The sequence below is a fragment of the Gillisia marina genome, assembly GCF_000258765.1.
Classification (GTDB): Bacteria; Bacteroidota; Bacteroidia; order Flavobacteriales; family Flavobacteriaceae; genus Gillisia; species Gillisia marina.
Genome location: NZ_AJLT01000022.1, coordinates 1 through 97203, shown reverse-complemented (window position 1 = coordinate 97203; position 97203 = coordinate 1). Strand labels below are relative to the sequence as shown.

The following is a 97203-nucleotide window of genomic DNA, read 5'->3' as shown; positions in this document are numbered from 1 at the left end:
CTACATCGACGAATGGTAACCCAAAAGCCACAGTATTTTCAATTTTACTGATTTAATGGTCTTTACAACATTAAACAACTACCATTCGTCGAAAATTCTAAATTGTATGTTAAACTTTTATGCCTTTCATCGATTAGTAATTTCATTTCATCGATAATAACATGTAGTTTATCTATATTTAACTATCTAATTATTCAAACACCCACGATTATGAAAAACGTACAAACTTTTATCGGAATTTTAATCTTATGTTTTTCTACTTCAATCCTCGCTCAAGCAACCGCATCTTTTAATGCATCGGTTACAATTATACAACCAATAGGAATTACAACAACCTCAGACCTTAAATTTGCAAATGTAGATGCCAAGAATGGTGGGGATGTAACACTGTCTCCTAATAGTACAAGATCAACTTCCGGAGAAGTGGAATTGGCAGAGGGTGGAGCTGTATCTGCTGCATCATTCGAGATTACTGGAGAGCCTGGATATACTTACTCAGTAACTTTACCTGGTGATAATTATGTATTATCTAATGGAAGTGAAACTATGGAGATTAATAATTTCACTTCAGATTTTAATAGTGAGAACGCACTTGCAGTTGGATCCCAAACAATTAATGTAGGAGCAACCTTAAAAGTAAATCCTAACCAAACTCCCGGTAACTATGTAAATCAAGGTGGGTTTAATGTAACTGTGAATTATAACTAGGATCTATAACCTTTATTTATACTTAATTTCTTTATAAGAATTAATCTTACTAATTATCTTATCCTTAAAATTTCTTTCTTTATTATTCCTGTATAATTATTTGAGAACAAGCGTACTCTTCTCTAGAAATTTAAATTACTTCCTTTAATAATATTATTCCATCTATAGTTTAATGATTGGAAAAAAAAATTCTATTAGCATACTTATTAAAATGAACTATCCCTTAAAAAGAATATTTCCATACTACTTCATCTAATTAACTTAGTATAATCTATTGGATTTTTATAAAATTTTAATTTATCTATAAAAAGTCCAAATTTTTCAGGACATTAATGATTAAACGCCAAATCGCTTAAAAGATTATTTTTCAACTTAGTCTCAAATTTGTGCTTCAAAGTAGTTGAGACAAAATCTTAAGTAAACTTACTTAAAACCAAAACTGGTAAATCTTTAAAATTACCCAAACTGGAAAATCTCCATCAAAAAACATCAATTAATCATAATGATTGAATTGGCGGGGTAAATAGATCCAATTCATTGGATAGGTATAATTAGTTTCAAGATTTCATAAAAAGTGCATAAAAACGCTTTTTCGTACCATTAATCTATAATTTGCTATTTATACTTACAATTTATAGATAGGAGCTATCCGAATGTCATTTTAAAAGGCAAGCATCGCCATTTAATGATGTCGCAATTTTATAGTAAAAGACCAAATAAATATCATCAAAATGATTAAAAAATCAACTTTTGCTGCATTTTATTTACCAAAACAGAGAAAATTTTAAAGTTTATGACAGCTTTTGCTTCCCAAACACATCTAAATAAATGCATTTCGTCGTATCTAATGTGCTTTTCATCGAGTTTTTGAAGTTTTTTAGGAGTTCTCCATTTATATTAGCTCATCTTTGTACTGTTATTATTAACGACCCAAATTACCTACTTATGAAAAAAATTACTTTTATTCTAATCGCCCTAATTACAGGAACCACATTTGCACAAAGTGCAGAAGGTACAGCTACAGTGAATGCTGCAATCGTAAGCCCAATTACAATTTCTAATTCTTCTAGTAATCTTGATTTTGGTAATATTGCTACGCCGGACGCAGCTACAGACATTGTTGTAAGCACAGCAGGTACAAGAACAGCTGTTGCCGGAGTAACTATTCCAGGAGGAACTATTTCTGCAGCTTCGTTTACGATCAATGCAGCAAATACTTATGGATATACAATATCAATACCTGCAATAGATCTAAAGCGCGCCGGTGAGGCAGATATGTCTGTATCATTTTCTAGTAGTTTAGGTGCAACTAGTACTGGAACAGGTGCAGATCAAACTTTAAATGTTGGTGGAACACTTACGGTAGGTGCATCGCAAGGAGCAGGAGCTTATACAGGGACTGCTACAGTGACTGTTGCTTACCAATAAATAATTGTGAATTTATTATAATATAATAGTAACGCCGCCAAATGGCGGCGTTATTTATTTAAAATCAACTTAGATGAATAAGTTTATTATATTGATATTCTCTTTATTTACGGTTATTGGTTATGCACAATCATCAGCATCCACTTCTATAAATACTTCAGCTAAAATTGTGAACCCTATAAAGATCACAAAATCTGTAGATTTAAATTTTGGAAATGTGATTGGAGGATTTAATGCTGGAACATTAGTACTTTCTCCAGATGGTACAAGAACAGCAAATGGGGTTCAAATTTCCAACGCTACTCCTGGGGAAGTAAATGCTGCAGAAGCTCTAGTTACACACGGCAATAATAATTATGCAATCACTTTACCAAACACCTTTTCCTTATTTAATGAGGATAACCCTTCCCAATCATTAAAAATTGACCAGTTTACTGTAAGTCCAACTTCTAATGGTGATAATGAGGGAACTGATGTTTTAAAAATTGGAGCAACCTTAAATTTGGAAGCGAACCAAGTTCCTGGATCTTACTCTAATCCTTCAGGATTTAATGTTACCGTGTCTTATAATTAGACGCTAAATTATCTAATTTGGTTTTCCTATATTTGAAACACCGAATTCTATAATTTAAATTATTGATAAAGTCAACCCTTATGGTTTTTAATGTTCTGAAATTAGTTTCCGCTTTAATTCTTACGAACTTATTGGTTTGCTCTTCTGCTTTAGCTCAAGGTGACCTCATGATATTACCAAAAAGATTGGTTTTTGATGGTACGCAGCGCGCTCAAGAAATTAGTTTAGCCAATACAGGTTCAGATTCTGCTACATATGCGATTTCTATGGTTCAGTATAAAATGACTGAAAATGGAAGTTTTGAGGAAATAACTGAGGCTGAAGAAGGATTGAACTTTGCTTCAGATTATTTAAGATATTACCCTAGAAGAGTTGTTTTAGGTCCTAATGAAGCTCAAACAGTAAGAGTTCAAGTTACAAAAACCGGGTCCTTACTAGAGGGCGAATATAGATCTCACATCTATTTTAGGGCGGTAGAAGAACAGACTGCGCTTGGATCAGATGCTGAAGACGATAATACGGAGTCAATATCTATAAACATTAAAGCCGTATTTGGAATTAGTATTCCTGTAATAATAAGACAGGGGGTTTCTACTACAAAAATAGCCATTTCCAATGTTAATCTTAATTTAGAAGAAGAAACCAATCCGGTTTTAGAGATGATTGTTAATAGAAATGGAAACATGTCTGTTTATGGAAACTTAAGTGTAAAACATATTTCTTCTGAAGGTAAAAAAACAGATGTAGGCACGGTAAAAGGTATCGCCATCTATACTCCAAATAAATTAAGAAAGTTTAGACTTCCTATAAACCCAATTGAAGGGGTGAATTTTAATTCCGGAAGATTAGAAATAACTTTTAAGTCTGAAACAGATAAAAATATATACGCTGAAAGTTTACATGATTTGAATTAGTCCCAAACTAAATTCTATGGTAAGAAATTACTTTTTGAACTATTACCTAAATAAATTAAAAGGTACACAGCATCTTATGTGTATCCTCTTATGCATACTTGCTCTTAGTTTTTCCAGTAATATCTTTGGACAGTCAATTAGTACTCCTGTAGTTACGGGCACTCCTGTTTGTGGAGGCTCCTCAATCCAGGTTAGTTTTAGAGTTACTAATGGAAATGGAAGCAATGAAAGGTTTAGAACAACCACTACTTATGAACTTTTTGATATAACCGGAGGGCAGGAATTTCAAACAGGCTCATTTACTGCTTCTAATGCCCCAAATAATAGGAATGGTGCTTCCGCTCAAATTACCTTAACCGTACCTATACCTAACAATGCTGGTCTTTATCCAACTAGTAATGATTATCAAGTAAGAGTTCGAAGTACTAACCCTGACGCTAATTTCTCTCCATATTCTTCGCAATTTATTGTAAATAATGATCCAACTCCTACCCCAACTGCCTCCAACAGCGGGCCTATTTGTATTGGTGGAGATGTAAATTTAACTGCATCAAACATTTCGGGAGCAACCTATAGTTGGACAGGTCCTAATGGATTTACATCAAACTTACAAAACCCAACATTAAATAATTCTAGTATTAGCATGGCAGGTACCTACCGTGTAACTGCTACAGTAAATGGATGTACTAGTGCAGAAGCTACAACTGATGTTACAGGAAGTGCTTCTTTAGATGATCAAACCACGCGAGGTACCAACTCTTGGATTGGACATGTATACGATGGAGTTAATTTTAATACCTATGCGGGAAATTATACAACTCCTTTCTTTTTCAATGAAAATTTTGGAGGAAATGCAAATTGCTATGAAATAACCTCTAATGGAAGTCCTATTGATATTTATACCGAAACCTTCTCTGTTATTTATAAGGCGAATATAACTGTTGGCGGAGTATATACGGTGGATATAGGAGCCGATGATGGAAACAGATTAAAAGTAGATGGGAATCTAGTATATGATGATTGGAACGATCATGGTTATAGAGTTAATAACAATATTCTTTTAAATCTTAGTGGAAATACTAATCTAGATCTAGAATACTATGAAAATGGTGGAGGAAATAGAATTAGCCTGGCAAATGCTCAATTAATTATAGAAAATATTCTTTCTGCAAATACAAGCCAGACAGTTTGTCAAAACGAAAATGCATTAACAATTTCGGGAGATACTTTTGCTACACTTCCGACCGGAATATCATTGGTTGGCACTGGATATCAATGGTATTACAACACTACTGGGGATCCCACAGCGACGATAATAATCGCCGGAGCTACAGATGCCAATTTTACTCCAGATCTTACATCAGCACCTTTTAATAGTCCTGGAATTTATTCGATCTATAGAAAAGTACTTTTAAATGGATCAAATAATACAGCTCAAATAGAACATATTTCTAATGCTGCAACTTTAGAAATTTCAAGCAATCCGACCCTAAGTTTAACAGGACCTACTACAGCATGTTTAGGAGAATCTGTTATTATTGCAGCAACATTTCAAGGGCAAGCTCCATATACAGTAACATATGAAGTGAATGGTTCTTCAACAACAACTACTGAAAGTCAAGATTATATTGAGTACCCATTTACTATAACAGGTGATACTACCATTGAATTTACAAATATTACAGATGCAAATTCTTGTACAAGTGCGATTAACGAAATTATTGCTATTTCGATTGAAAACAATTTATGGACAGGAGCAGTAAATACAGATTGGAATAATCAAGGGAATTGGTCATGTAATACCATTCCAAGCCTTACCTCTGATGTACTTATACCATCTGGACTTAGTAATTATCCTATTTTGAATACAGGAGCTGTAGGAACTGTTAAAGATCTAAGCATAGAGTCTGGTGCCACTTTAGAAATATTAGATAATACTCTAGAAATTGCAGGTTCTATTAATAATAGTGGTGTTTTTGATATTACAAATGGAGAAATAGCGTTTCGTGGAAGTAGCTCTCAAAATATACCAACAAATGTCTTTCTTAATAATACTGTTGAAAATCTTACGATTAATAATTCTTCAGGCGTAATTAATTCTTCCAATTTAATGATTACAGGAATTTTAAAAGTGACAATTGGAAATTTCAGTACCGGTGGAACTTTAACATTAGTTTCAGATGCAACACAAACTGCGCTAATCGATGGTTCTGGAAACGGTTCAATTATTGGCGATATAACTATGCAGAGATATTTAGATCCTGCTTTAGGATATAAGTATCTTAGTAGTCCGTTTCAGAATACTACAACTTCAGATTATTCCGGAGTGGTGGATCTTAGTGCTACTGCTACTTTCCCAAATTTCTATAGATATAATGAAAATAGAGAAAACTCCCTTGCTGAAGATGCAACAGGCTTTGAAAAGCATTCCGGAGCTCTTAATATTTTAGAAGGATATGCATTAAATTTTGGAAATGCAAGTGCTTCAAAAACGGTAGAAATAAGCGGTACCGTAAATAACGGTGCACAACAAATGAATTTATCTCATAATAACGGAACTTTTTCAAAAGGCTTCAATCTTGTTGGGAACCCCTACCCTTCTCCAATAGATTGGAATGCAACTTCTGGTTGGACTAAAGATAATATAGATGATGCTGTTTATTTCTTTACAGCTAGTGATCATTATACCGGTGTTTATACTTCTTTCGTAAATGGGGTGCAAAGCGGAGGTGGGAGTCTGCGAATATTATACCCTCTATGCAAGGTTTCTTTGTCCATGTAACAGATTCCCCCACAGATACTTATCCTGTATCGGCAACTTTGGGAACTACAAACGAGGTTCGAGTTACAGATTTTAGTCAGCAATTTTATAAATCTCCACTTGATGAGTATTTTACATTGCTACGATTAAATGCAACATATGATGGCAGTATTAGAAATGATGAAACTGTAATCTATTTTGAAAATGTAGCTACTGAAGCTTATGATAATAGTTATGATGCTCTAAAATTAATGAATACAGATCCTAGTGTTCCTAATTTATATAGCATTTCTAGCGACGAAAAGCCGCTATCTATTAATGGGGTATCAGCTACTTATGGTTCAGATGTTCTAAGAATTCCATTAGGATTTAACTTAGAAAATGAGGGCTGGATTACTTTATCACTAACCGATATAGAAGAAACTATACTTACTGGGTATGTTTATTTAGTAGATATGGATAAGCGAAAACGTGTAAATTTATTAGATAAAAATGAGTATCGATTTCAAGCTTCTGCCGGAAGAAATGATTCGAGATTTCATTTAGTTTTTTCAAATTCTGTAATCGATGATCCTGCTGTTATTTTTAATGATCTTTTTAGTGTAAATCAATCCGGAGGTACTGTAAAAATAAAAATGAACTTAGCTATTGGAGAAATAGGTGATATTAAAGTTTCCACGGTTACAGGACAAACTATTGAAACTCAATTTGTATCAGAAAATGATGTTATTGAGATTAATGGAATAAAGAGCTCAGGTTTATATCTAATCAGTTTTTATTCCAAAGAAGGAATTTTCACCAAAAAGGTATTAATACAAAAATGATGAAAAAATACCACGACATTTTAAAATCCTACAAACCTCTAGAAAATCTCAGGTGGATTACACTTTCATTTTTGTTATTAGGAACATTGCAATTAATCGCACAAGAAAATCCACCTATCCCAATTAGTGTTGAAGTTAGTACTGCGCAATTCTTAAATTTTGGAACATTCACTACCGGAACATCTGGCGGTAATGTTAGCGTAGACTACGATGGGCTAAGAACAGCAACAGGAGACGTCGTATTATTAAATTTTGGACCCACAGTGTCTCCCGCCCTATATGATGTAACCGCAAATCCCGGGACAATAATTAGTATAACTCATCCTACTACAGTAATGCTTTCAGGAAGTAATGGCGGAAGCATTGGTCTTTCTATAGATAGCTATAGTAAAGGAAAAGATTTTTTAGCAACAGCAAATCCTCCTTCAACGACTCCTGTTTATATTGGTGGAACATTATCTATAGGAAACCTTTCAGCAAATCCTGCCGGACAATATAGTGGTTTCGTGACTATAACTTTTATTCAACAATAATTGTAAGTAGAAGTTATTAATGAAACAAAAAGGCTATTTATACCCACTTTTTCGCTTCAAATCTTTCAAAATTAAACTTGATTACAAAATATTATTTTTTCTAATCTTTTTAATGATTAGCAATGTAAAGGCGCAAGAAATTCCGGAGTATGATGAATTAACTGTACAGCTTACAGTTCCCAAACTAGGTAATACAGAACTACCGGTAGCTATAAAAGATCAAACTGCATATCTCTCCGTCAAAGATCTCTTTGATTTTCTGAAAATAAAAAATGAAGTTAATGGCTCTAAGATTTCTGGATTTTTACTAAACCCAGAGTCAAAATATAGTATTGACTTAGACAAGCAAGAAATAAATTACAATAATAATACATATCCTTTAGCTGCTGATGATTTTATTAAAACCCCGGCTACTGCTTATTTGAAATCTGATTTTTTTGGATCTATCTTTGGGTTAAACACAAACTTTGATTTTAGAAGATTATCTGTAAATCTTATCACAGAGCTTGAGTTACCACGAATTCGTGAGCTTAGACTTCAAGAAATGCGAGATAATTTGAAAACTATAAAAGAAGGCTTTGTTGCAGATACTGTTATAAAAAGAAACTACCCTTTTTTTAAAGCTGGATGGTAGATTGGGGAGTCATTACTACGCAACAGACTAATGGTATAAATGATAATAGATTCAATCTGGGGCTAGGAACTATGATCGCTGGAGGAGAAACGAATGTACTTTTAAATTATTCTACTCGAATTCCCTTTGTTTCAAGAAATCAATTTTATCAATGGAAATTGGTAAATAATGAAAGTTCACTGTTCAAACAAGTTACCGCTGGTAAGATCTTCACCAGAGCGACATCTTCATTATTTGCTCCTGTAGTTGGATTACAATTTAGCAACAGCCCGGTGATAAACAGAAGATCGTTTGGAACATATACCCTAAGCGATATAACTGAACCAAGATGGACGGTAGAACTTTACGTAAACAATGTATTAGTTGATTTCACTGAAGCAGATGCATCTGGATTTTATTCTTTTGAAGTGCCATTAGTGTATGGAAACACTATGGTAAATCTTAGATTTTATGGGCCTTATGGTGAAGAAAGAACCGAAGACAGAGCTATAAATATACCCTATAATTTTATTCCTAAAAATGAAGTTGAATACACCTTAAGTGCCGGGGTGGTTGAGAATGAAGCTACTAGTAAATTTGGACGTTTCAATTTAAATTATGGCGTTAGCAATGCGTTGACTCTTGGTGCTGGAGTAGAATATTTATCTGATGTCTCTTCTGGGGAAATCATGCCATTTATAAACACTTCAATAAAATTTGCTCCAAACTTACTTTTTTCCGGTGAATACACTTATGGAGTTAAAGGAGAAGGATTATTAAGTTACAGATCTCCCTCAAATTTACAATTAGATCTTAATTATATTAACTACACAAAAGATCAAACAGCGATAAATTTTAACTATTTAGAGGAAAGAAAGCTAACATTATCATTACCTATTAGGAACAAATTCCTTTCCGCCTTTACTAGATTTAGCATTAATCAAATAATTTTACCTACTTCAGAATTTACAACAGCACAGTTGTTAATTTCCGGAGTTTTATTTGGCATAAGTACAAATGTGACAACCTATGGACTTTTTAATGATCGAAATTTAAATCCCACTATATATTCTACCATATCTCAGACTTATAGAATACCTGGAAAATTCTTATTCTTTCCGAAATTGCAATACAATTTTAGTGATCAAGAATTCACGAATATGATACTGGGCCTTGAGAGGCCATTTATGAAAAGAGGGTATTTAAATCTTTCTTACGAAAATAATTTTTTGAGGAATAACTATACTTTTCAAGTTGGGTTGAGATATATTTTCGATTTCGCTCAAACATCTCTTACTTCTAGAATTGGAAATCAAAATTCCACCTTCGTGCAATCTGCTAGGGGGAGTTTTCAATATGACGATGCTACAAATTATTTAAATGCAACCAATAGATCTGCAGTTGGGAGAGCCGGTATTAATGTTATTCCTTATTTAGATCTCAATAATAACGGGACTAGAGAAGAGAATGAACCAGGAGTTCCAGGACTTGAGTTTAAAAATAATAAGGGTCGAATAACCTACAATGAAGATTTAACACAAATTAGAATTACAGATTTAGAACCCTACAATCAATTACTATTAGAAATAGACCCTACGAGTATCGATAATATTTCATGGAAAGTAAATAATTCAAGTATTCAAATAGAGACTATGCCTAATCAGTTTAGGACTTTGTATATACCAATTTACGTTGTGGGAGAAGTTGCTGGGTTTGTTAATTTTAACTCTGGAAATTCTCAAAAAGGTCTCGGTAGAATATTGGTAAATATCTTGGACAAAGATGGAGTATTAGTTGATCAAGTTTTAAGTGAAGGAGATGGTTACTTCACTTATTTAGGTTTAGAGCCTGGAAACTACAAGGCAATCATAGATCCTAAGCAACTAGAAAATTTGAATTATTCTGTAAGTCCTTCAGAAATTCCATTCACTATAGAAGCCACAGAATTTGGAGATATTGTAGATGATTTGGAATTTGTTCTAGAAAAGAAACCTGACTAATAGTCAATACTAATTATTTCCAATTCCTGAAGTTTTCCTGCCATAAACACTTCTACCTTCTCTCCTACACTCTTTCCGGTTAAAGCCTTTGCTAAAGGAGCTACAAATGCAATTTTATTTTCTTTAATATTCGCTTCATCTACTCCAACTATCTGAAATTCTTTTATAAATCCACTTTGATCTCCCGTAAGAAATTTAAACGCGATCGATGCACCAAACCTAATTTCGTTTTGTGGCTGCTCTTTTGGGTCTAATATTCTAGCAGACGATATTCTATCGGCTAATAAATTTAATTTTCCATTAAGTATCGCCATCGTATGTCTACGTTCTTTCCCTTCTTCTAACTCCACATTAGAAATACTATTTTCCAAGTCAGTTTTTTCTTTGATCAACTTTTCATAACCATACGGAGTGACATAATTTGTTTCGCCCGGTGGCAAAACTGCTCTTGCGGGAATGAATGGCGCTTCTTCCTGATCGTCTTCTTTTACAAATCCTCTACTCATAATTCATTTATCATTATAATTTGAAATTAGGAAACATTTAATGTAATAACAACATTAGTAGGTTGCATTTTCAATCTAAGTTTTAAAACATTGTGGTTCGCGAAATAATAGCATAATAAAAGGTTAAAAATTTTAATTCATTGAAGTATTATCTGAAATCTTGTAAATTTAAATGCTGGATTTAAGTACCTATTTCTTAGATAAATTTCTAAAACAGAAACTGAAATATCATTTACCCATGGCTCTAAATTTTCTTAAAGGATTTAAAAAAACAAATTTAGTTTCTAAGACTTATGATTATTGCATCGATTTTTTAAACAATAGTAGATGTAAAACGCTACCATTTCATAGCGTACAACATACAGACGATGTTTATCAATATGTAAAAACAATTGCAAATTACGAAGAGGTTTATGGGTCTGATTTAGAACCAATACTTATCGCTGCCTTATTTCATGATACCGGAATGGCAGATACATATATGAATCATGAGGAACAAAGTGTAATTTATGCTACAGAATATTTGAAAGAGAATGATTATCCGGAAGATAAGATAGAGATCGTTCAAAATTGCATAATGGCTACCAAAATGCCTCAGAACCCAAAAACACAGGCCGAAAAAATTCTTTGTGATGCAGATTTGTATCACTTAGGATTAGAAAGTTATATTTTTAGAAACGAACGTTTAAGGGCAGAATGGGAACTTTTCTTTAAAAAACAGTTTTCAGACGAAGAGTGGTTTGCATTAAATGTAGATTTTCTTGATACGCAGAAGTATCATACTTGGTTTGGAAAAACGGTATTAAACAATAGAAAAGATCTCAATTGTAAGATGCTTAAAGAGCGTCATGAAAAATATAAACATTAACTTACAGTTGCCTACTTCAATTTGTTTAGAGATCAATGGTTTTTTTAAACCAAAAATGCCCTTTGTTCAATATTAAATATTTTAGGGTATGACCATTGAAATTATTTTGGTTTTTATAATCCTTAGCATCGTAATAATCCTTTTTGCGCTGGAGGTTTTTCCTGTAGATAAAATTGCATTTTTTATAATGGTTAGCCTATTGCTAACTAATTTGATCACTCCGGAAGAAGCTATATCTGGTTTCGCAAATCCTGCAACAATCACAGTACTCGCATTAATGATTATTGCCATAGGGCTAGAAACCAACGGGGTTATAAGTTGGCTTTCCAACGGACTTAAAAATTTAAAAGGAATCCCAATTTATTTAATGATTCCTCTTTTTATGATTATAGCCGGAAGTATCTCTGCTTTTATAAATACCACAGCCGTAGTTATTGTATTCATAAAGATTATTACAGATCTCTCTGCCAAGTATAATATCCCAAGTGAAAAGCTGCTCTTACCGGTATCTTTTGCCGGTATTATTGGTGGAAGTTGTACACTTATGGGCACTTCCACAAACCTTATTGTAAATGCTATTGCAATAGAAAAAGGAGTAGAACGCTTCGCATTTTTTGAGTTTACCAAATACGGCGTGTTGTTTTTATTAATAACTACGCTTATTGTTAGCTTGCTTTATAAGTTTTTACCTAACAAGGGAAAATTAGATATCAACAAAGATTACAACCTAGACGAATACATTACGAAAGTAATCATCAATGATAATTCTGAAGTAATAAATAAGAAGATCCAGGATACATTTTTCCATGATAATATGGATGTGGAAATACTTTCGCTTAAAAGAGAAGGAATTATTAATAACCGGCCTGGAAAATATACAGTCCTTAAAGCAAAAGATCAATTACTCTTAAGATGTAATCTCGAAAATTTGGTTAAACTGAAGGAACACAAAGGATTCTCTGTAATTAAAGAAGACACTGAAAAATTTACACTCCCAATTACAGATGATGCTGAAGGTTTAGAAGAGAATATTCAGGTTGTCGAGCTTCTAATGTTACCAAATTCGCCTCTAATTGGTAAAAGCATAAATTCTGTTGGAAATTTCGATCTTCAAGGAGCGGTGCCATTGGCCATAAAAAAGAGGAGAAACATTAGGCATCCAAGTGATCGTGTTTTTGGAAAGAAAAAAGATGAAATAGAACTTCGGGTGGGAGATAGATTATTAGTGGAGGTTTCAGCAAAAGCGCTGTCCGATTTGGGTAAAATAGATAATATCACAATACTTCAGCAGTATCAGGAAATTGAAGTAAAAAAATTATCCAAGCGACTTGTATCCTTGGCTATTTTAGTGGTCGTAGTTGCACTTTCAGCCTTCTCTATATTCCCTATTTTACAAAGTGCCTTAGTAGGTGTGTTCTTGATGATTTTTACAAAATGTCTAGATTTAGGGAAAGCCTATTCTCAAATTAACTGGCAGGTGATCTTTCTTTTAGCGGGAATGATTCCGTTGGGAATCGCTATGAGCAATAGCGGCGCAGATATGTGGATTGCAGATCATTTACTTGCGCTTTTTACGGAGCAATCCAGCACCATCATTATTGGAATACTTTTTTTAGTTACGATGGTCTTAAGTGGCTTTATATCGAATAATGCGACAGCGATCATCATAACTCCAATCGCTATTACTATTGCCACAACCATGAAACTAGATCCAAAACCTTTTATTTTAGCGATTATGTTTGCTGCAAATTTTAGTTTTTTCACCCCGGTGGGTTATCAAACAAACACTTTAATCTATGGGATGGGATTGTATAAATTCAGACATTTCTTAATAATTGGAGGTTCAGTTTCTTTAGTACTTTGGATTGTTGCTTCTTTATTACTTTCCGGAACTTTCAGCGTATAGGCTCTATCGCTTCATATAAATCAAGTATTTTTACAAAAAAAAAGATGAGTACTGTTTTAGTGATTGGATATGTCTGGCCAGAGCCCAATTCTTCTGCCGCAGGTAAACGTATGCTTCAGCTATTAGAATATTTTACTACTTCCAATTATAAAGTGATTTTTGGAACTACTGCTGCTACTTCCAGTAACGCCGCAGATCTTCAGAAGTTTGGAATCATTTCGGTAAAAATAGAATTGAACAAAAGCAGTTTCGATACTTATATTCAGGAACTGCAACCACAGATTGTTCTTTTTGATAGGTTTATGATGGAGGAACAATTTGGATGGCGTGTAAGCAAGCATTCTCCAAACTCTATAAAAATTTTAGATACCGAGGACCTCCATTTTCTACGGAATCACAGAGAAAAAGAATTAAGCGCATCGAGTTCTATTATAAATTCTGAAATAGCAAAGCGGGAAATAGCAAGTATTTATAGATGCGATCTTAGCCTAATTATTTCTGAAGTAGAGATGAAGCTATTACAAGAGACTTTTAATATTTCAGAAAGCCTATTGTTATATCTCCCATTTTTATTGAACTCCATAAATGATTCAGATAGTAAGCTTCTCCCCTCTTTCGAGGAAAGAAAGCACTTTATAAGCATCGGAAATTTTAAGCACAAACCGAATGTAGATGCGGTTAGATTTTTAAAGAAAGAAATTTGGCCACTTTTAAGAAAAGAGCTTCCAAATGAAGAAATGCATATTTATGGGGCATATCCTAGTGGTGCTGTTACACAGTTAAATAATCCAAAAGAAAATTTTTATGTGAAAGGTTGGGCTAAAGATGCCGAAGATGTTGTGAAAAGATCGAAGGTCAGCCTTGCTGCTTTGCGTTTTGGAGCTGGTATAAAGGGTAAACTTACTGAAGCAATGCAATGCGGTACTCCAACAGTTACAACAAGTTTAGGTGCCGAAGGAATGCAAGGTGAACTCCCTTGGAATGGTTTTATTGAAAATGATCCAAAAACTTTTGCTGAAGCTGCCGTTAAACTTTATAAAACAAAAGCAATTTGGCAAACAGCTCAATTAAATGGGTTTCAACTCATCAATAAACGGTATAATAAAGATTTCTATTATAAGATTTTAAATGAAAAATTAAAACACCTTAATTATCACCTTAAAAATCATAGAGAACAAAATTTTATAGGCGGTATGCTTATGCACCATCGCGTGAAAAGCACACAACATCTATCTAAATATATAGAATTAAAAACTGAATTGGAAGCCATTAAAGCTTCGAAAGTTTGTTGAAATTAATCGTTGCTAATAACAAGAAACTAAAGCTTCTTCATTTCTTTTAAATAAGCTCTTATGTAAGGCCTTAAGCGCGCTAACTTTATGCTTTGAAGCCACTAAAAGTGACACATTATTTAAACTGCCACCGTAAGAGATCATCCGGACAGGGATTTCATTTAAAATTTCGAATAATTTAAAAGTATTGGAATCTTCTATTAGTCCTTCCCCCACAATACAAATAATACTATGGTCCATTTCTACTGTAATATCCCCATAATTATGAAGTTGATTTATGATGGGATCTAAATTTTTAGTGTCGTCTATTGTTAATGAAATGGCTATTTCTGAAGTGGTTATCATATCTATTGCAGTTTCATGATTATCAAATATTTCAAATATTTTTTTCAAAAAACCATGAGCCATCAACATTCTATTAGATTTTATTTTAATAGCTGTAATTCCATCTTTTGCTGAAATGGCTTTTAAACCCTTTTCACTAATTTCAGAAGAAATCTTAGTGCCCGGCAAATCTGGTGTAAAGGTATTTTTAAGATAAATAGGAATATTTTTATCTATTACAGGAGAAATAGTTTGTGGGTGCAGGATCTTTGCGCCAAAATATGCTAATTCTGCAGCTTCTTCAAAAGTAAGATTAGCCAAAGGATGTGTATCTTCCACATATCTGGGATCGTTATTATGAAAGCCATCTATATCTGTCCATATTTGAACTTCTTCAGCATTTAAAGCTGCTCCCAAGATAGTTGCCGTATAATCGCTTCCACCTCGTTTTAAGGTACTAATACGGTTAAATTTATCTATCCTTACAAACCCCTGGGTAATATAAATTGGAGCTTTTTCCTCACTGTTTAAGAATGGGTTTAATCTGTTTGCAACTTTAGAGGTCTCCGGGTTTTCTAAATTTCCAACATGCATAAAATCTTTAGCATTTAGAAGTTTATTTTTAATAGACGAGGAAAAAAGATATTCTGAAAATATATAAGTAAGTAAAGTTTCACCAAAAGTTAGAATACGATTGGCATTGTTTTCAGAATATTCGCATGTTAATAAATCATCAAATTCCCTAAATAATAAATTCAATCCGGTTCTTGCTTCAGTATATTTATCCGGATCTTTAATTAATTCATCCAGCAATTCTATATGCTTAGCTTTTAAAGCAGCATTTAAATTGATAATTTCTTTATGATTTTTATTTTTGATCTCATCTATAAGAGTAACCAAATAATTTGTAACCCCGGACATCGCGGAAAGAACTATCATTTTAGGCCCATCTATAGATTGAATTATACGCTTTACGTTATATATACTCGCTGTAGACCCAACTGAAGTACCCCCAAATTTCAAAACTTTCATGGTTTATTATTTAAAAATGCATAAGTAAGAAGAGTTTAGAAAGAGAAGAAAAAAGAAATAGAATTTATATATATTTGTACAAAATGTATATTATTTAACAATGAACACCATAACCTCCTGCATACATAATATGTTGAGACACCAACCTTTCTTGGATGATGCCTTATCTAAAGACCTTATAAATTTTAGTTCCTTAGCTGAACATTTGCAACCGGAAGTTGAAAAAATTCTTAGGAAACCGGTAAAACAGGGCTCTATAATTATGGCATTACGCAGATATTCTCCTCAAAGAAATCTTTTGAAGAATGCTAATTTAAGAGAAATGGGAGATATCGTGGTGAGATCTGGAATTACAGAATTTACCTATTTAAATTCAAATACACTACTTGGCAATCAAGCTTTGCTAATGAATTCTGTTAAGGATCAAATTGGTGTATATTTAAATTATTCCAGTACCTATCAAGAAAGTAATATCTTGGTATCTAAAGATCTAAAAGAAAGAGTGGAAGATTTTTTTCGGGAAGAAACACTAGTTTCAGTTAAAGACGATTTATCTAGTATAACAATTGCCTTACCAAAAAATAGTTCTAAAACAGTTGGCCTTTATTTTTATATTTTTAAACTTCTGGCTTACGAAGGAATTCCTGTTTTCGAGATGATTTCCACCTCTAATTACTTTGCCCTATTCTTAGAAAAAGAATATATAAATCAGGCATTTCTATTGCTTAACGAAATTAAAATTTCTTAAAGCAAATTCTACCAATAGTCAAAGTAAACACCTGTCATTGCAACACCAGCTGCAAGAATAACTAATACTATAACTATAAAGATTGCGCCAAATCTTGTTTTCTTATTATTTTGTAATATATAATCTTCAGATTGTTTGTCTCCCTCGTCTCGGATTTGCATAAAATATTTTTTTCAAATTTAATTAAATAAATATTTAATAATTATAATATTTTTAAAAATTACAGATATAAAAGCAACTAAATAATTAAAGTTCTCTTAAATATGAATTTTATTCTTCCGCTCTGTTTATTTTTATGACTCTAAATAGAAAATGATGAAATCAATATTACGTGCAATCTTAGCCGGTTGGGGTGCTAAGAAATTTGGTGGAGGCTGTGGTTGCTTCGGGATTGTAATAGTTTTTATAATCCTTTGGATATTATTAGGCTATCTAGGTCTTGGTTAGATTATTCTTCCCTGCTCCTACTTCAATTTAAAACGTATTTAAGATTTGCGTTCTTCCTCTCTTCGGAAAAGATCTATAATATTAAATATCAGGACACAGAACATAACCCAAATAGTTCCCGCAATAATACCACCTGCAATATCTGAAGGAAAATGAACTCCTAAATAAATTCGGCTAATCCCTATGCTCACTATTAAAAAAGAGAAAAGGGACATTAAGCTTATTTTTAGCCATTTATTAATCTTCAAGAAATAACACAGATAAATTAAGAATCCGTAAAAGGCGGTAGCACTCATCGCATGTCCACTTGGATAACTAAGTGTTTCTACAGAAACTAAATGTTCTGCAGTTGGTCTTGCCCTATTTATTACCTCTTTTAAAGCAAGATTAGAAAGTCCGGAAATAATTATAACAAAAATTAATTGTACTACATACCTCCAGTTTTTAAACTTGAAGAAAAAGAAGAGCGAACAAATAGTAGTTATAACTATATAACCATACAAGTCTCCCAAATTTGTTATAAACTGAAGTATATTATTTAATTGTGGGTTTCTATACGAGATCACATATTTTGTGATAGCGGCATCATATTTAGTTACAAGTTCACTATTTAAAGTATTGGTTAACTCAATAAATACATTAATCCCTACAACCACAATAATCAAAGCTAAAATGATGGAAATTATATAGGGTAATTTGTGATTGTATTGGTGGAATTTATCGCGCAAAATAGATTCTAATCCGCGAAGGAAATCAATTATTTTCTCTTTCATATATCGTTTAGCTAAAACTGAAATTCATCAATCAAGAATTTCAAATTTAAACTGTAAAACTAAAGAAAATCTAAGGATTTGATAAAAAAAAGGATTTTATTAAAAAAACAATTTAAGCTAAAAAATAAACATACTATTCTATTTTCTCCGTTAGCGAATCTCTTGGCACGAGGAATTGTATATTTATTTTCTTCCTTCCCCAATTCTTTGCTCTTTGAACATCTTCGCCCATATAAATATCAATTTTATTTTTCCAGCGATGGTGCATTTTATCTTTTACGAAAAATATTCCCGATAAACCATCAATTTTAACTGGGGTATTGTAAACCAATCCCTTTTTCATAAGATCACGAGAAATGGCAATTACATTCATCCCTGGTTTTAAGGTGTCACCCCACGCAGTGATCTTTGGATTTCCTTGGCTTTGGTACGCCAAAGAATTATATGCACTTGCAGTTACTTTTAATGTTTTCCAATTAACAGCTTCTACATGAGTTTCATTTGGTTCTTTACAACTAATATAGAAGGTCATAAAAAAACGTGAAAAATGAAATAGATGTAATTTCCAGAAAAAGTCTAGTCATTGCCCTAATTTTTAAAATATAGATAATAACTGACATAATTACCGATTATTGTTAACGCCTGAAATAATAGCACTCATTAATTTCAATTTACAAAAAATCAACTGTAATAGCAGTCTATTAAGGCTTAAGACACCTTATTAATTAAATATAATACGCTAAATAGCTCTAAAAGTATATTTAAGGACTTTGGCAGGGTTATGGCACCTTAGGAAATAACAACATTAAAATTAAACATGTAAATTTCAATACCGAAGTTTACATATTTTAAAAATTGAAAAAACACATTTATGAGTCAAGTTAAAGAGAATGCTACAGTAAAAGTACATTACACAGGAAAATTAGCCGACGGACAAGTTTTTGACAGTTCTGAAGGAAAAGATCCAATCGAATTTACTTTAGGTCAAGGTCAGTTAATTCCTGGTTTTGAAAAGGGCCTTATCGATATGAAATTGAACGAGAAAAAAACTATAAATATTCCTCAAGCTGAAGCATATGGAGAACCACGTGCAGAATTAATACAGGAAGTAGAAAAAAAGTCAGTTGCCACCGGAGATTGCTCCAGAAGTTGGAATGGGACTTGTTTCTAAAGGACCAGATGGGCAAGAAATGAATCTATTGGTTGCTGAAGTTAAAGAAAATACGATTGTAGTAGATGGAAATCATCCGCTAGCTGGAAAAGATCTTATTTTTGATCTTGAAGTAGTAGAGATTAAGTAAATTAGTTTTCTAGACTATTTACCTCATATTTAGATTGCATACAACTGTATACATCTAATTATGAGGTTTTTTTATGTCTTAAAATATAGAATTAAAGTTGTCCTCTTATAGCCCCGCTTGGAATTTCCGCCGTATGAACGTTTACATATATTCTTCCACTGCGTATTCTTTCACTTAATTCATCTAAACTCATTCCTGCCAGTGGCCCAATTAGATCTTCGGTAGTGATATTTCCTTCTGCCAAAATACCATTTTGGTTAGCTACACTCCCGGAAAATAAAAAAGCAACTACCGGCCCATTCATACCTTCTTCTGCCATGTGAAAATGAGCAGCCGTTACATTTTTTAAATTAGATACAATAAGCTTGTAATAAATAGAATTGCCATCTTTGCTAATTCTAACTATTGCAACTCCAGCTCCCTTAGTATCTGCCGGCGGCACTTCATTTCTTCCCTTTAAAGAGGCAGTAAAATTATCTTCTTTTCCTTTTTCAAAAGATTCGGAAGAATTTAAATCTGATGGTGTAATTATTTCTTCTGTGGTGTCTGTAGAACAGCTAATAAATAACAGCAATAAAATCACTGAAAAAACTAGCCTACACGTAATTTTAATAGTTTTCATATTTAAAATTTTTTAGTTAATAAATGAAGACTAAATAACAATTTTTATAATATAACTTACTTTATATCAATTACTTATAACTACAAATCATAAAGTCTTAAAAATTTTTAGTGTAATTTTTTGAGGGTAAGAATGGAATTATAAATGGCATTTTTGAGATCTCCTTTAAAAATATTTTCCTCAGAAAATTTCTGGTTAATTTCCAGTTCAATCCCATAATAATTATCTGGAAATTTCCTTCGTAGATAAGTAGTAAAACCATCAGCCTTTCCTAAATAAGGATAGTTAAATCTAATTTTAAAAACTGGCAATTCTGTTACCAACAGTTCTTTCCATTTTTCACAAATTGCTTTTTCTGAAGTTTTTCCAGAATCGTATAATAATCCAATATCTGTATTTCTAATTTTACCATTCAAAATTGGAGTAAAACTATGAACTGAAATATGCAATACCTCCTCCCCTTTTACAATCAATTTTAATATTTCTGCTTCAATAGCATCCCGATACGGATTATAGAATTCATATATGATTTTTAATTTTTCGGCAAGACTTAATGAAGAAGTGAATTCTGAAAATAATTTGGGATGCTCCTTAGATCGATTGAGTTCAATTAACAATCTGCTCACAGTATTCGATTTCGAAAAATCGCTTAGTGGTTTACAGCACCTAAAAAGATCTAGGGAGCCAAAATCAAGGCCTAGATGAGAATTTAGGGCATCTTCAGCATTTATAAATAAACTTTTATATTGTTCAGGAATTTTATTCCCTCCGTGCTCACAGCTTAAAACCAGCTTCACGGCTTGTAAAAATTATTGGTTTCTAAACAAGTAACCAATTGAGAATACACAGCATTAATTTTGATCCGAGAATAATCGCTAGAAATTCCTTTTAAAATTCTGGTCGCCAAACTACCGTTAGCCAAAATAAATTCAATAGATTTTCTGTGTTTAGGAGAGATTCCTTCTTGTACCCTTAAATATAATGTTTCCCACAACTCCCCTGCAGTACATTCCTCTTCCACATCAAACAAGTTCAAATAGTGGAGGTTTGTTAATTGCGTATTTTCAGCATCTTCAATAACATCATTAAAAATAGCAAATAAGTCATCCTCATGCCAGTCCTTTTGATCTTCCAGCGATACCAATTCTTCTGAAACCAATAACTTCAAGGTTTCAATTATTAAAACAGCAATTGCAATATCTGCTTTTGGACATTCCTGAATATCTATAACCCTTATTTCTATTGCATCCCTATCAAATCTGGCGATAGCGCCACGTGAATTAAGGAAATGTTTGTCTAAAATTTTATCGGTGTCAAAGGGAGCAATTGCTTTATTGATGGGTTCAAAAATCTGTTTTATATAGTCTTCTTTACTAAATACCTGTTCCGGAATCACTTTCCCCGTCATTTCAGGGATTTCCTTCTGATTGGTTTTATAAACTTCCATTCTGCTATCTAAGAACCCAGTGCTCTTAGCTTGAAAAATAGGAGAACTGGCACTTAACGCAGGGATAATAGATAGTAAGATTCTGATTGCTGCGTGTAATCGGCCAAATTCATCATCTCCATAGAAAGGTAAATTTAGGTGCATACTTTGAACGTTGCTCCAACCATGACCTCTACAATCGAAGATCTTGTTATATAAAGAATAGATCTCACTATAATGATGCTCCCAAAGCTTCATCTCCTTTTCCGGATCCATAAGTGGATGGGAGGCAGTAGGCATTAATTTAGCATCCTCTCCCAGCATTAACTTATTAATTTCTAGAATGTTTTTATGGAATAATTCATCCAGGTCTTCCAATTGTCGTGTAGGCCCATTGGTCTTCAACTCCACTACGTGAGCCACCAATTCGTTACTCCACTCTATTTTACCATTAGAAATGTCTGAAGTTATTGATCCATTTTTAAGGGTCATCAATTTATCTACGCTTGGAGTGATTTTAAGATTGGAAGCTCTTACCAACATATATTCCAATTCTATTCCAAAAACTTCAAAAAGCCGATAGCTCATACTTACTTTTTTTCTAATCTATTTTTTAAAGCCGTAAGAATCTTAATATAGATCTCATCTCCATAGTATCCATCTTCCACCCCGGCATCAATATTTGGATTATCATTAATTTCTATAACTAAAGGTTTTCCATGTACTTCCTTAACATCAATTCCAAACAAACCTAATCCCATAAGTTTAGCCGATTTAAGTGCAACATCCATCACTTTTTTTGGTACTTTTTCAATAGGCAAACAATCTGCATTCCCGTCTTGATCATTTTTTTTAGAAGCATTCCAGTTATAAATTTGCCAATGTCCTTTTGCCATATAATACCTGCAGGCAAATATGGGCTCATGATCTAAGATACCAATTCTCCAATCATATTCTGAAGGACAAAACTCCTGAGCGATAATAAGATCAGATTTCCTAAGCATACTTGTTACCAACTCAAAATATTCTTCTTCGGTTTTCGCTTTTTTAACGCCGAAGGAAAAAGTGGAGTCTGGAGACTTTAAAACACAAGGCAAACCGGTAATCTTTAATACTTCCTCTTTATTATGCTTATGTACAATTACAGTTTTAGGCGTTGGAATATTGTCGTTTTGCAAGGCTTCAGCCATATATACTTTATTACAACACTTTAAAATAGCTCCGGGATAATCTATTAATGCAATCTCCTCTTGTTGCGCTTTTCTCGCAAATGCATAGGCTTCATTATTAACTTCTGTACTCTGTCTAATAAATAAGGCATCAAAAGAAGATAATCTAGAAAGCTCTTTTGGCGAGATCACTTCTACATAAAAATTCATTTTTTCTGCGATTTCTGTAAACTTTTTAATGGCTTTTGCATTACTTGGAGGAGCTGGATCTCCTTGCTGTACAAGAATTGCAAGATCATATTCTGCAGAAGTTGTCTTAGCGGTATCATAGCGTTTCTTCGCAAAATATTCTGAAGCAAATAAATGCATACTCTCCTTATGATCTTCAGGAATCTCAGATTCTGAAATTGCACGAATGCTTTTAATACTCCATTTCGAATTACGACTAAAATGAATCCTTAAAAATGGAATTTGAAAAGATCTAAAAAACATGGTACTCAATTCCTTGTATTTCTGAGCCACATTTTGGCCAAAATAAACACTTAAAGTAAATTCTTGAGACTTGATATTTTTTAAACTTTTCTGAATAAGATCGTCAAAATCATCGGCTACAATTTTAACCAATTTAGGTTCCCGCAAGTCCACAATATTTTTAACCGATGGAATCGCTTTATGGTCTCTAGCCTCGGCAAGTAACGAAACATAGTAGCCTTTAGACTGGTAAGAATAATCCTTACAAAGATTGAAGACTCTGGCTTTTTTAAGATTGGAATACTCAGGTTTTGTAAGGTAATCTTGAGAAGAGATCACTGCTATATTATCTACAGCAATTTTCCATTTTTCAGGATGGCTTACCACAATTAATTTCTTCATTTAGTAAAATAAAAACTTATCAAATTTAGTTGAAAAACAAATTCAATCCTTTATTATGTGTTTAATTCTTCGAGCCCTACCTCAATTTTTTTAAATGGATATTATAAATCCAACCAGGCAGGCATTATCTGAGATTCTTGATTATTTAAAATTATGAAGTCAAGTAAAATATTATTGTTAAATTCAAAAAAAATAAAAACAATCATTTCACATGAAATTTACCTCTCTCCTAATTATAAGTGTTTTAAGTATTACATCTTTTTATAGTCAGAATAAAGAACAATCGGAACTATGGAAAAAAGCGAAAGCAATTCATGAAAAAGTGATTACCATAGATACTCATGATGATATAAATATCAATAATTTCACTGCTAACCGTAACTACACAAAAGATCTCAATACCCAAGTTAATTTGCCGAAAATGATGGATGGTTGCCTGGATGTGGCTTGGTTTATCGTTTATACCGGTCAAGGCGAATTAAATGAAAGCGGATACGCAGCTGCTTATAAAAATGCTATTTCTAAATTTGAAGCGATCCATAGATTGACTGAAGAAATTGCACCAGATAAAATTGGATTGGCAACTTCATCATCTGAAGTTCGGGAATTAGTAAATGATGGTAAATTGGTAGCGATGATAGGTGTAGAAAATGCGTATCCAATTGGAGAAGATCTTTCTAACATAGAAAAATTTTACGATTTAGGCGCTCGATATATGTCACTTTCGCATAATGGGCACAGTCAATTAAGCGATTCTAATACCGGGGAAGCAGATAATATTTGGTTACATAATGGGTTGAGTGAATTAGGAAAACAGGCTGTGGCAGAAATGAATAGATTGGGAATGATGATAGATGTTTCTCATCCTTCCAAAGAAGCCATAAAACAAATGTTTGAAATTTCTAAAGCTCCACTAATCGCTTCTCACTCTTCTGCAAGAGCATTATGTGACCATAGCAGAAATTTAGATGACGACCTTTTAGAATTGTTTAAAAAACATGGCGGAGTGATTCAAACCGTTGCTTTTAGTGCTTATGTAAATACAAATAAGCACAATGGATATTATGCAGCGGTAAACGCAATTTATAACCAGGAAGGAAAAGATTCTGGTTTTATGGTTTTGTCTAGAGATAGTATTAGGAGCTTAGATGAGGCAGAAAAAGCTATTTACCAGGAAAATTACTCTGAAATAGTGAATAAGTCTTCTCAGAAAGTGAAAGAACTAAGACAAACCAATGGGCCGGTGGATGTTTCAGATTACGTTGATCATATTGACTATCTAGTTGAAAAAATAGGGATTAACCACGTAGGGATTAGCTCCGACTTTGATGGCGGTGGCGGAGTTGAAGGTTGGCGTGATGCTTCAGAAACTTTTAATGTTACTCTGGAGCTGGTTAGACGAGGATATTCTGAGGAAGAAATAGCTAAACTTTGGGGAGAAAATCTTTTAAGAGTTTTAGATGAAGTTGAAGCGGTTGCAAAAGAAATTCAGAAAAGCTGATATAATTTAATTTTTAAAAAGAACTTAGTTTTTATCTAAAGTGACTTTTAAAATATTCCCTAATCCACCAGCACCCTCATTAGAAATATAAAGATTCCCGGCCGCATCGAAGGTTAATCCTTCAGGTTGGCCAAATTGTTCTTCTTTGAAAACATGTAGTTTTTTAATTTTCCCCTGAGAATTTAAAATAAGAAGTTTAGGGTTTGTAGCATCCAAAATGTAGATATCCCCATTTTTTGGATGTACAGTAATTTCAGACGGACGTATAATTTGATGATTTATCTCTTGTTCTAAAATTTTAAAAGCAGGATCGCTATATTGAATTTCAAATGCAGGCTTCTCGGCTATTTTCTTAGTTTTTAAATTAAAAGCATACACAGGTTTGGACTCATTTCCTGCTTTATCTTTAATACTCAGCAACAGCCTATTTTTTCTTTTATCGTAAGCAATCCCTTCAAAATTATATTCTGGAGGCAAACCTATGGCAAATTCGTTCACTGTAATAGAATCCTGTCTATAATTTTGTATTTCAAAAAGAGTTCCATCACTACGAAGCACAAAAGCATCATTTTCTACAACTGCAATCCCTTCGTAATCCCCATCTTCTCCAAAGGCTATTTGCTTTTCTATGCTCGAGGTTTTGGTATTATAAATAAAAATAATCGCTTCCTCATCTTCAACACAAGCAATTCGTTCTTCATCTATCCAAGATATTCCGGAGATTTCCTCTAACAAAATGGGCATATCCCATTTCTTATCTATTTGTACAGTTTCGGCAGTTGGGAAATCCCTATTTGGAGCAATTCCATCGAAAGCGAAATATATTAGGGCAACTAATGCAAATGCTCCTAAAATGATAATTAATGCGATTTTGTTCATATATCAAAATTAAACAATTATTCAATTTTGGCAGTTAAGGGTTTCTAAAATTTATTATCCAGTATTTTCTTTTATAAAACCTGAAATAAAGGTTTTAAATGTTAAATAAGTGTTAAATGGTACTATTTTATACCTAGTACTGTAACAAAATGATTTTATGCTCGTCTATTAAGTATAACATTTAAAAACATTCATCATGAGAATTTCAGAAAACATCAGTCAGAATTTTAGCGGAATCAAACAAGGAGATTTAACTCACAAAAAACATTTCTTGAATCTAGGACAATCTACCAGAGACACTTGGTATGGTAGAAGAAGATTTGTATAAATAAACAATTAAAACATTCATCATGAAAACTTTAGAAAACATCAGTCAAAATTTTATTGGAATTAAAGAAGGAGATCTTACTCATAGAAAACCTTTTATGAACCTTAGAAAATCTACCAGAGACACTTGGTATGGAAGAAGAAGATTTGGAGTATAAACATATAATAAATCTATCCAATGCATTTAGAATTCTAAAATAGCCGAACACATGTTGTTTGGCTATTTTCATTTTACCTTCTTCCATTTTATAGAAGTTATCTACTGATCCCAATAAATATTATTCTATTCCTTTACCTTGCACTTTTCTTAAAGCAAAAAATTACACACTTAAAATCTTAAAATAAACTAAACAAGATCTTGTAATTTTATTAGTATTCGTTTATTTGTAAGCTTTAACTTATACTATGTTTCAACGAATTAACCAGTCGCCAAAATTAAAATGGTCTTTAATAGTACTGGGAGCTATTTTCACTGTTTTTGTACTATTTTATTTCAGTATTTATTTTGGAGTTTTTGGTAAAATCCCATCTACTCAAGACCTAAAAGATCTTAAACAAAATCAAGCAACCCAAGTCCTATCATCAGATGGAGATCTCATTGGTAAATATTATATTTTTGATAGACAACCTGTTACTTTCAAAGAACTACCGAAGCATTTAATAAATGCCTTGGTAGCCACAGAAGATGCTAGATTCTATGAACATAATGGAATTGATAGCAGAAGTTTATTAAGAGTTTTCTTCAAATCTTTGATGTTACAGGATAGATCTTCGGGAGGTGGTAGCACCATAACACTGCAGCTTGCAAAAAATCTATATGGTAGAAAAGATTATGGTTACTTCGGAATTGTTGTAAATAAATTTCAGGAGTCCATTATTGCAAAACGTTTAGAAGACATTTATAATAAAGAAGAGATCCTAACACTCTATCTTAATACAGTTCCCTTTAGTGATAATACCTTCGGAATAGAAAGTGCAGCCATGAAATTCTTCAATAAAAGCACTAAGAATCTTTCGTTGGAAGAGTCGGCTGTTTTAATTGGAATGCTAAAAGCCAATCACTCTTATAACCCCAGAATTTTTCTTGAAAAAAGTAGATTTCGACGCGATGTTGTTTTTCAGCAAATGGAAAAATATGGGTATCTAACAAAAGACGAAATGTTAAATGCCAAACAGTCTGAAATTAGATTGGATTATCAATATTACAGTCATGATCAAGGATTAGCACCCTATTTTAGAGAGCAACTAAGGAAAGATTTGATTTCCATTTTAGATACTTTAAAAAATAAAAATGGCGAAACTTATAATATTTACAGGGACGGATTGATAATCCACACTACCTTAAATTCAAAAATGCAGGAATATGCTGAAGCGGCTGTACAAACTCATATGTCTAAATTACAGCAAGCACATGAGCAGTCATATGGTTCAAGAGCTCCTTGGCATACAAACAAAGCATTAATCCTGGATGCGGTAAAACGTACAAACATTTATAAAAAATTAAATAAAGAGGGATTAACTGATGCTGAAATACTAGCAGAATTAGATAAAAACCCTAGAGAAAGAGAGCTTTTCAATTACGATAAAGAGGAGCTAATAAAAGGAACTACTCTAGATAGTATTAAACATTATCTTAAATTTCTAAATACCGGGTTTTTAGCTGTAGAACCAGCTACAGGAGCTGTAAAAGCTTGGGTTGGGGGTGTAGATTTTGAGAATTTTAAATACGATCATATTTCGCAAAGTAAGAGACAAGTGGGTTCTACTTTTAAGCCTATAGTGTATACTGCAGCATTAGAAAATGGAATAGAACCTTGCTCCTATTTTTCTATTAGGGAGGTTACTTATCAAGGTGGTTGGACGCCTTCTAATTCTGGGTCTGGTAGTGACGATCCAGATATGAATTACAATATGACATATGCATTAAGTAACTCCGTAAACACCATAGCAGTGAAGGTACTTATGGAAACCGGTGTTAGTAATGTTATTTCTCAGGCTGAGAAAATGGGAATTGAATCTAAATTACCCCAAGTTCCTTCTATTGCCTTAGGTACTGCAGAAATTAGCTTAAAAGAATTAGCTAAAGCTTATACTGGATTTGCAAATAATGGACAATCCTCCGAACCTTATTATATTACGAGAATAGAAGACGGGAATGGCAATTTATTAGCTGAATTTAAACCAAAAGTGCAAGATAGAGCTGCATATTCTAAAACCACTCGCGAAATAATGATCGAGATGATGCAAGCAACCGTAAATGAAGGAACTGCAACAAGACTTAGAAGTACTTATGGATTACAAAATGATATTGCTGGGAAAACCGGTACTACGCAATCTAATAAAGATGGATGGTTCGTAGGTCTAACTCCGGAACTTCTTACGGTTACCTGGGTAGGGTCTGATGATCATAGAATTGGATTTAGAAATACCGGAATTGGTCAAGGAGCTAATTCTGCACTACCAATTTTTGCGTTATTTCTCCAAAAATTAAATGGAGATGGGAATTTTAGTGATATTACCAATGCGCGATTCGGTATACCTTCTGCAGAAGTTGTTTCTCTTATGAATTGCGAAATAAGTAAAAAAGATGGGTTCTTCGATAAATTATTTGGTAAGTCAGATAGAAAAAGAGATCGGAATAAGGAAGATAAAAATGAAGACAAAAAGAATAAAAAAGGGCTATTTAATAAACTTTTTGGAAAAAAGAAAAAGGATCAATAATTAACAAAGAAGTTTTCGGCCCAGTTCCTTGCATCCTCAAGTTCTTCAAAAAAAGCAAATGATTGTTCGAATCGTTCTTGTTCGACCATTGCTTTCATTTTCATTTGTGGTTTTTGTGAAACTATAGCAATCCCTTTTATCTTCTTAAATATACTATCGTTATATGCGTCTGGATTTAGAGAATAATCCGACTTTCTATTGGAAATTATTACAAATTCTTTTCTTTTATAATGATCTACAATCGTCTGAATAGTTTTCCTTGCAATAGCAGTATCTACTACAAACTCACCTAACCCTTCAACAATAACATAAGAGTCATAAAACTGCATTTTATAATACTCTGTATTTTTTTCGATCATTGAAAAATATTTTAGTTAATAAAAGTAGGTAATTTTACAATCCAGTGTTAATGGAATTATAAAAACGTTAAAAATAGAATGTATTGTATTATAAAAATAATTTTAGTTTGATTAATAGAGTTTTAAATCAGTTCCAAGGGTTTATAAAAACGCCTTCTATTTTTAGAAATCATGAAATTTTCGATTTATCGTTATTCAATGCGGATTTAGAAGTTTCAAATAATGCTTCAGATAGTATTGATATTTCAGAAATTTCTAAAAATACCGTTTTAGGGAAACGAGTGGAATATTTTTTCAAAGTAGCAGTTCAAGCAAATGAAAATTTTACTTTATTAACTAATAATATTCAAATTCATAATGGGGAACGTACTTTAGGTGAATTAGATTTTATTATAAAGGATCATAAAAAAAATCAGATTCTTCATGTGGAACTTATGTATAAATTTTATGTGTACGACCCTGAAATTCCTGCTGAAATGGAACGCTGGATAGGCCCAAATAGAAAGGATACATTGCTTAAGAAAATCGAGAAAGTTAAAACCAACCAATTTCCATTACTATACACTACCGAGGCAGAAGAATATCTAAAATCATTGAATATCAATTCTAAAGACATTCAGCAGGAAATTTGCTTTAAAGCTACCCTTTTTGTGCCGGAAAACTTATTCAAAGAGGAATTTCCAAATATAAACAAGCATTGTATTGCAGGATTTTGGTTTCATTTAAAAGATTTCAGCAAATACAATCAAATAGGTTTTCAATTTTTTGCTCCAGAAAAGCAAGACTGGCCGATCAATCCTAAATATGGGGAAGAATGGTTTAGTTTTAAAGAAATTTTCGAGCAACTAAATAATCTACACCGAAGAAAAAAATCTCCCCTACTCTGGATAAAAAAGCCTGATGGATCTTTTGAAAGATTAATTGTGGTTTGGTGGTAATCTTATTTTCTTTCAACACTTAAAATGATACCTTTAAAATCTCTAAGCTTCAATTACTGAAATAGCTCTATGAATTCTAATTTTAAAGAAGCAGTAAAAACCACCTATCTCAGTATTTTAGGAAATACCTTATTAGCAATCGCTAAAGGAGTTACCGGTATTTTTGGTAATTCGTATGCACTGATTGCAGATGCGATTGAATCTACAACCGATGTGTTTTCTTCTCTTTTGGTATTGTTAGGCATTAGATATGCCAATAAGCCAGCGGATGCCAACCATCCATATGGTCATGGAAAAGCAGAACCGCTTATCACCTTTGCTATTGTTGGTTTCTTAGTGGTTTCTGCAACTATAATTGCGTACGAGAGCATTGCGCATATTAGAACTCCTCATGAAGTCCCAGAATCATATACGCTGATCGTTCTTGGAATTATAATTTTAATAAAAGAAGTGTTTTATAGGATTGTATCTAAAAAAAGTGACCAGCTAAATAGTACGGTTTTAAAAGCCGATGCCTGGCATCATAGAAGCGATGCGATTACTTCTTTAATGGCATTTATAGGAATTTCCATTGCGCTATTCATGGGCGAAGGTTATGAAACTGCAGATGATTGGGCAGCCTTGTTTGCCTCCGGATTTATCCTTTATAATGCTTATTTAATTATGCGCCCTGCCTTAGGTGAGGTGATGGACGAACATATGTATGACGATCTTATTGAAGATATTCGAAAAATTGCGGAGGAAATTCCGGGAGTTGAAGAAACGGAAAAATGTTATGTTCGGAAAATGGGAATGATGTATCATGTAGATCTTCACATAGGCGTAATCGGAAGCATTTCTGTAGAAAAAGGACATGATATCGCTCATCTGGCAAAAAATGAATTGCTTCAGCAGATTCCAGAAATAGCAGATGTACTAATACATATAGAGCCTTTTCAAACTCAATAATGATTAAAATCTTAACTTAGCAGCATTAAAAATTAAGAATATGGAAAATAATTTAGCCGTACTTATTGATGGAGATAATATTCCTTCAGCATACGTGAAAGAAATGATGGAAGAGATTGCAAAGTATGGAAACCCTACGATTAAAAGAATTTATGGTGACTGGACAAAGCCGCAGCTTTCTAAATGGAAGAATGTGTTATTAGAGAATGCCATTAACCCTATTCAGCAATATGGATATACTCAAGGGAAAAATGCTACAGATTCAGCGATGATAATCGATGCGATGGATATCCTTTATGCAAATAAAGTGCAAGGATTTTGTTTGGTATCTAGCGATAGTGATTTTACAAAACTTGCTACGAGATTAAGAGAATCCGGATTAAATGTGATTGGAATTGGTGAAAAGAAAACTCCGGAACCATTTATTGTTGCCTGCGATAGATTTATCTATATAGAAATTCTTGGTTCTTCTTCAAATAAAGGCCAAGAGACAGAAGTTAGTAAAGGGAAATCTGCCAAAAAAGACAATGTAGATAAGATTACGCCAAAGGTTTTAAACCTAATTGCAAGTACAATTTCTGATGTTGCCGATGAAGATGGTTGGGCATTCTTAGGAGATGTTGGAGGCTTACTCCAGAAAAAACAACCAAATTTTGACTCCAGAAACTACGGATTTCAAAAGTTAACTCCTATGATTAGCTCTATTAGTAATTTTGAAGTGGAATCTAGAGAAAATCAAAATGGTAGATTTAAACTTATTTATGTAAGAAACAGAGCGTAATACTATTGTCAGGCTGGGTCTGTCGAACACCTCGACCGGCTCAGTGTGACAATAGTAAAAAAATGTCAGGCTGAGAGTGTAGAAGCCTATTTTCATATTTGTAATCACACTTCGACAGGCTCAGTGTGACAAATAACACTATTTCTTAGCATGCCTCTTTTCTAACACTTCAACGATATCTCTCAACCCAAAACCTTTTGCCTTTAGCAATATCATATAATGGAAGAGCAGGTCGGCACTTTCGTTTAAGAATAGATCATCATTATCATCCTTGGCTTCAATAACCGTTTCTATTGCCTCTTCTCCAACTTTTTGAGCAATCTTGTTCATCCCATCATCAAAAAGAGAAACCACATAACTGGCGTCTTCTTTAGCCCTTAATTCTGGTGCGATCTCGCTTTTCTTTTTTCGGTCTTCAATAATGCCTTCCAATTCAGATAAAAACCCGAAATTCTGGTCATTGTTCTCGCCCCAACAAGTATCTGTTCCTTTGTGGCAAGTAGGACCCTGTGGATTGACAGAAATTAGCAAGGTATCATTATCACAATCATTTTTGATATTCACAACTTCTAAGAAATTTCCACTTTCCTCTCCTTTAGTCCAAAGTCGGTTCTTGCTTCTGCTATAAAAAGTGACTTTGTTCACTTCATTGGTCTTTAAATAAGCTTCCTCATTCATATAGCCCAACATCAGCACATTTTTCGTGTTATTATCCTGAATAATTACCGGTACCAAACCATCATTATTTTTATTGAAATCTATTTCCATATTTCTATTTTTTCTTCTGAAGGTGAATTTATAGCCTTACAGCAATTCCATTCTTTCTTAATTCTTCTTTTAAATCTTTTATTTCGATCTCCTTAAAATGAAAAACACTCGCAGCTAAAGCCGCATCTGCTTTCCCTTTTACAAAGGCATCAGTAAAATGTTGCATGTTCCCTGCTCCACCTGAAGCAATTATCGGGATATTTAATTCTGTAGATAATTTAGCAAGGGCTTCGTTTGCAAAACCATTCTTAGTTCCATCATTATTCATAGATGTGAACAAAATTTCACCTGCTCCACGTTCTTCCACTTCTTTGGCCCAATCAAATAGATTCAGTTTTGTGGGCACCTTCCCTCCTACCAAATGCACGATCCATTCTCCATCGATCAGCTTGGCATCTATCGCAACAGTGATACATTGACTACCAAATTTAGCCGCTAATTGATTGATCAAATCTGGATTTTTTACTGCGGAAGAGTTAATGGATACTTTATCTGCTCCATTTTGAAGCAAAATATCCACATCTTCTACAGAAGAAATACCTCCTCCAACCGTAAACGGAATATTGATCTTTTCAGCAACTTTTAAAACAAGATTTGCCAAGGTTTTTCTTCGCTCCTCAGTAGCAGAGATATCCAGAAAAACTAGCTCGTCTGCTCCAGAAGCCGCATAAATAGCTGCTAATTCAACCGGATCTCCTGCATCCCTAAGATCTACAAAATTTATCCCTTTTACAGTTCTTCCATTTTTGATGTCCAAACATGGAACAATTCTTTTAGTTAACATAGACTTGTGTTATTTGTAGTTTAAAATGAAGCCCTCTAATTGCTTTAAACTGATCTTGTTCTCATAGATAGCTTTTCCAATAATGGTTCCTTCACAGCCCATTTCTGCAAGCCGTGGAAGCTCATCAAAGGTGGAGATCCCTCCGGAAGCTATCAATTTAATAGCCTTTTTATTTCCGGATGTTTCCGCAAGTATCTTTTCATACAGATCAAAAGTAGGACCTTCCAGCATTCCATCCTTAGAAATATCGGTACAGATCACATACTGCAACCCCTCTTTTAAATAATTATTTATAAAAGGCACCAATTCTTCTTCAGATTCCTCTAACCAGCCACTAATCGCAACTTTTTCATCTTTGGCATCTGCACCCAGGATTATTTTATCACTTCCATATTTCTCGATCCAGGAAAGAAACAAGTCTCTATTTTTAACTGCGATACTTCCTCCTGTTATTTGTTTCGCTCCACACTCGAAAGCGATTTCAAGATCTTTATCAGATTTCAAACCACCCCCAAAGTCAATATCTAGAGTAGTATTATTTGCGATTTGCTCCAAAACTTTATAGTTCACAATATGGCTTGACTTTGCACCATCCAGGTCTACAAGATGAAGGGACTTAATACCATGGGCTTCAAACTCCTTTGCAACCTCAAGTGGACTCTCATTATATATTTTTTTGGTGTTGTAATCTCCTTTAGAGAGCCTTACACATTTACCATCTATAATATCTATTGCGGGAATTATTCTCATTCTAAACTTAAATTATAGTTCTAAAAAATTCTTTAAAATCTGTTCTCCTGCATTACTGCTTTTTTCAGGATGGAACTGTACCCCATAAAAATTATCCTTTTTTAATGCGGTGCTATATTTTACACCATATTCTGATGTCGCTATAGTTTCGTCACATTCGGCTACATAATAGCTATGCACCAAATACACATATTCCAGTTCTTTAATATCTTTAAATAAAGGGGATCTCAATCCTGAAATCTGATTCCACCCAATTTGAGGTACCTTAACTGAATTATTGAATTTTATCACAGGTGCATCAAAAATGCCTAATCCGGTAGTGTTTCCTTCTTCATTTTTACCGCACATTAATTGCATTCCCAAGCAGATGCCCAATACCGGTTGCTTTAAGGTGGGGATAACCAAATCCAATTTTGATTGCCTAAGCATTCGCATTGCACTGCTCGCCTCGCCCACTCCCGGAAAGATCACTTTATCTGCTGCCTTTATTTCGGCTTCATTATTACTCAAAACCGCTTCAAAACCTAAACGTTTTATTGCAAACTTGATACTCTGAATATTCCCGGCACCGTAATCTATAATTACTATTTTCATTCCTTTTAACTTGATCTAGGCTTATAACCTTAACATTATAGCATCCCTTTTGTTGATGGAAGGATCATTTTCTCTGTATCTCTTTTTACAGCCATTTTAATAGCCTTAGCAAATGCCTTAAAAATTGCTTCTATCTTATGGTGTTCATTGGTTCCTTCTGCTTTGATATTCAGATTCGCCTTAGCTCCATCTGTAAAAGACTTAAAGAAATGAAGGAACATCTCTGTTGGCATTTTCCCAATCATTTCTCTCTTAAATTCAGCATCCCAAACCAACCAGTTTCTACCACCAAAATCGATTGCTGCTTGTGCAAGACAATCATCCATTGGCAAGCAAAAACCATAGCGTTCTATTCCTAGTTTGTTTCCCAGTGCTAAACTAAAGGCTTCTCCAAGCGCAATAGCTGTATCTTCTATGGTATGGTGTTCATCTACTTCAAGATCGCCTTTCACCTTTATCTCCAAATCCATTTGCCCATGACGGGAAATTTGATCCAACATATGGTCAAAAAAGTCTAGACCTGTAGATATATCTGATTTCCCGGTACCATCCAAATTGAGTCTGATAAAGATGTCGGTCTCATTGGTTTTTCGGCTGATTTCTGAAGATCGTTCTTTAAGCTTTAAAAATTCGTAGATCTTTTCCCAACTTGAGGTTCTTAGAGCAATCGAATTGTCGATTTCTTTCTGTCCATTTTTCAACTCATCTGCCCCAAGTTCTTCATGGGTATCAATAAAGATCCCTTTCCCACCAAAGTTTAGGGCAAATTCCATGTCTGTCATCCGGTCACCAATCATATAAGATCCGGCAAGATCATATTCCGCATTATTTAGATAAATTTCTTCCAATAAACCTGTATTAGGTTTTCTGGTTGGGGAATTATCTTTGGCAAAGGTTCTATCCATGAGAACCTCATTAAAAATCACGCCTTCATTTGCAAAGGTTTTTAAAACGAAATTCTGAATAGGCCAAAAATCGGTTTCCGGATAAGCATCAGTTCCTAAACCATCTTGATTGGTGACCATGACGAATTCATAATCCAGCTCCTTTGCTATTTTAGCTAAATAGAATAGAGCCTGAGGATAAAACTCCAATTTCTCTAAATTGTCTATCTGATAATCTTCCGGCTCATGAATCAATGTGCCGTCCCGATCTATAAAAAGTATTTTTTTCATTTTTTTTCTTATTGGTTTAGATTGATAAATTGAAATGTCACATCGAGCGAAGTCGAGATGTTTTAAGACCCTTCGACTACGCTCAGGGTGACAAAACAAAATTCACTAGTCCTAATTTATTTTTTTGAATCAACCTAAACTTTTTAATGCCTTGATTAATTTTAAATTTTCTTCTTTGGTCCCAATCGTTAACCGCAATGTATTTTCACAAAGAGGCTGGTTGGTCCTGTTTCTAATTACAATTCCTTTGCCTAATAATTGATTGTATCTTTTTAAAGCATCATCTACTTTTACCAATACAAAGTTAGCATCAGATTTATAAATTTTTTGAACGATTTTAACTTCAAGTAAAGCTTTAGATAACACCTCCCTTTCGTACAATATATCAGCTATTTGCCTATTTGTTTCCGAAATATTTTGAAGTCGGTATTGAGCCCTATTCTGAGTCAGTTCGTTTACGTTATAAGGAGGCTTGATCTTATTTAAAATTGCAATAATTTCTTCGGAAGCATAACAAATCCCCAATCTAATCCCTGCCATTCCGAAGGCTTTCGAAAGAGTTTGCGTGATAATTAAATTAGGATAATTCCCTAGTTCTTCAATCCAACTAGCTTGTTCCGAAAAATCGATATATGCTTCATCCAAAACCACCAAACCATCAAATTTTTCCAGTATTTCAGTGATGTGATTTTTACTGAAGGAGTTTCCGGTAGGGTTATTCGGAGAACATAAAAAGATCAACTTCGTGTTTCCATCTACACTATTAAAGATCTCTTCCACATTCGGTTCAAAATCTTCAGTCAGCAATACTTTACGACTTTCTATGTTATTGATTCCCGCCAAGACCTTGTACATTCCATAAGTTGGAGGTAAGCTGATTATATTGTCCATTCCCGGCTCACAGAAGGCCCTGTATATAAGATCCAAAACTTCATCGCTACCATTTCCTAGCAAAATATTTTTTGAAGGGATCTTTTTGATCTCCGACAACTTCGATTTTAATTTCTTCTGCTGCGGATCCGGATATCTATTGACCCCAGATTCATTGGGATTTTCATTAGCATCCAAAAAGATCATTTTTGAACCCGAAGCGGTATACTCATCCCTAGCTGAAGAGTAAGCTTCCATCGTTAGTACATTTGGCCGAACCAACTTATTTATATCTACTAATTTTGCCATTATTTCTTCAGCTTATTAAGTCTTAAAGTAACTGCATTTTTGTGAGCTTGAAGTCCTTCTGCCTCAGCCATGATCTCTATAGCCTGACCAATATTCTGGATACCTTCTTCAGATATTTTCTGAAAGGTCATACTCTTCATAAAACTGTCCAAGTTCACTCCGCTATATTGTTTAGCGAATCCATTGGTTGGCAAGGTATGGTTAGTACCTGAAGCATAATCTCCTGCACTTTCCGGTGTGTAATTTCCAATAAATACAGAGCCAGCATTTGTAATTTTTTTCTATATAAAAGTCATTATCTGCAGTACATACGATGAAATGTTCAGGACCATATTCATTAATAATTTCCATCGCGAGTTCTTTATTTTCTAAATAGATAAGTTTAGAGTTAGCAATCGATCTCTGTGCCATTTCTTTTCTTGGCAATACTTCTAACTGAAGCTCTACTTCACGCTCAACTGCTTCAATCATTTGTTCTGAAGTAGAGATAAGAATCACCTGACTATCTGGACCATGTTCTGCCTGGCTTAGAAGATCTGAAGCCACAAACGCAGCATCGGCTGTATCATCGGCTACCACAAGTAATTCAGAAGGCCCAGCCGGCATATCTATTGCTACATGGAACTTCGTGGCTAATTGTTTGGCTACGGTCACAAATTGATTTCCGGGGCCAAATATCTTATACATTTTGGGCACGGTTTCTGTACCAAAAGTCAATGCTGCAATAGCCTGGATACCACCGATCTTAAAAACCTTATCTACTCCACATAGAGCAGCAGTATATAAAATAACCGGATTAATTTCTCCATTCTTATCTGGCGGAGTACACAAAACGATCTCTTTACAGCCAGCGATATTAGCCGGGGTTGCGAGCATTAAAATAGTTGAAAACAAAGGTGCGCTCCCACCGGGTATGTAAAGTCCCACCTTTTGGATTGGACGCTTCTCTTGCCAACATTCTACTCCTTTAGTAGTAGTTACTTCTACTTTAGGCGTTTTTTGTGCCTCATGGAATTTTTCAATATTGGACTTGGCTAATTGAATGGCATTTTTCAATTCAGAACTTACCTTTCCAAAAGCAGCCTCAATCTCTTCAGTAGTAACTTTAAAACTATCCAGTTTTATTCCATCAAAGAGATCGGTGTATTTTGAAACCGCACTATCCCCTTTCGATCTTACTTCAGAAAAAATATCGTTAACAGTTTGCTCGATATCTTCTAGAGCTTGAGTGGGTCTTTGTAATAATTTCTCCCATTCTTCTCTTTTCGGGTTATATAATTTATTCATGATTCTTCTAATTAATTATAAAACCATTTTCTCGATTGGCGCTACTAAAATTCCTTCTGCCCCTAATTCCTTCAATTCATTAATGATCTCCCAAAATCTATTTTCTTGGATTACTGTATGAATCGAACTCCATCCCTTTTCTGCTAAAGGAAGCACCGTAGGACTTCGCATTCCAGGCAATAATTTGATAATATCCTCTAATTTATCATCTGGAGCATTCAAAAGGATATATTTTGAAGTTCTCGCATTTAGTACAGATTTTAATCTAAATTCCAATTTATCCAGAAGCACTCTTCGCTCTTCAGAAATATTGGGAGCAACAGCTAGAACAGCCTCGCTCTTCATCATTACTTCTACTTCCTTCAAATTGTTCTTGAACAGTGTATTTCCACTGGAAACGATATCGCATATAGCATCTGCCAATCCAATATTTGGAGCAATTTCTACTGAACCATTAATTATGTGTAAATCTGCTGTGATTCCTTTTTTCTTCAGAAATGAATTTAAGGTATTTGGATACGAGGTAGCAATTCTTTTGCCTTCTAGATCTTCCAGACCGTTATACTTAGCAGATTTAGGGATAGCTAAAGAAACTCTACATTTCGAGAATCCTAATTTTAGTGACTGAATGATATCATCACCTTTTTCTTCCAACACATTCTCTCCCAAAAATGCGATATCTACTACTCCGTCTCTTAAATATTGTGGGATATCCCCATTCCGAAGATATAAAACCTCTAAAGGGAAATTAGAAGAAATAGCTTTTAACTGTTCTTTACCATTGTCTATGGAGATACCGGCATCTTTTAATATTTTTAGGGAATCTTCATTTAATCTTCCTGCCTTTTGGATTGCAATTCTTAGTTTTTCTTTACTCATCTTTTAATTTCTTAAAGTTTAATTTGAAAACCGAACAGGAAACAAAAAACCCGTTCGATTGCTCAAACGGGTTTTTATATATGTTGAATTTACTACATATCAAAATCACCTCGCCAGAGCGCAGTAATGAAAATGATGATGATGTAGTTGAATTGTTTTCATAATTATCGCAAATCTAGCGCATTTTTTCAAAAACTAAAACTCGTTTCGAAAATTTTATGACTTGATTAATGGATTTTTAATTATTCCCAAGAATCAAAGGCATTCCATCGCCTCCAGATCCAATAACTACTACCTTGGAATTAGGAGATTTAGCAAGCTCTACAGTTGCCTGAATCCCTTTTTCTCTTAAAATCTTATCGTTCAACGAAGCACTAAGAATTTCATTAGCCTTAGCTTTACCTTCAGCATCAATTCGCTGTCTTTGCGCCTCCTGTTCAGCTTTAGTTAACCTAAACTCATATTCTAGAGATTCTTGCTCTTGTCTCAGCTTTCGCTCAATTGCTTCCTTAATGTTCTGCGGAAGAGAAACATCCCTAACCAAAACCTCATTCACCTGTACATATTGATCCTTTAAGAGAAGCCTTGTTTCATCCAAAATCTCCTTTTGGATAGCTTCACGCTTACTGGCATATAATTGTTCCGGAATATACCTACCTACAACGGCACGAGCAGCAGAACGAACAGCAGGTTGTAGAACTCGTTGCACATATTGCTCACCTTTATCTTGGTGCAAAGCTCCTAAATCTTCATATAAGGGCTGAAACCAAACTGAAGCATCCAATTTAATTTCCAAACCATTAGAAGATAATACCTGCATATTTTCTTCTAAAGATTGTTGACGCACTTCGTAAACGAAAACCTTATTCCAAGGTGCAACTACATGAAATCCTTCACCTAAAGGTGGTTGATCTGTTACTACTCCGCCCCCAAAAGTTTTATACAACACTCCGGCTTCCCCAGAATTAATGGTAACTGTAGATTTAGCGATTAAAATAATTAAGAAAACTGCAAAAATTAAAATTGGCAACCCAATCTTTGGTAATTTATCCATAAATAAAAATTTGTGATTATTAAATTAAACCGAAATACTTTCTTGTAAACCACTCGATGCTAAGACTTAGCACTAATAGGATAAGCAAATATTTCCAATCGATTAAAGGTACGGTTTTTTCATCGCTTTTTTGTACCGAAACAAAGCGTTTGCCCTGAGCTAGTTCTTTAATTATTTTCTGTTCATCTTTCAATAAATAGGTTTTTCCTGAATTATTGTTCGCAAGAAATTCCATTTTATTATAATTCGCAGAAGAAAATTGCTGCTCTACATTGTACTCCAAAACTTGGAAATTTCCCTGTACCTGAATCCCGGAGGTCTCTTCTTTGATTGTGAATTGATATTCCCCCCACCCCAAGCGCATCTAGTTCTACTTTATAAAAATTTGAACTTGGCAGCATCTGAGCCTCAAAAGTTTCATTAGAACTCAAGTTTTTAATATAAATATTAAGATTTGCCTCAGGCGAAAAAACATAATTCTGATCGAAGTATTGAGACGTTATTACTATTTCTTCATTCTCCAAATACACTGGTTCGGCTTCATACGTTAAGCGAGCTCGCTTCCTTGATGAGGATAAATATTGAATTAGTTTATTCCAGAAACCATCGATACTATCAAAATTTCCTTTCGTTCGAAAAGATTCTAATCTCCATTTCCAAAGATTCTCTCCAAATAACACCCCTGTTTTCTTAGAACCTTCTTCAAATATGCTCAATAGTGGCTGTTGAGTTAGAATACCTTCGATCTTTTGGTATAAAAGTGAATTTGAATTCTCAGCGACTATATTTAAAGCTCCGAAGGAATCTTCTAATGGCGGAAAATCTTTAAAACCAATATCTTCAAATTGATACTGAAGAAAGTTTTCATTATATACCGGGAATAAATCTTGAGTTTGATTAGAAGGTGGTTTAGAGAAATGTTGTTGAGAATTATTTAAAAAATTCCAATCTGTTTTGGTGCCTGTAATAATGAATTTATTAATATTTTGTTTGTCTAATTCTTTTAATACTGAATTAAACTTACTGTTTGGTTGATATACTATAACTAATTGAAAATCATTAATTTCTGTAACATTAAAATTACCTACCTTCTTTAATGTCACCTCTCGTTGCTTATTATTTTCAATAGATTTTTTAAGAGCTCCAAGATCTGGATGGGAGATATCAGAGAGTAGAAGAACATTTGTCCTTTCATCAATCACATCTACTGCAAACTTCCTTTTATTATTAATTAGATTCTTTTCATTTTCTGAAGATTTTATGATTGCTTCATAAATCCTTGTGCCCAACCGCTTAGCCGTTAGCGTGGTATTTATAATGGCGGAAGAATTCTCTTTATCGAAATCCAATGTTTTGCTATAAAGCATGTTGTTCCCTTCTTTTAGCTGAAAAGTGGCTTTTACATCATCGCTTCCGGAGTAATTTAAAAGAATTTCTACAGGGAATTCGTTATTTAAAAAAGCATACTTATTTACATTAAGTGTATTTATAGACAAATCGAAGGTAGTAGCGGTATCGCCAATAACTACTGCACTTAAGGCAATATTTTCATTTAAATTTGAGAATTCGTAATCCTGACCATAAGTGGCGTTACCATCAGACATTAAAATCATTGCAGTCGCTTTATCTTTATAAAGCTTATTTAGCTGAGATATCGCCTTATGAATATCTGTTTTAAACCTGTCAATTTTTAAGCTATCTGTAGTTGCAAGGTTAATATCTGCACCAAATTCATATACTGAAATTTCAAACTGTTCATTCAAAATTTCATTCTCTGTTAAGCTTGAGACTAAATAATTAAGACTATCCTCTTTTTCTAAGTTACCAATAGATTCCGATCGATCTATAGCCAAAACCAATTCAGGTTTTATAGTTTCGAACTTAGTATGTTTAATTTGAGGATTTATAAGCAATACCAACAAGGTGAATACACTTACAAAGCGTAATACCCCTAGAAAATAAGTTTGTCTTCTCTGATTCTTATTTTTTAAGAAATAGGAAAAAAAAACAAACCCTAGCGCAAGTATTGCAGCTAGGGTTAGATATAAAATTGTTGATATTGGCATTTGTAAAAAGTGAATTCAGTAAACAACTAATTTCATTTACCGCTAAAAATTAATTCTCTAAATTCATGGAAAAATTAAATTTCAATTCTGCATAATTTCTAGGTAAGCATTCCACCATTTACGTGAATCACTTGCCCTGTAACATAACTACTTAAATCACTTGCAAGAAAAACACAAGCATTTGCAATATCTTCCGGAGTTCCTCCTCTTTTCAATGGAATAGACTCTCTCCAACCTTCTACGGTTTTCTCATCAAGCTTTTCAGTCATTTCGGTTTCTATAAATCCAGGTGCAATCACATTAGTTCTGATATTTCTAGAACCAAGTTCTAGTGCCATAGATTTTGAAAAACCAATAATACCTGCTTTTGAAGCGGCATAATTAGATTGCCCTGCATTCCCTTTTACACCAACTACAGAGCTCATATTAATAATACTTCCGGAACGTTGCTTCAACATAGTACGTTGCACCGCTTTGGTCATATTAAAAACAGATTTTAAATTAACATCTATTACAGCATCAAAATCCTCTTCTGTCATTCTCATAAGAAGATTATCCTTGGTAATTCCAGCATTGTTAATTACAATATCTATTGCACCAAACTCTTCTGCAACATTTTTAATAAGCTCTTGAGCTTCTTCGTAATTGGCTGCATTAGACTTATAACCTTTAGCTTTTACACCTAGGTCACTCAATTCCTTCTCTAAATCATTAGCAGCATTTACAGAGGATGCATAGGTGAAAGCTACATTTGCTCCATGTTTTGCAAACACTTCAGCAATGCCTTTTCCAATACCTCTACTACCTCCAGTGATAATAGCATTTTTACCTTTTAGTAACTTCATATAAAAATTTCTTTGTTAGTTGATTCAAATATAGCAAAACCAAAAAGCAATAAAATAAAAAAACCTCTTGAAATTACTCATTTACTGAGGAATTAAGAGGTTTTTTAATATTTTAAAGTAGTTTGCTTAACTACGCATTCACAGCTTTAAGTACTTCTGCAACTTTTTTACCAATTTCTGCTGGTGAATCCACAACGTGAATTCCATTTTCTTTAAGTATCGCTTTCTTAGCCTGAGCAGTATCTTCGCTACCACCAACTATTGCTCCTGCATGCCCCATTGTACGACCTGCCGGTGCTGTTTCTCCTGCGATAAATCCAATAACTGGTTTTCTATTACCATTGGCTTTGATCCATTGTGCAGCATCTGCTTCCAATTGACCTCCAATTTCACCAATCATAACTATACATTCAGTATCATCGTCATTCATTAACAATTCCACCGCTTCTTTAGTTGTTGTCCCGATAATTGGATCTCCACCAATTCCAATAGCAGTAGAGATACCTAGACCTTGTTTTACAACCTGATCTGCAGCTTCGTAAGTAAGAGTTCCAGATTTAGAAACTATTCCTACTTTACCTTGTTTAAACACAAACCCTGGCATAATTCCAACTTTTGCTTCACCCGGAGTAATTACCCCTGGACAGTTAGGTCCAACTAATCTACAAGACTTATTTTGAATAAAATTATTTACTTTGATCATATCTGAAACCGGAATTCCTTCAGTAATCGTAATAATTACTTCAATTCCAGCATCTGCAGCTTCCATTATAGCATCTGCAGCGAATGCAGGTGGCACAAAAATTATGGAAACATTTGCTCCAGTATCTTTTACTGCTTGAGACACGGTATTAAATACCGGCTTATCTAAATGAGATTGCCCACCTTTTCCTGGAGTTACTCCTCCAACAACATTGGTCCCATATTCGATCATTTGTTCAGCATGAAATGTACCTTCACTTCCTGTGAAACCTTGAACTATTACTTTTGAATCTTTATTGACTAAAACGCTCATAATTGTTATAATTTTTGCTTTGCAAAAGTATGGTATTTAATAGAAACCTTAAAACCTTTTTAAAAGTTTGTTCCCATAAATGAACTAAGGTTTTCCGGGGAATCGTCTGCCGGCTGACTCATTTGGTATCCTTTAAACATTTTTCCATCTTTAATTTCCCAAATTGCTACCATATGTGCCAGTGGAATTTCTTCATCTGGGTTTTCGATGGTTTTTGTATAAAAAGTAATCCTAATAGTTACCGTTTGATCATCTTGAAGTAAATGACTAATTACAGGTCTTAGATACTCGAAAGATTTTCCCATCTCAGCACAAATACCTTCTAATTCCTTTACGTTCATTTTATTAAAACCCGCACTACTGTTCCAATACAATTCGGCATCATTATGAAAATGCTTGGAAACCTGTGATGGATCTTTATAAAATTCTGAAGTATAAAAAGATTCTACTAACTGCTTTTCGGTTAAACCCATGATTTCTATTTTAATTTATCTATAATTCCCGGGAGCATTTTTACTGCTGCCATCTGTCTCAATTTTGTTCTGAATTCTTGAGCTGGCGATCCCCAATAACTCGTGTTTTCTTCGGTGGTTTTGGAAACTCCACATTGTGCCATAAGCACAGTGCCTTTTTTAATGGTCACATCGCTTCTAATTCCAACTTGTCCCCAGATATTTACTTCATCCTCCACAATTACACAGCCCGCAATTCCAGTTTGAGATGCAATTAAGCATTTTTTTCCGATGATGGTATCATGCCCTATTTGAACTTGATTATCCAATTTTGTACCGGCTCCAATAAAAGTATCGCCGGAAACACCTTTATCTATAGTACATAGTGCTCCAATTTCAACATCATGATCTATAACTACACGTCCTCCAGAAAGCAATTTATCGTATCCGCTTGGCCTGTTCTTAAAGTAGAAAGCATCTGCTCCCAATACAGTTCCTGCATGAATAATTACGTTATTACCAATAATGGCATTATCGTAAATACTTACATTAGAATGGATCACGCAATTATCCCCAATTTTCACATTGTTTCCAATAAAAACATTGGGTTGTATAATAGTATTTTTTCCGATTTGAGCCGAATCTGCGATCTTTAAATCAGATTTTTCAAAGGGTTTAAAATACTCAGTAAGTTTATTAAAATCTCTGAAGGGATCATCTGAAACAAGAAGGGCTTTTCCTGCGGGGCATTCAACTTCCTTATTAATCAATATTATGGTTGCTGCAGAATTTAAAGCCTTATCGTAATATTTGGGATGATCTACAAAAACAATATCACCTTGTGTTACTACATGAATCTCATTCATACCTAATACCGGAAAATCTGATTCGCCTACATAGGTAGCAGATATAATTGTAGCTATTTGCTGAAGCGTATGCTTCTGAGGAAATTTCATATTATAAGTGAGAAAATTTAGTTTTTGAAACCTAGATCAAACATAAGTGATATTACTTAAAAAACAAAAGTTAGGAACATTATTTATAAATGCTCCTAACTTTTCTAAAATGTAATAAAAATCTACTCGAATTATTCTTTTACTCGCTCCTTGTAGGTTCCTTTCTCTGTTTCAATTTTAATCTTATCTCCTTCATTAATAAAAAGAGGCACATTTACTTCAGCTCCAGTTTCTACTGTTGCAGGTTTTGTTGCATTGGTAGCTGTATTTCCTTTTACTCCCGGTTCTGTATGAGTAACTTCAAGAATCACACTCGCAGGCATATCTACCGTAAGAGGCATATTGTCTTCAGTATTTATTAAAACCGTAACAACTTCACCTTCTTTAAGAAGTTTAGGCATATCTATAGCGGTTTCCAACAAACGTATTTGAGTATAATCTTCCACATTCATGAAATGATAAAATTCTCCGTCGTTATATAAAAACTGAAACTTATGAGTCTCTACTCGAACATCTTCAATTTTATGCCCTGCAGAAAAGGTATTATCCAATACCTTCCCGGAAGTCACACTTTTTAATTTAGTTCTAACAAAAGCAGGTCCTTTTCCTGGTTTAACGTGTAAAAACTCTATCACCTTGTAGATGTCATGATTATAACGGATACATAACCCATTTCTAATATCACTTGTACTTGCCATTATTTTCTAATTTAATTTGAACTAAAATATCCTTTCATAATTCCGCGTTGAGAATTCTTGATGAATTCTAAGATCTCATCCCTCTCCGCTGTTGCTTGCATCTCTGCTTCAATTATAGCAACCGCCTGGGAATTATTATAATTTTTTTGATATAAGATCCTGTAAATATCCTGAATCTCTCTAATTTTTTCGACATTAAAACCACGTCTACGAAGACCAATAGAATTTATTCCTACATAAGAAAGTGGCTCACGACCTGCTTTTACAAATGGTGGCACATCTTTTCTTACCATAGAACCTCCTGTTACGAACGCATGATTTCCAATGCTACAAAATTGTTGAATTGCAGCCATTCCGGCTAAAATCACATAATCTCCAACATTAATATGCCCCGCTAAAGTACTGTTATTAGAAAAAATACAGTTATCTCCAACTACACAATCGTGTGCAATATGGCAATAAGCCATGATCCAACAATTCTTTCCAATCACAGTCTTCATCCTATCTGTAGTCCCGCGATTAATTGTCACACATTCCCGAATAGTTGTGTTATCTCCTATTTCTGTAGTGGTTTCCTCATCATTAAATTTCTTGTCCTGAGGTACTGCAGAAATAACTGCTCCCGGGAAAATACTACAATTTTTTCCGATTCTAGCACCTTCCATAATAGTTACATTAGAACCTATCCAGGTTCCTTCCCCAATTACCACATTATTATGAATCGTGGTAAAAGGCTCAATAACAACATTTTTTGCAATTTTTGCTCCAGGATGTACGTAAGCTAAAGGCTGATTCATAAGAACTTATTTATTTTTTACTATCTGAGCCATCAAAATAGCTTCTGTTACTAATTTTCCATTTACATAGGCGTAGCCTTGCATTTGGCAAATTCCTCGTCTAATTGGAGCCAATAATTCTAATTTAAAGATCAAAGTATCTCCGGGTACAACCTGTTGCTTAAATTTTACATTATCTATTTTCATAAAAAATGTAAGGTAGTTTTCCGGATCTGGAACAGATTTTAAAGCTAGAATTCCTCCTGTTTGTGCCATAGCCTCAACTTGTAAAACTCCTGGCATCACGGGTTTTCCTGGAAAATGCCCAACAAAAAATGGCTCGTTCATTGTAACATTTTTCATCCCTATTACACACGTTGGTGTAAGAGAATAAATTTTATCTACTAATAAAAATGGCGAACGATGAGGCAGAATATTCATGATATCGTTAACATCCATCAAAGGTGGCTTATCGAAATCTATTTTTGGAACATTATTCCTGCGCTCTGTCTTTATGATCTTCGCTAATTTCTTTGCAAATTGAGTATTTACTTCATGACCTGGCTTAGTAGCTATCACCTTTCCTCGAATGCGAGTTCCAATTAAAGCTAAATCTCCAAGAACATCAAGCAATTTATGTCTTGCAGCTTCATTTGGATAATGTAACGTAAGGTTATCCAGAATTCCGTTTGGCTTTACTGCAATATTATCCTTTTTAAAGGCAGTTCTCAATTTAGCCATCGTTTCAGGGCTCAACTCCTTGTCTACATATACGATTGCGTTGTTTAGATCTCCTCCCTTAATAAGGCCGTGCTCCAATAATGTTTCAATTTCATGCAGAAAACTAAAAGTACGAGAATCAGCTATTTCAGATTTAAAGTCGGATAATTTCTCTAAAGAAGCATTTTGAGTTCCTAATACTTTAGTCCCAAAATCTACCATTGCAGTTACTTGATATGTGTCCGAAGGCATCACAATCAATTCACTTCCAGTAGCTTCATCCTTAAAAGAAATAACTTCGTTTACTATAAATTCATCTCGATCTGCCTCTTGGCTAACGATTCCTGCTTTCTCCAAAGCTTCCACAAAAAATTTGGAAGATCCATCCATGATTGGTGGCTCAGATGCATCAAGCTCTATAATAAGGTTATCTATTTCCAGACCTACACAAGCTGCAAGTACATGTTCGGAGGTTTGGATTGTAACTCCATCTTTTTCAAGATTAGTTCCACGTTGCGTGTTAACCACATAGGTAACATCTGCTTCTATCGTAGGTTGATTTTCTAGATCTGTCCTTCTAAAAACATACCCTGTATTTTCAGCAGCAGGTTTAAAAGTAAGAGTTACTTCTTTTCCAGTATGAAGTCCAACTCCTTTTAAAGAGATCTCATTCTCTATAGTTTGCTGTTTTGAAAGGATTTCAGCCATTCTATATCTTTTTTTCTATTTTATTTAATCTATTAACTATTTTAGGAAGGTTCTTAAAATGAACATAAGATTTATTGAAATCTCCATATCCAAAGGCAGGTGATCCTTGAATCACTTCATCATCTGCTATATTTCTTCCAATTCCAGACTGAGCCTGGATTTTAACTCTATTACCTATTGTTAAGTGTCCTGCAAAACCAACTTGCCCACCAATCAAACAATTTTTACCAATTTTTGTTGAACCGGCAATCCCCGTTTGAGCAGCAATTGCAGTATTTTCACCTATTTCTACGTTATGTGCAATCTGAATTTGATTATCCAGTTTTACACCACTTTTTATTACAGTAGAACCCAAAGTAGCTCTATCTATAGTAGTTCCAGCTCCAATATCTACATTATCTTCAATAATAACATTACCTATTTGAGGCACTTTTTGATATGCCCCATCATCACTTGGGCTAAACCCGAAACCATCGGCACCCACGACAACTCCTGCATGAATTACACAAAATTTCCCGATGATAGTTTCTGAATAGATCTTAACTCCCGGAAAAATGATTGTATTATTTCCAATTGAAACATTATCACCTATGTAGGTATTTGGATATATTTTTACATCATCTCCAATTCTAACATTCTCTCCGATATATGCAAATGCTCCCAAATAAATATTCTCACCATATGTTGCAGAATCAGCAATAAAATTAGGCTGCTCTACCCCTACTTTATTCAATTTCACCTGATTATAATATTCAAGCAAGGTTGAAAAAGCTTTATATGGGTCTTTAACTCTTATTAAAGTAGTCTCAATTTTTTGATCTATACTAAAGTCATCACTAACTATTGCTATAGAAGCATTAGTAGAGTATATAAAAGAAGTATACTTTGGGTTACTTAAAAAAGTTAGCGAACCTTGTGTTCCTTCTTCTATTTTTGCCAACTTATCAACTTCTGTTTCGGGATTCCCATCAACAGTACCATTTAATAACTCGGCTATTTGTGCAGCAGTAAATTTCATTCTGGCAAAAGTAAAAAAAAATTGTTAACGTATGGTCTTAGGATAACATATATAATATTTCGTGACCTCTGTAGATAGTGCAACCAGATTTAATTGATCTGATGCTTTAGCCACATCACTAATTTTTCCATTTCTATGGAGTATCTGAATTCTATCGTTTAAACTTGAATATGCTACGTTCGAAATCTCGCCACTAAACACGAAATAATTTGCTTCCTCTTCGGTTATGTTATATTTTTTCTGAAGTGGTAAAGCATATTTTTTAAGTTTCTCCGGATTTATCTTTTTCTTCTTCAACTTCACTTTCAGCAAATCCCGATGCAACAACATCTTACATAAATTACTCAGCACAAAATCGTCATACTCCGTCCATAGTTTCATCGCCGAAATAATATCGTAATCATCCAACTTCGCAAAAGTTCCTAAAACATCTGAATCAAACTTATCTAGAGTTACTTTATTATGTAAGAAATAAGATAAAGTTGGGCTGCAGGAGAGGTTTTCACCGCGCTCAATCAATTCTTTTGCTCTTTTTAGCACTCTAATAAGTAGTTGCTCTGCTGCAACTCCTGTTTTATGTAGATACACCTGCCAATACATTAACCTCCTTGCAACCAAAAATTTCTCTACGGAATAAATTCCCTTTTCTTCAATCACCAAATGATCATCTACAACATTTAGCATTGTAATAATACGTTCACTATTTATATTCCCTTCCGGAACACCCGTGTAAAAACTATCCCTTTTTAGATAATCCAACCTATCCATATCTAATTGACTAGATACCAATTGATTCATGAATTTTCTGGAATAACTACCTTTGAAAATGGCAATAGCCAACGTTAAACTTTGGTTAAATTCAGCATTCATTTCTTCCATAAATAGGAGAGAAATGCACTCATGAGAGACCCCTTCTACAATACTATGCTCCATAGCATGAGAGAATGGACCATGCCCAATATCATGTAACAAAATTGCTATTTGCAAGCCTTCCTCTTCTTCAATACTAATCTCAACCCCTTTAAAACGAAGAATCTCTATTGCTTGCTGCATTAAATGCAAACCGCCTAATGCATGATGAAAACGGGTATGATGTGCTCCCGGATATACTAAATAGGACATCCCCATTTGTGAAATACGGCGTAATCTTTGAAAGTATGGATGGGCAATAATTTTGAAGATACGTTCCGATGGAATAGTAATAAAACCGTAAATTGGATCGTTAAATATTTTGAGCTTTGTTCTTTTCGCCAAACTTAAAATTCTTTAGAATTATAACAAATATACATATATGATGTCCAAAATGGACACATGCTCACTAATAGCAAGAAATTGGCAAGATTTTGAAAGCCGGTTTTACTAGTAAATTTAAATTAAATGAATAAAATAAAAATACTTTGGGCAGACGATGAAATCGATATGCTTAAGCCACATATTATCTTTTTAGAAGCTAAAAACTATGAAGTTATCACCTGCAAAAGCGGTACCGAAGCAATAGAACAAATAGAAGAGCAAAATTTCGATATTGTTTTTCTAGATGAAAACATGCCTGGATTAACCGGATTGGAGACTTTATCTGAAATTAAAGAAAAACGAGCCGATGTGCCAATTGTGATGATCACTAAAAGTGAAGAGGAATATATTATGGAAGAAGCTATTGGATCTAAAATAGCCGACTACCTCATAAAACCCGTAAATCCAAATCAGATTTTACTAAGCTTAAAGAAGAATTTGGACCATTCCAGATTAATTACTGAAAAAACAACTTCTAACTATCAGCAGGAATTCCGAAAAATTTCTATGGATATGAATGATATAAATTCATTTGAAGGATGGGCAGAGTTATACCAGCGCTTAATTTATTGGGAATTGGAATTAGAAACAATTGAAGACAGTGGAATGTTTGAGATCTTCGAGTCTCAAAAGCTGGAAGCTAATAATCAGTTTTGCAAGTTTGTAGATAAAAATTACCCGAATTGGTTTGAAGAAAATGCAGATGCGCCAATCATGTCTCATAAATTATTTAAGGAGAAAGTAGTTCCAGAGATCAGTAGCACGCAACCAACCTTACTTGTCGTTATAGATAATATGAGGTACGATCAATGGAAAGCTTTCGAACCAACCATTAATAACTATTATAAAAAAGATCAGGAATCAGCCTTTTATAGTATACTGCCTACCGCTACTCAATACGCCAGAAATGCCATTTTTAGTGGGTTAATGCCAAGTGAGATGGAAAAACAATTTCCACAGTATTGGTTAAATGATACAGAAGATGGCGGGAAAAATATGTTTGAAGCAGAGTTTTTGGATGCTCAGTTAAAGAGATTGAGGCTAGATATTAAAACGGAATATCATAAAATTTCCAGTCTTAAGGCAGGAAAACGCTTGGTAGATAATTTTAAAACTCAGAAAGATAACGATCTAACCGTCGTAGTTTATAATTTTGTGGATATGCTGTCGCATTCCAAAACCGAAATGGAAGTAATTAAGGAATTGGCTTCTAACGATAAATCTTATAGATCACTCACGCAAAGTTGGTTTAAGAACTCACCATTATTAGAAATTATACAACAGGCGCAACAATTAGGCTTCAAATTAATCTTAACCACAGACCACGGTACTATTAATGTTAAAACACCTTCTAAGGTAATCGGGGACAAAAACACCAGTTTGAATCTTAGATATAAGACAGGAAAAAGTCTCACTTATGATAATAAAGACGTTTTAGCGGCAAAAGATCCAAAGAAAATTCACTTACCTACAATTAATATGAGTAGTTCTTTCATTTTTGCCAAAGGAGACTCATTTTTTGCTTACCCAAATAATTACAATTATTATGTGAACTATTTTCGAAATACCTACCAACATGGAGGGGTTTCTATGGAGGAAATGATCATCCCGTTCGTGGTCTTATTGCTAGGTAAGAATAAATTACATATCTTTACAGAGCCTTAAATCTAATTTTGAATGACGTTAACCTACGAGCTATCAGAAATTGATAGAATAGCTATGCAAATACTTTCCGAAGTTAAAAGCAAAACGCTATTATTTTATGGGGATATGGGAGCGGGTAAAACCACTCTTATTAAAGCGCTTGTAAAAGCTCTTGGCGCGCCAGACTTGGCGTCTAGCCCTACTTTCTCACTCGTTAATGAATATCAAACAGATCAAGGAAAGATTTTTCATTTCGATTTTTATAGAATTGAAGACGAAATGGAAGCTCTGGACATGGGAATCGAGGATTATTTAAATCTCGATACTTGGAAATTTATTGAATGGCCTATAAAAATTGAAAAATTATTAGATGAGGACGTTCAAAAATTGGAAGTTTTGATAGTAAATGAGGGAACCCGAATGTTAAAGTTTTGTTAATGATTTCAACAAAGCGTCGGATTCCTGCGTAAACACTGGTGTAAGAAAAATAATACAAAATGAGCCCATATGAAAGGTGGGATTTTAATAATTTTGTAATTCAGCGAAAGATGATGATTTTTAGCTTATTTTTGACAAGTAAAATGGTCGAAAATACAGGCTATTTTTGCCTCAAAAAAGGGCGCAAAGGTACGATTAACATAGTAATTATTAGCATATTATAAAATTATAGGTTTGTTTCAGAAATCAATACGAAACGTAACATAAAAACCTATAATTATGAAAATCAAAGCTATCTTATTCGCCGCAGCCATTTTTGGTGCAACTTTTTTTTGTAACTTCATCTACAGAAAACGATAATAATGACGCAATCAAAAAACAAGCGATTGATAGATCAGCCATCAGGGTACCTACTAACGGGTAGTATTCTTGCTTTTCTAATCGCATTTTCACCTTATTTATTTTATTTATATGAAATTTTCCCAGACGGTCCTGTTTGGGAAAATTCTTTTTTTACATACGAAAGTCTTTATTATCAAAGCGTTTTGGCCGCAGCCTGGACCTATCTCGGAAAAATCACCCCTTTATTTTTATTACTTATTTGGTTCTTTACATGTAAGCATTGGTGGTACCATGTAATCTTGGTTCCTATTGGAATGTATACCTATCAGATCTTAAGTACTTTTTATGAAGATGTTTATAGAATGGTTGATCCTATGGATACAAATCAGTTAATCTATCTAGCACCATTTTTTATATGCATATTAGTAATTGTTTATTTAGTTCGAGTTCAAATATTTGATAGAATCTACGGTATCGATTTAAGTGAATTAAACGAAACCGATGTTACCGTATTTTCTAAAGCTATGTCTACAAATGAGCAAAAAGAAGTTGACGAGGTACGTAATCAAGGATTTAATTTTAGACCGGAACCAACCGAAGATTATTACCGTAAACTTTAAGATAACTATCTCAGGTCAATCTCACGAGTTAAAAGTTGGAAAACAATTTTAAAATCTTGAGGTAAGCCCAGTTGCATTTATTGTACATATCAATAAAATTAAACCCTCGATGTGGGATTAAATTGCCTAAAAATGTTGTAATTTGAATCTTTTGTACAAGTTTAGGCATGATAGAAAAACCATCTCCATTTACCAAAGAACAATTACTTCCACAGGAAGAAACTTTGGAAATCTACAAGAATAAAGGCGAGCTATTTATTGGTATCCCAAAAGAAACTTCCTTTCAAGAAAAACGGGTTTGCTTAACTCCGGATGCCGTTGCTGCCATTACTGCTCACGGGCATAGAGTTATTATAGAATCTAAAGCCGGAAAATGGGCTAGATTTAGTGATAAAGACTACTCCGATGCCGGCGCAGAAGTTACAAAGGACACCAAAAAAGTATTCTCCTGCCCTACTATTCTTAAAGTAGAGCCACCTTCTAGTGAGGAGTTAAAAATGATTAATCCTCAAACAACGATCATTTCAGCATTGCAATTAAAAACTCAGTGCAAAGAATATTTTCAAAAACTAGCAACTAAGCGTATAACTGCGCTTGGCTTCGAATTTATTAGAGATGAAGATGGATCGTATCCTGCAGTAAGGGCCTTAAGCGAAATTGCCGGCACTGCTTCGGTATTAATTGCTTCAGAAATAATGAGCAACTATACCGAAGGAAATGGATTAATGTTTGGAAATATTAGTGGAGTTCCGCCAGTAGAAGTTGTAATTATAGGAGCCGGTACCGTTGGGGAATTCGCTGCACGCTCTGCAGTTGGATTGGGAGCAAACGTCAAAGTTTTTGATAGCAGCCTAACCAGATTACGAAATATCCAAACCAATGTAGGACGAACGCTTTACACTTCTACAATTCAGCCTAAAAACCTAACTAAAGCCTTAAGGAGATGTGATGTGCTTATTGGCGCCGTAAGAGGAAAGAATCGTTCCCCGATATTAATCTCAGATGAAATGGTGCAGAGCATGAAAAACGGTTCTGTAATTATAGATGTGAGTATAGATATGGGCGGTTGCGTAGAGACCAGTGAGATTACCAGTCATGATAAACCGATTTTTAAAAAACATGGAGTAATTCACTATTGTGTTCCAAATATCCCATCGAGGTATGCTAGAACTGCTTCAGTTTCAATTAGTAATATTTTCACCCCATACCTTTTACATATTGCAGAACAAGGTGGATTTGAAAATACCTTGAGATATGATAAAGGTTTGCGAAATGGATTGTACTTTTACCACGGAATTTTAACCAACAAATCTATTGCAGACTGGTTTGATCTTTCTTATCGAGATATCAATTTACTTATATTTTAATTTATGAATTTTATTCAAAGACTTGGATTCTTCTCTGTAGGTCTTATTATGGGAATTGGAATACTAATGTTCTTTTTGGGAGGAAAAAAAGCTTCTTGCGATTACTCTCCAAATGCCAGAACCCTTAAAAATATTAGAAATAAAGATCGTGTATTTTCTGAAAATGCATTGAATTTTTTCTCTTCTAATAGTCTTGATACCGCTGTTGTTACTACAATTCTTAAAAGTGGAAACGTAGATTTCAGTAAAAGTGATACTAAAAAAGAGCCTTGCAAAATTTATTTTATTTCTGAAGAGTTAGAATCTGGCGAATTGGAAATTGAAATTGAAAACTGCCGTGATAAGGCGGTGATAAAATCTGTTCAGAAAGTAAACTAGCACATCCCAAAAGTCACCCTGAGTTTGTCAAAGGGTTTCAATAAAGTTCATTTTTTTGTCTTAGAGATTCCTCTCTCGATAGCAATCGGGAAGTCGAGATAACAATCTAACTAAAATGTTATTTCGAGCGAAGTCGAGAAATCTCAATGGAATAGATTTTTTTATTAAAAAATCTATCTTAAATATGTATAACTAAAACAAACTGACTACAAGATCTGCGCTGTGTGATCTTTGGTTTTAACCTTGGTAATAATATCTTCAATCATCCCCTTTTCATCAATTACAAAAGTGGTTCTATGAATCCCATCGTATTCTTTTCCCATAAATTTCTTTGGTCCCCAAACGCCATAGGCTTCGATCACTTCTTTAGTCTCATCTGCAAGTAATGGAAATGGCAACTCGTATTTATTTTTAAAATTGGATTGTCTTTTTTCACTATCAGCACTTACACCAAGTATTTGATATCCTTTTTCTTGAAACTGCTCCCAGTTATCTCTTAAATTACAAGCCTCTGCGGTACAGCCGGGAGTGCTAGCTTTAGGGTAGAAGAACAGAACAACCTTTTTGCCTTTAAAATCCTTCAGATTTATAACATTTCCATCCTGATCTTTAACTGAAAATCCCGGAGCAGTATCTCCTACTTTTAATTTTATCATTATTCTTATTTTAGCCATAAAATTAAGCATTATGAATAAACAGGAAAAGGTTCAGTTCGTTATAGATACGTTAAATGATATTTATACTGAAGTTCCTATTCCCTTGGATCATAAGGATCCTTATACCTTATTGATCGCCGTACTCATGTCTGCACAATCTACAGACGTTAAAGTAAATCAGATAACTCCTTTATTGTTTGAAAGAGCCGACAATCCTTATGAAATGATTAAACTTTCTGTAGAAGAGATAAGGGAAATTATTAAGCCAGTTGGTTTATCGCCGATGAAGGCAAAAGGTATTCATGGGCTTTCGCACATCTTAATAGATAAATATAATGGAGAAGTGCCAGAAAGCTTTGAAGCTTTAGAGTCGCTTCCAGCCGTAGGTCATAAGACAGCTAGTGTTGTGATGTCTCAAGCCTTCGGAATTCCGGCATTTCCGGTAGATACTCATATTCATAGATTGATGTACAGATGGAATTTAACCAACGGTAAGAATGTGGTTCAAACTGAAAAAGATGCTAAGCGATTGTTTCCAAGGGAACATTGGAATAAGCTGCATCTCCAAATAATTTTTTATGGCCGTCAATATTCTCCTGCTAGAGGCTGGGATTTAGAGAGAGATATTATTACTAGGACTATTGGTAGAAAACTGGTTCTTGATGAATATTACAAAAAGAAATAAAAGGGAAATATGTGTATCCGTTTAGCGCCCAACAAAGCCTTGGCTACCTCGTAACCCAGTCCCGAAGCATCGGGAGTTTTAGGGTCTCCATCTGACTTATTTAGATGCTGAACCAAGTTCAGCATGACATAAAACCTGAACGATACGAGATAAAAGTAATCACTGGCACAAAACTAGTCAATCAGGAAAAGTTTTATAAATACTCAAGGAACAAATAAAAAAGACCTGTTTTAAACAGGTCTTTTTTATTATTAATTTAAGATCATTTCGAAGCTCAACTGCTTGTATTTATTAATACGCAGGGCTTTAGAATAATTTAAAAGGAACTGAAGGGTTTCCTTTTTAGGGTTTAATTTGTTCAATTGTTCTCCTATCGAAGGTTTAGTGTAAAGGTGCTCCATTTGGTTAACTTTAAGTTAGTTTAAATGAAGAACGTATTTATAGTACTCTTATTGTAAATTAATTTGTTAAAATTAGGTTATGTTTTTCAATTAATTTTCTCAAATTAATTAATGCATAACGCATTCTTCCTAAAGCGGTATTTATGCTAACTCCGGTACTCTCTGAGATCTCTTTAAAACTCATATCCTTATAAATTCTCATCGTTAAAACTTCTAACTGATCTTCGGGTAATTCTTTAATTAATTCTTGAACATCACATTCAATTTGATCTTTAATTATTTGCTTTTCAATATTCAAATCCCCGTCACTTAATACAGAAAAAATATTAAAATCTCCGGTGTTCTGAAACTTAGGCATTCTTTTATTTTTTCTGAAATGGTCTATCACCAAATTATGCGCAATTCGCATTACCCAAGGCAAAAACTTACCCTCTTCGTTATACTTTCCTCTTTTAAGAGTATTTATAACTTTTATAAAAGTATCCTGAAATACATCTTCAGAAACATCTTTATCAAAAACTTTTGAATAGATGAAGCTGTATATACGTTGTTGATGTCTATTTATTAAAGTAGAAAGTGCATTTTCATTCCCTTGAATAAACTCTTGCACTAGTGCAGCGTCAGTTGCCTTTATGTAATCCATAATAGTTACTTTATTATCGGGTATATAAGAATACCGTCAGGTTAGATTTTTAACTTACAAAAGTAACTTTATGCAATAGGCAATAGATTTTTAAGATGTGCGTTGATGCTCCAAATATAGCAACATATATTTTACTTTAGCAAACTTAATTTCGTTTTTTTAACAAATCATATAGATTTTGTTCACTTTTTACACTGATTCTTATTGAGTACCTTTGCGTTTTATTTCTACAAAATAATTTCATGGCTATAGATATTTCAAAGGTTAACCCCAAAGAAAACATTATAATTAAAGGTGCAAAACTTCATAATCTAAAGAATATTGATGTTGTAATTCCAAGAAATAAGCTGGTAGTAATTACCGGATTATCTGGTTCCGGAAAATCAAGTTTGGCTTTCGATACACTTTATGCCGAAGGTCAGCGCCGCTATGTAGAAAGTTTATCTTCGTATGCAAGACAATTTCTAGGCAGACTAAATAAACCAAAAGTAGATTATATAAAAGGAATTGCTCCAGCGATCGCTATAGAGCAAAAAGTGAATTCTACGAATCCTCGTTCTACTGTGGGTACTTCTACTGAAATCTATGATTATTTAAAACTTTTGTTTGCTCGAATTGGTAAAACCTTTTCTCCTGTTTCTGGAGATGAAGTAAAAAAAGATACCGTAACAGATGTTATAAATTATGTAAGGTCTTTTCCGGAAGGTGAAAAAATGTTACTTCTCTCCCCTATTCATTTGGAAAATGGAAGAATTTTGAAGGAGAAATTGAAAGTACTTTTACAACAAGGATATAGTAGAATAAAAGTGAATGGGGATGTTGTAAGGATAGATGAAGCTTCTTTGGATAAATTAAAGGCTGAAGAAGTTTCTTTAGTCGTAGACCGAGTTGTAACTAAAGATGATGAAGATTTCCTTAATAGACTAGCAGATGCCACTCAGGCTGCATTTTTTGAAGGAAAAGGGGAAATCTATCTTCAAAGCTTATCTGATAACAAATTAAGGCATTTCAGCAATAAATTTGAACTCGATGGAATTACCTTTCTAGAACCTAACGTGCATCTTTTCAGTTTTAATAATCCTTACGGAGCTTGTCCTAAGTGTGAAGGCTACGGCGATGTTATTGGAATAGACGAAGATCTTGTTATTCCCAACACCGCATTATCGGTTTACGAAAATGCCATTTTTCCTTGGAGAGGCGAAAGTATGAGTTGGTATCGAGATCAAATGGTGAACAATTCCCATAAATTCAATTTCCCAATACATAAACCCTATTTTGAGCTTAATCAAGACCAAAAAGATCTTATCTGGAATGGAAATTCTCATTTCGAGGGACTAAATACGTTTTTTGAATTTCTGGAATCCAAGGCCTATAAAATTCAGAATAGAGTAATGTTATCTAGATACAGAGGAAAGACTAAATGCACCCTTTGTAAAGGAAAAAGACTGCGACCAGAGACCAATTATGTGAAAGTTAGTGGAGCTAACATAACTGATCTTGTTGAAAAACCTATTGATAAAGTTCGTGAGTTTTTCAAAAACCTTCAACTTAACGAAACCGATACCCAAATTGCAAAACGTCTTTTAGCTGAAATTAATAATCGCTTACAATTCCTTTCTAATGTTGGATTAGATTATCTCACATTAAACAGGAAATCCAATACCCTTTCCGGAGGAGAATCTCAACGTATCAACTTAGCAACTTCACTTGGGAGTAGTTTGGTGGGTTCCATGTATATTTTAGATGAACCTTCAATCGGTTTACACCCCAGAGATACCAAGAAATTGATTGAAGTACTTAAAAATCTTCGAGATCTTGGAAATACGGTAATTGTTGTGGAGCATGATGAAGATATTATGCGAGAAGCAGATGAAATCATCGATATTGGCCCTGAAGCCGGAACTCATGGCGGAGAAGTTGTTGCAACAGGAACTTTTAAGGAAATTCTAAAAGCCGACTCGTTAACTTCTAAATACTTAAATGATACCATGCGGATTGAAGTTCCTAAAAAAAGGAGAGCCTCAAAGCAATTCGTGAAAATTATAGGAGCAAGAGAAAACAATCTAAAAAATATAGATGTTATATTTCCTCTAGGAGTATTTACCGCTGTAACAGGAGTGTCCGGAAGTGGTAAAAGTACCTTGGTGAAAAAAATTCTATATCCTGCATTGCAAAAAAGCATCGGTGGATATGGAGAAAAAGCAGGACAATTTACAGCCATTGAAGGGGAATATAAAAACACGAAATCTATAGAATTTGTAGATCAAAACCCTATTGGAAGATCTTCCAGATCTAATCCTGTTACATACATTAAAGCTTACGATGATATTAGAAATCTTTTTGCAAACCAGAAGTTGTCTGTGATTAGAGGCTTTAAGGCCAAACACTTTTCCTTTAACGTCGATGGCGGAAGATGTGAAACCTGTAAAGGAGAAGGAGAAGTGACCATAGAAATGCAGTTTATGGCCGATGTTCACTTGGAATGCGAAACCTGTAAAGGAAAAAGGTTTAAAAAAGAAGTATTAGAAGTTCAGTTTGCCGATAAGAATATAGATGATATTCTTACAATGACCATCGATGAAGCTATTGAGTTCTTTGACACCAATGATATTCACAAGATCACTAAGAAGCTTCAGCCATTACAGGATGTGGGCTTAGGGTACGTTCAATTGGGACAAAGTAGTTCTACCCTTTCCGGTGGGGAAGCTCAAAGAATAAAACTAGCATCATTTCTAGTTAAAGGGACAACTAAAGATAAAGCGCTCTTCATTTTTGATGAACCTACAACAGGATTGCATTTTCATGATATTCAAAAATTACTAAAATCGTTTACTGCACTTATTGAAAAAGGCCATTCTGTGATCGTGATAGAACACAATATGGATCTTGTAAAATGTGCCGATCACATTATAGATCTCGGTTTAGACGGAGGAGAAAATGGAGGTTATCTAATTGCTGAAGGTACGCCGGAAGAGATTTCAAAAAATAAGAAATCCTATACCGCCCCTTTCCTAAAAGAGAAATTATAAAATATGTTCTTTTATCTGACTGACAATTAGCGATTTAAAAACCTTTATTCTAAATAATATATAAGTTTAAGCACTAACATAAGGGAAAACCCCCAGATTTTGGCACGCACTTTGTATTAGTTGAGTCAATAACATCCAACTAAAATTAATCTGTTTAACCTAAAATCACCCCTATGAAAAATTTAGCACTCTTATTTACACTGCTCTTCGTTGGATGGTCGGCTTCTGCCGGTTCTACTGATAATTCTAGTTCTTTTCCATTTAATAATTATGGGGAATCTTTCATTTTTATTGAAGGCGGCGTAGAATTCGCGGTTTATCCTAACGGAGAATTCGACTTTTATTACGACCCGCAATTTTCAAGAAATTCAGTTCAAATCTCTACCCCAAGAGTAAATATCAGTTATAATTCAGGATACAATTACGATCCGTTTGTACAATATGATGATTTTGGTGCTGTAATTCAAATTGAAAATGTACCTGTTTATTATGACTATTACGGAAGAATAATTCAGGCTGGAAATATCTTTATAGATTATAATAGATATGGAAATGTTTCAAGGCTTGGAGGATTACATATTCAATATAACAGTTTCCATAGGCCTATACATTATTCGGGATCTATAAATGCTTATAATTCAAGATATGTTTATAGACCATGGCACAAGTATTATGCAAGACCTCATAATTCTTATAGGATAGTTTACTATCAGCCGTATAGAGCATATTATGAGCCTATCAGAATAAATTATCATCAACATTTTAATTACTATCAGAGTAAAAAGTATCATCTTAAAAAGAGAAATGATTACTATAGACCAGGACGAAGTAATAAAAACATAGCATATAATCACGGAAGAAGAACTTCACAAAAAAGAAATTTGGACGCCATTTCCGGTAGGTCTTCAAGATCTTCAGCAGATATAAGTAGGAGAACTAATAATATTTCTTCTGGTATAGTTTCAACAAGAACAAGAAGTAATAGAGATGTAAGTAGAAATCAATTATCAGAAAGAAGTTCTAATTCTAGAGGGATTTCCAGAAAAGAAATTTCTAATAACGAAAGACATGAAGCTGCAGTGAGATCTAATAGAAACTCTTCTAGTGTGGCAACGAAACCCACAAGGTCGAATAATGATCGAAGAACAATTACTAGAGATAGAAGTTCTAATGAACGTGTTAATGTTGTTAACAGTAGAAAACAAGAACCACGGACTGTAAGTAGAAGAACTCCTCAAACTAGAAAAAGTAGTTCTGTAGCTACGCGAACAAGTTCTCCTAAAAGAACAGCTACAGCTCAACGAGGAAGAACTGAGAGCAGTTCTCCAAGAAATGCAACAGTACAGAGAACACAAAATAATAACAGAAAAGAAAGTGTTAGAACGAGTAAAAACACACAAAATTCAAGATCAGGGAGAACATCTTCTTCCCGAGATGATGCTAGAAGTTCTGTAAGAAAAAGATAAGTTTAAATTTTTGGTTGGTTAGTTAGAAAATCTCTACGAATATTGAAAGATGTCGTGGGGATTTTCGTTTTGCCCTCATTGAGGGTTTTTTTAATATAAATATCCTCTTGATGGAAGTAAAAATTTTAAATAGAAAACTTCAATTTTTTTGAGACCCTTCGATAAACTCAGGCTTAAATTCTTAGCATGTCATCCCGGTTAGAAGGGCATCTCATAAAGTATTATACTTCATTTAGATTCTTAATTACGGTCAGAATCTTACAACATTGTAATTCATGACAACAAATTGAAACCCTGAAATAGATTCAGGGTGACGACATAAATATTTGAACAAATATTGATATAATTTAATTCTCAAAAACTACTTCGCGTAGTGTTTTTTATACTTCCAGAAAGAAACTGCTCCTAAAAGAGCAACAACTGCCACTGCATAATAAATAAAGGTTGGCGTAATCACTTTATCTCCACTAGCATAAGAATGTAGTCCTGCCAGATAGAAATTCACTCCAAAATAGGTCATCATAATACTTGCGAAAGCTACAATTGCCATTAAATTGAAGAACCATCTGCTACGTAATCCCGGTACCAATCGCATGTGTATTACAAAGGCATAAACCATAATACTTACTAATGCCCAAGTCTCTTTTGGATCCCAACCCCAATATCTTCCCCAGCTTTCATTAGCCCATTGTCCTCCTAAGAAGTTTCCAATGGTTAGCATAACCAATCCAACTGTCAGCGCCATTTCAGTAATAATGGTTATCTCCTGGATATTCAATTTCATTTTTGCCTTATTTTCTTCGGTGGTAAGGATCATAAGTATCAGCGAAACCGCTCCTAAGATCATTCCTAAGGTAAAAGGACCATAACTACCAACAATGACTGATACATGGATCATCAACCAATAAGAATCCAATACAGGCTGTAAATTGGCGATTGCAGGATCCATCCAGTTCCAGTGAGCGATCATTAAGATCATCGAGGCTACAAAAGAAGTAGATGCAATCGTTAAAAAACTTTTTCTTCCGAAGGCCAAACCAAAGAACATGGTGGCCCACGCAACATAAATCATAGATTCATACGCATCACTCCACGGTGCATGACCAGAAATATACCATCTTGCAGCAAGTCCTAATGTATGTACGATAAAGAGGATCAAAATCACAATCGCACTGGTCTTGATTAAGGTTCTTATAATTTTAGAATCTTTAAAAATTTGTGCAACAACCAAAATAAGCATGATCAAACCTGCAAACATATACCACATAAAGAGGCTACGGAAAATATCGTATTTATTATAAAGCACTTCTGCATTTATCTTTTCTTCTGAAGGTATTACCTCGGCACCAAACTTTTTCTGATAACCTGTAATACTTTCAAGCAACTCATCAGACTTTGTGTAATCTCCCGATGCTTTAGATTCCCTAAGCGCATTCATATAAATTGGTAAAATCTGTCGTGCATAAACCGAATCCATTCCTGTCAAATTAGATTCCGGTACTTCAGGAAAAGAGATCCATTTGTTATTTTCATCACCCGGAATTGGAAAAATTCGCAATACCTTACCTTGTAAAGCATTGTAAAGTAAATTCACTTTTCTATCGGTCTCTATAAAATCTTTCTGAAACTGATTTGGGACACTTGCTTTATAAGCACCTTCCAAGTAAGGAGAAAGTTTATAGCTTCCTGAAGTATCAAAGAAATTGGTTAAAGCTAAGAATTCATCATCCTCATCTACACCTGCAATGCGCCTGATGCTATCGTTGTTGGGTTTAACATAGATTAATGGCACGTTATACCAAAGTGCAGGATTCTCTGTCATGGAGATCAAGATCTGATCTGCATTTAGCCCTTCGTAAGAATCTTTCTTACTTAATTTCCTTAATAATTCTGAAGAAAAAGTATTTGCCGGCTTCATTCTTCCCCCAGCATCCTGAATAACCAATTTCCCGAACTTTGCCGCGTGTTCTGCCTTCACAGCAGAAGATTGAAGCATCGAGTCTACTCGTGCCTTATTAGAAGTAACATGTGCATGATTATCTTCCGAAGATTCATTCTGAGCAAATCCAGAACTAAAACTCAAAAATAATGCAGCTACTAAGGTAAGTGCCGCTTTCTTTTCTTTCACTTTATCTAGCATTTCCTTCAATTTTCCGAACCTACTTCCTTTATCGAATAAAATCAGCATAAGACCTAAATACAATAAGAAATAGCCAATATATGTGATCCAAGTGCCCCAAAAATCATGATTTACAGAAAGCACAGTTCCTTTTTCATCCGGATCGAAAGAGGCTTGAAAGAATCTGTAACCCTCTTTATCCAATACGTGATTCATAAAAATCTCATAAGGTTCAGATCCATTATCATCAATCACTTCAACCTTACTTTTAAACGCAGCGTAACTCGGAGTTGGATTGTTCTCGGTTCCGGGATATTTATCGGCTATAAAATCATTTAACTTAATAGAAAATGGCAATTCCATTTCCTTAGAGCCATAATTTAGGTAGATATCCAATCCACCAACTTTTAAGTTTTTTGGAGGATTTACTACTCCTTTTCCACCTAGCATGCTAATAGTCTTAGATTCCCCTCCAGAAGTCACTTTTAGGGTTACTGCATTCAGCTGATTTTTCGCTTTTACTTCAGTAGGTACAATATCATAATTCCCTCTTGCCATTGGTTCCGGGATTACAAACTGCATTCCTCCAACATTGTACAAGGACCTCAACATTAAAGTTTGTGTACTATCTGCTACGACTTCTCCCTTAAACTGATCGGCCATTCGCATGAAGTCACCTTCAAATGGAGATCTTATTTTATAAGTTCCCTCCTCTTCATCTACTTCAATATTAATGGCGCCGTCTGTTGGCTTATTTAAAGTAAATAAGGTATTATGAATATTTGCTATTTCTCCTTCTTTTAAATAATGATCGTGTCTGGCTCCGTCGCCGGCTTCCACAATTTTTAGATAATTGTCTCCGTTCTCTGCCAGAATCAAACCTTCTTCTGCGCCATGAATGAAGTTAATTACCTCGATATCTACTTTCTGACCGTTATAGTCGGTATTAATAGCGATATCATTATCTGTTTCTGGGGCTAATAGGACTGCTTCCTCTACTACTCTTCTACGAGGTTCTCCATCTATCTCCCCATCTAAATAGGCAGTTAAATAGGTTCTTTCAGAGAGAAATGAACTCGTGGTTTCTCCTTCACGAATTGGCATAATCCCTTCGTAACTTATATATCTAGTTACAAAAGCACCAACTAAAATTAAAATGAATGATAAGTGAATTAAAAGGGAAGACCATTTTTCGCGCTTATGCATCCCATAACGAATGATATTTCCGCAGAAATTGATAACAAAAAATAGCATTATACCCTCGAACCACCACGTATTATAGATTAATATGCGAGCGGTTTCTATGGTGTACCAACTTTCTATGAATGTTCCCAGAGCCATTGATATGGCGAAGACAATGAACAAGACTGCCATTATTCGGGTAGAGAATAAGACAGACGCGATTTTATTTTGCATTTAAGACTACTTTAAAACGCTGCAAATTTAACTAAATTTAAACAGTTAGCAGCCTTTAAAAACAAGCAATTCCTATCATCAAATGTTAATTTTAAACCCGGAAATTTTGGTATTTTAGCCGAATGAAGCGTATTGTACTTTTTGGAACCGGAAATGTAGCCACTCATTTATTTGAGGCTTATAAAAATTCCGCTGATTTTAAGATCATTCAGGTTTATAACCATGCTTCAAAGAGCCTTGAAATTTTTAAAGATCGGGTTGCTACTACCACAGATCTTAATAAGATTCTTCCTGCCGATATCTATATTCTTGCGCTGAAGGATGATGTTTTAGCTGAAGTAATTCAAAAAATGCAAAATACCGATGCCTTAGTGTACATACCTCTGGTGCTGTTTCTATAAACGTGCTTAATAAATTTGAGAATCAAGGCGTGTTTTATCCGCTTCAAACTTTTTCTAAAAATAAAAAAGTTGATTTTTCCGGAATCCCAATTTGTGTTGAATCAAATACAAAGACCAGTACTAAAACATTAAAGAAGTTAGCTTCGGGAATTTCAGAAAAAGTGTTTGAGATCTCTTCAGCGCAAAGGAAATCGCTGCATGTAGCCGCCGTCTTTGTGAGCAATTTTGTAAACTTCTTATATACCGAAGGAGAAAAAATCTGTAAGGACAATCAGGTTCCTTTTGAAATCTTGCACCCCTTAATTCTGGAAACGGCTTCAAAAGCGATCAACATGAGTCCGAAAGAGGCGCAAACCGGGCCAGCAAAAAGAAAAGATCAAGAAGTTATTAGTTCCCACTTAGAATTACTGAATGAGGAACAACAAAAAATATACTCACTTTTAACCCTATCTATTCAAAATCTCCATGGAAAAGAATTATAAAGAATACTTAAATCACGTTAATACATTAATATTTGATGTCGATGGTGTACTTACCGATGGAACCATTCAAATAAATACGGCAGGCGAATTATTACGCACCATGAATATTAAAGATGGCTACGCACTAAAAACCGCAGAAATGGCTGGGTACAATGTGTGTATTATTTCGGGCGGGAAAAATGAAGGAGTTAGAAAACGTTTACGAGATCTTGGAATTACCAATATTTTTCTGGGAGTATCCGATAAAGTGGAGCAGTTAAAAGAGTTTATGGACATCTACGATATTAATCCGGAACATGTTCTTTACATGGGTGATGATATCCCGGATCTTTATGTGATGAAACTAGTAGGAATGCCTTGCTGTCCTCAAGATGCTGCCGCAGAGATCAAGGATATTAGCCGTTATGTTTCTCATAAAAAAGGCGGAAAAGGCTGTGTACGGGATGTGATCGAGCAGGTTTTAAAAGTACAAGGGAAATGGCTTCAAAATCATGACGCTTCAAAAAGCTAAATGATTTAAAATTTCCATCTAGAAACTGATTTAATCAAAAGTAATTTATGCTTTTATCCATTTTGAAATTGGTGAGATTTCCAAATTTATTAATGATCCTTCTCACACAAGTCTTAATTAAATATGGCTTGTTTGATAGTTTCGGAATTAGCATCACCTTAAGCGGATTAGGTTTTTCTCTGCTTGTAATAGCAAGCATTTGTATTGCCGCTGCAGGAAATGTAATTAACGACATCCATGATCTGGAAACAGATAGGATTAATAAGCCTGAAAAAGTGCTGATAGGCACTAAAGTCTCTATCAATTCAGCATATACCCTTTATATTATATTAAGTATTATAGGTGTTGGGATCGGCTTTTATCTATCTAACATTATTGGAAAACCGGGTTTTTCAGCAATATTTATTATTATCTCTGCGCTGCTTTATTTGTATGCCACCTACCTAAAACACATAATGCTTGTAGGAAATTTGGTAGTTAGTGCATTAGTAGGTTTCAGTATTATTATTGTAGGATTGTATGATCTATTACCGGCTATTACCCCGGAAAATCAACAAACCCAATCTACCTTCTTTTCTATAGTTTTGGATTATGCCCTGTTCGCTTTTTTGCTGAATTGGCTTCGTGAAATGGTAAAAGACCAAGAGGATATTAAAGGAGATTATAACGCAGGAAGAAATACACTCCCGATAGCACTAGGAGCAAAACGAGCTAATTTGGTGATTTTTATTATAGGTTTATTACCTCTTGCAGCAATTATTTATTACCTATACAATTATCTTTTCGAGAATTTAGTGGCGGTTTTATATGTGCTATTCTTTATTGTAGCTCCTTTACTCTATTTTTTGATAAATATCTGGACTGCAGAAACTAAAAAGGATTATTCCAAACTAAGTTTTCTGCTTAAACTAATTATGTTCCTTGGGATTATATCCCTTGGACTTTACAAATTCATATTACTATAAATTATGCTGAAGGAAAAATTAAAAAATCACCGAATTATATTAGCATCCGGATCCCCAAGAAGGCATCAGTTTTTAAAGGACCTAAAAATTCCATTTATCATAGATGTTAAGAAAATAAATGAGATTTATCCCGAGAATCTAAAGTCTTCAGATATAACTGATTACCTATCTGAACTTAAAGCAGAGGTTTTTATTCACGAACTTAGGAAAGAAGATATTTTAATTACCAGTGACACCATTGTCTGGCATGAAAATGAAGCTCTAGGTAAGCCCGAAACCACTACACAAGCAAAGGAGATGTTGCAATCCATGTCCGGTAAAACTCATGAGGTTATTACCTCTGTTACTTTTACAACTTCTGAAAAACAAAAAACTGTAAACGCATCTACCTTAGTTACTTTTAAAGATTTAACTGAAGAGGAAATAGATTACTATATTTTAAATTATCATCCTTTAGACAAGGCAGGCGCTTATGGAATTCAGGAATGGATTGGGTTGATAGGAATAACAAAAATTGAAGGAAGTTATTTTAATGTGGTTGGACTTCCTACGCATTTGGTTTATGATACTTTGTTAGAAATCGCTAGCTAATAAACTAACTATATGTTTTTAATTGAAAAATATAATTTTAAATAATGTCAGGTTGAGCATTTCGACTTCGCTCAATACAGGCTTAAGTGAAAATCTAATCATTATACAGCAATAGTTCTCGACTGCGCTCGAACTGACAAATGGATAATAGCCTATTTACTATAAAAGAATTGGTTAGCTTTATAAGGAATAGTCATAGAACAATAGATATTTAAATATTATTTGATGAAAGTTAATTATCACCATCTCTTGTACGGAATTTTCATGTTGATCCTTCTATCGGGTTGTAAAGAGACTTCTTCTTCAGATGAAGCCTTACTTCCCGAGCGCAAACTTTCTGAAGAATTCAAATCTTATTGGTTTAATGGAGAAGCAGAGCTTACTTCGTACAAATTAGAACAGTCTAGATATGGAGAATCGAGAGAAGGAACTGCAGTTCTTATTTTTGTTACTGAAGAATTCCTACCGGATGCTCAGGTAAAGGCAAACGAGAAAACTGACAAAACCCTCCCTATCCTTAAGCTAAATGCTACTAAGAAATTCAATACAGGGATTTATCCCTATTCTATTATGCAGAGCACTTTTTATCCCCTAGAAGGACATTCGCATGCATTAAAAGTTTCGGCTTCTATTCAGGAATGGTGCGGTCACGTATATATTCAACTTAATAACAGGAAGGATTTCGAAATAGATTCGCACTCTTATTTTGAAGGGGAAGCAGACAAAGATTTGAAATTAAACAAAACCTATTTGGAAAATGAAGTTTGGACTCAGTTAAGAATAAACCCCAACCTCTTACCAACGGGAAAGATTAACATGATTCCTTCTTTCGAGTATTTAAGACTGGGGCACAAAGAAATAAAAGCTTATCAGACACTAGCCGAGTTTTATCAAGATGGAGACTATAGCGTTTATAAAATAAGTTACCCCGAACTGCAAAGGGATTTAAAAATCTATTATTTCAATATAGCTCCTTTTAAAATTGAAAAATGGCAAGAAGAAACTCAAACAAATGGAAAAACACAAAATACAACTGCTACAAAAATGAATGAGATAAAATCTGCTTACTGGAATAAAAATTCCAATAAAGATTTACATTTGCGGGAGCAACTGAATTTAAATTAATGACAGAGATCTTCTACACATATCAAAATGAAATAATATATACCACCATAATTGTGGTTTCGCTGCTTATCATTCAGTTTACAATGAAAAAAGCTGCACATAGGGTTGGGAAACAAAGCGAGATTCATATTACCAGAACACGCTTAATGTTTAAATACATTAATATTTTGGTTTCCTTAGTTGCTGTTTTTGCATTGGCTTTTGCTTGGGGAGTTGGTTATAAGGATCTTTCCCTTATTTTTTCATCTGTTTTTGCTGTAATTGGGGTTGCATTGTTTGCTATTTGGTCTATTCTTAGCAATATCACTTCCGGAATAATTCTATTCTTCTCCTTTCCCTATAAAATTGGGGATAAAATCAAGATTCATGATAAAGATGCTCCTATTGAGGGAATTATAGATGATATAAAAGCATTTCATATTCATCTAATTAATGATGAAGGAGAATTAATAACCTACCCAAATAATCTAATTTTACAAAAAGCGGTATCCCTTATCAAGAAGGATGTCTATCTGGATGAAGGGAAAGACAGCCTATAGATTACCCTTGATTCAAAAACTTTTAGGCAAGTCCCAAATTATCGGAAGGAAAATACATTTAAAAAACTTGAATCAGGCCACGGGGAATTAAACCCTCAATGAGGGAAGAACCCCTTAGAAATTTATATATTTGAAATTATTGAATCTAATATTTTCAGATGCGTAAAATTCTCCCATTATTAATGTTCCTGTCAATTATTTCTGTTCAAGGACAAACTCCCAAAAAATTAAATTCAGCAGAAATAGATCAAGCTCTTAAAAAGTTGAACTTTTTAGGCTCTGTCTTATATATTGCTGCACATCCAGATGATGAAAACACCCGATTAATCTCTTATTTATCTAACGAAATAAATGCAAGAACGGGCTACTTATCTATCACTCGAGGAGATGGAGGTCAAAATCTTATTGGACCGGAATTAAAGGAACTATTGGGAGTTATTAGAACTCAGGAGCTATTGGCCGCTAGGAGAATAGATGGTGGAGAACAACGTTTTACCCGAGCAATCGATTTTGGATATACAAAGACTCCGGAAGAGTCCATGAAAATATGGGACAAAGAAGTGGTTTTGGGGGATGTCGTTTGGGCAATTCGAACCTTTAAACCAGATGTAATCATCAATAGATTCAATCACCGTACGTCAGGGGAAACTCATGGGCAACATACAGCTTCGGCTTTGTTGAGTGTAGAAGCTTTCAAATTAGCTCAAGACAAAAATTCCTATCCAGAGCAATTAAACTATACAGAAGCTTTTTCCCCTACCCGACTCTATTTTAATACCTCGCCATGGTTCTACGGAAGTCAGGAAGCATTTGATAAAGCCGATAAATCTAATTTCATTCAATTTGATACCGGGATTTATTTCCCTTGGAATGGATTGTCGAATCCTGAAATCGCTGCATTAAGCAGAAGTCAACATAGATCACAAGGTTTTGGTAGTAGCGGAAGCCGCGGTAGCCAAATAGAATATGTAGAATTAATTGATGGAGAGATACCGGAAACTAAAGGAGATCTTTTTGCAGGGATTGATACTTCATGGAATCGTATTGATGGCGGCGCAGCGATTGGGAAAATTTTAAATGAAGTTGAAGAAAATTATAATTTTAGAGATCCTTCAGAAAGTCTTCCAAAACTAATTGAAGCCTACAAATTAATTAATAAGCTTGAAGATGAATATTGGAAAACTTTAAAAATTTCAGAAATAAAAGAGATCATATTGGCATGTAGCGGTATTTATTTAGAAGCTTTAAGTAACAACCCATATTCAACACCAAATCAATTTATTGAAGTAAATTTAGAAGCGATTAATAGAAGTGATATTCCTGTAGAGCTCTCCTCTGTAACTGTCTTACCGGGCAGTCCTTCTGCAACGCCCAATAGAGTTTTAAGCAATAATGAGAATTGGAGAGAAAAACTGATATACACCATCCCCAAGGATGCAAAATATACGTCTCCCTATTGGTTAAATAAGAATCCGAATTTAGGAACTTATGTTGTAGAAGATCCAAAAATGATTGGTTTACCGGAAACCCCAAGATTGACGAAAGCAATTTTTAATCTCAAATTTTATGGAGAAACTATTCCTTTTGAAAAGGAACTTGTATACAAATCTACAGATCCTGTAAAAGGGGAAGTTTATCAGCCTTTTGAAATAGTTCCGCCTGTATCTGCTTCTTTTAACGATAAGGTGCTTATTTACACAAATGGAGCAGCCAAGCAAATACAATTAACCGTAACTGCCCAAAAAGAAAATGCAAAAGGAAAAGTTCGTCTAAAAGCACCTACAAGCTGGAAGATAGAACCTAAAGAGTCAAATTTCGATATTCAAAACAATGGAGCACTGCGAATCTTATATTCACTGTAACGCCGCCAGCAGAACAAAGCGAAGCCAACTTAATCCCGGAAATCATTTTTGAGGATGCTGTATATTCTAATGAGGTTCTAAAAATAGATTACGAACATATTCCTTTGCAATCCTTAGTCTTACCTGCCAAAACCAAGTTGGTGAAGTTAGATATTCAGAAAAAAGGAGAATTAGTAGGATATATCGATGGTGCCGGGGATGTAATTCCTGAAAGTTTAGAACAAATTGGATATAAAGTAATTAGAATAGATCCAAATGAATTAAACGCCGCTTCTCTTGCAAAATTTGATGCAATCGTATTGGGGATTCGTGCTTATAATACTTTAGATATTTTAAAATTCAAGCAAGCTGAATTATTAAAATATGTTGAAAATGGCGGAACACTGATCTCCCAGTATAACACAAACCGCGGATTGGTATTAGATAATATTGCGCCATATAAATTAGAACTTTCCAGAGATAGAGTGACTGAAGAGGATGCAAAAGTCGAATTTTTGAATCCACAACATCCTGTTTTAAATAGCCCGAATAAGATCACTCAAAAAGATTTTGAAAATTGGGTACAAGAAAGAGGTTTGTATTTTTCAGACTCATGGGCTCCAGAGTTCACTCCAATCCTAGAAATGAATGACTCTAATGAAGCTAGCAGCAAAGGAAGCTTACTTATTGCCAAATACGGCAAAGGACATTATATCTATACCGGATTAAGCTTTTTTAGACAGTTTCCAGATGCTGTACCCGGAGCGTTTAGATTATTTACTAACCTAATTTCAGTTGGAGAATAATGCAGACCCCAAAAAAGTACATCTGGAAAAAGTCTTATTCCCTAGTCCTTCTAGCGAATTTAGCATACATCATCTTATTCTATTTTTTAATGAACCTATTCTCTTAATATGCAATTAATAGACTGGATCATTTTAATAGGAACTTTGGCCTTTATTGTTATTTACGGCGTTTACAAAACTAGAGGGAGCAATAGCGTAAAAGATTACATTGGTGGTGGGCAAGATTCCCAATGGTGGACAATAGGCTTATCTGTGATGGCAACTCAGGCCAGCGCAATTACTTTTTTATCTACACCCGGTCAAGCGTATCACGACGGAATGGGCTTCGTGCAATTCTATTTTGGATTACCAATTGCCATGGTGGTTATATGTATGGTGTTTATCCCAATTTATCACAGACTAAAGGTCTACACGGCTTATGAGTTTTTAGAGTCTAGATTCGATCTTAAAACCAGAACTTTAACTGCATTGTTATTTTTAATTCAGCGAGGACTATCTGCAGGGATTACCATTTTTGCTCCAGCTATTATTTTATCCGCGGTTTTGGGATGGAACCTTACCACACTTAACATTATTATTGGGGTGTTGGTAATTATTTATACAGTTTCCGGTGGAACCAAAGCCGTAAATGTCACTCAAAAGCAACAGATGGCTGTGATCTTTGCCGGAATGTTCGCCGCATTTTTTCTTATTATTCAATACCTCCCTGCAGATATAAGTTTTTCTAATGCCTTAGATATTGCCGGAGCTAGCGGAAAGCTGGATATTTTAGATTTCTCATTCGATTTGGATAATAGATATACCGTTTGGAGCGGGGTAATTGGTGGAAGCTTCTTAGCATTATCCTACTTTGGAACAGATCAAAGCCAAGTGCAGCGCTATTTAACCGGAAGGTCGGTACGGGAGATGCAACTGGGGCTTATCTTCAATGGGATATTAAAAGTACCTATGCAATTCTTTATACTTCTTGTGGGAGTGATGGTATTTGTATTCTATCAATTTAATCTGGCACCATTAAATTTTAATCCTGCGGCACAAAAAGCAGTATTGGAGTCTGAATATTCTGAAGATTATCAGCAATTAATGGTGAAAAATGAAGAAATTCAGCAGAAGCGAAAGGAAACTAGTATTCGATTCGGCAATGGACTGGAAACGGCTTCATCTGGGGAAATCACTCAATATGAAAATGAACTCATAAAACTCAACTCTTTAGAAGAGGCAAATCGAGAGGAAGCAAAAACTCTAATAAGCGCTGTAAACGAAGGTTTAGAAACAAATGATAAAGATTATGTGTTTATTCATTTTATACTCAATAACCTTCCAAGAGGCCTTATAGGGCTGTTGCTAGCTGTAATCCTTTCTGCAGCGATGTCTTCCACCGCTTCAGAATTAAATGCATTGGCATCCACGACGACCATAGATCTTTATAAAAGAAATGTCTCTAAAGAAAAATCTGATGAACACTATGTAAAAATGTCTAAATGGTTCACATTAGGATGGGGATTATTAGCAATTCTTTTTGCCAGTTTTGCCAGTTTATTCGATAATTTAATTCAGCTAGTGAATATTATTGGCTCTATTTTCTACGGAAATGTTTTGGGAATATTCTTATTGGCATTCTTCATTAAACATGTAAATAGCAATGCAGTATTTATTGCAGCGCTTATAACACAAGCTTTAGTAATCCTCATTTGGCATCTCGAGGTATTACCATACTTATGGTTAAATCTTGTAGGATGTTTCTTGGTAATGGTTTTGGCGCTTATCCTACAGAGTGTAATACACTCCCCAGATAAACCCATCAACAATGCAAACTAAAACATATAATTGGGGCATATTAGGAGCAGGGAAAATCGCTAAAAAATTTTCCAAAGATCTTTTGTTGGTTCCAGATGCAAATCTTTATGCGGTAGCAAGCAGATCCTTGGATAAAGCTCAGCAATTTGCTGAAAATTTAAATATTGAAGTTTCCTACGGCAGTTATTTAGAATTAGTTGAGGACGAAAAAGTAGATATCATCTATATAGCTACTCCGCATGTGTTTCATTTCGAGCATTCCATGTTATGCCTTCAGCATAAAAAACCAGTGCTTTGCGAAAAACCTTTGGGAATGAACAAGCAACAAGTTCAAACCATGATTACTCAGGCTCAAAATGAGAATGTGTTTTTAATGGAAGCATTATGGACGCAATTTCTTCCTCACTTCCAGTTTGTTCTAGAGCTAAGAGATTCAAAAAAATATGGTGAATTACTAGGTCTCGAGGCAGATTTCGGATTTGATGCTCCTTTCGATGCAGAAAAACGCATTTACAATAAAAAACTTGGCGGTGGCAGCTTGATGGATGTTGGGATATATCCTGTATTCTTAGCCTTGACCTTATTGGGAAAACCACAAAAGATAGAAGCGACAGCAAAAATCGGGAAAACAGGTGTTGATGAAAACTGCAAAATTGCTTTTTTTTACGCCAATGATGTAAAGGCTAATCTTTATAGTGCTATAGATGAAACTACTCCAACCACAGCTACATTAAGGTTTGAAGAAGCAGTGGTAGTTTTAAATAGTCGGTTTCATGAGCCTTCCTCTATTACAATCCAAAATGATGGGAAAGAAGAGACTATCGAATTCCCTGTAACAACGAATGGCTATAGTTTTGAGGCAGCACATGTTCAATCCATGCTGGCCAATGGAAATACAGAAAGTGATAAAATGACTTATACAAAGAGCCTTGATCTTATTGAACTATTAGATGCAATTAGAAAAAAGGTAGGTTTAGTTTATTAGATAAAAAAAGTCTAAAAAATTCTTTATGATTAATTTGAACTTGTTTCAGCTACTTAAAAATTTGATCTTGAAATAAGTTGCAATTGCTTATGTCATCCCAACGTGAGGAGGGATCCCTAGTTAAATTCTGCTTCTTGTATTGAGATTCTTCAGTCCACTACATTCCCTTCAGAATGACATCTCTTTTTATAGTTGATTTGACCTAGTAGGATCTGCTCTGAGATGTTCCAATAGTCTTAATTCGAGGTGATTTTAAATATTTATATTTCCTACGCGAAATAATTCTTTTACCCCAGGTATCATATCTCAGGTCTCAGGATGACAATTGCTTTTAAAGCAAAAAAAACCTGCTTCTCAGCAGGTTTTTTCTATATTATAATTAAAATTACATAGCTCCCCATTCTTTAAGAGAGGCTTTATTCATTTTAACGTAATCTGCATTTTTAGCTTTCTCAGCTATCGCTAAAGATTGTTGCGCACTAGCAATCGCTTCTTTTTTCATACCTAATTCAGCTTCGATAAGAGATCTTTTTCTCCACATCCAAAAAGCACCTTCCTGCATTGCAGTTGCTTTTTTTAATCCACTCATGGGCTTTTTTAAGATCTTTTCCGCTTTCATGGTAATAACTAGCTGCTGCATAGTAATCGTTAGCACCAGGACCATTCATTACTCTTTCTATGCTAGCCATAGTTTTAGTGTCTGTTGGAACTGTAAACGGTAAAGATGCTGCTGTATTAGACCATACAAAATCCAGAACCGCACCATCATTTTTAATTTCATTTACAAAGATCCCGAAAGACTCCATAGAGAAAGGCATCGTTTCTACCTTCGCCGTAGCTTTTAATGCAACTTTAGCATCGTCCCATTCTTGTGGATTTCCCCAGTTATTAGCATCGCTATAAAACATCACTTCCCAAGAATCTTTATTAGGCACGGTGTAAATTGCATAGGTTCCTTTCGCTAACTTTTTTCCTTCTATTTCAACATCGTCACTAAAGGTAATCTTGGTGTTTGCATTTGCTCCTGTTCTCCAAACTTCCCCAAAAGGAACTAATCCTCCAAAGATCTCACGATCTCTAACTGCCGGACGAGAGTATTCTAAAGTTACATCTGTAAGACCCACTTTTTGTTCAACTTTTGCCGAAGGACTTGGTTGAGGGGCATCAATTTGTGCTGAGGCTCCTAAAGACAATAGACCTGCGCACATAAATAAAAAAACTTTTTTCATAATATTTAGTTTGTTGATTTTTTCAAAGATACGTATTCCTACGTATTTAGCAGAATACCTACACAAAGATCAAAATTAAATTTTGTTTAACAATAATCATTTTAAGTTAAACATTTAATAGCGTAATTTTATCCTGAAATTAAAAACCATGAAAATTTACACCTTACACTCTAAACAGACGTTGCCAATTTCAGTAAATGAAGCTTGGGAATTTCTATCTGACCCTAAAAATTTGAAAGTGATCACTCCGGATTATATGGGCTTTAATATTCTCTCTGGAACAGACAGACCCATGTTTCCGGGGCAAATAATCCAATATATAGTTACACCTATTGCTGGGATAAAGACAAAATGGGTTACAGAAATAACTCATGTTAGCGACAAAAATTATTTCGTTGACGAGCAAAGATTTGGACCATACTCATTATGGCATCATAAGCACTTCATTAAGGAAATTGAAGGCGGTGTAGAAATGGAAGATATTATAGATTACAAATTACCCATGGGCTTTTTGGGAGAGTTAGTACAACCTTTTCTTGTTGCTCCAAAATTGAAAGAAATATTTGATTATAGAAAGAAGAAGTTAATCGAATTATTTGGAGAATATAAAGTTCCTACAAATACTAATGGAACACTTAAGCAAGATATCTTAAATTAAAAATAATGATGAAAAATATACTATTTATAGGAGGCTCCTACGGAATTGGACTTGAGGTCGCCAAATTATTAGCAAAAGATACTAATCTTATAATCGCTTCAAGAACTTCAGAAGAATTGGAGAATTTAGATGTAAAACATATAGCCTTTGATGCTTTAAAAGGTGATATTACACAATTGGATTTACCGGACACATTAGACGGATTGGTCTATTTCCCCGGAAGTATTAATCTAAAGCCTTTTAAAATACTTTCTATAGAAAGTTTTGAAGATGAAATGAATTTAAATTTTTTCTCATTAGTGAAAGTCGTGCAAGGCTTATTACCAAAATTGAAGAATTCTGATCAGGCGAGTTTAGTCTTTTTTAGTACAGTAGCAGCAAAGGTTGGAATGCCATTTCATACTAGTATTTCTGCAGCTAAGGGCGCAATAGAAGGTTTTGCAAAATCTTTGGCTGCAGAGTATGCTCCATCGTTGAGAGTTAATGTAATTGCTCCTTCATTAACCGACACCCAATTATCAAAAAAAATTGCTGTCTAACGATACAAAACGCGAAAAAATGGGAGAAAGACATCCTTTAAAAAGAGTTGGTACTCCAAAAGACGTTGCAAATGCTGTATATTTCTTACTTTCAGATAAAAGCAGCTGGATGACCGGACAAATAATTGGTGTAGATGGCGGATTATCTTCTTTAAATATTAATTAATGAATAAAAAAGTATCAATATTTTGGTTTCGAAGAGACCTCCGTTTAGATGATAATGTTGGATTATTAGAGGCCTTAAAAGGAGATTTTCCAGTGCTACCAATTTTTATATTCGATTCTGAGATCTTAGATGATCTTCCAAAAAATGATGCCCGACTTAGTTTCATATTCGATACACTTCAAAATATTCGAAAAGAGCTTCAAAGCTCAGGCAGTTCTCTTGCGATGTTTTTTGGAAAACCAGCAGCAATTTTTAAAGATTTATTCGATCAATATGATGTTCAGAAAATCTTCACCAATAGAGATTATGAACCTTACGCAAAACAACGCGATGAAAAAATAGAGAAATTAGCAAGCGACAATAATTCAGAATTCCTCACTTTTAAAGATCAAGTGATCTTTGAAAAGGATGAGGTTGTTAAAAGTGATGGAGATCCATATGTGGTTTATACTCCCTATATGAAATTATGGAAAGAAGAATTCAAGAAGATAGATCTTAAAGTTCAATATACTTCTCAATATTTAGATAAGTTCTTACAAAATTCAAGACTGCCGAATTTAAGTCTAAGCGACATAGGTTTTGAATCTTCCAGCCAAAAAGTGCCGGATTATGATGTCACTCCTAGCCTGATACAAGATTACGAAGCCAAGAGAAATTATCCCGCTAAAGATGCTACTTCTCATATTGGTCCGCATTTGAGATTTGGAACGGTGGGAATCCGGAAAATTATGAAAAAGGCCATTGCTGAAAAGAACGAAGTATTTTGGCAGGAACTCATTTGGAGGGAATTTTTTATGCAGATTTTATATCACTTTCCAAACACCGCAACAGATGCCTTTAAAAAGAAATACGATCGTATTTCTTGGAGAAATAATAAAGAAGAATTTGAAAAGTGGAAATCGGGAACTACCGGTTATCCAATGGTAGATGCAGGAATGCGACAGTTAAATGAATCTGGTTTTATGCATAACCGAGTGAGAATGTTGGTAGGTAGTTTTTTATGCAAACATCTCTTGATAGATTGGCGTTGGGGTGAAGCTTATTTTGCTGAAAAATTATTGGATTATGAAATGGCTTCTAATGTAGGAAATTGGCAATGGGTAGCCGGTAGCGGCGTAGATGCGGCACCGTATTTTAGGATTTTTAATCCTACAACTCAAGCAAAAGATTACGATAAAGATTTGGAATACATAAAAAAATGGATCCCCGAGTACGGCACAGATGATTACCCGAAAGAAATGGTAGATCATAAAGAAGCTCGTGAAAGAGCGTTAAGTGCTTATAAAAAGGTGGTTTAAAAATAATTTTCTTAGTTACTATAAATATTGAATTGAGTTTTCCGATTATTTCTTAGAAAAAATTGAAGTTAAGAAAGGTAAAACATATTCAGATTTTGATAGTTATAAATTGATTATGACATCCCCGAAACTTTGAAATAAGACCCTGAAACAAGTACAGGGTGACCATATAATATTACCGTCATGCTGAACTTGGTTCAGCATGACGGTAATATTTTAATCTTTTTTTTTAACTTCTAAGCCAAATATCGTTTAGCAGCAAGACCTAATTTAACCCAAAATTATTCAGCTTTAAATAATTTTCGAGCCTTTTCAAGGTCTTCCGGAGTATCTATCCCAATACCTTTAAAATTAGTTTCTACCATTTTAATGTTTTTCCCATATTCCAGATATCGTATGCATTCTATTTTTTCAGTAGCTTCTAATTCCAGCATTGGCAAACTATAAAAATCCATAAGGGCTTCTTTTCTGAAGGCATAAACTCCAATATGTTTAAAATAAGTAACTCCTGAGTTTGTTTCTCGAGGATAGGGCAACGGAAATCTAGAAAAGTAAAGTGCAAGATTATCTTTATTGGTGATCACTTTTACATTATTTGGATTAGAAATCTCCTCGCTATCCATCATCTGAGTTTTCAAAGAGGCTAAATCGATAGTCTTTTCTGGGTCATTACTAAACACTTCTAAAAGTTTGCGTAGACTTTCTTCATCTATAAGAGGCTCGTCTCCTTGCACATTTACAACAATATCCACCTGCATATTCATTACAGCTTCAGCAATTCTATCGCTTCCACATTCATGCTCTTTGGTGCTTTTTATACTTTTTCCACCATGACTTATAATTTCATCGTGAATCAGATCACTATCGGTCACCACATAAACTTCATCAAATAAATTGGTATTTAGTGCTGCTTCATAGGTTCTTCTTATCACAGTTTTTCCATTAAGATCTTCCATTAATTTTCCTGGAAATCGTGATGCTTCGAATCTTGCAGGAATCATTGCTATTATTCGTAATGAGTCATTGTTTTTCATTCTCTAAAATTTCAATATCTATTTATTCAATTATATAATAAAACTTCGATTAGCATCTCGATCCCGATAAATATCGGGACGCTCGATATTATAATTAATTCGTTGTAACGAGAAAGTCTACAATAACGCTTTTCAATTCTAATTTTCAGTAAAAAAATCGTCTTTAAAACCTATTAAATAAAGCTTATCACTTGCTCGAGTTACGGCAGTATACAGCCATCTAAGATAATCTTTATCCACCCCATTAGGCAAGTATGGCTGCTCAATAAAAACTGTATGCCATTGCCCACCTTGAGATTTATGACAAGTCATCGCATAAGAGAATTTAATTTGAAGCGCATTAAAAAACTTGTTATTCTTAACCTTCAAAAACTTCTTGTATTTAGAAGTTTCGTCTTCGTAATCTTTCATCACTTCTTGATAAAGTCTATTACTGTCATCATACGTTAACGAAGGCGTGTTGCTTTCTAAGGTATCTAAAATTACGACAGTTTCAAAAGGAGCCATTTTTGGGTAATCTACCATTTGCACTTTTACTTCAGCAAAACGAAATCCGTACAACTCTTTAATAGCAAAGATCTCCAACACCTTCACAATATCCCCATTTGCTATAAAACCAGCTTCGGAAGTAGGTTTAATCCAAAAATAGTTATTCTTAACCACCATTAAATAATCTCCTGAAGAGATTTCTTCTTCCTGAAACAGAATCCTAGATCGAATTTGTTGATTGTATTGATTGGCGCGTTTATTAGAACGAACAATAATGCTGGTGTCTTCATGACCAAGATTATCATACGAATCCTGAATGGCATCCAAAATCTCATCGCCATCCATTAGTCTTACCAGATCTGCCTTTGAAGTTAGTTTAAACTTGAAGAATTCATAAAATTCTTCAGCCAAAGCTTCCCGAATTCTTGTGGCATTCAAAAGAATATCACTTTCTTCACTCTGCCTTACTACTTCATCTAATTCTATATGAATTACTTCTTTATCGTAATCTAAACCTAAAGACTGTTCCATCAGGGCAGGGCTTAAATCCAACTTTACTGGAGGTAATTGCGCAGTATCCCCAATAAAGATCAACTGGCAATTCTTGCCCGAGTCTACATATTGTATAAGATCTGAGAGTAATCCTTTATTTTCGAATAGTTTGGAATCCTGATCTTCATCTGGAATCATAGAGGCTTCATCTACTATAAATACCGCATTCTTATGCTTATTTGGTTGTAAAACAAACTGTACTCCTGCTCCACCTGTTTTCTTAGGAAAATAGATCTTTTTATGAATTGTCTGTGCTTCTTGATTAGAGTATAAGGAAATCACTTTTGCAGCTCTTCCTGTTGGCGCTAACAAAATACCCGCTCTTTTTATCTTCCAGAGGTTTTTTACAAGGGAACTTATGATGGTAGTTTTACCAGTTCCGGCAAATCCTTTCAGTAAAAACAACGAATTTGGCGTTGGATTTACCACATAAGCAGCTAATTGTTGTAATGCTATATCTTGTTTAAATTTTGCCGAAAACCCTAACTCGTTGATTAACAGTTTATAAAATTTATCGGGTGTAATCGTTTCCATAGGCTATCTTGCAATTCTCAAAGATAACAATGGATTTTTAGGGCAGAAACTTTTACGAATAAAAAAAAAATTGTAGATTTGCGAGGAACTCTAATAACTTAAAAAAGTCAACCGCATGAAACTTGTCATTCAATTAGTCCTTTGGATTGTGATCATCTTCTTGGGATACATGGTGTTTAACGCAGTGTATGAGCCAATTCAATTTAATAAAGTTAAAGAGAAACGTTACGCCAAAGTAATTGATCGACTTAAAGACATTCGTACTGCACAATTAGCGCATCAAGAAATTACCGGAACTTTTGAGAAAGATTTTGATAAATTAATACGATTTATTGATACTGCTGAATTCACTTTAACTCAAAGAAGAGATTCTACCGTTTTAGATGAAGAATACAAAAAAAGCATATGGAGTAGATCAATATAAAGATATCATACTTGTAGACACCTTAGGGACGGCTTCAGTTAAAGATTCTTTATTCAAAAATTCTACCAGATATAAAGATATGATGATAGTTCCAATTGAAGATGTAGACGCTAAGTTTACAATGGATGCAGGAACAATTCTTAAGAATGATAATAAAATTCCTGTATTCGAAGCAAAAGTTGCTAAAAAGGTGATTTTACATGACCAAGATAAAGATCTTATAATGGCAGAGAACCAAGTTGTTTCCGTAGATGGTGTAAACGGACCATTTATTACAGTTGGTTCCATGACAGAGATTAAGACTGAAGGGAACTGGCCAACAGCTTATGACAATTAATAAGAACGAAACAAAAGATATATTTAAGATGTCCATTCAGGTTCGCCTGAATGGATTTTCTTTTTGCGTTCTAAATTGTACACACAATAAAATAACTTGGTATAAAAAAATCGATCTCGGGAAAGAGCAAAGCCCTGTTAAGATCTTAAAAGAAATTGAAAAATGGTATTCTGAAGAGCCTAATCTTCAAAATGAGTTTCAAGAAGTATTAGTTCTTTTTTCGAATAACTTATTTACACTAGTTCCTGAACCATTTTTTATTGAAGAAGAAGCTTCCACCTATTTAAAATTCAACACCAAGATTTTAAAAACCGATGTCGTGGCACATGATATAATATCTCACGATCTCGTGAATGTTTATATTCCATACACCAATATCAATAATTTTTTCTTTGATAAGTATGGGGAATTCGAGTTTAAACATAATATCACTGTTCTAATTGAAGCAGTGTTGGCAAAGAGCAACGACAGTAAAAATGCACAAGTTTATTTAAATGACTATTCTGGTTATTATGACCTTGTTATCGTGAAGAATAACAAGCTGCTGCTTGCAAATACTTTTCAGTACGAAACGAAAGAAGATTTTATCTATTACCTGCTGTTTACTGCTGAGCAATTAAAAATAGATCCTTCAGTATTCAATCTTTGGCTTTTAGGAGATATTTCAAAAGATTCAGATAACTTCAACATAGTCTATACCTATGTGAAAAATATCGATTTCTTGATCCCTGCCTTTGATTTAACATCCGACTTGGAACAATCTGAAACATTTCATAGAGAAGCTTTTTCTCTTTTAAAAACCCTTAAATGCGAATAATATCTGGCCAACATAAAGGAAGAAGAATTACGGCTCCTAAAAAATTACCTGTAAGACCAACTACCGATATGGCTAAAGAAGGCTTGTTTAATATTTTAAACAATAGCTTTCATTTTAAGCAATTACACGTTTTGGAATTATTTTCCGGTTCCGGAAATATTTCATACGAATTTGCTTCCAGAGGTGCTATATCTGTAACTTCTGTAGATGAAAATATGGATTGTATTAAATTCATTAAAAAGACAAGTTTGGAATTGGAGCTGGATATTACTCCAATTAAAAGTGATGTTTTTAAGTACTTAGAGAGAGCTCCCATAAAGGCGGATATTATATTTGCCGATCCTCCTTACAATTTCGATGATAATCAGTTTCAAAATATCGTAGATCTTGTTTTCGAAAAAGAACTCTTGAATAAAGATGGCGTACTTATAGTGGAGCATTCCAAATATTCAAAACTCTCTGGCTTTCAAAATTTTGATGTAGACAGAAGATATGGAAATTCCGTTTTTAGCTTTTTTAAAACCACTCCTGTAGAATGAGCCTAATCTTAAAAACTATAGATTTAGATTACACGACCTTAGATTTTCATGAAAATTTTGTAGAATCTAAAATGAAAGAAGGAACTGTTTTTAGTTTAGAACAAATAGATAATCTAATAGCTGTTTGCTCTGAATATTTTCTGGATAAACCCTTTGTTTATATTTCCAGACGCATCCATAATTATAATGTAAATCCAACAATTTATCTTCAACTTGTAAAAGTGCCAAATCTAAAAGGGATTGCAATTGTAAGCGATAAAGCATCTTCCCTTAATATGGCCCAATTTGAAAAGCAATTTTCAAAAATTCCATTTGAGATTTTCCTAGAATTAAAAGATGCCGTTAAGTGGGCAAAAACGAAGATTTTATAAAAAAAAGTAGGCCGATAAGCCGGATTCTGTCTCCCTAGGGATCCTTATCATTTATCTCCAATTTTTGTTGCCAAAAATCTCTAGCTGCCTACCCTCCAGCAACGGGCGAGCAACCCTTAAATGCCGGTATACATGGCATTGCACCGCATAGAGTTTACCTGTTTTCACTACAGCATTACCTGTACATACTTTCTGTTGCACTTGTCCTAATCTCACGACCGGTGGATGTTATCCACTATGCTGCTCTATGGTGTCCGGACTTTCCTCTACACCGGGGGTGTAGCGATAAGGTGGCCTACTTTCCAGCAAAGATACTGTAGCATTTTAAATTTAGCATTATTAAAGCACTGCAGAATTTTAGAAAAAATGAGTTAATATTCTTGATAAAAAACTAGCAATAGGTTTACATCTTCGGGATGGTATTTCTATATTTGTTTTTCAAAATTTATCTATGGAGCATTTTGTTGTATCGGCACGTAAATATCGCCCTCAAACATTTAAGGATGTTGTGGGACAACAAGCCATTACTAACACTCTTTTAAATGCCATAGAACACAATCACTTAGCGCAAGCTTTACTTTTTACGGGACCACGAGGCGTAGGTAAAACTACCTGTGCGCGTATCCTTGCCAAAATGATTAATCATGACGGCACGCAAAAACCAGATGAAGATTTTGCTTTTAATATTTTTGAGCTCGATGCTGCTTCCAATAACTCTGTAGATGATATTCGGAATCTGATAGATCAGGTTAGGATTCCACCGCAAGTTGGAAAATACAAAGTGTATATTATAGATGAGGTGCATATGTTATCTGCCTCTGCTTTTAATGCTTTTTTGAAGACATTAGAAGAACCGCCTAAGCATGCAATTTTCATCTTAGCCACAACAGAAAAGCATAAAATAATTCCTACGATTCTTTCTCGTTGTCAGATATTCGATTTTAAGCGAATTACTGTAAAGGACGCAAGACACTATCTTGGGTATATTGCAGAACAACAAGGAGTTGAAGCAGAGGAGGAAGCTTTACATATTATTGCTCAAAAAGCAGATGGCGCTATGCGTGATGCGCTTTCCATATATGATAGAGTTGTAAGTTTTACCGGTAAAAAATTAACCAGACAAGCGGTTACAGAAAATCTTAATGTGCTGGATTATGAGACCTATCTAAATATTACGCAGCTCATTTTAGATAATAACATCCCGCAGTTATTGGTAGATTTTAATTCCATATTATCTCACGGTTTCGATGGACATCACTTTATTTCTGGAATAGCCTCACATTTTAGAGATCTCTTAGTTTGTAAAGACCAAAGAACCATAGATCTTCTAGAAGTAGGAGAAACTGCAAAAGCCAATTATTTTAAGCAATCTCAGCAAACCTCTCATTCTTTTTTACTGAAGGGAATAGAACTGGCTAACGATTGTGATCTTAAATACAAAGCAAGTCGGAATCAGCGGTTATTGGTTGAATTATGCCTTATGCAGCTTGCCTCTATCAATTTTGATGGAGAAAAAAAAAAGTCTGAGCCCTTCATAATTGCTCCTGAACATTTTAAAAATAACAAAGTTGCTCCTGTTTCAATTCCTTCGGAAGCAAAAAAAGTGATCTCAGAAAATGAATTTTCTAAAAATGCTGAAATCACCGAGCACCGGCGACACTTCCTTCAGAAGAACATACAACACAAACTTCAATTATAGATGTGCCTTCAAGTGAATCTGAAGAAACAGATTCCAAAATTGACACTTCTTCAACTGAAGCTATTTCAGACATTCCGAAATCTGAAGAGAAAAGTAAAGAAAATCAGGCTGCAGTAGTAAGTCCGACTTCTACACAGGAAATGCCTAAAAAAGTCTCCGGGCTTTCTATTAAAAGTATCAGGCAGAAAAAAAGAAATTCTAGCCAAAAAACATGGAGAAAAGGCTATTGTAAGTGAAGTTTTAGATGAACCTATCAATGAAACACAATTACATGCAGCTTGGGATGAATACATACACAGGCTAAAAAATAAAGGTGAAAAAATTCTAGCTTCTATCATGGAAACAGATATGCCGAAGCTAAGCGAGAAAGTAATATCTATCGAGTTACCGGCAGATACCATGAAAAATGAACTAGAAAGACATATGCATCCTTTAATGAGCTTTCTGAAAAAGAAACTTCAAAACACACTGATTACGCTTGAGATTCAGGTGAATGAGCAGGTTGCAAAGAAGTATGCATTTACCGACATGGAAAAATTTAACAAGTTGAAAGAGCAAAATCCATTATTGGAAAAGCTCCGCAAAACATTTGATCTAGATATATAAGTATGCTTGGTTTAAAATTACCTACAGATCCCCGTTGGGCATCTATCGCAGAGAAAAATTTAGAAGAAATTCTAACAGATCATGCTTATTGCGAGCAAAAAGCAGCTTCTACGGCAATTTCTTTAATCGTTTCTTTCCCTGAATATTCCGATCTGGTTTCAGAAATGACAGCTTTAGCAAGAGAAGAAATGGGCCATTTTAAAATGGTTCATGATAAATTGATGAAGAGAGGCTATATCATGGGTCGAGATCGTAAAGATGAATATGTTTTACAGTTGCTTAAATTTTTCCCTAAAGGTGGTTCTCGTGTAACACAATTGGTCCATAGACTTTTAATTGCTGCTTTAATTGAAGCCAGAAGCTGTGAACGTTTTAGATTGCTTTCAGAAAAATTACAGGAAGAAGAGCTAAGAGATTTCTACAGAAACCTAATGGTTAGCGAAGCAAATCATTACACACTTTTTCTCAACTTCGCCAGACAATATGGTGACCGAAAAGAAGTTGACCAAAAATGGCAAGATTTACTAGAGTTCGAAGCGGAAGTGATGAAAGGCTTGAGCAAGAATCAAAGCATTCACGGTTAAGAGATTAAATTTATTCATGAATTAAAACCTTAATAAAGCTTATATTTTCTCTTGATATAAGGATTTTATAATCCCATCTGCCAATCCAATCTTAGGCACATATATGCGTCTTGCTTTCGTCCATTTCATAGCAGATAAATAAATACGAGTTGCCGGGATAATTACATCGGCGCGGTCATCATTAAGATTCAACTCTGTAATCCGCTCTTCATAAGTAAATGAATTCAAAAGTTGATAATAAGAACTCAGGTATAGAAAACTAAGCGGCTTACCCAATGCTTTGCCACTACTTTTAAAAATATTATTAATGTTTCCACCAGATCCTACTAAGTCTATTCTACTGTAATCTTTAGTTGCTGTTTTTACCCATGTTTCGACTTCTTCCCAGATGTCTGGTTCAACAATATTTTTTAACAATCTAACTGTTCCTAATTTAAAAGATCTAGATGTAATGGTTTCCCCGTTGGAATACAACGTGAATTCTGTACTACCACCTCCAACATCCACATACAAATAGGTTTTATCACTCTGGATAAGCAAATTAAGATCTGTAGTCGCGATTATTGCTGCCTCGTGGCTACCATCTATAATTTCTATCTCTACTCCGGTTTTATCTAAAACTTCATTAACAATTTGAACTCCATTTTCTGCCTCTCGCATTGCAGAGGTCGCACAGGCTTTATATTTTTCAATTTTATGAGATTTCATCAATAAATGAAAGGCCTTCATGGTATCTATCATTCTCAACTGATTTTCTTCAGAGATCATTTTAGTCATAAAGACATCTGCTCCCAACCGTATAGGCACCCTTACTAAGGATGTCTTTTTGAATATAGGTTCTCTTCCCTCCTGCTCTGTTATTGTTGAAATTAATAACCTAACCGCATTAGACCCTATATCTATTGCTGCATATTTATGTTGTGTAATCAAACTTTTACTTCTTCTAATTTTTGTTCATAATACTCGTAGAGTGCATATTGGGAACGTACTGCAGGAAATTCTTTCTTCCTGTAAGCATTATCCTGATTTGCACTTAAAATCCGAGCTTTTACATTATCATTCCAACTAATCATAAAGGTATCTAAGATCTCCTTTTTTATATCCTCATCATAAATAGGACAAGACACTTCTACTCTATAATCCATATTTCTAGACATCCAATCTGCAGATGAAATATAGACCTTTGGATTGCCGTCATTCTCAAAAATAAAAACTCTCGGGTGCTCCAAGAATTTATCGACAATACTAATTGCTTCAATATTATCACTCATTCCCGGCACACCCGGAATCAAGGAACATATTCCACGTATAATTAATTGGATTTTCACTCCAGCCCTACTGGCATCATACAGCTTATCTATCAAGGTATAATCACTCAGACTGTTGAGTTTCAATTTAATTCCTGATTTTTTCCCTTTTTGAGCATTCTCGATTTCTGTAGTGATAAGCTTGATTAAAGCCAGTTTAGTATAATGTGGCGAAACCAATAAATGCTTATATCTACTCACCTTATAGTTGATTTCAAAGAAATCGAATACCTTATTTATTTCTTTCAATATTTCTTGATTCCCTGTAAATAGGGTATAATCTGTATATATTTTAGACGTAGATTCATTGAAATTCCCGGTACTTATAAAACCATACTTAATAAGCTTTCGGTTTTCCTCACGTTCAATAATGCACGTTTTGCAGTGAACCTTTAATCCTGTAACTCCAAAAATTAAATTCACCCCTTCCTTTTGCATTTGCTCGGCATACTTAATATTTGCAACTTCATCGAATCTAGCTCTAAGCTCGATTTGTACAGTTACTTTTTTTTCCATTTTTCACTGCATTTATAAGAGAACTGGCAATATGTGAAATCTTTGCAAGCCTATATATGGTGATTTTAATGCTTCTTACTATAGGATCTAAAGCAGCCTCACGTAAAAATTTCACAACGTAAGCGAAGGTTTGATAAGGTGCATAAAGCAGATAATCCTTTTTTGCGATCATCCCTAGCAAACTTCCTTGAAGCACCAATCCTTTTATTGGCAATGGTTCTATGGCCGGATAAAGCAATTTGTCGTTTCCTAGGTTTGGGAAATTCATATAATCCCTTCTATTATGATATCTACCTCCCGGAATAATACTATCTGTAGAGTCAATTCCCATTTTACCCATTAAAAATGCAAGGGTATCTTCTCCAATATTCATATCATATACAAATCGAACGGGATCTCCCTTCAATCTGTCTTGTACACTTAAAGTGATTTTTTCAATAAAACTTTTACTTAGGTCACTGTCTATATCCAGTTCAGCATCTCTAGTAATCTTAATCATATGCGCAGTAACGCTTTCATATTCAAAAATGTTAAAGATAGTTTTCAGATTAAATCTTATAAGATCGTCTAACAGAATAATATATTGCTTTCCATCTTCTTTGGGCAGTACAACAAAGCGATCTATGCTTCTAGGAATTTCGATTAGAACATATTTCTTGTCATGGATATGCCTATTTAATAATTTTGAAATTCCTTGCTGAGGGATTTCCTCTTTCATTACCATTTTAACTGCCAAATAAGCTGCACTATCCTTTAAACTAGGGATATCCACCAAGTCGTTCAATATGATGGTAACTAATGCGGGGCTAACTTTTGAAAGAAAATAGTTTTTTATAAAGGCTTCCTGGGATTCTGAAACCTGATTTTCATTAATAATATAAATATTATGATCCTTCAGTTGTTCCTGAATGCTATGAAGTACCTGCAAACTTTCTGACTGTTGTTCTATAACAATCTGAGTGATTTCCTCTAGCAGTTTACTAGCTTTTATTCCACCTAAAATACTTTTCGCACTTTTCCCTGCAAGATCTATTCGCTTAATTGTAGCATAGCGTACTTTAAAGAATTCATCCAGATTATTTGAAAAAATCCCAAGAAATCTTAGCCTTTCAATAAGAGGGACAGATTCATCTTCCGCTTCTTGAAGTACACGTGCATTAAACTGAAGCCAACTTAGCTCCCTATTAATATATTGGTTGTTACCCATTAATTTTATCGTAAATTTTTAGGGAATAAACTTAAAATAGTTTTTCCGTTTTTGAGGTTTTCCCAGCTATTCGTTGTAAAATCTATTACTGTTAATCCTGTTGTAGGTACATTATCTACATGAGAATCGCCAAGATTATTTACAAGATTGGTCATTGCAGGATTATGCCCGAAGACCATTAAAGTATCTATTTCCGGATCACAATTTTGAATTTGCGAATACAGATCTCCACTATTAAAAGTATAAAGGGAAGATTTCACGTTGAAATCTTGATCTTCAATATCTAGTTCTTTTTTAAAAATTTTTGCTGTCGTTAAAGCCCTAACTGCTGGGCTAGACCAAACCGTTACAGGTTTCTGAAAAGTTGCCGAAAAAGATTTAGCTACTAACGAACCATCTCTCTCACCTCTTTTCTTAAGAGGCCTCTTTTCGTCTGGCAAATTTTGATCCCACGCAGATTTCCCGTGTCTAATTAATATGAGCCTTTTCATAATTATGGTGCTAAACGTTTAAAACTCCAGTTTTTTCCTACTTTCGTATATAAAATACGGTCATGCAATCTATTAGGTCTTCCTTGCCAAAATTCAAAGCTTATAGGCTTTACAAGAAATCCACCCCAAAAATCGGGTTTTGGAACGGGTTTACCTTGAAATTCTAAAGTTAATTCTCTCAGAGTTTTATCCAAAACTTCCCTTGATGCAATTTCCGAGCTTTGATGCGATGCCCAGGCTCCCAATTGGCTTTCTCTTGGCCGGGAATTAAAATAAGTATGTGCTTTTTCTTCTGAAGATTTCTCAGCAACTCCTTTTATTATAACCTGCCTTTCCAATTCCGGCCAAAAAAATGACAAGCAAGTATTTGAATTTTCAACAAGTGCTTGTGCCTTTTCTGAACCGTAATTTGTATAGAAAATAAAACCCTCCTCGGTGTATTCTTTTAAAAGCACGATTCTATTCTTCGGAAACCCGTCCAAACCAATACTGGAAACGCCCATAGCATTCACTTCTGAAGAAAATTTTGCTGCCTCCATCTCTTCAAACCAGGTTTTAAATTGAAAAAAAGGATCTTTCGAGATGGACCCTTCTAACAACTCCCCTTTACTATAATTCCTGCGGTAATCGGCTAAATTTTTACTCATTCTATGCGCTTTTATGCAATTTACAAGATTTGCAGATAATACCTTCACCTCCAATTAAAACTTTAAAATAAAGTTTAATTAAGTCTTAAGCTTATCCCAAAATGTTAATAACTAAAACAAAAATCTCTAACACCACTTAACGACTTGCATTTCAGCTAATATATTTGCACTTACATCTATTAAATTAGGGTCTCAGTATTCATATACCTATGTTTACCGTAGATTAAAGTTTATCCCAAAGTCTTTAATCTTTAACCTACTCTTAGAATTTTTATTAAGCAATTATTTTAAAGTAGCTACTCATGATCAACATTAGTAATATTAGTTTAGTCTCATCTAAATTGACTAGTTTTTCTCTCATAAAATTTATACTGATTACTTTTTTTATTACTTCTTTAACTAGTTGCTCAGTACCTGGTTTATTAGACAGGGATAATTATAGTCGTAATCATAATGTTTATGCTGTGGATTTCAATCCAAAAGATCTTAACAGTATAACCTTATTCGAGATGGACGAAGGTAATTGGTTAGATATTGGAAAAATTAAAAACAATACAAATGCGAAATTTCAAATTACGATAGAAGGGGATTTCTTAATTGTCCAGGCTAATGATAAGGTAATGGATGTTCCAACCTATCAAACCTGGTTAAATTATGCAAGAAAATATTTGGGATATACTGTAGATTCTGAGTATGATGTTTTTAATATTGTAGATGATGGCTGGATTTACGAAATAGACTTAAAAAAATTCCCTTTAATTGAGGGAAATAACCATAGATTATTGATGTACGAAAGAAGATAATAGCGTCTAAAATACTAATAAATGCTATCCAGCCTGGATAGCATTTATTAGTTGAATTAAGTTCAAAAATAGGGTAAACCCCCCATTGATTTTAAAAATTTCGTCTCTAATTACTACAAAAAATTGATTTAAAATAGGTGAAAACTAGTATTTCACACAAGCCTTATATGTATTTAATACCTTAAAAAAGGTATTTTATCTAAAAAATTGTCGATTTCTTTTTTTAATACACTAATGTGATAAATTTACTTCATAATTAATACCTACACAAGTTGCCTCAAATCAATTTGTTTAAAAAGATTCCCCCAACAAAATCTTCAGTATTAATTACTATTTGTTCAGCCCTAAGAACTAATTGTGATTAAGCCCCAAGCAAAATCACTTTAAGAGTTACAAAATTTAATTTATCGTTTTGATCATCCATTTCTTATATAAAAAATGGTATATCTCATAAAAAATTATTACTCATTTAAAAGTGTATACTATGATTAAGAAAATTACTCTCGCATTATTTATTTCATTATTAAGTTTTTGTGCTGTAGATGCTCAAAATACCACTGCTTTTGAATTAGATGAATATATCTCCCAGACTTCAAATAATAAATCCTCTCTAAAAACAAAGAGTAGCCAGCCACTTTCCACACCATTACAGGTTTTGGCCTATAATCTTGTTTCTACCGTAGTTATAGAAAATAGTGAGATAAAAGTTTTTGGTGAGCAACCTCCCTTAAAAGCTGAATTATTATATAACTCTTTTAATATACTTTCAACATCAAATGCACAATTTAATAAAGTTGAATTGCTTGTAATAAAACTGGATTCTGAGGATCAATTGAATACTTCGCTTGATTTTTCAAAAATACAAGGCTTCAATAATCTTAAATATGTTTATTTCTTATGTCCTTTTAATTGTTCTAAGTCTAAAATTGAGAATATATCACAAGGCATGCCTTTAGGAACCACACTTCTTTATTCTGCTTCCATTCCTGAATAATTACGAATAAACATTTTACTATAATACTGCTACTTATGAAAAAAAATTACTCTATAAATGCTGAAATAATGATGGTGAGAGCATATGTAATTATGCTCTTCATAATCTTTGGAACTATCTCAAACACTAAGGCTCAGGTTAGAACAGACTTTAATCAAAGAACTTCTATCACTTCTCCTGAAAAAAAGATCTATAGTGTTAATGGAGATTTTGCGATGATTGGAAATACTAATATGACCTTAATTGCCTATGATGATGATAAAAATAATAGTAACAACTTAATGCGTAGAGTTGATGAAGATGACGATCTTAATACAACCAATTCTTCATCTGCGCAGTTATTATTCTCTACAGAGAACAATGCTTCTACAAATTGTTCTGAAATAATTTACGCCGGCCTTTATTGGACAGCAAGAACAAAAGATAGTGATAACACAAGTTCAAAGCGAAAAATTAAATTAAAAGGACCAAAAAATACAGCTTATCAGGAATTCACTGCTACAGCTACAGATATTAAATTTCCAGGTGATAATAATATGTATGTAGGATATGCCGAAGTAACAGATCTTGTTAATAATAGTGGTTCTGGGGAATATTGGGTAGCAGATATTGAAACTTCAGAAGGTAATGGAGGTTCTACCGGTTATTACGGTGGTTGGGGAATGGTCGTAATTTATAGTAACCCCCAAATGAATCTTAGAGATATTAGTGTTTATGATGGATATGCATATGTTAAAGGTCAAGTAACAGAAAGTTACGTGATTGATGTTGATGGGTTTAATACAGCTCAATCTGGCCCCATAAATATGAAATTAGGTTTAATGGCTGGTGAAGGAGACAGAGGTATTTCTGGTGACTATTTTGAGATTCAAAAATTGAACGGATCGTCTTGGGAACGCCTTAGCCATAGCAATACTACCAAAAGTAACTTTTTCAATTCTTCCATTTCCACTACAGGGACTCGTTGGCCTTCATTAGTAAATAATACAGGTTTAGATATTAACGTTCTAAACATTCCGAATCCGGATAATTCTATAATCGCAAATAAACAAACTAAAACAAAATTTAGATATGGTTCTACTCAGGATACCTATGTGATCTTTAACATGGTTATGTCTGTAAATGCCTATAAGCCAAATATAGAGGGTGTTAGTTCTATTACAAGTATTAATGGAAATAATTCTCCTAACGCCTCCTCCGAGGCACTTCCAGGGGATGAAATTACCTATAAAGTTGAAATTAAAAATAAAGGTAATGAGCCAATTAAGAATGCGAAGCTTGTAATTCCTCTTCCTTATAACGTTTCGTATGTAGAGAATAGCGCTACAAGAAATATTTATTTTAGTCCAAATCCTACCCCAAATTCTATTTCCTATGATCCATCCTTAGGTGCAACTGGTTCTATTATTTGGAATATTGGCACCCTACCAGTTGGTGCTAATACAAATGCTGTATTGGGCGATCTAAAACTTAAATTTAAAGTTACCGAAGATTGTACAATTTTAAAGAATTCAATTTGCGGGGATGGTAACAACATAACTTTCAGAGGAAATTTGAGTGGAATAGGTGAGATAACAAATATCTCAGTAAATGATAAAGACCTTATTCAAGGTTATTCAGATGATGAAACCTGTGATGGTAAACCTATCACCGCACCTCTAAAGACCACTATAAATGCTAAAATATTTATTGAAAATAATTGCCAGAATACTCCAGATAAGCGAGTTTTCAATTATTGCAATAGATCAAATCCAATTGCAGTTACCGAGATAAATTCAGCATTTCCTTCTGGAACTAGATTCTATAACAGTTATCCTATAGAGGAAAACTCTATAGAATATACTATCAATAACCCTTTTCCTAAGACAGCTGGTACGAGCAATTACTTTGCAATTGTTCCAGGTTCTCAAGATTGTTATATAGCTTTTGATATAATAGTGGATAACATTACTTCTGTTCCTATAACTACAAACTTGGAATATTGTATAAATGATGAAGCAGTGCCATTAGTTGCCACAGCAAGTAAAATAGGGTACAAATTATTTTATTATACCACAAATGACTCTACAACACCTACTCCTTCTTTAACTCCAAGTACAGAGATAGCAGGCGAATTTACTTATTATGTTGCTGAAGGACCCTCAGCAAGTTGTATTAGCACCAATAAAGTTGCGGTTAAAGTTAAAGTTAATCCTAATCCTATAGCAGATGGACCTGCAAATGTAGAACGTTGTGATTCATACACACTTCCTTCTCTTACCAATGGAGCTTATTTTGCAAAAACTGGCGGAGTAGATCCAATCGCTGTAGGAACAGAGATCACAGAAACTCAAACAATATATGTATTTACAAAAGGCTCTGGTTCTTGTGAAGATGCTCAGAATTCATTTATTGTAACTATCACCAAAAGCACTACATCTCAAGAAAGTAAAACTGCTTGTGATAGCTTCACCTGGAACGGAAAAGAATACACCGAAACCGGTATCTATACTTTTAAAAGTGAGAATGATGCGGGTTGTACAAATACTGCAACACTTAATTTAACAATCAATAACAGTACTACATCTCAAGAAAGTAAAACTGCATGCGATAGCTTCACTTGGAACGGAAAAGAATACACCGAAACCGGTATCTATACTTTTGAAAGTAAGAATAAAGCAGGTTGTACAAATACTGCAGCACTTAATTTAACTATCAACCCAACTCCAGAAGCTCCTATATTAGACTCTTCTATAAATACTTCTTGTAGTCTTCGAAATGGATCTATTTCATTAGTTATAACTGAAGGAGTAGAATTCAGTATTGATGGAGTTAATTATCAAACAAGTGCTAATTTCAACAACTTAGCTCCAAAAAAATATTTTATTTATGCAAGGTATATTAATGGTGACTGTATTTCATCTCCTATAGAAATTGAATTAATTGCCATTCCAGATACGGAAGATCCAAAGCTTTCAGAAATGAAGGATATCGAAGTTGATACAGATGCCGGAGTATGTGGT

General features: G+C 34.2%; 90 protein-coding genes, 1 other RNA gene and 6 pseudogenes. 54 read left to right on the top strand and 43 right to left on the bottom strand.

Going from position 1 to position 97203, the window contains the following annotated elements; translation table 11 throughout:
• Positions 1 to 210 precede the first annotated feature (210 nt).
• From ON07_RS07190 to ON07_RS14820, 9 genes are all read left to right on the top strand, one after another.
• Entirely contained in the window at positions 211 to 708 is a 498-nt protein-coding gene (locus ON07_RS07190; RefSeq protein WP_010229520.1) for a DUF4402 domain-containing protein, read from the top strand.
• Positions 709 to 1653: 945 nt separating this feature from the next.
• Positions 1654 to 2136 (top strand): DUF4402 domain-containing protein, encoded by a 483-nt coding sequence (locus ON07_RS07185; protein WP_010229517.1) that lies wholly within the window; start codon positions 1654 to 1656, stop codon positions 2134 to 2136.
• A gap of 73 nt (positions 2137 to 2209) precedes the next feature.
• The gene (locus tag ON07_RS07180; RefSeq protein ID WP_010229514.1) at positions 2210 to 2710 is read left to right on the top strand and encodes a DUF4402 domain-containing protein; all 501 of its coding nucleotides are present in this window, start codon (positions 2210 to 2212) and stop codon (positions 2708 to 2710) included.
• 62 nt (positions 2711 to 2772) lie between these two features.
• Positions 2773 to 3624, top strand: a complete 852-nt coding sequence (locus ON07_RS07175; protein ID WP_237708880.1) for a fimbrial biogenesis chaperone — start codon at positions 2773 to 2775, stop codon at positions 3622 to 3624.
• A gap of 16 nt (positions 3625 to 3640) precedes the next feature.
• Positions 3641 to 6406 carry a PA14 domain-containing protein gene (locus ON07_RS07170; protein ID WP_029331650.1) on the top strand — a complete coding sequence of 922 codons (2766 nt, stop codon included), beginning with the start codon at positions 3641 to 3643 and terminating at the stop codon, positions 6404 to 6406.
• Positions 6382 to 7209 (top strand): T9SS type A sorting domain-containing protein, encoded by an 828-nt coding sequence (locus ON07_RS07165; RefSeq protein WP_029331649.1) that lies wholly within the window; start codon positions 6382 to 6384, stop codon positions 7207 to 7209. Before ON07_RS07170 ends, ON07_RS07165 begins: the two co-directional genes overlap by 25 nt.
• The gene (locus tag ON07_RS07160) at positions 7209 to 7742 is read left to right on the top strand and encodes a DUF4402 domain-containing protein (RefSeq protein WP_010229510.1); all 534 of its coding nucleotides are present in this window, start codon (positions 7209 to 7211) and stop codon (positions 7740 to 7742) included. Before ON07_RS07165 ends, ON07_RS07160 begins: the two co-directional genes overlap by 1 nt.
• Before the next feature lie 19 nt (positions 7743 to 7761).
• Positions 7762 to 8376: a hypothetical protein gene (locus tag ON07_RS17060; protein ID WP_050915859.1), complete on the top strand. Its 615-nt coding sequence runs from the start codon at positions 7762 to 7764 to the stop codon at positions 8374 to 8376.
• On the top strand, positions 8370 to 10355 hold the full coding sequence (locus tag ON07_RS14820; protein ID WP_050915858.1) for a hypothetical protein: 1986 nt from the start codon (positions 8370 to 8372) through the stop codon (positions 10353 to 10355). The genes ON07_RS17060 and ON07_RS14820 overlap by 7 nt, the downstream gene beginning before the upstream one ends.
• Here ON07_RS14820 and ON07_RS07150 read toward each other — a convergent pair.
• A complete protein-coding gene (locus tag ON07_RS07150) occupies positions 10352 to 10861 on the bottom strand; it encodes a GreA/GreB family elongation factor (protein ID WP_010229508.1) in 510 nt (169 codons plus the stop codon). The genes ON07_RS14820 and ON07_RS07150 overlap by 4 nt on opposite strands.
• Before the next feature lie 172 nt (positions 10862 to 11033).
• Between ON07_RS07150 and ON07_RS07145 the strand changes: the two genes are divergently transcribed.
• The 3 genes from ON07_RS07145 (at position 11034) to ON07_RS07135 (ending at position 14927) form a co-directional block, all read left to right on the top strand.
• Entirely contained in the window at positions 11034 to 11729 is a 696-nt protein-coding gene (locus tag ON07_RS07145; protein ID WP_010229506.1) for an HD domain-containing protein, read from the top strand.
• 88 nt (positions 11730 to 11817) lie between these two features.
• Positions 11818 to 13635, top strand: a complete 1818-nt coding sequence (locus tag ON07_RS07140; protein ID WP_010229503.1) for an SLC13 family permease — start codon at positions 11818 to 11820, stop codon at positions 13633 to 13635.
• A 44-nt stretch (positions 13636 to 13679) separates the two neighbouring features.
• Complete coding sequence (locus tag ON07_RS07135; RefSeq protein WP_010229501.1) at positions 13680 to 14927, top strand: glycosyltransferase; 1248 nt, start codon at positions 13680 to 13682, stop codon at positions 14925 to 14927.
• A gap of 12 nt (positions 14928 to 14939) precedes the next feature.
• Here the strand turns inward: ON07_RS07135 and ON07_RS07130 are convergent, their stop codons facing one another.
• Positions 14940 to 16283 carry an aspartate kinase gene (locus tag ON07_RS07130; protein ID WP_010229497.1) on the bottom strand — a complete coding sequence of 448 codons (1344 nt, stop codon included), beginning with the start codon at positions 16281 to 16283 and terminating at the stop codon, positions 14940 to 14942.
• A gap of 100 nt (positions 16284 to 16383) precedes the next feature.
• Between ON07_RS07130 and ON07_RS07125 the strand changes: the two genes are divergently transcribed.
• Positions 16384 to 17031, top strand: a complete 648-nt coding sequence (locus ON07_RS07125; RefSeq protein WP_029331644.1) for a hypothetical protein — start codon at positions 16384 to 16386, stop codon at positions 17029 to 17031.
• An 8-nt stretch (positions 17032 to 17039) separates the two neighbouring features.
• Here the strand turns inward: ON07_RS07125 and ON07_RS16685 are convergent, their stop codons facing one another.
• Complete coding sequence (locus ON07_RS16685) at positions 17040 to 17192, bottom strand: hypothetical protein (protein WP_010229491.1); 153 nt, start codon at positions 17190 to 17192, stop codon at positions 17040 to 17042.
• Positions 17193 to 17346: 154 nt separating this feature from the next.
• On the opposite strand from ON07_RS16685, the gene ON07_RS17430 reads away from it, so the two are divergent.
• Positions 17347 to 17478, top strand: coding sequence for a hypothetical protein (locus tag ON07_RS17430; protein ID WP_010229488.1), 132 nt, complete (start codon positions 17347 to 17349; stop codon positions 17476 to 17478).
• A gap of 38 nt (positions 17479 to 17516) precedes the next feature.
• Here ON07_RS17430 and ON07_RS07115 read toward each other — a convergent pair whose 3' ends face one another.
• On the bottom strand, positions 17517 to 18251 hold the full coding sequence (locus ON07_RS07115) for a phosphatase PAP2 family protein (RefSeq protein WP_010229485.1): 735 nt from the start codon (positions 18249 to 18251) through the stop codon (positions 17517 to 17519).
• Positions 18252 to 18384: 133 nt separating this feature from the next.
• Positions 18385 to 18783 carry a 3D domain-containing protein gene (locus tag ON07_RS07110; RefSeq protein WP_010229484.1) on the bottom strand — a complete coding sequence of 133 codons (399 nt, stop codon included), beginning with the start codon at positions 18781 to 18783 and terminating at the stop codon, positions 18385 to 18387.
• A 339-nt stretch (positions 18784 to 19122) separates the two neighbouring features.
• On the opposite strand from ON07_RS07110, the pseudogene ON07_RS14815 reads away from it, so the two are divergent.
• Positions 19123 to 19552: pseudogene (locus ON07_RS14815) on the top strand (FKBP-type peptidyl-prolyl cis-trans isomerase).
• Positions 19553 to 19643: 91 nt separating this feature from the next.
• Here the strand turns inward: ON07_RS14815 and ON07_RS07100 are convergent.
• From ON07_RS07100 to ON07_RS07085, 4 genes are all read right to left on the bottom strand, one after another.
• Entirely contained in the window at positions 19644 to 20174 is a 531-nt protein-coding gene (locus ON07_RS07100) for a CHRD domain-containing protein (RefSeq protein ID WP_010229482.1), read from the bottom strand.
• Between the two features lie 107 nt (positions 20175 to 20281).
• The gene (locus ON07_RS07095) at positions 20282 to 20971 is read right to left on the bottom strand and encodes an N-formylglutamate amidohydrolase (protein WP_010229480.1); all 690 of its coding nucleotides are present in this window, start codon (positions 20969 to 20971) and stop codon (positions 20282 to 20284) included.
• Positions 20968 to 22188 (bottom strand): carboxylate-amine ligase, encoded by a 1221-nt coding sequence (locus tag ON07_RS07090; protein WP_010229479.1) that lies wholly within the window; start codon positions 22186 to 22188, stop codon positions 20968 to 20970. Before ON07_RS07090 ends, ON07_RS07095 begins: the two co-directional genes overlap by 4 nt.
• Positions 22189 to 22190: 2 nt before the next feature.
• A complete protein-coding gene (locus tag ON07_RS07085; protein WP_010229478.1) occupies positions 22191 to 23642 on the bottom strand; it encodes a RimK family alpha-L-glutamate ligase in 1452 nt (483 codons plus the stop codon).
• Between the two features lie 211 nt (positions 23643 to 23853).
• Here ON07_RS07085 and ON07_RS07080 point away from each other — a divergent pair, with 211 nt between their 5' ends.
• Positions 23854 to 25143 (top strand): dipeptidase, encoded by a 1290-nt coding sequence (locus tag ON07_RS07080; protein ID WP_010229477.1) that lies wholly within the window; start codon positions 23854 to 23856, stop codon positions 25141 to 25143.
• A 24-nt stretch (positions 25144 to 25167) separates the two neighbouring features.
• On the opposite strand, the gene ON07_RS07075 is transcribed toward ON07_RS07080, so the two are convergent.
• Complete coding sequence (locus ON07_RS07075; RefSeq protein WP_010229475.1) at positions 25168 to 26022, bottom strand: SdiA-regulated domain-containing protein; 855 nt, start codon at positions 26020 to 26022, stop codon at positions 25168 to 25170.
• Positions 26023 to 26218: 196 nt separating this feature from the next.
• Between ON07_RS07075 and ON07_RS17425 the strand changes: the two genes are divergently transcribed.
• From ON07_RS17425 to ON07_RS07070, 3 genes are all read left to right on the top strand, one after another.
• Entirely contained in the window at positions 26219 to 26350 is a 132-nt protein-coding gene (locus ON07_RS17425; protein WP_262486216.1) for a hypothetical protein, read from the top strand.
• Between the two features lie 22 nt (positions 26351 to 26372).
• Complete coding sequence (locus ON07_RS17420) at positions 26373 to 26507, top strand: hypothetical protein (protein WP_262486215.1); 135 nt, start codon at positions 26373 to 26375, stop codon at positions 26505 to 26507.
• 247 nt (positions 26508 to 26754) lie between these two features.
• Positions 26755 to 29070, top strand: coding sequence for a penicillin-binding protein 1A (locus tag ON07_RS07070; protein WP_010229473.1), 2316 nt, complete (start codon positions 26755 to 26757; stop codon positions 29068 to 29070).
• Here ON07_RS07070 and ON07_RS07065 read toward each other — a convergent pair.
• Positions 29064 to 29429: a hypothetical protein gene (locus ON07_RS07065; RefSeq protein WP_010229471.1), complete on the bottom strand. Its 366-nt coding sequence runs from the start codon at positions 29427 to 29429 to the stop codon at positions 29064 to 29066. The two genes, ON07_RS07070 and ON07_RS07065, sit on opposite strands and share 7 nt — an antisense overlap.
• A gap of 107 nt (positions 29430 to 29536) precedes the next feature.
• On the opposite strand from ON07_RS07065, the gene ON07_RS07060 reads away from it, so the two are divergent.
• The 3 genes from ON07_RS07060 to ON07_RS07050 all read left to right on the top strand — a co-directional run bounded on the left by ON07_RS07060 (position 29537) and on the right by ON07_RS07050 (position 32096).
• Positions 29537 to 30367: a DUF1853 family protein gene (locus ON07_RS07060; RefSeq protein WP_029331640.1), complete on the top strand. Its 831-nt coding sequence runs from the start codon at positions 29537 to 29539 to the stop codon at positions 30365 to 30367.
• Between the two features lie 69 nt (positions 30368 to 30436).
• The gene (locus ON07_RS07055) at positions 30437 to 31315 is read left to right on the top strand and encodes a cation diffusion facilitator family transporter (protein WP_010229468.1); all 879 of its coding nucleotides are present in this window, start codon (positions 30437 to 30439) and stop codon (positions 31313 to 31315) included.
• A gap of 40 nt (positions 31316 to 31355) precedes the next feature.
• A complete protein-coding gene (locus tag ON07_RS07050; protein WP_010229466.1) occupies positions 31356 to 32096 on the top strand; it encodes an NYN domain-containing protein in 741 nt (246 codons plus the stop codon).
• Positions 32097 to 32234: 138 nt separating this feature from the next.
• Here the strand turns inward: ON07_RS07050 and hisIE are convergent, their stop codons facing one another.
• The 20 genes and pseudogenes from hisIE to ON07_RS06955 all read right to left on the bottom strand — a co-directional run bounded on the left by hisIE (position 32235) and on the right by ON07_RS06955 (position 51074).
• The gene (hisIE, locus tag ON07_RS07045; protein WP_010229463.1) at positions 32235 to 32864 is read right to left on the bottom strand and encodes a bifunctional phosphoribosyl-AMP cyclohydrolase/phosphoribosyl-ATP diphosphatase HisIE; all 630 of its coding nucleotides are present in this window, start codon (positions 32862 to 32864) and stop codon (positions 32235 to 32237) included.
• Between the two features lie 28 nt (positions 32865 to 32892).
• Positions 32893 to 33648 carry an imidazole glycerol phosphate synthase subunit HisF gene (gene hisF / locus ON07_RS07040; RefSeq protein WP_010229461.1) on the bottom strand — a complete coding sequence of 252 codons (756 nt, stop codon included), beginning with the start codon at positions 33646 to 33648 and terminating at the stop codon, positions 32893 to 32895.
• 9 nt (positions 33649 to 33657) lie between these two features.
• Complete coding sequence (gene hisA / locus ON07_RS07035) at positions 33658 to 34398, bottom strand: 1-(5-phosphoribosyl)-5-[(5-phosphoribosylamino)methylideneamino]imidazole-4-carboxamide isomerase (protein ID WP_010229459.1); 741 nt, start codon at positions 34396 to 34398, stop codon at positions 33658 to 33660.
• Between the two features lie 12 nt (positions 34399 to 34410).
• A complete protein-coding gene (gene hisH, locus ON07_RS07030; RefSeq protein WP_010229457.1) occupies positions 34411 to 34992 on the bottom strand; it encodes an imidazole glycerol phosphate synthase subunit HisH in 582 nt (193 codons plus the stop codon).
• A 35-nt stretch (positions 34993 to 35027) separates the two neighbouring features.
• Positions 35028 to 36167: a bifunctional histidinol-phosphatase/imidazoleglycerol-phosphate dehydratase HisB gene (gene hisB / locus ON07_RS07025; protein WP_010229454.1), complete on the bottom strand. Its 1140-nt coding sequence runs from the start codon at positions 36165 to 36167 to the stop codon at positions 35028 to 35030.
• Positions 36168 to 36296: 129 nt separating this feature from the next.
• Positions 36297 to 37346: a histidinol-phosphate transaminase gene (hisC, locus tag ON07_RS07020; RefSeq protein WP_010229450.1), complete on the bottom strand. Its 1050-nt coding sequence runs from the start codon at positions 37344 to 37346 to the stop codon at positions 36297 to 36299.
• Positions 37346 to 38633, bottom strand: a pseudogene (hisD, locus tag ON07_RS14810) (histidinol dehydrogenase). The gene hisC and the pseudogene hisD overlap by 1 nt, the downstream one beginning before the upstream one ends.
• Before the next feature lie 15 nt (positions 38634 to 38648).
• Positions 38649 to 39512 (bottom strand): ATP phosphoribosyltransferase, encoded by an 864-nt coding sequence (gene hisG / locus ON07_RS07010; RefSeq protein ID WP_010229447.1) that lies wholly within the window; start codon positions 39510 to 39512, stop codon positions 38649 to 38651.
• 238 nt (positions 39513 to 39750) lie between these two features.
• Complete coding sequence (locus tag ON07_RS07005; protein WP_010229445.1) at positions 39751 to 40566, bottom strand: prohibitin family protein; 816 nt, start codon at positions 40564 to 40566, stop codon at positions 39751 to 39753.
• A gap of 19 nt (positions 40567 to 40585) precedes the next feature.
• Positions 40586 to 40801 carry a hypothetical protein gene (locus ON07_RS15910; RefSeq protein WP_050915857.1) on the bottom strand — a complete coding sequence of 72 codons (216 nt, stop codon included), beginning with the start codon at positions 40799 to 40801 and terminating at the stop codon, positions 40586 to 40588.
• 4 nt (positions 40802 to 40805) lie between these two features.
• Positions 40806 to 42632, bottom strand: a complete 1827-nt coding sequence (locus ON07_RS14805; protein WP_050915856.1) for a vWA domain-containing protein — start codon at positions 42630 to 42632, stop codon at positions 40806 to 40808.
• A 98-nt stretch (positions 42633 to 42730) separates the two neighbouring features.
• Positions 42731 to 43477, bottom strand: coding sequence for a 3-oxoacyl-[acyl-carrier-protein] reductase (fabG, locus tag ON07_RS06995; RefSeq protein ID WP_010229444.1), 747 nt, complete (start codon positions 43475 to 43477; stop codon positions 42731 to 42733).
• 130 nt (positions 43478 to 43607) lie between these two features.
• Positions 43608 to 44492 carry a succinate--CoA ligase subunit alpha gene (gene sucD, locus ON07_RS06990; RefSeq protein ID WP_010229442.1) on the bottom strand — a complete coding sequence of 295 codons (885 nt, stop codon included), beginning with the start codon at positions 44490 to 44492 and terminating at the stop codon, positions 43608 to 43610.
• Positions 44493 to 44551: 59 nt separating this feature from the next.
• Positions 44552 to 44965 carry a nuclear transport factor 2 family protein gene (locus ON07_RS06985; RefSeq protein WP_010229441.1) on the bottom strand — a complete coding sequence of 138 codons (414 nt, stop codon included), beginning with the start codon at positions 44963 to 44965 and terminating at the stop codon, positions 44552 to 44554.
• Between the two features lie 5 nt (positions 44966 to 44970).
• Positions 44971 to 45900: a UDP-3-O-(3-hydroxymyristoyl)glucosamine N-acyltransferase gene (locus tag ON07_RS06980; protein WP_010229439.1), complete on the bottom strand. Its 930-nt coding sequence runs from the start codon at positions 45898 to 45900 to the stop codon at positions 44971 to 44973.
• Positions 45901 to 46031: 131 nt separating this feature from the next.
• Positions 46032 to 46598 carry an elongation factor P gene (gene efp / locus ON07_RS06975; protein WP_010229437.1) on the bottom strand — a complete coding sequence of 189 codons (567 nt, stop codon included), beginning with the start codon at positions 46596 to 46598 and terminating at the stop codon, positions 46032 to 46034.
• A gap of 11 nt (positions 46599 to 46609) precedes the next feature.
• Complete coding sequence (lpxA, locus tag ON07_RS06970) at positions 46610 to 47395, bottom strand: acyl-ACP--UDP-N-acetylglucosamine O-acyltransferase (protein ID WP_010229435.1); 786 nt, start codon at positions 47393 to 47395, stop codon at positions 46610 to 46612.
• 6 nt (positions 47396 to 47401) lie between these two features.
• A complete protein-coding gene (locus ON07_RS06965) occupies positions 47402 to 48802 on the bottom strand; it encodes a bifunctional UDP-3-O-[3-hydroxymyristoyl] N-acetylglucosamine deacetylase/3-hydroxyacyl-ACP dehydratase (RefSeq protein ID WP_010229430.1) in 1401 nt (466 codons plus the stop codon).
• A gap of 1 nt (position 48803) precedes the next feature.
• Complete coding sequence (gene lpxD / locus ON07_RS06960; RefSeq protein WP_010229427.1) at positions 48804 to 49820, bottom strand: UDP-3-O-(3-hydroxymyristoyl)glucosamine N-acyltransferase; 1017 nt, start codon at positions 49818 to 49820, stop codon at positions 48804 to 48806.
• A gap of 24 nt (positions 49821 to 49844) precedes the next feature.
• Positions 49845 to 51074 carry an HD domain-containing protein gene (locus ON07_RS06955; RefSeq protein WP_010229425.1) on the bottom strand — a complete coding sequence of 410 codons (1230 nt, stop codon included), beginning with the start codon at positions 51072 to 51074 and terminating at the stop codon, positions 49845 to 49847.
• 123 nt (positions 51075 to 51197) lie between these two features.
• Between ON07_RS06955 and porX the strand changes: the two genes are divergently transcribed.
• The 5 genes from porX (at position 51198) to ON07_RS06930 (ending at position 55902) form a co-directional block, all read left to right on the top strand.
• The gene (gene porX, locus ON07_RS06950; protein WP_010229422.1) at positions 51198 to 52778 is read left to right on the top strand and encodes a T9SS response regulator signal transducer PorX; all 1581 of its coding nucleotides are present in this window, start codon (positions 51198 to 51200) and stop codon (positions 52776 to 52778) included.
• A 12-nt stretch (positions 52779 to 52790) separates the two neighbouring features.
• Positions 52791 to 53195: a tRNA (adenosine(37)-N6)-threonylcarbamoyltransferase complex ATPase subunit type 1 TsaE gene (gene tsaE / locus ON07_RS06945; RefSeq protein WP_010229421.1), complete on the top strand. Its 405-nt coding sequence runs from the start codon at positions 52791 to 52793 to the stop codon at positions 53193 to 53195.
• Between the two features lie 362 nt (positions 53196 to 53557).
• Positions 53558 to 54157: a hypothetical protein gene (locus ON07_RS06940; protein ID WP_010229420.1), complete on the top strand. Its 600-nt coding sequence runs from the start codon at positions 53558 to 53560 to the stop codon at positions 54155 to 54157.
• Positions 54158 to 54324: 167 nt separating this feature from the next.
• On the top strand, positions 54325 to 55524 hold the full coding sequence (locus tag ON07_RS06935) for an alanine dehydrogenase (RefSeq protein WP_010229419.1): 1200 nt from the start codon (positions 54325 to 54327) through the stop codon (positions 55522 to 55524).
• Between the two features lie 3 nt (positions 55525 to 55527).
• Entirely contained in the window at positions 55528 to 55902 is a 375-nt protein-coding gene (locus ON07_RS06930) for a hypothetical protein (RefSeq protein ID WP_010229418.1), read from the top strand.
• 206 nt (positions 55903 to 56108) lie between these two features.
• Here the strand turns inward: ON07_RS06930 and bcp are convergent, their stop codons facing one another.
• Positions 56109 to 56558: a thioredoxin-dependent thiol peroxidase gene (gene bcp / locus ON07_RS06925; protein ID WP_029331636.1), complete on the bottom strand. Its 450-nt coding sequence runs from the start codon at positions 56556 to 56558 to the stop codon at positions 56109 to 56111.
• A gap of 31 nt (positions 56559 to 56589) precedes the next feature.
• Between bcp and ON07_RS06920 the strand changes: the two genes are divergently transcribed.
• Positions 56590 to 57243 (top strand): endonuclease III domain-containing protein, encoded by a 654-nt coding sequence (locus ON07_RS06920; RefSeq protein WP_010229416.1) that lies wholly within the window; start codon positions 56590 to 56592, stop codon positions 57241 to 57243.
• Between the two features lie 251 nt (positions 57244 to 57494).
• Here the strand turns inward: ON07_RS06920 and ON07_RS16680 are convergent, their stop codons facing one another.
• Both ON07_RS16680 and ON07_RS06915 read right to left on the bottom strand, forming a co-directional pair.
• On the bottom strand, positions 57495 to 57644 hold the full coding sequence (locus ON07_RS16680) for a hypothetical protein (protein ID WP_010229415.1): 150 nt from the start codon (positions 57642 to 57644) through the stop codon (positions 57495 to 57497).
• A 58-nt stretch (positions 57645 to 57702) separates the two neighbouring features.
• Positions 57703 to 58287: an RNA polymerase sigma factor gene (locus ON07_RS06915; RefSeq protein WP_010229413.1), complete on the bottom strand. Its 585-nt coding sequence runs from the start codon at positions 58285 to 58287 to the stop codon at positions 57703 to 57705.
• 242 nt (positions 58288 to 58529) lie between these two features.
• Here ON07_RS06915 and uvrA point away from each other — a divergent pair, with 242 nt between their 5' ends.
• Together uvrA and ON07_RS06905 are read left to right on the top strand one after the other, a co-directional pair.
• Positions 58530 to 61316, top strand: a complete 2787-nt coding sequence (gene uvrA / locus ON07_RS06910; protein ID WP_010229412.1) for an excinuclease ABC subunit UvrA — start codon at positions 58530 to 58532, stop codon at positions 61314 to 61316.
• Between the two features lie 173 nt (positions 61317 to 61489).
• A complete protein-coding gene (locus ON07_RS06905; RefSeq protein ID WP_010229411.1) occupies positions 61490 to 62782 on the top strand; it encodes a hypothetical protein in 1293 nt (430 codons plus the stop codon).
• Positions 62783 to 63143: 361 nt separating this feature from the next.
• Here ON07_RS06905 and ccsA read toward each other — a convergent pair whose 3' ends face one another.
• On the bottom strand, positions 63144 to 66317 hold the full coding sequence (gene ccsA, locus ON07_RS06900) for a cytochrome c biogenesis protein (protein WP_029331634.1): 3174 nt from the start codon (positions 66315 to 66317) through the stop codon (positions 63144 to 63146).
• Between the two features lie 122 nt (positions 66318 to 66439).
• On the opposite strand from ccsA, the gene ON07_RS17055 reads away from it, so the two are divergent.
• The 11 genes from ON07_RS17055 (at position 66440) to ON07_RS06855 (ending at position 76360) form a co-directional block, all read left to right on the top strand.
• Positions 66440 to 66718, top strand: a complete 279-nt coding sequence (locus ON07_RS17055; protein ID WP_010229409.1) for a hypothetical protein — start codon at positions 66440 to 66442, stop codon at positions 66716 to 66718.
• Positions 66719 to 66720: 2 nt separating this feature from the next.
• Complete coding sequence (locus ON07_RS17050; RefSeq protein WP_010229408.1) at positions 66721 to 67200, top strand: DUF2520 domain-containing protein; 480 nt, start codon at positions 66721 to 66723, stop codon at positions 67198 to 67200.
• Positions 67184 to 67711, top strand: coding sequence for a KdsC family phosphatase (locus tag ON07_RS06890; RefSeq protein WP_010229404.1), 528 nt, complete (start codon positions 67184 to 67186; stop codon positions 67709 to 67711). Before ON07_RS17050 ends, ON07_RS06890 begins: the two co-directional genes overlap by 17 nt.
• 47 nt (positions 67712 to 67758) lie before the next feature.
• Positions 67759 to 68676 carry a geranylgeranylglycerol-phosphate geranylgeranyltransferase gene (locus tag ON07_RS06885; RefSeq protein WP_010229401.1) on the top strand — a complete coding sequence of 306 codons (918 nt, stop codon included), beginning with the start codon at positions 67759 to 67761 and terminating at the stop codon, positions 68674 to 68676.
• Between the two features lie 3 nt (positions 68677 to 68679).
• Positions 68680 to 69267 carry a Maf family nucleotide pyrophosphatase gene (locus ON07_RS06880; protein ID WP_010229398.1) on the top strand — a complete coding sequence of 196 codons (588 nt, stop codon included), beginning with the start codon at positions 68680 to 68682 and terminating at the stop codon, positions 69265 to 69267.
• Between the two features lie 225 nt (positions 69268 to 69492).
• Entirely contained in the window at positions 69493 to 70392 is a 900-nt protein-coding gene (locus ON07_RS06875) for a septum formation inhibitor Maf (protein WP_316928110.1), read from the top strand.
• A complete protein-coding gene (locus ON07_RS06870; RefSeq protein ID WP_010229392.1) occupies positions 70392 to 70931 on the top strand; it encodes a mechanosensitive ion channel domain-containing protein in 540 nt (179 codons plus the stop codon). Before ON07_RS06875 ends, ON07_RS06870 begins: the two co-directional genes overlap by 1 nt.
• 158 nt (positions 70932 to 71089) lie before the next feature.
• Positions 71090 to 72793 (top strand): PIG-L family deacetylase, encoded by a 1704-nt coding sequence (locus ON07_RS14795; protein WP_316928109.1) that lies wholly within the window; start codon positions 71090 to 71092, stop codon positions 72791 to 72793.
• A 104-nt stretch (positions 72794 to 72897) separates the two neighbouring features.
• On the top strand, positions 72898 to 73578 hold the full coding sequence (locus ON07_RS17740; RefSeq protein ID WP_316928108.1) for a hypothetical protein: 681 nt from the start codon (positions 72898 to 72900) through the stop codon (positions 73576 to 73578).
• 108 nt (positions 73579 to 73686) lie between these two features.
• Positions 73687 to 75396, top strand: a complete 1710-nt coding sequence (locus ON07_RS06860; RefSeq protein ID WP_010229390.1) for a sodium:solute symporter — start codon at positions 73687 to 73689, stop codon at positions 75394 to 75396.
• Positions 75386 to 76360, top strand: a complete 975-nt coding sequence (locus ON07_RS06855) for a Gfo/Idh/MocA family protein (RefSeq protein ID WP_010229388.1) — start codon at positions 75386 to 75388, stop codon at positions 76358 to 76360. The genes ON07_RS06860 and ON07_RS06855 overlap by 11 nt, the downstream gene beginning before the upstream one ends.
• A gap of 509 nt (positions 76361 to 76869) precedes the next feature.
• Here ON07_RS06855 and ON07_RS14790 read toward each other — a convergent pair.
• A complete protein-coding gene (locus ON07_RS14790) occupies positions 76870 to 77589 on the bottom strand; it encodes a DUF2911 domain-containing protein (protein ID WP_316928107.1) in 720 nt (239 codons plus the stop codon).
• 148 nt (positions 77590 to 77737) lie between these two features.
• Between ON07_RS14790 and ON07_RS06845 the strand changes: the two genes are divergently transcribed.
• From ON07_RS06845 to ON07_RS06835, 3 genes and pseudogenes are all read left to right on the top strand, one after another.
• Positions 77738 to 78247 carry an SRPBCC family protein gene (locus ON07_RS06845; RefSeq protein WP_010229386.1) on the top strand — a complete coding sequence of 170 codons (510 nt, stop codon included), beginning with the start codon at positions 77738 to 77740 and terminating at the stop codon, positions 78245 to 78247.
• A gap of 5 nt (positions 78248 to 78252) precedes the next feature.
• Positions 78253 to 78952: pseudogene (locus ON07_RS14785) on the top strand (SDR family NAD(P)-dependent oxidoreductase).
• Entirely contained in the window at positions 78952 to 80250 is a 1299-nt protein-coding gene (locus ON07_RS06835) for a cryptochrome/photolyase family protein (protein WP_010229384.1), read from the top strand. Before ON07_RS14785 ends, ON07_RS06835 begins: the two are co-directional and overlap by 1 nt.
• A 281-nt stretch (positions 80251 to 80531) precedes the next feature.
• Here the strand turns inward: ON07_RS06835 and kdsB are convergent, their stop codons facing one another.
• Positions 80532 to 81284, bottom strand: coding sequence for a 3-deoxy-manno-octulosonate cytidylyltransferase (gene kdsB, locus ON07_RS06830; protein ID WP_010229382.1), 753 nt, complete (start codon positions 81282 to 81284; stop codon positions 80532 to 80534).
• A gap of 138 nt (positions 81285 to 81422) precedes the next feature.
• The gene (locus ON07_RS06825) at positions 81423 to 82859 is read right to left on the bottom strand and encodes an ATP-dependent DNA helicase (RefSeq protein ID WP_010229379.1); all 1437 of its coding nucleotides are present in this window, start codon (positions 82857 to 82859) and stop codon (positions 81423 to 81425) included.
• 115 nt (positions 82860 to 82974) lie between these two features.
• On the opposite strand from ON07_RS06825, the pseudogene ON07_RS17920 reads away from it, so the two are divergent.
• From ON07_RS17920 to ON07_RS06805, 4 genes and pseudogenes are all read left to right on the top strand, one after another.
• Positions 82975 to 83620: pseudogene (locus tag ON07_RS17920) on the top strand (hypothetical protein).
• Positions 83610 to 84437, top strand: coding sequence for a DUF3822 family protein (locus tag ON07_RS06815; protein ID WP_010229377.1), 828 nt, complete (start codon positions 83610 to 83612; stop codon positions 84435 to 84437). The pseudogene ON07_RS17920 and the gene ON07_RS06815 overlap by 11 nt, the downstream one beginning before the upstream one ends.
• Positions 84428 to 84976, top strand: coding sequence for an RsmD family RNA methyltransferase (locus ON07_RS06810; RefSeq protein WP_010229373.1), 549 nt, complete (start codon positions 84428 to 84430; stop codon positions 84974 to 84976). Before ON07_RS06815 ends, ON07_RS06810 begins: the two co-directional genes overlap by 10 nt.
• Entirely contained in the window at positions 84973 to 85347 is a 375-nt protein-coding gene (locus tag ON07_RS06805) for a hypothetical protein (RefSeq protein WP_010229371.1), read from the top strand. The genes ON07_RS06810 and ON07_RS06805 overlap by 4 nt, the downstream gene beginning before the upstream one ends.
• Here the strand turns inward: ON07_RS06805 and rnpB are convergent.
• Positions 85347 to 85649, bottom strand: an RNA gene (gene rnpB, locus ON07_RS15920) — RNase P RNA component class A. The two genes, ON07_RS06805 and rnpB, sit on opposite strands and share 1 nt — an antisense overlap.
• A gap of 149 nt (positions 85650 to 85798) precedes the next feature.
• On the opposite strand from rnpB, the pseudogene dnaX reads away from it, so the two are divergent.
• From dnaX to miaE, 3 genes and pseudogenes are all read left to right on the top strand, one after another.
• Positions 85799 to 87367 (top strand): annotated as a pseudogene (gene dnaX, locus ON07_RS17045) (DNA polymerase III subunit gamma/tau); the annotation flags it as partial.
• Between the two features lie 15 nt (positions 87368 to 87382).
• Positions 87383 to 87652 carry a hypothetical protein gene (locus ON07_RS17035; RefSeq protein ID WP_029331629.1) on the top strand — a complete coding sequence of 90 codons (270 nt, stop codon included), beginning with the start codon at positions 87383 to 87385 and terminating at the stop codon, positions 87650 to 87652.
• A 2-nt stretch (positions 87653 to 87654) separates the two neighbouring features.
• The gene (gene miaE / locus ON07_RS06785) at positions 87655 to 88236 is read left to right on the top strand and encodes a tRNA-(ms[2]io[6]A)-hydroxylase (protein ID WP_010229367.1); all 582 of its coding nucleotides are present in this window, start codon (positions 87655 to 87657) and stop codon (positions 88234 to 88236) included.
• A gap of 39 nt (positions 88237 to 88275) precedes the next feature.
• On the opposite strand, the gene ON07_RS06780 is transcribed toward miaE, so the two are convergent.
• The 4 genes and pseudogenes from ON07_RS06780 to pdxH form a co-directional block, all read right to left on the bottom strand.
• A complete protein-coding gene (locus ON07_RS06780; protein ID WP_010229364.1) occupies positions 88276 to 89166 on the bottom strand; it encodes a Ppx/GppA phosphatase family protein in 891 nt (296 codons plus the stop codon).
• Positions 89163 to 91266, bottom strand: a pseudogene (ppk1, locus tag ON07_RS14775) (polyphosphate kinase 1). Before ppk1 ends, ON07_RS06780 begins: the two are co-directional and overlap by 4 nt.
• 5 nt (positions 91267 to 91271) lie before the next feature.
• On the bottom strand, positions 91272 to 91757 hold the full coding sequence (locus ON07_RS06770) for a SixA phosphatase family protein (RefSeq protein WP_010229361.1): 486 nt from the start codon (positions 91755 to 91757) through the stop codon (positions 91272 to 91274).
• Positions 91758 to 91759: 2 nt separating this feature from the next.
• Entirely contained in the window at positions 91760 to 92404 is a 645-nt protein-coding gene (gene pdxH / locus ON07_RS06765; RefSeq protein WP_029331627.1) for a pyridoxamine 5'-phosphate oxidase, read from the bottom strand.
• A 464-nt stretch (positions 92405 to 92868) separates the two neighbouring features.
• Here pdxH and ON07_RS06760 point away from each other — a divergent pair, with 464 nt between their 5' ends.
• The 3 genes from ON07_RS06760 to ON07_RS06750 form a co-directional block, all read left to right on the top strand.
• Positions 92869 to 93207: a hypothetical protein gene (locus tag ON07_RS06760; RefSeq protein WP_155807165.1), complete on the top strand. Its 339-nt coding sequence runs from the start codon at positions 92869 to 92871 to the stop codon at positions 93205 to 93207.
• 484 nt (positions 93208 to 93691) lie between these two features.
• The gene (locus ON07_RS06755; protein WP_010229356.1) at positions 93692 to 94201 is read left to right on the top strand and encodes a hypothetical protein; all 510 of its coding nucleotides are present in this window, start codon (positions 93692 to 93694) and stop codon (positions 94199 to 94201) included.
• Positions 94202 to 94236: 35 nt separating this feature from the next.
• Positions 94237 to 97203, top strand: a 2967-nt coding sequence (locus tag ON07_RS06750) for a DUF11 domain-containing protein (protein WP_010229354.1), incomplete at its 3' end; no start/stop codon positions are given.

Excerpts from the sequence above, each read along its gene's own strand:
- ON07_RS17035 (WP_029331629.1), top strand. The coding sequence starts at position 87,383 with ATGGAAACAGATATGCCGAAGCTAAGCGAGAAAGTAATATCTATCGAG.
- ON07_RS17060 (WP_050915859.1), top strand. The coding sequence starts at position 7,762 with ATGAAACAAAAAGGCTATTTATACCCACTTTTTCGCTTCAAATCTTTC.
- ON07_RS06920 (WP_010229416.1), top strand. The coding sequence starts at position 56,590 with ATGAATAAACAGGAAAAGGTTCAGTTCGTTATAGATACGTTAAATGAT.
- bcp (WP_029331636.1), bottom strand. The coding sequence starts at position 56,558 with ATGATAAAATTAAAAGTAGGAGATACTGCTCCGGGATTTTCAGTTAAA.
- ON07_RS07100 (WP_010229482.1), bottom strand. The coding sequence starts at position 20,174 with ATGAAAACTATTAAAATTACGTGTAGGCTAGTTTTTTCAGTGATTTTA.
- miaE (WP_010229367.1), top strand. The coding sequence starts at position 87,655 with ATGCTTGGTTTAAAATTACCTACAGATCCCCGTTGGGCATCTATCGCA.
- ON07_RS14790 (WP_316928107.1), bottom strand. The coding sequence starts at position 77,589 with ATGAAAAAAGTTTTTTTATTTATGTGCGCAGGTCTATTGTCTTTAGGA.
- ON07_RS14805 (WP_050915856.1), bottom strand. The coding sequence starts at position 42,632 with ATGCCAATATCAACAATTTTATATCTAACCCTAGCTGCAATACTTGCG.
- ON07_RS06860 (WP_010229390.1), top strand. The coding sequence starts at position 73,687 with ATGCAATTAATAGACTGGATCATTTTAATAGGAACTTTGGCCTTTATT.
- ON07_RS06805 (WP_010229371.1), top strand. The coding sequence starts at position 84,973 with ATGAGCCTAATCTTAAAAACTATAGATTTAGATTACACGACCTTAGAT.
- tsaE (WP_010229421.1), top strand. The coding sequence starts at position 52,791 with ATGACGTTAACCTACGAGCTATCAGAAATTGATAGAATAGCTATGCAA.
- ON07_RS14820 (WP_050915858.1), top strand. The coding sequence starts at position 8,370 with ATGGTAGATTGGGGAGTCATTACTACGCAACAGACTAATGGTATAAAT.
- ON07_RS06755 (WP_010229356.1), top strand. The coding sequence starts at position 93,692 with ATGATTAAGAAAATTACTCTCGCATTATTTATTTCATTATTAAGTTTT.
- ON07_RS06905 (WP_010229411.1), top strand. The coding sequence starts at position 61,490 with ATGAAAAATTTAGCACTCTTATTTACACTGCTCTTCGTTGGATGGTCG.
- ON07_RS07070 (WP_010229473.1), top strand. The coding sequence starts at position 26,755 with ATGTTTCAACGAATTAACCAGTCGCCAAAATTAAAATGGTCTTTAATA.
- ON07_RS06890 (WP_010229404.1), top strand. The coding sequence starts at position 67,184 with ATGGAAAAGAATTATAAAGAATACTTAAATCACGTTAATACATTAATA.
- ON07_RS07110 (WP_010229484.1), bottom strand. The coding sequence starts at position 18,783 with ATGACCTTCTATATTAGTTGTAAAGAACCAAATGAAACTCATGTAGAA.
- ON07_RS07080 (WP_010229477.1), top strand. The coding sequence starts at position 23,854 with ATGAAATTTACCTCTCTCCTAATTATAAGTGTTTTAAGTATTACATCT.
- ON07_RS07125 (WP_029331644.1), top strand. The coding sequence starts at position 16,384 with ATGAACACCATAACCTCCTGCATACATAATATGTTGAGACACCAACCT.
- ON07_RS07055 (WP_010229468.1), top strand. The coding sequence starts at position 30,437 with ATGAATTCTAATTTTAAAGAAGCAGTAAAAACCACCTATCTCAGTATT.
- ON07_RS17425 (WP_262486216.1), top strand. The coding sequence starts at position 26,219 with ATGAGAATTTCAGAAAACATCAGTCAGAATTTTAGCGGAATCAAACAA.
- ON07_RS06935 (WP_010229419.1), top strand. The coding sequence starts at position 54,325 with ATGATAGAAAAACCATCTCCATTTACCAAAGAACAATTACTTCCACAG.
- ON07_RS06855 (WP_010229388.1), top strand. The coding sequence starts at position 75,386 with ATGCAAACTAAAACATATAATTGGGGCATATTAGGAGCAGGGAAAATC.
- ON07_RS07190 (WP_010229520.1), top strand. The coding sequence starts at position 211 with ATGAAAAACGTACAAACTTTTATCGGAATTTTAATCTTATGTTTTTCT.
- pdxH (WP_029331627.1), bottom strand. The coding sequence starts at position 92,404 with ATGAGTAAAAATTTAGCCGATTACCGCAGGAATTATAGTAAAGGGGAG.
- uvrA (WP_010229412.1), top strand. The coding sequence starts at position 58,530 with ATGGCTATAGATATTTCAAAGGTTAACCCCAAAGAAAACATTATAATT.
- ON07_RS07185 (WP_010229517.1), top strand. The coding sequence starts at position 1,654 with ATGAAAAAAATTACTTTTATTCTAATCGCCCTAATTACAGGAACCACA.
- ON07_RS07135 (WP_010229501.1), top strand. The coding sequence starts at position 13,680 with ATGAGTACTGTTTTAGTGATTGGATATGTCTGGCCAGAGCCCAATTCT.
- porX (WP_010229422.1), top strand. The coding sequence starts at position 51,198 with ATGAATAAAATAAAAATACTTTGGGCAGACGATGAAATCGATATGCTT.
- ON07_RS07005 (WP_010229445.1), bottom strand. The coding sequence starts at position 40,566 with ATGGATAAATTACCAAAGATTGGGTTGCCAATTTTAATTTTTGCAGTT.
- ON07_RS15910 (WP_050915857.1), bottom strand. The coding sequence starts at position 40,801 with ATGGAATTTCTTGCGAACAATAATTCAGGAAAAACCTATTTATTGAAA.
- ON07_RS06885 (WP_010229401.1), top strand. The coding sequence starts at position 67,759 with ATGCTTTTATCCATTTTGAAATTGGTGAGATTTCCAAATTTATTAATG.
- ON07_RS06965 (WP_010229430.1), bottom strand. The coding sequence starts at position 48,802 with ATGGCTGAAATCCTTTCAAAACAGCAAACTATAGAGAATGAGATCTCT.
- ON07_RS07145 (WP_010229506.1), top strand. The coding sequence starts at position 11,034 with ATGCTGGATTTAAGTACCTATTTCTTAGATAAATTTCTAAAACAGAAA.
- ON07_RS17055 (WP_010229409.1), top strand. The coding sequence starts at position 66,440 with ATGAAGCGTATTGTACTTTTTGGAACCGGAAATGTAGCCACTCATTTA.
- ON07_RS06825 (WP_010229379.1), bottom strand. The coding sequence starts at position 82,859 with ATGGAAACGATTACACCCGATAAATTTTATAAACTGTTAATCAACGAG.
- hisIE (WP_010229463.1), bottom strand. The coding sequence starts at position 32,864 with ATGGAAATAGATTTCAATAAAAATAATGATGGTTTGGTACCGGTAATT.
- hisC (WP_010229450.1), bottom strand. The coding sequence starts at position 37,346 with ATGGCAAAATTAGTAGATATAAATAAGTTGGTTCGGCCAAATGTACTA.
- ON07_RS07165 (WP_029331649.1), top strand. The coding sequence starts at position 6,382 with ATGCAAGGTTTCTTTGTCCATGTAACAGATTCCCCCACAGATACTTAT.
- hisA (WP_010229459.1), bottom strand. The coding sequence starts at position 34,398 with ATGAGAATAATTCCCGCAATAGATATTATAGATGGTAAATGTGTAAGG.
- kdsB (WP_010229382.1), bottom strand. The coding sequence starts at position 81,284 with ATGAAAAACAATGACTCATTACGAATAATAGCAATGATTCCTGCAAGA.
- hisH (WP_010229457.1), bottom strand. The coding sequence starts at position 34,992 with ATGAAAATAGTAATTATAGATTACGGTGCCGGGAATATTCAGAGTATC.
- ON07_RS06815 (WP_010229377.1), top strand. The coding sequence starts at position 83,610 with ATGACAATTAATAAGAACGAAACAAAAGATATATTTAAGATGTCCATT.
- hisG (WP_010229447.1), bottom strand. The coding sequence starts at position 39,512 with ATGAGTAAAGAAAAACTAAGAATTGCAATCCAAAAGGCAGGAAGATTA.
- ON07_RS07150 (WP_010229508.1), bottom strand. The coding sequence starts at position 10,861 with ATGAGTAGAGGATTTGTAAAAGAAGACGATCAGGAAGAAGCGCCATTC.
- ON07_RS06930 (WP_010229418.1), top strand. The coding sequence starts at position 55,528 with ATGAATTTTATTCAAAGACTTGGATTCTTCTCTGTAGGTCTTATTATG.
- ON07_RS06880 (WP_010229398.1), top strand. The coding sequence starts at position 68,680 with ATGCTGAAGGAAAAATTAAAAAATCACCGAATTATATTAGCATCCGGA.
- hisB (WP_010229454.1), bottom strand. The coding sequence starts at position 36,167 with ATGAAAAAAATACTTTTTATAGATCGGGACGGCACATTGATTCATGAG.
- ON07_RS07075 (WP_010229475.1), bottom strand. The coding sequence starts at position 26,022 with ATGAACAAAATCGCATTAATTATCATTTTAGGAGCATTTGCATTAGTT.
- ON07_RS07115 (WP_010229485.1), bottom strand. The coding sequence starts at position 18,251 with ATGAAAGAGAAAATAATTGATTTCCTTCGCGGATTAGAATCTATTTTG.
- ON07_RS07140 (WP_010229503.1), top strand. The coding sequence starts at position 11,818 with ATGACCATTGAAATTATTTTGGTTTTTATAATCCTTAGCATCGTAATA.
- ON07_RS14795 (WP_316928109.1), top strand. The coding sequence starts at position 71,090 with ATGCGTAAAATTCTCCCATTATTAATGTTCCTGTCAATTATTTCTGTT.
- ON07_RS17420 (WP_262486215.1), top strand. The coding sequence starts at position 26,373 with ATGAAAACTTTAGAAAACATCAGTCAAAATTTTATTGGAATTAAAGAA.
- ON07_RS06835 (WP_010229384.1), top strand. The coding sequence starts at position 78,952 with ATGAATAAAAAAGTATCAATATTTTGGTTTCGAAGAGACCTCCGTTTA.
- ON07_RS06940 (WP_010229420.1), top strand. The coding sequence starts at position 53,558 with ATGACGCAATCAAAAAACAAGCGATTGATAGATCAGCCATCAGGGTAC.
- ON07_RS06870 (WP_010229392.1), top strand. The coding sequence starts at position 70,392 with ATGACAGAGATCTTCTACACATATCAAAATGAAATAATATATACCACC.
- ON07_RS06770 (WP_010229361.1), bottom strand. The coding sequence starts at position 91,757 with ATGAAAAGGCTCATATTAATTAGACACGGGAAATCTGCGTGGGATCAA.
- ON07_RS16685 (WP_010229491.1), bottom strand. The coding sequence starts at position 17,192 with ATGCAAATCCGAGACGAGGGAGACAAACAATCTGAAGATTATATATTA.
- lpxA (WP_010229435.1), bottom strand. The coding sequence starts at position 47,395 with ATGAATCAGCCTTTAGCTTACGTACATCCTGGAGCAAAAATTGCAAAA.
- ON07_RS06845 (WP_010229386.1), top strand. The coding sequence starts at position 77,738 with ATGAAAATTTACACCTTACACTCTAAACAGACGTTGCCAATTTCAGTA.
- hisF (WP_010229461.1), bottom strand. The coding sequence starts at position 33,648 with ATGTTAACTAAAAGAATTGTTCCATGTTTGGACATCAAAAATGGAAGA.
- ON07_RS07170 (WP_029331650.1), top strand. The coding sequence starts at position 3,641 with ATGGTAAGAAATTACTTTTTGAACTATTACCTAAATAAATTAAAAGGT.
- ON07_RS07050 (WP_010229466.1), top strand. The coding sequence starts at position 31,356 with ATGGAAAATAATTTAGCCGTACTTATTGATGGAGATAATATTCCTTCA.
- ON07_RS07180 (WP_010229514.1), top strand. The coding sequence starts at position 2,210 with ATGAATAAGTTTATTATATTGATATTCTCTTTATTTACGGTTATTGGT.
- sucD (WP_010229442.1), bottom strand. The coding sequence starts at position 44,492 with ATGAGCGTTTTAGTCAATAAAGATTCAAAAGTAATAGTTCAAGGTTTC.
- ON07_RS07065 (WP_010229471.1), bottom strand. The coding sequence starts at position 29,429 with ATGATCGAAAAAAATACAGAGTATTATAAAATGCAGTTTTATGACTCT.
- lpxD (WP_010229427.1), bottom strand. The coding sequence starts at position 49,820 with ATGAAATTTACTGCTGCACAAATAGCCGAGTTATTAAATGGTACTGTT.
- ON07_RS16680 (WP_010229415.1), bottom strand. The coding sequence starts at position 57,644 with ATGGAGCACCTTTACACTAAACCTTCGATAGGAGAACAATTGAACAAA.
- ON07_RS07160 (WP_010229510.1), top strand. The coding sequence starts at position 7,209 with ATGAAAAAATACCACGACATTTTAAAATCCTACAAACCTCTAGAAAAT.
- ON07_RS06875 (WP_316928110.1), top strand. The coding sequence starts at position 69,493 with ATGAAAGTTAATTATCACCATCTCTTGTACGGAATTTTCATGTTGATC.
- ON07_RS06980 (WP_010229439.1), bottom strand. The coding sequence starts at position 45,900 with ATGAAATTTCCTCAGAAGCATACGCTTCAGCAAATAGCTACAATTATA.
- fabG (WP_010229444.1), bottom strand. The coding sequence starts at position 43,477 with ATGAAGTTACTAAAAGGTAAAAATGCTATTATCACTGGAGGTAGTAGA.
- ON07_RS17430 (WP_010229488.1), top strand. The coding sequence starts at position 17,347 with ATGAAATCAATATTACGTGCAATCTTAGCCGGTTGGGGTGCTAAGAAA.
- ON07_RS06915 (WP_010229413.1), bottom strand. The coding sequence starts at position 58,287 with ATGGATTACATAAAGGCAACTGACGCTGCACTAGTGCAAGAGTTTATT.
- ON07_RS06985 (WP_010229441.1), bottom strand. The coding sequence starts at position 44,965 with ATGGGTTTAACCGAAAAGCAGTTAGTAGAATCTTTTTATACTTCAGAA.
- ON07_RS07090 (WP_010229479.1), bottom strand. The coding sequence starts at position 22,188 with ATGAGCTATCGGCTTTTTGAAGTTTTTGGAATAGAATTGGAATATATG.
- efp (WP_010229437.1), bottom strand. The coding sequence starts at position 46,598 with ATGGCAAGTACAAGTGATATTAGAAATGGGTTATGTATCCGTTATAAT.
- ON07_RS06810 (WP_010229373.1), top strand. The coding sequence starts at position 84,428 with ATGCGAATAATATCTGGCCAACATAAAGGAAGAAGAATTACGGCTCCT.
- ON07_RS07130 (WP_010229497.1), bottom strand. The coding sequence starts at position 16,283 with ATGAAAGTTTTGAAATTTGGGGGTACTTCAGTTGGGTCTACAGCGAGT.
- ccsA (WP_029331634.1), bottom strand. The coding sequence starts at position 66,317 with ATGCAAAATAAAATCGCGTCTGTCTTATTCTCTACCCGAATAATGGCA.
- ON07_RS07085 (WP_010229478.1), bottom strand. The coding sequence starts at position 23,642 with ATGAAGAAATTAATTGTGGTAAGCCATCCTGAAAAATGGAAAATTGCT.